The 82,888-nt window shown below is 59.2% G+C and carries 73 protein-coding genes and 1 pseudogene (1 of these 74 running past the window's edge); 36 read left to right on the forward strand and 38 right to left on the reverse strand.

All coding sequences use genetic code 11. From position 1 onward, the window contains the following. From cpaB to GOB90_RS02125, 9 genes are all read left to right on the forward strand, one after another. Window positions 1–118, forward strand: partial view of a Flp pilus assembly protein CpaB gene (gene cpaB / locus GOB90_RS02085; RefSeq protein ID WP_146886773.1) — the 3' portion only. 656 nt of this gene lie to the left of the window's left edge; the window shows 118 of its 774 coding nt (coding positions 657–774); its start codon lies off the left edge, out of view; its stop codon occupies window positions 116–118. A gap of 67 nt (window positions 119–185) precedes the next feature. Further along, window positions 186–1,526, forward strand: a complete 1,341-nt coding sequence (locus GOB90_RS02090; protein ID WP_173571885.1) for a type II and III secretion system protein family protein — start codon at window positions 186–188, stop codon at window positions 1,524–1,526. A gap of 1 nt (window position 1,527) precedes the next feature. Continuing rightward, window positions 1,528–1,839 (forward strand): hypothetical protein, encoded by a 312-nt coding sequence (locus tag GOB90_RS02095; RefSeq protein WP_146886769.1) that lies wholly within the window; start codon window positions 1,528–1,530, stop codon window positions 1,837–1,839. Continuing rightward, a complete protein-coding gene (locus GOB90_RS02100; protein WP_146886767.1) occupies window positions 1,836–3,092 on the forward strand; it encodes an AAA family ATPase in 1,257 nt (418 codons plus the stop codon). The genes GOB90_RS02095 and GOB90_RS02100 overlap by 4 nt, the downstream gene beginning before the upstream one ends. Beyond that, window positions 3,089–3,550, forward strand: coding sequence for a hypothetical protein (locus GOB90_RS02105; protein WP_146886765.1), 462 nt, complete (start codon window positions 3,089–3,091; stop codon window positions 3,548–3,550). Before GOB90_RS02100 ends, GOB90_RS02105 begins: the two co-directional genes overlap by 4 nt. Next, entirely contained in the window at window positions 3,547–4,893 is a 1,347-nt protein-coding gene (locus GOB90_RS02110; protein WP_146886763.1) for a CpaF family protein, read from the forward strand. The genes GOB90_RS02105 and GOB90_RS02110 overlap by 4 nt, the downstream gene beginning before the upstream one ends. A gap of 8 nt (window positions 4,894–4,901) precedes the next feature. Continuing rightward, window positions 4,902–5,861 (forward strand): type II secretion system F family protein, encoded by a 960-nt coding sequence (locus GOB90_RS02115; protein ID WP_146886761.1) that lies wholly within the window; start codon window positions 4,902–4,904, stop codon window positions 5,859–5,861. 13 nt (window positions 5,862–5,874) lie between these two features. After that, a complete protein-coding gene (locus GOB90_RS02120; RefSeq protein ID WP_146886759.1) occupies window positions 5,875–6,780 on the forward strand; it encodes a type II secretion system F family protein in 906 nt (301 codons plus the stop codon). 6 nt (window positions 6,781–6,786) lie between these two features. Further along, window positions 6,787–7,554, forward strand: a complete 768-nt coding sequence (locus GOB90_RS02125) for a tetratricopeptide repeat protein (protein ID WP_146886757.1) — start codon at window positions 6,787–6,789, stop codon at window positions 7,552–7,554. A 288-nt stretch (window positions 7,555–7,842) separates the two neighbouring features. Here GOB90_RS02125 and GOB90_RS02130 read toward each other — a convergent pair whose 3' ends face one another. After that, window positions 7,843–8,046 carry a hypothetical protein gene (locus GOB90_RS02130; RefSeq protein WP_146886755.1) on the reverse strand — a complete coding sequence of 68 codons (204 nt, stop codon included), beginning with the start codon at window positions 8,044–8,046 and terminating at the stop codon, window positions 7,843–7,845. Window positions 8,047–8,125: 79 nt separating this feature from the next. Further along, entirely contained in the window at window positions 8,126–9,592 is a 1,467-nt protein-coding gene (locus tag GOB90_RS02135; protein ID WP_242011735.1) for an MATE family efflux transporter, read from the reverse strand. Between the two features lie 412 nt (window positions 9,593–10,004). Between GOB90_RS02135 and GOB90_RS02140 the strand changes: the two genes are divergently transcribed. Beyond that, window positions 10,005–10,205: a hypothetical protein gene (locus GOB90_RS02140; RefSeq protein ID WP_146886753.1), complete on the forward strand. Its 201-nt coding sequence runs from the start codon at window positions 10,005–10,007 to the stop codon at window positions 10,203–10,205. Between the two features lie 106 nt (window positions 10,206–10,311). Here the strand turns inward: GOB90_RS02140 and GOB90_RS02145 are convergent, their stop codons facing one another. Both GOB90_RS02145 and GOB90_RS02150 read right to left on the reverse strand, forming a co-directional pair. Next, entirely contained in the window at window positions 10,312–10,953 is a 642-nt protein-coding gene (locus GOB90_RS02145) for an SGNH/GDSL hydrolase family protein (protein ID WP_146886751.1), read from the reverse strand. A 124-nt stretch (window positions 10,954–11,077) separates the two neighbouring features. Continuing rightward, a complete protein-coding gene (locus GOB90_RS02150; RefSeq protein WP_146886749.1) occupies window positions 11,078–12,301 on the reverse strand; it encodes an OpgC family protein in 1,224 nt (407 codons plus the stop codon). A 228-nt stretch (window positions 12,302–12,529) separates the two neighbouring features. On the opposite strand from GOB90_RS02150, the gene GOB90_RS02155 reads away from it, so the two are divergent. Then, the gene (locus tag GOB90_RS02155) at window positions 12,530–13,675 is read left to right on the forward strand and encodes an Mrp/NBP35 family ATP-binding protein (RefSeq protein WP_173571886.1); all 1,146 of its coding nucleotides are present in this window, start codon (window positions 12,530–12,532) and stop codon (window positions 13,673–13,675) included. Between the two features lie 24 nt (window positions 13,676–13,699). Further along, window positions 13,700–15,388 (forward strand): ABC transporter substrate-binding protein, encoded by a 1,689-nt coding sequence (locus GOB90_RS02160; RefSeq protein WP_146886735.1) that lies wholly within the window; start codon window positions 13,700–13,702, stop codon window positions 15,386–15,388. A 204-nt stretch (window positions 15,389–15,592) separates the two neighbouring features. Here the strand turns inward: GOB90_RS02160 and GOB90_RS02165 are convergent, their stop codons facing one another. The 3 genes from GOB90_RS02165 to GOB90_RS02175 form a co-directional block, all read right to left on the reverse strand. Next, window positions 15,593–15,910 carry a hypothetical protein gene (locus GOB90_RS02165; protein ID WP_146886733.1) on the reverse strand — a complete coding sequence of 106 codons (318 nt, stop codon included), beginning with the start codon at window positions 15,908–15,910 and terminating at the stop codon, window positions 15,593–15,595. Window positions 15,911–16,354: 444 nt separating this feature from the next. After that, on the reverse strand, window positions 16,355–17,323 hold the full coding sequence (locus tag GOB90_RS02170; protein ID WP_146886731.1) for an NAD(P)H-dependent glycerol-3-phosphate dehydrogenase: 969 nt from the start codon (window positions 17,321–17,323) through the stop codon (window positions 16,355–16,357). Beyond that, entirely contained in the window at window positions 17,320–18,171 is an 852-nt protein-coding gene (locus GOB90_RS02175; RefSeq protein ID WP_242011736.1) for a 23S rRNA (adenine(2030)-N(6))-methyltransferase RlmJ, read from the reverse strand. Before GOB90_RS02175 ends, GOB90_RS02170 begins: the two co-directional genes overlap by 4 nt. Before the next feature lie 189 nt (window positions 18,172–18,360). Between GOB90_RS02175 and GOB90_RS02180 the strand changes: the two genes are divergently transcribed. The 4 genes from GOB90_RS02180 to GOB90_RS19750 all read left to right on the forward strand — a co-directional run bounded on the left by GOB90_RS02180 (window position 18,361) and on the right by GOB90_RS19750 (window position 20,154). Beyond that, window positions 18,361–18,570, forward strand: coding sequence for a hypothetical protein (locus GOB90_RS02180; RefSeq protein WP_146886727.1), 210 nt, complete (start codon window positions 18,361–18,363; stop codon window positions 18,568–18,570). Between the two features lies 1 nt (window position 18,571). Further along, complete coding sequence (locus GOB90_RS02185; protein WP_146886745.1) at window positions 18,572–19,711, forward strand: nucleoside hydrolase; 1,140 nt, start codon at window positions 18,572–18,574, stop codon at window positions 19,709–19,711. Between the two features lie 84 nt (window positions 19,712–19,795). Beyond that, complete coding sequence (locus GOB90_RS18860; RefSeq protein ID WP_198912609.1) at window positions 19,796–19,984, forward strand: hypothetical protein; 189 nt, start codon at window positions 19,796–19,798, stop codon at window positions 19,982–19,984. Beyond that, window positions 19,942–20,154, forward strand: a complete 213-nt coding sequence (locus GOB90_RS19750) for a LuxR C-terminal-related transcriptional regulator (protein ID WP_198912605.1) — start codon at window positions 19,942–19,944, stop codon at window positions 20,152–20,154. The genes GOB90_RS18860 and GOB90_RS19750 overlap by 43 nt, the downstream gene beginning before the upstream one ends. Before the next feature lie 58 nt (window positions 20,155–20,212). Here the strand turns inward: GOB90_RS19750 and GOB90_RS02195 are convergent, their stop codons facing one another. Then, on the reverse strand, window positions 20,213–21,298 hold the full coding sequence (locus tag GOB90_RS02195; protein ID WP_146886743.1) for a glycosyltransferase: 1,086 nt from the start codon (window positions 21,296–21,298) through the stop codon (window positions 20,213–20,215). A 184-nt stretch (window positions 21,299–21,482) separates the two neighbouring features. Between GOB90_RS02195 and GOB90_RS02200 the strand changes: the two genes are divergently transcribed. Next, entirely contained in the window at window positions 21,483–23,093 is a 1,611-nt protein-coding gene (locus GOB90_RS02200; protein WP_173571890.1) for a S10 family peptidase, read from the forward strand. Between the two features lie 140 nt (window positions 23,094–23,233). Here GOB90_RS02200 and GOB90_RS02205 read toward each other — a convergent pair whose 3' ends face one another. The 4 genes from GOB90_RS02205 to GOB90_RS02220 all read right to left on the reverse strand — a co-directional run bounded on the left by GOB90_RS02205 (window position 23,234) and on the right by GOB90_RS02220 (window position 27,277). Beyond that, window positions 23,234–24,607 carry a glycosyltransferase family 4 protein gene (locus tag GOB90_RS02205; RefSeq protein ID WP_146886725.1) on the reverse strand — a complete coding sequence of 458 codons (1,374 nt, stop codon included), beginning with the start codon at window positions 24,605–24,607 and terminating at the stop codon, window positions 23,234–23,236. Next, complete coding sequence (locus tag GOB90_RS02210) at window positions 24,604–25,527, reverse strand: GDP-mannose 4,6-dehydratase (RefSeq protein ID WP_242011737.1); 924 nt, start codon at window positions 25,525–25,527, stop codon at window positions 24,604–24,606. Before GOB90_RS02210 ends, GOB90_RS02205 begins: the two co-directional genes overlap by 4 nt. 8 nt (window positions 25,528–25,535) lie before the next feature. After that, entirely contained in the window at window positions 25,536–26,519 is a 984-nt protein-coding gene (gene gmd, locus GOB90_RS02215) for a GDP-mannose 4,6-dehydratase (protein ID WP_146886722.1), read from the reverse strand. A gap of 239 nt (window positions 26,520–26,758) precedes the next feature. Beyond that, window positions 26,759–27,277, reverse strand: a complete 519-nt coding sequence (locus GOB90_RS02220) for a hypothetical protein (protein WP_146886720.1) — start codon at window positions 27,275–27,277, stop codon at window positions 26,759–26,761. 287 nt (window positions 27,278–27,564) lie between these two features. On the opposite strand from GOB90_RS02220, the gene GOB90_RS02225 reads away from it, so the two are divergent. Continuing rightward, complete coding sequence (locus GOB90_RS02225; protein WP_261765932.1) at window positions 27,565–27,951, forward strand: hypothetical protein; 387 nt, start codon at window positions 27,565–27,567, stop codon at window positions 27,949–27,951. A 103-nt stretch (window positions 27,952–28,054) separates the two neighbouring features. Here GOB90_RS02225 and GOB90_RS02230 read toward each other — a convergent pair whose 3' ends face one another. The 4 genes from GOB90_RS02230 to GOB90_RS02245 all read right to left on the reverse strand — a co-directional run bounded on the left by GOB90_RS02230 (window position 28,055) and on the right by GOB90_RS02245 (window position 34,203). Next, on the reverse strand, window positions 28,055–28,672 hold the full coding sequence (locus GOB90_RS02230) for an O-methyltransferase (RefSeq protein ID WP_146886716.1): 618 nt from the start codon (window positions 28,670–28,672) through the stop codon (window positions 28,055–28,057). A gap of 171 nt (window positions 28,673–28,843) precedes the next feature. Further along, window positions 28,844–29,512: a PadR family transcriptional regulator gene (locus GOB90_RS02235; RefSeq protein ID WP_146893156.1), complete on the reverse strand. Its 669-nt coding sequence runs from the start codon at window positions 29,510–29,512 to the stop codon at window positions 28,844–28,846. Window positions 29,513–29,769: 257 nt separating this feature from the next. Next, on the reverse strand, window positions 29,770–31,968 hold the full coding sequence (locus tag GOB90_RS02240) for a TonB-dependent siderophore receptor (protein ID WP_146892126.1): 2,199 nt from the start codon (window positions 31,966–31,968) through the stop codon (window positions 29,770–29,772). Between the two features lie 1,173 nt (window positions 31,969–33,141). Further along, on the reverse strand, window positions 33,142–34,203 hold the full coding sequence (locus GOB90_RS02245; protein WP_146892123.1) for a COX15/CtaA family protein: 1,062 nt from the start codon (window positions 34,201–34,203) through the stop codon (window positions 33,142–33,144). A 120-nt stretch (window positions 34,204–34,323) separates the two neighbouring features. On the opposite strand from GOB90_RS02245, the gene GOB90_RS02250 reads away from it, so the two are divergent. The 5 genes from GOB90_RS02250 to GOB90_RS02270 all read left to right on the forward strand — a co-directional run bounded on the left by GOB90_RS02250 (window position 34,324) and on the right by GOB90_RS02270 (window position 42,032). After that, window positions 34,324–35,130, forward strand: coding sequence for a TVP38/TMEM64 family protein (locus tag GOB90_RS02250; RefSeq protein ID WP_146892120.1), 807 nt, complete (start codon window positions 34,324–34,326; stop codon window positions 35,128–35,130). A 156-nt stretch (window positions 35,131–35,286) separates the two neighbouring features. After that, window positions 35,287–36,579 (forward strand): multidrug effflux MFS transporter, encoded by a 1,293-nt coding sequence (locus GOB90_RS02255; RefSeq protein ID WP_146892116.1) that lies wholly within the window; start codon window positions 35,287–35,289, stop codon window positions 36,577–36,579. Between the two features lie 82 nt (window positions 36,580–36,661). After that, window positions 36,662–38,902 (forward strand): ATP-binding protein, encoded by a 2,241-nt coding sequence (locus GOB90_RS02260; protein WP_146892113.1) that lies wholly within the window; start codon window positions 36,662–36,664, stop codon window positions 38,900–38,902. A gap of 200 nt (window positions 38,903–39,102) precedes the next feature. Further along, complete coding sequence (locus GOB90_RS02265; RefSeq protein WP_146892110.1) at window positions 39,103–39,627, forward strand: adenine phosphoribosyltransferase; 525 nt, start codon at window positions 39,103–39,105, stop codon at window positions 39,625–39,627. Window positions 39,628–39,794: 167 nt separating this feature from the next. Beyond that, on the forward strand, window positions 39,795–42,032 hold the full coding sequence (locus GOB90_RS02270) for an FUSC family protein (RefSeq protein WP_146892107.1): 2,238 nt from the start codon (window positions 39,795–39,797) through the stop codon (window positions 42,030–42,032). A 55-nt stretch (window positions 42,033–42,087) separates the two neighbouring features. Here GOB90_RS02270 and leuB read toward each other — a convergent pair whose 3' ends face one another. From leuB to GOB90_RS02290, 4 genes are all read right to left on the reverse strand, one after another. Next, the gene (leuB, locus tag GOB90_RS02275) at window positions 42,088–43,197 is read right to left on the reverse strand and encodes a 3-isopropylmalate dehydrogenase (RefSeq protein WP_146892104.1); all 1,110 of its coding nucleotides are present in this window, start codon (window positions 43,195–43,197) and stop codon (window positions 42,088–42,090) included. Window positions 43,198–43,315: 118 nt separating this feature from the next. Continuing rightward, on the reverse strand, window positions 43,316–44,491 hold the full coding sequence (locus GOB90_RS02280) for a mechanosensitive ion channel family protein (RefSeq protein ID WP_146892100.1): 1,176 nt from the start codon (window positions 44,489–44,491) through the stop codon (window positions 43,316–43,318). Between the two features lie 235 nt (window positions 44,492–44,726). Next, window positions 44,727–46,550 (reverse strand): translational GTPase TypA, encoded by a 1,824-nt coding sequence (gene typA / locus GOB90_RS02285; RefSeq protein WP_146892097.1) that lies wholly within the window; start codon window positions 46,548–46,550, stop codon window positions 44,727–44,729. 166 nt (window positions 46,551–46,716) lie between these two features. After that, the gene (locus tag GOB90_RS02290; RefSeq protein ID WP_146892094.1) at window positions 46,717–47,646 is read right to left on the reverse strand and encodes an SMP-30/gluconolactonase/LRE family protein; all 930 of its coding nucleotides are present in this window, start codon (window positions 47,644–47,646) and stop codon (window positions 46,717–46,719) included. 186 nt (window positions 47,647–47,832) lie between these two features. On the opposite strand from GOB90_RS02290, the gene GOB90_RS02295 reads away from it, so the two are divergent. The 4 genes from GOB90_RS02295 to GOB90_RS02310 all read left to right on the forward strand — a co-directional run bounded on the left by GOB90_RS02295 (window position 47,833) and on the right by GOB90_RS02310 (window position 51,757). Further along, the gene (locus tag GOB90_RS02295) at window positions 47,833–48,072 is read left to right on the forward strand and encodes a FeoA family protein (protein WP_146892091.1); all 240 of its coding nucleotides are present in this window, start codon (window positions 47,833–47,835) and stop codon (window positions 48,070–48,072) included. Window positions 48,073–48,074: 2 nt separating this feature from the next. Continuing rightward, window positions 48,075–49,934 carry a ferrous iron transport protein B gene (gene feoB, locus GOB90_RS02300; protein ID WP_146892088.1) on the forward strand — a complete coding sequence of 620 codons (1,860 nt, stop codon included), beginning with the start codon at window positions 48,075–48,077 and terminating at the stop codon, window positions 49,932–49,934. Continuing rightward, the gene (locus GOB90_RS02305; protein WP_261766021.1) at window positions 49,931–50,164 is read left to right on the forward strand and encodes a DUF6587 family protein; all 234 of its coding nucleotides are present in this window, start codon (window positions 49,931–49,933) and stop codon (window positions 50,162–50,164) included. The genes feoB and GOB90_RS02305 overlap by 4 nt, the downstream gene beginning before the upstream one ends. Window positions 50,165–50,785: 621 nt before the next feature. Beyond that, window positions 50,786–51,757, forward strand: a complete 972-nt coding sequence (locus GOB90_RS02310) for an alpha/beta hydrolase (protein ID WP_146892082.1) — start codon at window positions 50,786–50,788, stop codon at window positions 51,755–51,757. Window positions 51,758–51,787: 30 nt separating this feature from the next. Here GOB90_RS02310 and GOB90_RS02315 read toward each other — a convergent pair whose 3' ends face one another. The 5 genes from GOB90_RS02315 to GOB90_RS19900 form a co-directional block, all read right to left on the reverse strand. Continuing rightward, window positions 51,788–52,456 carry a PadR family transcriptional regulator gene (locus tag GOB90_RS02315; protein WP_146893156.1) on the reverse strand — a complete coding sequence of 223 codons (669 nt, stop codon included), beginning with the start codon at window positions 52,454–52,456 and terminating at the stop codon, window positions 51,788–51,790. Between the two features lie 338 nt (window positions 52,457–52,794). Beyond that, on the reverse strand, window positions 52,795–53,328 hold the full coding sequence (locus tag GOB90_RS02320) for a 6-pyruvoyl trahydropterin synthase family protein (RefSeq protein WP_146889309.1): 534 nt from the start codon (window positions 53,326–53,328) through the stop codon (window positions 52,795–52,797). Then, window positions 53,321–54,064, reverse strand: a complete 744-nt coding sequence (queC, locus tag GOB90_RS02325; protein WP_146889306.1) for a 7-cyano-7-deazaguanine synthase QueC — start codon at window positions 54,062–54,064, stop codon at window positions 53,321–53,323. Before queC ends, GOB90_RS02320 begins: the two co-directional genes overlap by 8 nt. Window positions 54,065–54,066: 2 nt before the next feature. Then, a complete protein-coding gene (gene queE, locus GOB90_RS02330; RefSeq protein ID WP_146889302.1) occupies window positions 54,067–54,702 on the reverse strand; it encodes a 7-carboxy-7-deazaguanine synthase in 636 nt (211 codons plus the stop codon). 87 nt (window positions 54,703–54,789) lie between these two features. Further along, window positions 54,790–55,113, reverse strand: a complete 324-nt coding sequence (locus tag GOB90_RS19900; RefSeq protein WP_261765976.1) for a YnfA family protein — start codon at window positions 55,111–55,113, stop codon at window positions 54,790–54,792. A gap of 450 nt (window positions 55,114–55,563) precedes the next feature. Here GOB90_RS19900 and GOB90_RS02340 point away from each other — a divergent pair, with 450 nt between their 5' ends. After that, complete coding sequence (locus GOB90_RS02340) at window positions 55,564–55,983, forward strand: hypothetical protein (protein WP_146889296.1); 420 nt, start codon at window positions 55,564–55,566, stop codon at window positions 55,981–55,983. Window positions 55,984–56,477: 494 nt separating this feature from the next. Here GOB90_RS02340 and GOB90_RS02345 read toward each other — a convergent pair whose 3' ends face one another. After that, window positions 56,478–56,831, reverse strand: coding sequence for a carboxymuconolactone decarboxylase family protein (locus tag GOB90_RS02345; protein WP_146889293.1), 354 nt, complete (start codon window positions 56,829–56,831; stop codon window positions 56,478–56,480). Between the two features lie 224 nt (window positions 56,832–57,055). Here GOB90_RS02345 and zapE point away from each other — a divergent pair, with 224 nt between their 5' ends. From zapE to GOB90_RS02370, 5 genes are all read left to right on the forward strand, one after another. After that, window positions 57,056–58,306 (forward strand): cell division protein ZapE, encoded by a 1,251-nt coding sequence (gene zapE / locus GOB90_RS02350; RefSeq protein WP_146889290.1) that lies wholly within the window; start codon window positions 57,056–57,058, stop codon window positions 58,304–58,306. 308 nt (window positions 58,307–58,614) lie between these two features. Further along, complete coding sequence (locus GOB90_RS02355; protein ID WP_146889287.1) at window positions 58,615–61,467, forward strand: 2-oxoglutarate dehydrogenase E1 component; 2,853 nt, start codon at window positions 58,615–58,617, stop codon at window positions 61,465–61,467. Between the two features lie 222 nt (window positions 61,468–61,689). Further along, a complete protein-coding gene (odhB, locus tag GOB90_RS02360; protein WP_146889284.1) occupies window positions 61,690–62,928 on the forward strand; it encodes a 2-oxoglutarate dehydrogenase complex dihydrolipoyllysine-residue succinyltransferase in 1,239 nt (412 codons plus the stop codon). Between the two features lie 163 nt (window positions 62,929–63,091). Further along, a complete protein-coding gene (lpdA, locus tag GOB90_RS02365) occupies window positions 63,092–64,834 on the forward strand; it encodes a dihydrolipoyl dehydrogenase (RefSeq protein WP_146889281.1) in 1,743 nt (580 codons plus the stop codon). Window positions 64,835–65,252: 418 nt separating this feature from the next. Continuing rightward, window positions 65,253–66,164: a L,D-transpeptidase gene (locus GOB90_RS02370; protein WP_373322084.1), complete on the forward strand. Its 912-nt coding sequence runs from the start codon at window positions 65,253–65,255 to the stop codon at window positions 66,162–66,164. Window positions 66,165–66,439: 275 nt separating this feature from the next. Here GOB90_RS02370 and GOB90_RS02375 read toward each other — a convergent pair whose 3' ends face one another. The 6 genes from GOB90_RS02375 to GOB90_RS02400 form a co-directional block, all read right to left on the reverse strand. After that, the gene (locus tag GOB90_RS02375) at window positions 66,440–68,698 is read right to left on the reverse strand and encodes a beta-N-acetylhexosaminidase (protein ID WP_242011738.1); all 2,259 of its coding nucleotides are present in this window, start codon (window positions 68,696–68,698) and stop codon (window positions 66,440–66,442) included. Then, window positions 68,695–69,462, reverse strand: a complete 768-nt coding sequence (locus GOB90_RS02380; RefSeq protein WP_146889275.1) for a copper homeostasis protein CutC — start codon at window positions 69,460–69,462, stop codon at window positions 68,695–68,697. Before GOB90_RS02380 ends, GOB90_RS02375 begins: the two co-directional genes overlap by 4 nt. Before the next feature lie 14 nt (window positions 69,463–69,476). After that, complete coding sequence (gene nagB, locus GOB90_RS02385) at window positions 69,477–70,280, reverse strand: glucosamine-6-phosphate deaminase (protein ID WP_146889272.1); 804 nt, start codon at window positions 70,278–70,280, stop codon at window positions 69,477–69,479. Between the two features lie 4 nt (window positions 70,281–70,284). Beyond that, a complete protein-coding gene (gene gluP / locus GOB90_RS02390; protein ID WP_306309443.1) occupies window positions 70,285–71,592 on the reverse strand; it encodes a glucose/galactose MFS transporter in 1,308 nt (435 codons plus the stop codon). Window positions 71,593–71,700: 108 nt separating this feature from the next. Continuing rightward, on the reverse strand, window positions 71,701–74,154 hold the full coding sequence (locus GOB90_RS02395) for a TonB-dependent receptor (RefSeq protein ID WP_146889268.1): 2,454 nt from the start codon (window positions 74,152–74,154) through the stop codon (window positions 71,701–71,703). A 210-nt stretch (window positions 74,155–74,364) separates the two neighbouring features. Then, window positions 74,365–75,522 (reverse strand): ROK family transcriptional regulator, encoded by a 1,158-nt coding sequence (locus tag GOB90_RS02400; RefSeq protein WP_146889265.1) that lies wholly within the window; start codon window positions 75,520–75,522, stop codon window positions 74,365–74,367. A 160-nt stretch (window positions 75,523–75,682) separates the two neighbouring features. On the opposite strand from GOB90_RS02400, the gene GOB90_RS02405 reads away from it, so the two are divergent. The 3 genes from GOB90_RS02405 (at window position 75,683) to GOB90_RS02415 (ending at window position 79,166) form a co-directional block, all read left to right on the forward strand. Further along, window positions 75,683–76,663, forward strand: a complete 981-nt coding sequence (locus tag GOB90_RS02405) for an ROK family protein (protein WP_198912606.1) — start codon at window positions 75,683–75,685, stop codon at window positions 76,661–76,663. A gap of 226 nt (window positions 76,664–76,889) precedes the next feature. Next, window positions 76,890–77,216: a thioredoxin TrxA gene (trxA, locus tag GOB90_RS02410; RefSeq protein WP_146889262.1), complete on the forward strand. Its 327-nt coding sequence runs from the start codon at window positions 76,890–76,892 to the stop codon at window positions 77,214–77,216. Window positions 77,217–77,591: 375 nt separating this feature from the next. Further along, window positions 77,592–79,166, forward strand: coding sequence for a 2-isopropylmalate synthase (locus tag GOB90_RS02415; RefSeq protein ID WP_146889259.1), 1,575 nt, complete (start codon window positions 77,592–77,594; stop codon window positions 79,164–79,166). A 59-nt stretch (window positions 79,167–79,225) separates the two neighbouring features. On the opposite strand, the gene GOB90_RS02420 is transcribed toward GOB90_RS02415, so the two are convergent. The 6 genes and pseudogenes from GOB90_RS02420 to GOB90_RS02445 form a co-directional block, all read right to left on the reverse strand. After that, on the reverse strand, window positions 79,226–79,987 hold the full coding sequence (locus tag GOB90_RS02420; RefSeq protein ID WP_146889256.1) for a GIN domain-containing protein: 762 nt from the start codon (window positions 79,985–79,987) through the stop codon (window positions 79,226–79,228). Beyond that, complete coding sequence (locus GOB90_RS02425; RefSeq protein WP_146889253.1) at window positions 79,984–80,574, reverse strand: DUF1700 domain-containing protein; 591 nt, start codon at window positions 80,572–80,574, stop codon at window positions 79,984–79,986. The genes GOB90_RS02420 and GOB90_RS02425 overlap by 4 nt, the downstream gene beginning before the upstream one ends. Further along, a complete protein-coding gene (locus tag GOB90_RS02430; protein ID WP_146889249.1) occupies window positions 80,571–80,909 on the reverse strand; it encodes a PadR family transcriptional regulator in 339 nt (112 codons plus the stop codon). The genes GOB90_RS02425 and GOB90_RS02430 overlap by 4 nt, the downstream gene beginning before the upstream one ends. 347 nt (window positions 80,910–81,256) lie before the next feature. After that, a complete protein-coding gene (gene rdgB, locus GOB90_RS02435; protein ID WP_146889246.1) occupies window positions 81,257–81,859 on the reverse strand; it encodes an RdgB/HAM1 family non-canonical purine NTP pyrophosphatase in 603 nt (200 codons plus the stop codon). Then, a complete protein-coding gene (gene rph / locus GOB90_RS02440; RefSeq protein WP_146889312.1) occupies window positions 81,856–82,584 on the reverse strand; it encodes a ribonuclease PH in 729 nt (242 codons plus the stop codon). Before rph ends, rdgB begins: the two co-directional genes overlap by 4 nt. Before the next feature lie 203 nt (window positions 82,585–82,787). After that, a pseudogene (locus tag GOB90_RS02445) lies at window positions 82,788–82,888 on the reverse strand (IS5/IS1182 family transposase); the annotation flags it as partial.

The raw sequence follows: 82,888 nt of genomic DNA on the forward strand, positions 1-82,888 counted from the left end.
TGAAGATATTTTTGATGGAAGTCCTTCAACTGAACCAGCTGCGGACGTCAGTAAGCCTCCGGGAAGAGAAACGATGCAGGTGTTTAACGGACTTCAGGAAGCGCCGCATGCTCATTAACCGGAGCGGTAATCTCAAATCATTTTTGAAACATAGTGTATACCGCATAGTAATTTCTTTTGTGCTGATGACATATGCTGTTGTCGCGCATGCCGCGACGCCGGTCACGCTTGAAGTCGGAACGGGGAAACTTCTTGAATTAAAATCAAATGTTGCAACAGCCTTCGCTGCCGATCCCAAGGTGGCGGAAGTCAGGCCGGCGAATTCAACAACGCTTTTTGTTTTTGGAACAGGACCGGGGCAGACGACTTTGTCGGCGGCGGATGCGGACGGACACCCGGTCGCGCAGTATATCGTTACTGTTCATCCGGCTCAGTATGCCGCGACCCAGGCACGCGATACGACGCGCCGGGAAAACACGGCTCAGGTCAACCCGCGGATGGGACCAGGCGGGATAACGCTGAATGGTTCAGCGCCGGATGCGGAGAGTGCGGAGCGTGCGGCGGCGGCGGCCCAGGATGAGGCGGGTAAAGCGAACGTTTACAATCGCATGAGATTATCAGGATCTGTGCAGGTCAATCTCCAGGTTCAGGTTGTGGAAATGTCACGACAGATGGTGCGGGAACTTGGGGTCCAGTGGGAAAATGTCAATGCGCTGGGCACCAGTGCAGCGATCGGGATGGCAACCATGAGTCCACTGGCAACGATGGCGTCCAGTCAGAGCAGTTTTTCATTTCTGTCACGTTTCCGCATAGCGGGTCGTCCGACCACACTTGAAACGGTTATTGACGCGCTGGCTCAGGATCAGCTGGTTCATATGCTGGCAGAGCCGAACCTTACGACAATGAGTGGTGAGCCGGCAAATTTCCTGGTGGGCGGCGAATATCCTATTCCAATCTCGTCTTATAATAATACAGTTTCGGTGCAGTATAAGCAGTATGGTGTTTCACTTTCGTTTGTTCCGACTGTTCTCACCGGAGGACGTATTAATCTGCATGTGAGGCCGGAAGTCAGTCAGCTGACAACGGATGGTGCCGTTTCATTCGGAGAGGGAAGCAACTCCATCAGCATCCCGGCTCTGACAGTCAGTCGTGTTGATACAACCGTGGAACTTGGCAGCGGCCAGAGTTTTGCAATTGCCGGTCTTTTTCAGGACAGTACGACGACGGCTAATCTGGGCCTGCCTGGTCTGAGCGATATACCGATCCTTGGTGCTCTCTTTCGTTCTAACAGCTTTCAGCACAATCAGAGTGAACTTGTCATTATTGTCACTCCTTACATTGTTCGTCCGGTATCAAATCCGGACCTCCTGGCGAAGCCGGATAAAAACTGGACGCCGCCGAATGACTATGACCGCGTTTTAGGAGGAGCGCTTTCTGCTGATCCTCATCATAAGACAGGGAAACAGCATGGTGCCGAGGCTTTAACGCCAGCAGAACCACTTGATATTGGCTTTATGGTGGATTGAGATGAAAGCAGAAATAGCAAAAGCAGGCTTTCTGATTGCCGGACTGTTTATGATTGCCGGCTGTTCGGAAACCGATCCGCTATACATAACGGACCGGTGGAATGCGCCCAGTTCGAACTCACGTAATCTTCTGTTGCAGGTGGCTGTACCTTCCGACATCAGTGCGGGGCGATCAGATACAACATATGATGCGAGTCTTGCATCTGATGCGGTGAAACGTCTCCGCGATGGCAAAACGAAGAAAATCCAGACATCAAGCGCGACGCAGATCGGTAATAATCAGTCAGGCGGAGGGGGCGGGGGATCAGAATGAGCCAGGTCAAGTCGCTTGATTCATCGTCATTGCTGGATGCACCCAAGAAAAATTTACCTTATGAACATCAGATTCAGGCTTTTGTATCTGATCCGGTAAGTGAAAATGTTCTGCGCGAAGTTCTCGACGAGTTTCAGTCGGGAAATTTTAGTCTGACGTGTCAGACCTGTGCACAGGCGACACAGAGGCTACGTCGGGGTTCTACTCCGCGCATCCTGATTATTGATGTTGCCGGAGAAGACCAGCCGATAACATGTCTTGTCGATCTCGCTAATATGCTTGAGCCAAACGTAAAAGTTCTGGTTATTGGTGATCGGCAGGATGCCAATTTCTATCGGCAGCTGACGCGTGGTCTTGGTGTTGCGGAATATCTTTATAAACCGCTCAATCGTTCAATGGTCGCGCGATTTTTCGGACCGTTTCTGACAGATGGAGATTACGAACCGGAAACAACACGTGGGGGGCGTGTTCTCGGTGTTCTCAGTGCGAGAGGCGGTTCAGGCGGGACAACTATTGCAGCAAACCTTGGTTTTTACCTGGGAGAGGTCGCCCGACGTCACACATTGGTCCTGGATGCAGATCTTTATACGGGTTCCGTATCTGTGCTTCTGGGCACGAAGACAGATGGTGGTCTGCGAACGGCGTTCGAATCTCCGCAGCGTGTAGATGAATTATTTATTGAACGGAGTGCGCAGCGTGTTGGAGAGCGTTGCGATGTACTGAGCAGTCAGGTCGATCTTTCGGAGATTGTTTCGGTAGCATCAAATGGACCTGCTCATCTTATTAGTATTGTAAAAAAGAAATATAATTTTATTATTATGGATATACCAAATTATTCTGGAGACGTTAGCAAAAGTATAATAGATATTTGTGATCAGAAAGTTGTTATTCTTGATCCAACGCTTCCTGCTCTCCGGGATACTTTGCGAATTATCGCTGCATCCAGGAGTAACACGCAGGGTGTCAGACCTTTAATTGTGCTGAATAAATTCGGACAGCCTGGCAGTCTGTCGCTATCGGAGGTTACAAATGGTCTGGGACGTCAGCCGGACGTGGTTGTGCCTTTTTTGCCTAAGATACTCAACGAGGCAGAAATTTCGGGGTATCCGGCTGTCCAGGGCAATAATTCGTTCAAATCCTCTATCGAAATACTTGCTCAGGAAGCCGCATCGGTCAGTATGAATGAAAAATCATCCGGTCCTGGTGTCATCAGGCGATTTATGGCGCGTTTTACTGCAAGATTCGAGAAATGACATTTTCTTTTTCTTCTGAAAAAAGAGGCACATTGACAGATGAAGATATTGATATTGTTCAGAATATACGGATCGGTCAAACGTCGGAGGTTGTGGTAAGATTTGCAGGATTATATGAGTTCTGTATTGAAGTGACGGATCAGAATACTGAAAATATGTTATCATGCAAACGTCTGATGTTTGAACCTGAACGTTTAATTAATGGATTTTCGTGTTTCATCAATAAAGTTAAAAATGAAAAAAGCATTCAGTCTTACGGAAGAGAGCCGGTAACCTCAGCTAATGATCCTGTCAATAAAATACGGGCTTGTGGTCCGGCAAAGGCTCTGCCAGACGACGATATGATAATTGATCTTGAATCTCTCAATTGGAATCAGAAAGTTTTATGCAGGCAATTTTCTGGTGCTGGTATCGTCAAGAGGCCAATGACACGCTTTATTGAGAGATTCAGAGAATGACAATTCCTCCTTCTTTTGGGAAAAAGGCGACATTGACGCAGGTGCCTGTTGATATCATCCGGAACGCACCGGTCACTCAGCCATCAGAGATTGTGGCGCAATCTGCAGAGTTGCATGGACTCTGTCTTGAGAAGCTTGACCCGGCAGGTATAAGTAAGTTGTCACCTGAGCGGCTAATGCTTGAAATCGAGCGTGTCGTTAACGAAATTGCTAATGAAAAACGTGTTCAGCTTAATGCAAGAGAGCAGAAGGCTCTCGCGAATGACCTTGTCAATGATATGCTTGGTCTTGGCCCGATACAGCCTCTTCTTGATGATGACCTGATCACTGATATTATGGTGAATGGTCCGTATCGTGTGTTTGTTGAAAAAGCCGGAAAACTTGTCGATGCGGATGTAAATTTTCGTGACAGACGTCATCTTATGGCCGTAAGTCAAAGAATTGCCTCTGCAGTCGGGCGTCGGATTGATGAATCAAGCCCGACTGTTGATGCGCGTCTGAGTGATGGTTCGCGTGTCAATATTGTTTTTCCGCCTCTTGCACTTGACGGACCTTATGTTTCGATCAGAAAATTTGCAAAACGCAAAATAGATTTCAAGAAATTGGTCGAAAATGGAAGCTGTTCTGTTCAGATTGCCCGAATTCTTGAAATAGCTTCTCGTATAAGGCTGAATGTCATTATTTCCGGTGGAACAGGCTCGGGTAAAACGACACTCATGAACGCTATGTCTCGTCTGATTGACCCGGGTGAGCGTGTTATAACTGTTGAAGATGCCGCAGAACTTCAGTTTCAGCAACCTCATGTTGTTCGTCTTGAAACGCGGCCGCCTTCTATTGAAGGGACGGGGGAAATAACGCAGCGTGATCTTGTCAAAAATGCTCTCAGAATGCGACCCGACAGAATTATTATCGGTGAGGTTCGTGGTGCAGAGGCGTTTGATATGCTGCAGGCAATGAATACCGGTCACGATGGAAGTATGTCCACGATTCACGCAAACTCCACAAGAGATGCGATTACCAGGATAGAAAATATGGTGCAGATGGGAAATCTTGGTTTGCCGACATCATCAATCAGGACGCAGATTGTTGGCGCTGTAGATCTCATTGTGCAGATTGAGCGCCAGCGTGACGGCGTCCGACGGATTGTTCAGGTCACGGATGTTGCCGGACTTGAAGGGGATGTGGTGACACTGAATGATATTATGACTTTCAGTATTGATGGCGAAAGTCACGATGGAAAAATTGTCGGACATTATAATGTCTCTCGTTCGCGTCCAAGTTTTCACAGCACTTTAACTTATTTTCAGCTTGATAAAGTCTGGGTAAATGCTCTTGAAGGTTAAGCGCAGATATGTTTGGTTTATTCGGCGTGGAGTGTGCTTTAATATTAATTGCGTTGTGTAATATTTTAGCTTTTAGTGCATTTAAAAAAGAGAAAAATTATAATAGACTCAGAAGTGAACGTATTAGTCAGGTGACGATAAGCGATCGGGTAATGATTGTTGAAGCTCCATTAAATATTTATTCAAAAAAGAAAAAAACTAGTATTTATTATTCTTTATTGAATAATATTCTTGGTGTCGACGTTAATAGTAGTTTATATAAAAGCACGTATGTTATCAAAATTTCTTCTATAATTGTTTTTATAATAACTATTATTTCTTTTATCTTGGGGTATTTTCTTGACAGGGTCGCCGTAGAGTCTAGTCCGCTCGTGGATATCGCAATAATAAGAATATATTTTCTGAGGATTCATGGAAAATATAATGCAAAACTTATTGAACAGCTACCTGAAGCTGTATTTATGATGTCACGTTGCCTGAAGGTAGGTGTTTCTCTTTCAAGAACCCTCGAAATTGTTTCGCAGCAGGCACCTGAGCCGACAAAAAATTTGTTTGAAGATGTTGTCCACAAGGTTGCAGTTGGAAAAGAACTGGGTGAAGCGCTGGAAGATCTGGCTGGTAATGGTGGGATTAAAGAATACAGGTTTTTTTCAATAATCGTGCGGCTTCAAAGCAGAACCGGTGGTGGACTCGCGGAGATCCTTGAGAGTTTTGCGTCGACAATCAGAAAGCGTACACAAGCGAAAAAAAAGGCGATAGCTTTGGCATCCGAGGCCAGAACAAGCTGTTACGTGCTTGCTGGATTGCCATTATTTATGGCAGGGCTTATGTCATTTATGAACCCAAAATATATAGCGGTATTATATACAACCCCGTCCGGCATTAAGATGTTATATGCTGCTATAATTTTGTTTGTTATGGGTATTTCATCGATGATTTTTATAACTAAATTCACATTGAGGTCATGAATTGTTTATTTATGTGGCTTTGATTCTGATTATTTTATCTTGTGTTGTCCTGGTGTGGGAATTTGACCGATATCTGACCGAATTGCGTATTCGTCAGATTCGTCTTTCGAAAATTTGTAGCCAGAATAATTATCGATCAGGAGATGCGGAGTTACAAAAAACTTTATTTTCCAGAATATTTTCTAAGATCAGATCAGAACTTAGTCGTTCAAAAGTTCTTCAGAATGCCATAAACACCAGTGCATTAAAAAACGGGAATCTGAAATATATTGGGGTCGATGCAGAAACCTTCATTCTTATGAAGATTATGCTCTGTATATTGGCAGCCGGAGCAGGCTATTTCTATGCTTGCATGGCGAACCGTCAGGGTCTGTCGATGTTGCTGGAAACAGGCATCCCGGGTGTCTTCGGACTTCTCGCTCCTGATTTTGTAATGAAACAGAGAGCCAACATGCATTTACGCCGTGTTGACGCGGGAATGGCAGATGCTCTCGATTTGTTTCTTGTCTGTGCCGAAGCGGGACTTGGTATGGAAACGAGTATGGAGCGCGTTGCTGCTGAAATGGTAACCCTTAACCGGGATGTTGCTTACGAATTCAGAAAAACAGTTGATGAACTAAGGGTTAATTCTGATCGATATAAGGTTATAGAAGACCTGGGGAAACGGACTGGTGTCGAGGGATTGCTTCGCCTGAGCGCAGCATTGGCGCAGACGCTTGAAACAGGTGCATCGCTGGGCGCTGTGCTTCGTGTACTTGTTGCTGAAATCCGTGAAGATACACTGATAAAATTTGAGTCGAAAGCCGCGAAACTTTCAGTTTTTTTAACATTTCCGATGATAATATTCCTGCTGCCCTGTATGTTTATTGTTATAGCGGGTCCGGCAATTATCAATGTTATTGCTGCTCTTTCAAGGTAATTTTAAATGAATTTAAAGAAATGGTTAGTGGAAAGTAGCGGAAAATATCGGGTTTCCATACTCCTTCTGCTTTCAGTGCTTTGTTCATGTGCGGGATCAATCAGTAATAAGGCGCTGGAAAAAAAACTGGCAGTTTATGATATAGAGATAGAAAATGGTGAATCTGCCAGAATTATTTCAGGCCTTAACCAGTTGAATTACGAAAACCCGGAAAATCCTGAAATTCTTTTAAGGCTGGCAAATCTTAATGCCTCATTGGGAAGAAATAATGCCGCCGTACAGCTTTATAAAAAATGTCTGGCTCGTGCTCCGGATATGCAGCCGGCATGGCGGGGGCTTGTAAAGCTATATCTTAAAGCAGAGCCTAAAGAAGCTCTCTACCTTCTGGAGAAAATGAAAACACTGTATCCCGCAGATGCGGAGATACTGAATGATTATGGCGTGGCACTGGATCTCAACGGAAGATATCTGGATGCTCAGAACGCTTATGCAAGCGCCATCAATCTTGACCCGACGCTGGTTTCAGCTGAAGTGAATCTTGGGCTGTCGATGGCTCTGGCCGGACAGAAGGAGAAAGGGCTGGCGCTGATCAGACCCTATGCGCAGGCAGCGGATGCTACGCCACGCACAAGAGAAAATTATGCTGTTGTGCTGATCGCGAACGGTCGGATTGACGATGCACGGAATGTTCTGGCTGATTATATGAGTCCTGCCGCTGTGCCGGGCATGCTGGAAAAGCTGTCACAATTTCTGAAAGTGCATGGTGCGGTCTGATAACGCCCGGATAACAGCGCTGCATGTGGAGTCGAACCGGAATGTTTGACAGAAGCTTCAGATGAGACTTTTTCAGTACAATTAGCAAAAACCCTCACACGAGAAGGCTCTCCCCGATCTGCTAATTTACAAACAGATTTCCAGAAGCCACCGGCCTCCGGTGGCTTTCAGGATAAAGCCCTGAGAAAAACAGCTATACTTAACGCGAACAGAACTTTCTGTTTTCCACAAAATGTCTGAAGAGCCTCCGCGCAGCGGGAACACTCTTCAGGCACTGGGTAGACAGCTCTACTCCTCGCCGAGAACGGCCTTCGCCTTGCGGACGATTGTTTCATACTCATGGTCGCTCAGTTCGCCACGATGATGAAACTCGCTCGCCCGAGCTAATGCATCCCGGGCGTGAGAGGCATCGGGGATGGGATAGCGGCGACCGGGTAGCGCGAAAGCGTCATCAGGCAATGCGTCCCGCTCGGCAGTTGTCAGTTTCGACATGGTGCGCGTTTCCTTTCCATGTGGCGGGATGCACAAAACCGCTCCTTAAAGCCGGTCAGATTTATCCCGGAAGGAGAGCTTACGCTCTTGATGAAAGTTCGGCATCCTCGATTTCGTCGAGTTCAGCCATGGCAGCATCCGCGCTGACGGTGGGCACATTTGCCGCCGGTATAAAATGCGACGTGTCGATTTCGTCTTCCGGCCTCTGGTGGGCGGCAAGGCGGCTCACCACGCGAAACGCGGTGAAGATTGCGACTGCGCCGAACATCACACTGCCCAGAGCCTGCCCGATCTGTACGCCCTGAGCACCAAATCGCGCACCATAGGCCACGAAAGGAATTGTTCCCAGGGTGGCCCTGCCCCAGTTGAACAGCGTCGAATAGAGCGGGTGTCCGAGATTATTGAATACGGTGTTGGCGACGAACAGCATACCGATGAAGAGATAGCCGGAGACTGTCCAGGAGCAGAACAGATGGATCAGCAACGCACCGTCGCCGTGAGCGTGGAAGCCGGCGACAAGCAGATTCTGGTTCAGGGCGAGCAAAATCCAGGTCAGAACAACACACAACCCCACCAGTTGCAGGGATGAGCCGAGGACTTCACGGACGCGATGCATCTGTCTGGCGCCGACATTCTGTGAAATGATCGGTCCGACCGCGCCTGTCAGCGCAAAGACGAAGGAAAAGGCAACCACGACAATGCGATCCACGGATGTCTGTCCGCCGACCGCATCCAGGCCGAATCGGGCCATGTGTTCCGTTACGTAGGCGCCGCCGACCGGGGTGGCCAGGTTGGTCATGATCGCCGGAAGCGCAATGGCGCCCACGCGCCGCGTATCGCGCGGAACAGCCGCGAACCGGGGCCATTCCAGCATGCCGTGCGACAATGCGCCGCGGACGCCGAGGATCAGAACGGCGGTGCGCGACAGGACGGAGCTGATGGCGGCTCCGGTCAGTCCTTCGTGCAGCCCGAGAATCAGGATCGGGTCCAGAAAGGCGGTCAGCAGAGCCGCTGCAAGCGTGACGTTCATGGAGCGTTTTGCGTCCCCTACCGCGCGCAGAAGCGCGGCACTGGCCATGCCCGTCGCCATGGTCGGGAAGAAAGGAGACACGATGTGCAGATAGGTTACGGCTTCGGTCAGGGCGTCGCCGGAAGCGCCGAGGAGCCGGAGGATCGGGTCTGCGAGGATTGCGGTCAGAAAGCCGAGAGCGAGGCTGATGATGAAAGTCGTGAAGAGAAAGGATGAGGCGATGCGCCGCGCGTCATCGAAGCGGTTGCAGCCGATCTCCCGACCGACTGATGCTCCGAGCCCGATGGTCATTCCGATCGAGACCGCGATCTGGATACCACCGACGGCTCCTGCAAACCCGATAGCGGCCGTCAGCGCAGGGTTTCCGAGGTGAGCAATATAGATCATGTTCAGCATATCGACAGCGAACACAGCCATCAGACCGATGGTTCCTGTGCCGGCCATGACGAGAACATGTCGCATGATACTGCCGGTCACGAAGCAGGCTCCGCGCGCCGCCGCTGGTTTTCCGCTCATTCCACCCTGTCCGCCCGTATGCTCTCCGGGGCAGTTTCTTTCTGCTCTTTAGCAGTAACATGATCCGCTTTCGACGCGAATGCCGTAAAATCCGGGGACTGTCTGATGGCGGGGCGCCGGCCGAAGGCATGTGTGACCGGGTCTGAGACTCACATATGCCCGTGCCGGGGGCCAGGAGGGTAAAAGATGGTCATTTGCGCCCGGATTAAGGTGTGCGTTAGCTTGTTTTCAGGCTCCACGACCCCGATGAAGATGTTTGTGCGAGATCGGTCATGACTGTGCAGCAGGATGCGGTATCGACCCGGCATGGCTGTGAGATCGCAGAAGGCAGATTGTTCGATGTCTGCCGGGAATACGTGCTAACGGGGAATCCGGTGGCGGAGAATCAGTCTCCGGCACGGGGTACCATATTGTGAAAAAACCTGCCCGGTTTGTCATTGGTCTTGGCGTCCCCCTGGTGGCGGTGATGGGGATGATTCCGTTCGTAAGTTGCTTTGGTAAAACTTTACTGGGTGTTCCAACCATTATTGTGGCCACCGGAAGTCTGTTCTTTATTGCCAGTGCCAGCATGGCGGCGTGCTGGGTGCTGTTCGACCGTGCTGAGGTTTCCTGATCCGGTCCTGCCTGATCTGATTGCTGTCATAGCCCCACCCAAAGACTCCCAAAACCAGCCCCCGGGCAGCATCGGAGCCAGCCTCCGACACCACTCCCGCCGCAGATCACCCCCCGATATCAGCTCCCGGAGCCCCGGTAAGATCGACGATCCATCGGGCGACAGCTTCACCGAGGAGCTTATAGCCGAAGTCCTGCATATGCAGATCATCGGGAGACAGGTCCTCACGGGTGATGCTGTACTCAGCACACCAGGATTTCATGTGACGATAACGGTCGAAAAAAGGAATCCCCATTTCGATGGCAAGCGCAGGCGTCGCATCGCGAAAAGGAGGAAAGGCCGGGCAGTCCTCCATCATTTTGCACCACTGGGGGCCGATCATGGCCAGATCGCTGCCGTTGCGGCGAAGGGCGCCGAGATCGTCACGGGTGGTGTCGATGAAGTATGAGACGGGAACATCCTGCCAGGCATCGTTGGTGCCGCCCTGCCAGATAACAAGATCGGCCTTATCGTCGAGCACCTGCCGGAGACGGTCGTGCATTTCGCGGGCGCCGTTGCCACCGATGCCGCGATTGATGACGGTAAGACCGCCGGGCGCATAAGGCGCGAAAGTGCGCTCGAAGACGGGCGCGAAACCGTGTTCGGGCGTGCTGGCGCCGACGCCTTCGGTGGTGGAAGAGCCAAAGAGACAGATGCGAACAGGCTCACCGGCGGAGAGCAGGCGGGTGAGATGCGGGAAGTGAGTCATGCGCAGGGGCTCCTTTTCGGGTGGGGTTGTGTCGGCAGGGCGCTGCCCCGCGCCCCGCAAAGGGATGCGATCCCTCTGATCCCGGTCTGATGAATGAAAACTGTTCCCATAGGCCGGAGCGACATCACGCGGCAGCCGCTGCTTTGACGCGGACGCGCTTGCGTTCGTAGATGACGGTGACGCCGTAGAGGATGGCAAGGCCGGACACGTTAATGACGATCTGGAAAGGCCACGCATCGCCGAAGGTGGTGAAAATCAGCCGGCCGAACAGATCGAGAATGGTGCCGACGGTGAAAACCTCAAGCGAGTGCCGCCCGCACAGGGCCAGGGCCTGCCCGAGACGGGTCTCGGAAAAGCGGCGGGCCAGCGAGGAGGACTGCACGAGATAAAAAATGGCCATCACGTCAAGCAGACGCAACGGGGCAAGGGTGCTCTTGTCGGGCGACGGCAGAGCCAGGGGCGCAATGACGGGCAGACCCCACTGCGTCCAGGGAAAAGCCTCGACGAGCGAAAAGGTGAGGTAAAGACCGCAGGCGATTCTCAGCCAGGGAAAAGCGGGCAGATCGCCATTATGGCGACCGGCCTCGACAGCGGCGCCGGCGCCAAGGACGAAGAGAAACTGCCAGGCCAGAGGATCAAAATACCAGCCGTCCGGATCAAGCCAGTTGGGGAAATTGATGTTCGGATTGATGTTGATGAGCGCCCACAGCGCCATGCTGAGGGCCAGGGCGAGAAAGCGGTTGGCGCGGATCAGCAGATAGATGAGCGGAAAAGCGCCGAGCAGTACCATATAGAGCGGCAGAATATTCAGGTTGGAAGGCAGCGCGTCGAGCACGAGCACACGCCAGAAATCGGAAAAGCCGTGCGCCAGTTCGGGTTCAAGAAAATCGACCGGAACCGGGGAGTAATTACGCCAGGTGCGGATGGTGACGACACAGACAATGAGCATCAGCGTCTGAGCGAGATAGAGCCGGCAACAGCGCTTTGCGATCCGGATAAACGTGGTTTTCGCACCGTTTTTCGGAAAGCCGCGACCATAGGCAAGCCACGAGGCGTAACCGGCCAGCAAAACGAAAATCTCGGCGGCATCGGCGAAACCGAGATTCCGCAGCGTCAGCCGGTTGAGCAGATTCTGCGGCATGTGATCGACGAACATCATCAGCAGCGCAAGCCCGCGCAGAGCATCGACGCGATGGTCGCGGGTATGGGGCCGGCTCGCCGGAGCAGGCGTCGCCCCTGTCCCGGCAACGGCCCGTCCGGTGCCGGCGCGTTCGTCAGACACCGCAGTATGGCCGCCTGAGCGATCCGTGGCGAACGCCTGCGTGACGGAAGAGAAAGTGGCTGTCATATGCTGTCCTGCACGGCTGCCCGTGCGGGTGAGGGCAGGGAAGCGTGATATAATATCGGGCTTTGGCAAATATATGGCCAGTGTAGTTTCGCTTTCTTACACTATGGATAATGGCGGAATGGCCCCGTATTGCATGCAGGGCTGTTAAGCGCGGGTGGCAGGCTGGAGCGATTTTCGCCATACAGACCCGATGACAGAGAAACCGGCGACAGAGAAAAGGACATGGTCATGACAGAGAGGCGCGTTCCCGCACCGGACGATGTCGAGCGTGTTCTCGGCGGCATGATCGACGGCGGCACCGGCCGCCCGCTGGCCGAACTGGCACGGCTGGAATCCTGTCCGGTCGTGGACGGGCGCCTGCGGGTCACGCTGGCCGTACCGTCCGCCCTGGCGCCAAAGCTCGGAGACGTGGTGGCGCGGGCCGAGGCGGCACTGGCCACGGCGTTCGCACCGCTTTCGGCCTCGATCCTGCTGACGGCACACAGGGATGCGTCGGCTCCCGATGCGGCTCCGGCATCCCCCGCCGCCGCCGCCGGGCACAGGCCGCTGGGTGGCGTGGGACGAAAGCCAGGCGGGGCTGAAGCGCCGGCGCGGCTGCTTGAGCAGGTCGGGGTGGTGATCGCGGTGGCGTCCGGCAAGGGCGGTGTCGGCAAATCCACGACGGCGGTGAACCTGGCCGTCGGGCTCGGGATGGAAGGGCTCTCGGTCGGGCTGATGGATGCGGATGTGCACGGCCCCTCCCTGCCCCGGATGCTGGGCACGACCGGGAAGCCGGAAGTGCGGGACGGGTTGCTGGTGCCGGTCGTGGCCTGGGGGATCAGCGCGATGTCGATCGGAATGCTGGTGGACGAGACGCAGGCGATGATCTGGCGCGGCCCGATGGTGATGGGCGCGATCAATCAGTTGCTGGGCGATGTGGCCTGGGGCGCGCTGGATGTTCTGGTGATCGACATGCCGCCGGGCACGGGCGACGCGCAGCTGACACTGGCGCAGAAGGCGGTGCTGTCCGGCGCGATCATTGTTTCAACACCGCAGGATATTGCGTTGCTGGATGCGCGGCGCGGGATTGCGATGTTTGAGAAAACACGGGTTCCGGTGCTCGGGCTGGTGGAGAACATGTCATATTTCTGCTGTCCGAATTGCGGGCATCGGACGGAACTGTTCGGCCATGGCGGCGCGCGGGACGAGGCGCTGCGGCTGGGCGTGCCGTTCCTGGGCGAGATTCCGCTGCTGGCGGATATTCGCATGAGCGCGGACAGCGGCGTGCCGATCACGATCGGAGCGCCGGAGAGCGAGGCGGCACAGGCCTACCGGATGCTTGCCGCGACGGTTGCCGGGACGATCCGGCGCGTGGGGCGGCGGCCTTCCGCATGACGGGATTTTCTGACGGGCTGGCGTATGGGACGTAGGGCGGTTTTCGGGAAACAGGTTTTTTCCTGCTGGATTTTTCTGTTTTCAGGTGCGGCTGTGGCGGCGGGATCGCCGGCGGATCTGTCGCATCGTGGCGGCACCCTGCGACTGGTGGCGGCCGGTTCGGCGGGGACGCTTGATCCGCAGATCAACTATTCCGCGCAGTATATCGACCTGTTCGCGAATGTTTATGACGGACTGACCGGATTTCGGAAAACGACCGGCAAGGCCGGCGACGATGTCGTGCCGGACCTGGCGGAGGCGCTGCCGGTGCCGCAGGATGGCGGACGGACCTGGGTGTTTACCCTGCGCTCCGGCGTGCGGTTCTCAAACGGCCAGGAGGTGACGGTTGCGGATGTCGTCGCGTCGATGCGGCGGCTGTTCCGCGTCGGGTCGCCGACGGCGGGGGCGTTTTACGCCGCGATGACCGGCGCGGATCTGTGCATGAAGGATGCGGCGCACTGCACGCTTGAGGGCGGTGTGGTGGCGGATGAAGCGCGGCATACGGTGACCTTTCATCTCACGCAGCCCGATAATGAGTTTTTGCAGAAACTGGCCTTCACGCATGCGAGTATTCTTCCGGCGGCAACACCGGATCATGACCTCGGGAATGAACCCGCGATCGGAACCGGGCCGTACCGGATCGTGTCCTACGATCCGAACGCCGGGATGAAGCTGGAGCGAAATCCCTGGTTCCGGATCTGGAGCGAAGACGCGCAGCCGGACGGATACGCGGATCATATCGACTATACCTTCGGTTTACCGGATGAGAGTGCGGTGACGGCGGTCGAGAACAGCCAGTATGACTGGATGTACGACCAGACCCCGCTGGACCGTCTGGGAGAACTCGGCGCGCGCTTTACCGGCCAGACGCATGTCAGCCCGCATCCGGTGGCTTATTTCGCGCCTATGAATGTGAATATCCCGCCCTTTTCAAACGAGAAAGCCCGCCAGGCTGTCAATTATGCCATGGGGCGGAAGGCAATGGTCATTTTCTATGGCGGAGCGGCGCTGGCCCGGCCGCTCTGCGATATGATTCCCTCGGCGATCCAGGGACATACCGATGCCTGCCCCTATTCCCGTGGGGCGGATTTCGCTCATCCCGCGCCACACTGGGAGGCGCCCGATATCGAGCGGGCAAAGAAGCTGGTTCGTGAAAGTGGCACGGCGGGACAGAAGGTTACGGTGGTCGTGTCGAATGGCAGCGTGGATCTGGCCATGGGGAATTATCTGCGGAGCACGCTGGAAGAGATCGGCTACAAAGCGTCTGTCAGACCGATCAGCGCGGGGGTGATGTTCCCCTATATTCAGAACAGTTCCAATCATGTTCAGATTTCGCTGAAGAACTGGGCAGCGGATTATCCGTCTCCGTCGAATTTCCTCGATGCGCTCCTGGGATGCGAGAATTTCCACCCGGGTTCAGACAGTTCGATCAATATGCCTGGGTTTTGCGATCAGTCGATACAGGCGATCATGGACCGGGCGAAATCGGACGTGTCGCTTTCGGCGGAGCAGACGCTTGATCTGTGGCGCGAGGCGGACAGACTGGTGACGGAGCGGTCACCGATTGCCCCGGTTATTGAAATGAACGTGGTGGCAGTAACGTCCCGCCGTCTGGGGAATTTTTTCTATACGAACGTATATGGGCTGTTGTTTTCAAAAGTATGGATTCAGTGAATTTCTGGTCCTGCCGGGCTGACGGATAAAAAAGAAAGAGTCTTGATATCCTGAAAACATATCTGAAACCGGGATAACAGTTTTCCGGAGCAGGCCTGTTCCGTCCTCTGTCTGTAAAATATCCGGACACAAAAAAAGGCCGGTATAAACCGGCCTTTTCCTGAGAGAACCTCCGTCCGTGACGGATGCCCTGCTCCGGCGATATCAGTTGGTGGTGGAGGACGAAGAAGAAGAAGAATCGTCAGTTGATGTAGCTGATTTCTCTTTCTTCTTGTGGTGGTGCTTTTTACCGTGGTGCTTCGTGCTCTTTTTCTTCGACGTATCGGCTTCTTCCGAAGTCGTGGCAGGTGCGGCAGGCGCTGCGCTTGTGGCGTCCGTGCCCGGCGTGGTTGTCGGCGTTGTCGGAGGAGCGGCGGCATCGGTCGCGGGAGCTGTTGCGGCGGTCTGCGCGAAAGCAGGAACAGCGGTCGCGCCGGTCAGGGCGATCAGGGAAAGAGCCGCGAGAAGGCGAGAGGACTTCATGGAATGGTCTCCGGTAAACAGTTCCGGTCTCCTGACATGCGGCGCGGAAGCATCCACGAGAAACAGGAGCCAGTCAGAGGGGCATTTATCATGCTGCCTCTGACCTGTCTCGAATTAACTTTCGATCAGACGCGATCTTTTTGCCGGTTTTGCCTTAATTTCAGCATAATCATTACAAAAATTGCCCTGATTTATGATGTGTAAATTTTTTAATGTCTGTTTTTGCAGGTGCGAATGTAAAAAACAGCATAACAAAATTACTTAATACAAGACTTTATTTATTATGCTGTCGGGATGTCAACGCTATTCTGTTCTATCGCAGGAAATCTGATCACATCCCGGGCGAATTGTATCTGATTTTCAGGTGGTAACTTCTGCTGTATTTCCGGATCAGACGAAAATCCGGAGAGGGCCCGCGCCGGAATCGTGTCTCCCGCGTGAACATTATGCTCCAGGTGTTTCCACGCCGGCGGGACGCGCCAGGAGCTGTTCGATGGCGTCCGGAACCGTGATCCGGCCAGCGACAAGATCGGCGACGGCGTCGATCACGGGCACGGAAACGGTGTTGCGGGCCGCAAGCCCGGACAGTGCCCCGGCAGTGGGAACGCCTTCCGCAACGCCGCCCAGAGAGGCCAGTGTTTCCTCCAGCGTCAGACCGGAACCCAGCGCGACTCCGGTGCGGAAATTACGCGATGCTGAGCCCGTGCAGGTCAGCAGAAGATCGCCCATCCCCGCGAGCCCCGTGATCGTGTCAGATGTGCCGCCAAGCGCCCGCGCAAGCCGTCCGAGTTCCGCCAGCCCGCGTGTGACAAGAGCAGCTCTCGCGTTTTCACCAAGCCCCGCGCCAATGGTCGCGCCCGCCGCAATGGCGATGACGTTTTTCGCCGCGCCGCCGAGCTGGACACCTGCGGTATCGGTGCTGTTATAGAGACGGAAGGCCGGCGTGCCGAGACTGTCCGCCAGCGCGCGGGCAAGCCCCGGCTTCCGTGAGGCGATCACAGCGGCGGCGGGCAGACCGGCGGCGATTTCATGCGCGAAATTGGGACCGGACAGAACAGCGCCCGCACTGTCCGGATGCCGGTCGCGCAGAATGTCGAGAGGAAAGCGCAGACTGTCCGGTTCGACGCCCTTGCAGCAGAGCACAACCGGAGCGGTCACTTCGATCCGCGCGAGGGTGGCCGGGAGATACTGCATCGGCGTGGCGATCAGAAGCATGTCAGCACGCTCCGGCATCCCGCCACTTACAAAAATCCGGTCGGGGAGCGGATGATCGGGGAGACGCGGCATGGCGCCGTTCGGCAGCCGCCCCGAGGGATCGCGCGCCCACAGATGAACGTCCGCCCCCGCGCGCACCGCCTGCAGGGCGAGGGCCAGGCCCCACGATCCGGCACCGATCACCGCGATCCTTTTCATTCCGGCACGACCCATTCCACATCTGCCTCTGTTTCGTCTTCTCCCATATATGGGCGTAAGGCATCGAGAATGGAACGGGCTTCTTCGTCGAAGCGGTAAGGCGGTCCGGCCACAAGCAGGCCACAGCCGTTCAGGCGTCCGGGATCGAGTGGCGGACGCAGGGTGAGTTCTGCAGTGAGCAGGTTGCGCTGCCCGGCGTCTTTCAGTGCGTGCAGAAAAGCGCGGGGCGGGGCCCGATGTTTGATCGGATACCAGGCGGCGATAATGCCACCCGGAAAGCGTGCGCGGGCCTCGATGACAGCCGCCGCAAGGTGGGTGAACTCGTCGCGCTGCTCAAAAGGCGGGTCGATGATCGTGAGGCCGCGTTTCGCTGTGCGCGGCGGCAGCAGGGCGGTGATGGCCTGATAACCGTCGCGCCCATGAACGGAAACGGCCGGGTTGTGGCGGAACAGCGCCTTCAGACTACGCTGATCCTCCGGGTGCAGCTCGCAGCAGGTCAGGGAGTCGCCAGGCCGCAGCAGTCTGGCGATCAGCTCGGGAGAACCCGGGTAGAACAGTTTGCCGTCATGGGCGTGGATGATACCGCGCACGATGCCGAGCCAGGATTGCAGCGGGGCGAGATCGGGGGCATCCGGGTCGGTGTCCAGGAGGCGGCCGATGCCGTCCCGCCATTCTCCGGTGGACTGCGCCTGCGGGCCGGAAAGGTCGTACAGGCCGGTGCCGGCGTGAGTATCGAGCACGGAAAACGGCGTGGATTTACGGCGGAGCGCGTTGACGAGCGCGGTCAGCAGCGCGTGCTTCATGACGTCCGCGAAATTTCCGGCATGGTAGATGTGTCGGTAGTTCAATGTTCTCTCAATTCGGGCAGGCCGTGGTCGCTGCCGGTGTTTATACACCCCGGAGACGGTTATCACGAAGCCGGTATAATATCGGCTTGTGAGTGGCTCGGTCCTCGGGCATCGTTTCGGTTCAGGCCGGTTCGGGAGGCTCCGTAAGGGGCTCCGGACGCACCCATTCAGTGACAGAGGGTTATTTTCATGAAAGCAGGGCTTTTTGCCGGATTTCTGGCGCTTGTTACCGCAACGACGGCTGTTGCGCCGTCTGTGATTTTTGGCACCGCTGTTGCGGCGGCCTGTCGGGACAATAAAGGTAAATTCGTCAGATGTCCGCCGCAGAAGCCGGAGAAGTGTCGTGATACCAAAGGGCGTTATACGAAGTGCACGACGGATGGCGGCAGTGCGCACTGAGATGAAAAAAATGAAGCGGCTGGCTCTCGGGCTGGCAATGGGCGCCTGTTTCGCCGCGTTCGGCACTGTCGCGGGTGGTGAGCCTGCCGCTGCGGCGTCCGCTCAGTCCCGCAAGGTGATTGTGGACGATGACGGTTTCGGCATTGCCCAGTGGCTGCTGTTGCAGGCCCCGGATGTGGATGTGCTCGGCATTGCCGTGGTCAGCGGCGATGTGTGGCGCGATGAGGGCGTGGCCCATGCCCTGCGGGGTGTGGAAATCGCGCATCGCACGGATGTTCCGGTTCTGAAAGGTGCCGTTTATCCACTGCTGAATTCGGAAAAACTGACGGATCGATGGGAGTCGCTTTACGGTAAGCTGGTGTGGAAGGGCGCGTGGATGCGGCAGTGGGTCGAGCCGACCGCGCAGAGCACCCCGCCTTATCACGCAGCGGACGTTGTGCCGGATCTGCCGGAAGGAAACCCCACTACGAAGGCATCCGATGAGTCTGCGGTTCTGTTCATGATCCGGAAAGTTCATGAATTTCCGGGACAGGTTACGATTATCGCCACCGGACCGATGACCGATCTGGCACTGGCGCAGCGGCTCGATCCGTCTTTTGCCGGGCTGGCGAAAGAGCTGGTTTATATGGGCGGCAGTTTTAATCCGCGTCAGGTTCGGGACGATGTTGCAGCGGCACAGTTTGCCCGCGAATTCGAAAATTCTCCGCGCCGTGAGTTTAATTTCCGGTTTGATCCGGAGGCGGCGAGCATCGTGCTGCGGGCGCCATGGAAGCGGATTGTCTCCGTTCCGGCGGACCCTTCCACGGCAACAGAGCTGACACCGGCGTTTCTGCATCGTCTGGCCGCCGCCAATCCGGCATTTGCGGACGCGGTCAGGAAGAAGGAGCCGGGTTTCCCGCTCTGGGATGAAATCGCCGCTGCGGTCTGGCTCGATCCGAAACTGATTACGCGGAGTGAGGATCTGTACGTCGATGTGAACAGTCAGTTCGGCGCGGGGTATGGCGACACGCTGTCCTGGCGACCGGGGTATCAGCCGGATATGGACGAGCAGAAAGAAGTTGTTGTGCGGACGGTTGATGTTCCGAAAATGGAGCAGGCGATCGTTGATCTGCTGAGCCGGAAGCTGCCTGCGGGGAAGTAGATTTTACGGGACCGCGCTCCGTGCCCCGCAACGGAGCGCGGTCCCTCTGATCCCGATTTTTGGCCCCCGGGCCTCAAAGGCGCCATGAGCCTGGGAGGAAAGACGATCGATGCCTCCGCCGTCGTCCACCTGGTGCTTCCGATGGCCGCCGCCACCGCTTTCACAACGATCCGTAATCTGGTTGACGGACCTGACAGGAAGAGTGCCATAGATTATCGGAAAGGGAGCGGATGGTTCTTTCCTGGACGGTTTCCGGCCGGCGACAGCTCGTGATAGCTGATATTCCCGGGCTGTCAGAACGAACGATTGACAACCATCTGCGCCGTATTCGCAAACGTCTCGGGGCTTCCACTACGTACAGGCCATCTGCATCGCGATACAGAATGGCGATATTGAAAGCTGATGTCACCACCTTCGCAAAAGATGGAACCCCCCTGAAATAAACTGATTTGTAAAAATCGCGACCTTCACACAGGTTTCAGTATAGCATCCCGAGAAGCTTCACGCGGGCGAGGACCGTTCCAGCCGCTCCAGCAGGGAAAATCCCGTCTGACGAAACGTGGTTTCGCCATAACGGGTCAGCACCAGATTCCGTGCCGCGGCGCCCGTCTGCGCCAGCCGCTCCGGATTCTTAAGCGCCTGACGCAAAGTTACCGCCAGCGCCTCGGGATTCTCCGGCGGGACACTCCAGCCGGTCAGGCCGTCCTCGATGGAGTACGTCATTTCACCAACCCGGGAACCGATGACCGGCAGACCGGCAAGCATGGCCTCGTGCGCGGCGATGCAGAAGCCTTCCCAGCGGGAGGGTTGCAGATAGAGGTGCAGGCTGGTCAGGAAATCCTGCGTGTCCGCTGTGAAGCCGGGGAGACGCACGTGACCGCCGAGGCCGTTTTGCGCGATCTGAGCTTCGAGCGCCGCGCGTTCCCGGCCCTCTCCGGCGATAATCAGTTCGAATTCCGGCAGATCCGCGCCTTTCAGCAGGGTCAGGGCCTGGAGAAGCGGGGCATAGCCTTTGACCGGATGCAGACGCCCGAGGGAACCAAGTCGCAAAGTCTGGCCAGGAATCCAGGGCGCGGCGGCGGGGCTGGAGGCTTTCGCGCAGAAAATCGGCCAGCAGGCGAGGCGGGACGACGGAATGGAGAGCGCGCTCTGGGTGATTTCGGTGACATAGCGGGAATCGCCGACCCAGAAGCAGGAGAGATTACGCGCGGCCCGGAGAAGCAGCCGGTTGCCGGGTTTCAGTCGCGCGGAATGTTGCCAGCTCGCGACGGGAACGCGGAGCCGGCGTCCGACCTGCTGGCCGAGAAGGGTGGCGCGGGTCAGGGAAGTCCAGAGATGGGTGGGCTGCCATTTGCGGAGAGTCCGCATCAGCCAGAAGGCGGCGGCGAGCTGATTTTGCGAACCGGCCCCGCAGGTGAAAACCTCCAGCCCCGCCGCGCGCATCGGGGCTTCGGCGAGTCCGTCACGCCGGGTAAGCGCGAAGATGGCGACCTCGTGGCCTGCCTGGCGAAAGATGTCGGTGATGGCGGGGACCGGGAAGGCCGCGCCTCCGCCTTCAAGCGAGTTGATGACATAGGCGATACGCATGGGCGGGATTGGCAACAGACAGGGTCTGAAGTCAAGGCCGCGCGCCCACCATTCCGGCATCGTTTTCACCGGCGCGACGGAGGTTTATAAGAAACTCACCCTGTAAGGAGTTCGGTCATTGATTTCAGTGCGCTCGCGTCATTTCCTGACATCCGGTCTGTCCGCGTCCCTCCTTTCGCTGCAGATGGCGGGCTTGTCAGTGCCGGCTCTGGCGGCGGAAACGCCCGCCGCGCCCGCGCATCAGCCGGGCGATCCGGCGACGGATGCGGCAAAGGAGATTCCGGCCCGGCATGAGACATCCGGCAGTGTGACGATCGGCGGGAAGCAGATCGATTATCAGGCGGTGGCGGGCACGCTGATCGTATATCCGGCGGGGTGGGACGATTCCGCCGCCGTGATGGAGGCGCGGACGGGCGTGAAGCCGGATGCAAAGGGCGATGCGAAGCCGGAGGACAGCAACCCGGACGCCTCGGCGGCGATGTTCTATGTCGCCTACTTCAAAAAGGGCGCGAAGCCGGAAGAACGTCCGATCACGTTTGTCTATAATGGCGGCCCCGGCTCGGCGACGGTGTGGCTGCATATGGGAGCTTTCGGGCCGCGCCGTATCGTGACGATGAACGACACGCATGATCCGGCGGCGCCGTATAAGCTGGTCAATAATGAGGCCAGTCTGCTGGATGTCAGCGATCTGGTGTTTATTGATGCGCCGGGGACCGGCTTCGGGCGGATCACGGGCAGGGACAGGAAGAAGGCGTTCCTCGGCGTGGACGCGGACGGACGGGCATTTGCGCATTTCATCACGCAGTTTCTGGGTGTTTACGGACGGTATAACTCACCGAAATTTCTGTTCGGCGAGAGCTATGGCACGACGCGTTCGGCCGTTGTGGTCAATGATTTGCAGAATGACGATAATATCGACTTTAACGGCGTGATCCTGCTGTCGCAGATTCTGAGCTTTGACAACGATGTTGATGAACCAAGAATGAATCCGGGGAATGACCAGCCTTATGTGCTGGCGTTGCCGACCTGTGCGGCGACGGCGTGGTATCATCATCGTCTGCCGGCGCATACGGGGCCTCTGCGTCCGTTTCTCGACGAGGTAGAGAGGTTTGCGTCTTCCGATTATCTGCTTGCGTTGCAGAAGGGTTCCGATCTGAGCGCTGAGGATCGCCAGGCAGTGGCGGCGAAGCTGCATGACTATACGGGGCTGCCGGTCGATTATATTCTGCGTGCCGATCTGCGGATCGATGGCGGAGAATTTGAAAAGACGTTGCAGGGCGATGCAGATATCACAACGGGTCGGCTCGATACGAGATTCTCGGGGCCGACGCTCGATCCCATGAGCGAGAGCGCGCAGTATGATCCGCAGTCATCGGCGATCAGCTCCGCCTATGTCTCGGCCTTTAACGATTATTCCCGGAAGGTTCTTGGGTTTGGTCAGGGGCAGAGCTATCTGGCGGAGACGGATGCGGAATGGGACATGAAGCACGATGTTCCCGGGATGGGAAAATCGGACGGCGCGCCGAATGTGATGCCGGATCTGGCTTTTGCGATGAAGACCAACCCGACGCTGAAGGTGATGCTCAATGCCGGGTTCTACGATCTGGCGACCCCCTATTACGAAGGGATCTACGAGATGAAGCATCTGCCGATTCCACAAAAGCTTCGGTCGAATATTGAATTTGCGCAGTATGAATCGGGACATATGGTTTATGCGAACGAGGCGGCGCTGAAGCTGCTGCATGATAATGTGGCCGGGTTTATTCGCCGGTCATCGGGTTCCGCTCTTCGATAAAACGGTGTGCGGGCTTTCTCAGGGCTCTGCCCAGAAACCCGCCAAAGGCCGGGGCTTTTGGAAACCTGTTTGTTTTATTAACTAATCGGGGCAGGGGCTTGCGGTCCCTGCCGGGTCCGGGCAGAGCCCGGCACAGCATCTCAGAATGTTGTCAGAATCTGCCGTGCAGCGCCGGACCACGTCACCGGCTTAAAGCCCTCAGCGACACGACGTTCAGCCGCCGCCAGAGCGTCCCCGTCAAAAATCAGCCGACTGATTTTTTCCAGCGCTTCCGTAGCATTATCCGGATCGAAACTCTCCGCCAGACCCTGCCCGGCCTCCGGCAGAGAGGAGCGGTCCGAAATCACGCACGGACGCCCGTGGGCCAGACTTTCAGTGACAGGGAGGCCCCAGCCTTCGTAGAAAGAGGGGAAGACCGTGAACAGGCAGTTCCGCAGCAAAGTATTGATGACCGCATCGGAAGGCGAACGGATCAGGACGAGATGACTGTCGAGAAAGTTGCTGTTGCGGATCTGCTGAAGCAGGTCATCCACCAGCCATCCCGGTGAACCGGCGAAAACGAGTTTCGGAATATCTCTGCCAGGATTTTCAAGAATCAGACGTCGCCAGACGCGGAACAGCAGCGTGTGGTTCTTGCGGGCTTCCATGGTGCCGGTGACGAGCACATACCGTCCGAGATCCTGAACGATCTGACGACCGGCCGCGTCGTCGGTCCGGACCGGCGCGAACCCGCTGGCCATGGGAATGACATCGACAGGGTGGCGCAGCGGAATGGCCGCACGCCCGGCCCAGGCGGTAAGATCGCGCTTTGTCGAATGGGAGACGGCAAAGACCCTGTCACATTCAGGAAGAAGCCCGTCCAGCCAGCGGCGGAAGACGCGGGGAAGGCCAGGCTGGCACCATTCGGGCCAGAGCAGGGGAATGATGTCGTGGATCAGCAGGCCGGTCTTCATGCCGTGCGTTTCACGGTATTTCCGGAACAGGCGGGCATAGGAGGCGTGCGACCAGGGCGCGCCGAGGGACAGGAGAACATCCCCGGGCGCGGGAGAAAATTCCTGACCCCCACTCTGTTTTTCTTTTTCACGGGCCGCATCGCGCAGCACCTGGCCGGAGGCGTGCAGCATGGCAGCGGCATCGCGGACAGCCTGGCTCTGATGGACGATAAATCGACCGAGCGGCACGCGGAGAATAGTGGGCAGGCGGAGTGCGAGGCGGCGCAGGCGTCCCGGTTCCGGCTGTGTGGCGCCGCCGGTTTCGATAACGGGGGCCGCTTCCGCACCGCGTATCAGCTTTTCGTAGAGCGCGCGGACCTCCTCCCAGGGCACGATGACAAAATCGGTTCCGGCGGCATTATGGCGCAGAAAGCCGATGCGATCACGAAAGTCATCCTGCGTTTGCATGGCAAGATAAATCTCGAATCCAACACGCTGGATTCCGCTCGGGCGGGCATTGCCGCGTGCATAGTCGAACAGGTCTTCGACATCGATCCAGAAGCGGGGAGAGGCCGTCATCATCCGGCTTCGTGCCGGATGCGAGCGCGCCAGTCATCAAGAACGGCGCGGAGAGTGTCGTCCCAGGCAATCGACGGACGCCAGTTCAGCAGTTCGGCGGCACGTTTCGCGGAGCCGGCGGCGCGGGGAAGATCGACGGGACGCAGTTTGTCCGGATCGGTCCGGACGGTGACGGCAGCACCGGAAAGACGAATCAGATCGTCGAGAATGCTGCGGATCGACCGTGTCTGACCGGAACACAGGTTGAGGATGGTGCCGGGAGCAAGAGCAGGCCCGTGCGTGGCGCAGGCGGCATAAGCGGCGCAGACATCGCGTACATCAAGAAAATCCCGTTCGGCATCGAGATTGCCGACAGAGAGCACAGACTCCTGAAGGCCGGCTTCGATACGGGCGATCTGGCGGGCAAAGGCGGGCACGACGAAGCTGGCGGTCTGGCCGGGGCCGGTGTGGTTGAAGGGGCGCAGGCGCAGGGTACGCAGGCCGTCATGGGCGAGAGCGCCGAGAGCAAGGTCGGCGGCGGCTTTGGTCGCGGAATAGGTGTTGGCGGGCGCGAGCGCGGCGGTTTCGTCGAGCGGTGCGCCGCCCCGGAAGCTGTCGCCATAGGTTTCACTGCTGGAGGTGAAGACGAAGGTGGCATCCTGTCTGACGCGGTAAAGCGCGTTCGCGACCCGCAACGTGCCGTGCAGATTGACGTTCCATGCCTCGTCCGGGCTGGCGCGGGCAGCGCCGATGGTGGAAATGGCGGCGAGGTGAAAGCACAGATCCGGGCGTGCGCGTTCCAGGACGCCGGTTACGGCATCGGCGTCGGTGATGTCACAGCGCGGGGTTTCGACCACACAGTCCGGCAGGGTGGCGCCGAGGGCGCGGAGCAGATGCTGTCCGACGAAACCCTGTGCGCCGGTCACAAGAATCCGCATCGCCATGACCCTGCTCAGCCGGCGAGTTTCGCGCGATGGCGGGCGAGATCGGCTTCGACCATTTCGGCGATCATGTCCTCAAGGGAGGTTCTCGCGGCCCAGCCCAGCGCGTTCTTCGCTTTCGAGGCATCGCCGAGAAGCACATCGACCTCCGCCGGGCGGAGGAAAGCGGCGCTGGTGGTGACATGCGCGCTGTAGTCCAGCCCGACATGGCCGAAGGCGATGCGGCAGAATTCGCGGATGCTGGTGGTGCGGCCGGTGGCGACGACGTAATCGTCCGGTTTGTCCTGCCGGAGCATGAGCCACATCGCCTCGACATAGTCGCGGGCGTGGCCCCAGTCGCGGGTGGCGTCGAGATTGCCAAGAGCAAGGGACTTCGCGAGGCCGAGTTTGATCCGGGCGACCCCGTCCGTCACCTTGCGGGTGACGAACTCGATGCCGCGCAGAGGGCTTTCGTGGTTGAACAGAATGCCGGAGGAAGCGTGCAGCCCGAAGCTCTCGCGGTAGTTCACGGTCATCCAGTGGGCGTAGAGCTTGGCGACAGCGTAGGGCGAGCGCGGGTAGAACGGGGTTTTTTCCGACTGCACCTTATCCTGGATCTTGCCGAACATTTCGGACGACGACGCCTGATAGAAGCGGATGGCCGGATTGACGATCCGGACGGCTTCCAGAACATTGACGGCGCTCAGGCCGGTGACGTTGCCGGTCAGGAGGGGCTGCTGCCAGGAGGCGGCGACGAAGCTCTGCGCGGCGAGGTTGTAAACCTCGTCCGGTTTTACGTCCTGGATGATGCGGATCAGGCTGGAAAGGTCGGTGAGGTTGCCGTCCATGAGTTCGACCTGATCGGCGATTCCGAGCCAGTGCAGACGCAGGCCGACGACATCCGCGCTGGCGGAGCGGCGGAGCAGACCGACCACGCGGTAGCCTTTGGAGAGCAGGAGCTGGCTGAGATAGGCGCCATCCTGGCCAGTGATTCCGGTGATCAGAGCTGTAGGCATCGGTGACTCGCGGCTGCTTCGGACAGGCTGGGCAGCAACCCGGAGCATTGCTGCCCGGACAGGTACTGTCAGCGTGGTCCTGCATAGTCGAGCCCTTGCGACAATACCAGCCGGGAAGGGGGCTCTTACCTCAGGCCCCGGCCCGGAAACCCGCCAGAGGCCGGGGCCTGAGATCCCTGCCGGGTCCGGGCAGAGCCCGGTCTGCCGCCAGGTTCAGGCGACCAGAACCCGGGTCTCCCTCAGAGACCCCGCGCAATAATATTCTGCGCCTGGGACGGCGTCATGGCGACGGAAACAGAAACCGCACCGATAAGCGTTTCCAGCGCGGGCAGCAGAGCGGAGACCGCCTGAATGATGAGGGTAGCCTGAGACGGCAGCAGGCTCTCAAAATCCTGCAAAAGCCCGATAGCCGCCTGAGCAGCACTTTCGACCGTGGCGATCCAGCCCGCCCCCACGGTCAGACTGACGGTGCTGGCCGATGTCGCCGCAACCCCGGCCGTCACCTCGCTGATCGTGCCGAGGATGGTGGCGAGCGTGGCCGCATTGTCCGCGCCGATCACGCCGATAACGGCGGAGGACGTGGCGATCTCAGTCAGACCGGCTTCGATGCTGCTGACAATCGACAGAACTCTGTCAACATTGACCGTATAAGTCGTCGTGCCGCCGCTGGTCGTGGCCGTGCAGGCGGCGAGCGCTGAAGCGGCGCCGAGCGCGCCGGCGGCCCGGACAGCGGAACAGAATAAAGTGCGCCGTGACATGCCGGACGTAAAATTTCCTGAAATCATTCTGAATTAAAACCCGACTAAATGATGAAAATACCGGCGTGGCCCCTGGCCCCGGGTCAGGAACCGGAACAGAGGAATGGTCGCAGTGTTGTGACAGAAAACATGAGGACTTCAGGCGCGCCGGAGGGCAGTTTATGTGTCCCTGGCGCCACCTTTTCGCGCGCAATGCTGACGGGCGCTTCCCCAATGCTTCATCATGAAGTTAAAACAATTCTGTCTGAGCGGGTGACCGCATTACCAACCTGCGAAGAGGCAAACACGTGAAAGTCCGTCTGTTCAGTCTTTTTCTGATTGCCACCTGCTTCTCTGCCCCCGCCATGGCGGAGGAGGAGTTGTCCGCCGGCCACAGCACCGTGCCCAACGCGCAGTTACAGAAAGAACTGGCGGTGTTGCAGACGGCGCCGGATCAGGTCAGCGAGGCCTGCATCAGCGCCCTGAAAGAACTGCACGAAACGCAGGGAAAGCTGGAGGCCGAGCAGGAGCGGACAAAAGATCAGGACATCGCCGTGGCGCAGGATGTCCTGGAATCGGATTATGAAAATGCCATTGAAATGTGCGGCCCCGATGCCCGGCACATGTGCGAGACGCATAATCCGTCCGACACACTCGCCCATGCCTGCGAGATACTGGGCAGCCTGCCGGACTGAGCGCACGCCCGCCCTCGTCCGGACAAGCCGGGCTACACCTCTCAGCAAACCGGTTTCCAAAAGCCCTGACACCCACCAGAGGCCTTAACGCTGACAAATAAAATCAGTCCGCCCCGAACCGGCTGACCTCGATCCCGGTCCCGACCGGCAGCAGAACGCTGCTGATACCGGGTTTTGCCCGGATGGCGCGGCCATATCGTTTGACGTCCTCCGTGCCGGGCCGGATCATATTGTCGGCGACGATAATCGCGCCGGGCGCCAGCTTCGGATAAAACGCCTCCAGGCACGGCACGTAGAGATCTTTCCAGAGATCGACAAAGACAAAATCGACCGGTTCCGTGAGGTCGCCAATCATCGCCACGGCATCGCCAACACGATGATCGATATAGTCGGCCAGACCGGCTTTTCCCGCCATGTCGCGGGCGTAAGCCGATTTGTAGCCGTGCAGCTCCATGGTGATGAGCCGGCCACCTGAACTGCGGGCGGCATCGGCAAGCCAGAGGCCGGAATAGCCGAAAGACGTGCCGAGTTCGAGAATCCCGGGTTTGTCGAGACTGCGGGCGAGAATGTTGAGCAACTGGCCCGTGTCGGGGCCGATGGCGCGCATGCGCTGATCCTGGCCACCATCGCGGCCGCCGGGCACTTCGGTACGGGGCTGGCTGCGCTCCGCCCGCATCCGTTCGTGATAAAGGTCGAGAACAGCAGCGAGTTTTTCGTCCATGAGTCCGGTTTCCTCTTTGTTTGCAATGCCGGGCGCTGGCCCGCGCGGGGCAGGGATCGACTGGCCCTTCACCCCGTTTAACGGGACCGGAGGGGTTATGTGCCCCGCAATCCCGAACTGTTCATCCCGCTAAGGCCTGAGATCTTCCTCGCATCTGTCCGGGTATGGGTTTCAGCTTCGTTCGACGGCCTGTGCGGCAGCATCGAGCGCCGCGGCGATTTTCTCTGCCGTGTCCTGCTCCATTTCGCCCTGCCTCATGCGCAGCCGCATGGCCAGCTTGAGGTTTTCCATTGCCCTGACAACCGGTGCCGGTGCCTTATCGCGTCCGCCCCGTTTGTCCCGGGGAATGGAGCGGGAGAGAACCTCATCGGCCGCTTTGCGGTTTTCGGTGAGGAAGGCCTGTCCCTCCGGCGTGATGTGGTAGCTCTTGCGGCCGCCTTCTTCGACCATGCCGGCATAGCCTGAGTCATCAAGCCAGGAGAGGGTGGGGTAAATAACGCCGGGACTTGGCGTGTAGCTGCCACCGAATTTTTCCTCGATGACGCGGATGAGTTCGTAGCCGTGGCGGGGCTGTTCCGCGATCATGGCGAGAACGAGCAGGCGGAGTTCGCCGTAATCGAACAGCCGGTGTCCGCCGCGCCCGCCGCCGCCATGACGTCCCCGGCCTTCGCCGCGCGGGCCGCCTTTGCCGCCGCGTCTGCCCTCGCCGCGCCTGTCTTCATCGCGCCTGTCTTCGGGCGGCCCTTCGCTGCGATCATGAGGGCGACCGCCTGCGTCGCCGGTTTCGGGGGAGAATGTGTGACGGTGCCGACCGTCTGCGTGTCTGGATCTGTTTCTCATGAACACCGATATAGGTCTCGATATATCTCACGTCAAGATATATCTGAATATATGTCGGGATTTATTTTCCGGCGGAAGGCGACGGGGAATAATGTTGAGGGAGTTCAGACGGTCAGATGGTCCGGGCGGGGACAGCCTCAGGGCGCCGCCCTGAAACCCGGCAGGGACCGAAGGCCCCTGCACCCCGGTTTACCCCGTCAGAGGCGCGCCTCTGGAAACCTTTATGCAGGATAAGGGACAGTTGCGGGAAGCCCGGGTTACCAGGTGTACCCAATGGTCCCCTGCGCGTTCCGGCGCTCGCCGTAATAACACCAGCCCTCACCATAAGACGCGTAGCTGAGGCAGCCGGAAATATAATGCCTGTCAAACAGGTTGCGCACACTCGCTCCGGCGGTCCACCCCCGAAGCGAACGCGACAGATTGGAAAGATCGTAGCGCACCGAACCATCGAAAAGCGCATATTGCGGAACCCACACACTGCCGGATGGCGAGGTGCCGCCATAGGTTCTGGCCGAATAACGCATGCCGCCGCCAAACCCGAACCCCTTCAGAGGCCCCGAAGGCATGGTGTAAAAAGCGAACAGCGACGCATTGCCTTTTCCGGATTCAATCAGCGGTTTGCCCGTTGAGTCGTCATGAACGTTCTGAACACTCACCGCCGCCGTAATCATGAGATTCTTATACGGCTGGGCATGCGCTTCAAACTCGAAACCGTCCGAATGAACCTTTCCGCTCTCGTTATTATACCCAAGCGTCCCGACCGCGACCAGAACATTGGTCTGCTCAATATGGAAACCCGCCGCTGTCAGCAGCACGGATGTTCCGGGGATCTGATATTTCAGGCCCCCCTCAAGCTGCTTGCCCAGAGAAGGATCGGCCTGACGCAGCGTTTTTCCCCCGTCGCTGGACACATTTCCTGACTGCGGCTGAAACGATGTCGAATAGCTGATATAGGGCGCCAGTCCGAAATCGAAATGATAAAGCCCGGAAGCGCGCCAGGTAATCTGACTTGCGCTCTCGTTCGTCGCCGTGCCGGACAGCTCTTCCATCTCATGAGAGCGATACCAGTCGTTTCGAAGACTCCCCGTCAGGATTAACCGCTTAAACCGGATTTCATCCTGCGCGTACACACCGATCTGGTGGGAATCCATCCGATAATCCCCCAGCTGAGTCGCCACGGGAATGATCATGTCATAGTCGGGATGAAGAACATCCAGATCCGGCGCAACGCCGTAGAAATTCTGCTCCGAGGAATGAAGCTGCATATAATCGAAACCGAACATCATCGCATGACTCAGAGGTCCGGTACGGACATGCCCTTTGAACTGGCTGTCAAATGCCAGACTCTGCACACGCTCGTTCGTCCCGTAAGCCGTGCGGGCAAGAGGATTGTCGCCACTGAAAGACCCGTCATCATAAACGCTGCGGTAAATGGTTTTGAGATTGTCATAACGCCCGCGCGTCGAGAAACTCCAGTCCTTGCTGAACCGATGGTTCAGAATATAGGTAATCGCCCCCTGCCTCCGGTTGAACTTCTCGTAATTCGCATCGCCGTCATAGAAGTTTCGCGGAAGAAAACCATACGATGCCCGGACAAGCGAACCGACAAGAGGCACGCCGCCATAAGAGCCATTCTCCGGATCGTACTGATAATTCCCGAGCAGAGTCAGGGTCGTCGGACCATCGCCCCCGAATGTTACGGACGGGCTGATGCTGAAACGCCGGCTGCCCGTCTTGCTGAGTTGGGTGTGCTGGCCATTAACGGTGCCGTAAAGACGGTAGCGGACAAAGCCGTTATCGGTCGCCTGGCCCCCGACATCCGCATCCACGCGATAAAGATCGAACATGCCGCCCGTGGTATTCACGCCGCCATAAAACTGCCTGTCGGTCGGCAGCTTGCTTGACAGCGCCACCAGACCGCCCGGGCTGGACTGCCCGTAAAGAGCGGAGGCCGGGCCTTTAAGAATTTCAACGCGATCCAGGCGGGACGTGTCGGTCTGTGGCGTCGCATACCCGGTCGGGCTCGGTTGCAGCTTCAGACCGTCCAGAAAGGTCGGCACGGTAAAACCACGGAGCTGAAAAAGATCGTAACGGGTGCCCTCGCCGCCGCGCAGATCCGGCGTAATACCCGCCGCATAGCGGATCGCCTGATTCAGGGTCAGAATGCCACGAACATCCATCTCGTCCCGCGTAATGACCGTGACAGACTGCGCCGTTTCAACAAGAGGCGTATCCGTCTTGGTCGCGGAGGAGGCCACGGTCGATGGTGTATGTCCGCGCACTTCCACCGTCTCGACCTGCGAAACAGGCTTCTCCGATCGGGCGGCGGCCTGTTTCGCGCCCGACGCGGTAGTCTGATGGGAAGAGCGTGATTTCACATCCTGATCGGCCGCAAGACCCGCTTCGGTCATCACGAGGGAAAAAGGAATTACATAAATAAACCAGCCCCGATGCATGCCTGCCCCCGTCATTGCGACCTGTCGCCTCGCAGTTCCGGGCTCATACATATATTGCGACTTATTCTCAATAGCGACCGGCCGATATAACGTCACAATGACTGTTTGTTACGCCGGAGTCATAAAGGCGACGCAACTCTTTCCGCTCTCCCGAAACCAGCGTAACGCCCGGCAATGACAGACACACAAACCGACAGCCCCGGAACCACAAAGCATCATTTTGAAAAATTATCATATATGAATAAAACTATTCAGAATCCCATCAGATGAGAGTCTGGCATCAGGACGGAAAACGCCCTCGCAGATGCACCTGATAACCCACGTTCAATATCAGCCGTCGAACGGCCGTTCAAAAAAAATGACCTCTCTCCGCATGTCCGGTCCGAAAACAGACCGCTCCCACTCCCGGTCCAAAGCAGTCACCTCGTCGCCCGCCACGCCCAACGAATAACCTGAACAGGAAAAGGCCCTGATATAAAATACGGCTTTGATCATCAGTTCGCCGTCACATCTCACACAGACTCAGGCAGAACAAAAACCAGTCACGGGCGGAATTCATCAGTCCCCAAAACCACACCTCTCGCCCGCCGGCCAGCAATCTCGAACTGCCCCCGTAACGACACGCGCCGGACTTCACTTCGGACGAAACCCCGATCGCCACAGATTACCAGACCCGGTGCGCCGCCCGGTCTCCATCCCGGATCACAGGCACAAACCGGACAGAATACCTCTTTTCATTATTAGAGCGGAACAAACGCCAGACTTTCAGGCTCCCGCCGTTTCGCCCCCAAAACAGCCTCCACCCGCCCAAAACGAAAAAAACTCTTTCTTCACCAGGCAGAGACACATTCCCTCCTCCGGCCACCAGACTATCTCCCCGGGCAATACCGCGCTGCTTCACATCGCCCCGAAGCGAAATCCTGCTCCACCCTTCCGGAAAAAACTGCAGCCCGAATCGCCCTCAGACCGGCCGGACCCCTGACACACACCCGGCTTTTTCATTCCGAAAAAGAAACAGAAAACTCCGTAACTTCACGGAATCGCCACCGTCCCCATCCCGCTCCCGAAACGAACCGGGCACAAAAACCCCTGGCGTCCGGACCCGGGGACACGTCCCCTGTCCACACCGCAGAACCGAACCACCGGAACCCCCGATGCCAGAAAAACGATCTCTCAGCCGCCGGAGACCACCCGCCCCCGCTTCGCCCCGCGCAGCGCGTGCATCGTGAATACCCCGATCCCGAGCAGAACCGCCGCAAACGTCTGATGCACCGTGCCCGCCCAGGCCGGCACAACCAGCAGCAGCGTCGTCACGCCCAGCGCATACTGGATCAGCACCGCCCAGCCGAGCAGCGCCACGCCCGCATGAGCCCGTGGCCCCAGATCAGCCCGCACGCCGGACAGCACCACCCCGCCGATCATCAGAACCGTCACGGTCGCCAGCAGCCGGTGATCGAACTGAACAGCCGGAATGTTCGCAATCCAGTTGAACCAGAACGGCGACAGCTTCGCATACCCCTCAGGGATCAGATGCCCGTCCATCAGCGGGAACGTATTGAACACGAACCCCGCATGAGTCCCCGCCGTGAACCCGCCCGCGATGATCGTCAGAGCCACCAGCCCCAGCGCCCCGTGCAGCAGCCCGCGCGTCCGCCGGCCAGCCACCGCGTCAGGCACAGCCTCCACCCGCGGATACCGCACTGACAGCGCCGTCCACAGAATGGCGACATACAGAATCAGCGCCGCGCTCAGATGCAGCACCAGCCGCACCGGCTCCACCGCCGTGCTGCCCTCGCGGAAGCCGGATGCTACCATGAACCAGCCGATCGCGCCCTGAAGCCCGCCCAGCACAAAAAACACCAGCAGCCGGATAATCAGCCCCCGTGTCAGAACTCCCTGCACCGCGAACATCACCAGCCGTACCATCAGATACAGCCCGATCACCCGTCCCCAGAACCGGTGCGTCCATTCCAGCCAGAAAATCTTCTGAAAACCCGCCAGCCCGAACCCGTCATGCAGGATCTTGTACTGCGGGATATTCTGATACAGCGCGAACTGCCGCTCCCACTCCGCATGGCTCAGCGGCGGAATCATCCCCGTCACCGGGCGCCAGTCCATGATCGACAAACCCGAGCCCGTCAGCCGCGTTGCCCCCCCAAGGGCGATCATCCCCAGCAGCATGACACAGATGGTCAGCAGCCAGTTGGAAACACGACGCCTGTCCCGAACGGACATGCCGTCGATAACAGTGGAATCAGAAACCGGAGAGGGCGCGGAGGAGGGAGCTGTGGCACTGGACATGACGCCGTTTAGCCCGCACTTGCAACCCTGAGCAAGGAGGTGTTACCGCGCCTGATGCACAAAGCGTCAGATCCGGATCGGGAGCACGACTCAGACGCCCGCTGCAACGTCGTGGCAGCGGATCAGCAACCCCTGCTCGCGACTCTGATCCGCCCTGCGGCAATGGTCCTCCTGCTCGCCGCCGGCGCCATCGCATTCCGCGAAATCCCCGCGCTCAGACACAGCCTCGACAGCACCGACATCCTGCGCCGAGGCGTGAGCGGTCGCCTGCTGTTCTGCACGACAGGCATGGCCTGGTGCTTCTTCGGTCTGCCGAGACAGGTGCTCTGCTTCGCCGCCGGCCTGGCCTACGGCTTCTGGGAAGGCTCGGCCCTCGCAACCGTGGCCACCGTCACAGGAGCCCAGGCCTGCTTTGCCTGGGCCCGCTGGGGTGGCCGCAACCGGGCAACCCGGCGCCTCGCCGCCGATCTGCCCGCCGATCTGGCCGTCCCGGAAACCCGACAGGGCATGAAAGCCCGCCTCGCCGGCATGAAGCAGGCGCTGCTCCGCCATCCCTTCATCTCCGTCATGACACTCAGACTTCTGCCCGTCGGCTCTTCGCTGCTTCTTAATCTGTTTGCCGGATTATCCGGCGTCGCCGCCCTGCCTTTCGCCGCCGCCACACTTGTCGGAAGCCTGCCTCAGACCATGATCTTCGTCCTGCTCGGCGCCGGCGCGAAAATCGACGGCCCCGGCCGTATCCTTCTCGCCATAGCGCTCTTCGCCGTATCGGGAGCCCTCGGCGTCTGGCTCCTGCGCCGGACCACATCGGAGTTCACGCCTGTCACACCGGAAACAACCCTGTCCGGCGCATCATCCTGACTTGCCATCGGATAGCTTCACGCTTAGGACAGCGCCGACGATTCTTCCCGTCCTCCGCTCCCGGCAGGCCAGCCATCGCGGATTGACAGGGTCAAATTTACCACAGACCGCCCTACACCCTCCTTCCAACAGCAAACAGAGATCCGGAGCGTCCGCATGGCCTCTGATGTCCGCCCGTCCCTCTCCGGGGCCGGCCGCACCTACGAGACCCCCTCGGCCACGGCCTGGTGGCTGCCTGTCCTTCTCGGATTGCTGACAGCCGTCGGGCCGATTTCAACCGACATCTATCTGCCTGCCTTCCCGGCGATGGAAAAGTCCCTGCACACCTCGCTCGGCTCCGTGCAGATGACCCTGTCGATCTGGTTCGCCGGGCTCGCCATCGGCCAGCTTTCCGTCGGCCCGATGTCCGACCGCTACGGCCGGCGCATGCCGCTGATCGTCGGCAACGCCATCTTCGCGCTGGCCTCGGCCGTCTGCGCGGCGGCTCCGGACATCCTGACCTTCAGCGCCGCAAGATTTGTCGCCTCCATCGGCGCTTCGGCCAGCCTCGTCATCCCGACGGCCTGCGTCCGCGATCTGGTGCCCGACCGCCGGGAGGGCGCGAAGATGATGTCAAAGCTGGTGATGGTCATGGGCGTCGTGCCGATTCTGGCCCCCATGCTCGGCGGTCTCGTCGTCACCGTGGTCTCATGGCGGGTCATCTTCTGGGCCTCCGCCGCCTATGGCCTGATCTGCACCGCGCTCGTGCTGCGCGTTCTGCCGGAAACACTCCCGCCGGCACGCCGCGCCCGCCTGTCGCCCATGACCCTGCTCACGCGCTACATCTCTCTCCTCGGACACAGGGATTTCCTCTCCCACGCCCTGATCGCCGGTTTCTCGACGTTCATGTCATTCAGTTACCTGACAGCCGCGTCCGCCGTCTTCATCGTCGTGTTCAACTTCACCCCGCTGCACTTCTCCATGCTGTTCGGCGTGTTCGCCGTGTTCATGATCGGCGCCTCGCAGATCAACGGTTCGCTCGTCAGCCGGTTTGACCCGGCGAAAATCCTGACCGCTTCGGTTCTGGTTTCCACCTGCGGCGCCATCGCCCTCATGGCCGTTTCGATATGGATCGCGTACCATCCGGTGACGCATGGCGGCCTTCAGCCGGTCGTCATCCTGCTCATCGCCACAATGATCGTAGCCCTCGGCGCAACCGGGCTGATCTACCCCAACGCCACCATGGGCGCTCTGGCCGAACACGCTCAGGTCGCCGGGGCCGCTTCCGCGCTGGCCGGCACCATGCAATATGTTTTCGGATCGATCGCAGGTATCCTGATCGGCTTCATGCCCACAGGCACGCCGGTTCCGATGGCAACCGGCATGTTGCTGGGTGCTGTGATGATGGCGGCAGCCCTGCTTCTGCGACCCCGGGATGCCGGCCAGAGCAGTCCTGCCCATACCGAATAGCCGGACCGCACTTGACGTCGGACGGGATATGACGAGGCTTATGATGAAGTTAACGTCACGCAACGTACTGACGGAATAAGAGATGGCGCGTCATCCGGCCAAACGGGCTCATGTCCTCGCGCTCCTTGGAGCCGCGTTGCTCATTGTGACATTCGGAACCCTGGCCATGCAGCTGGGCAACGAAATAGCCCGTCACGGCCAGCTCGACAGGCAGAGCGCCGGGTCAGATCAGTTCATCCGCTCAATAGACCGCCTGGTCGGTGAAGCGCGGCGATGTCGTTTCGCCTGGCTCGCAACGCAGGAGCCCGGTGACCGGCGCTGCTTTATCGATGCCATAGACAGGATCGCGGCAGCCCGCGCGGGACTTCCCGACGTTGTCCGGGTTCAGGAGCGTCTGAAGCAGGGACATACCGTCACCCTCGATCAGGTCCGCACGGAGGTCGATCAGATCGCCGCCTGGAAACCCGTGCCCGACGACGCTCTCTCCCGCCCGGAAACAGATGTCGTTCTCGACAATCTGGACCAGGCGCTGACCCGCCTGAGCAGCGTCGACACGGAAGAGCGGGCCGGTCGCCTTGCCGACATGCTGCGCAACACCAGCTGGCAGAAACGTCTCGATGTCCTGGGCATCATCATCGGCGTTCTGGTGATGATCACAGCCGGCTGGATTCTTGACCGCACCTCTCTCGCCGCTGCCCGGGCAGAAGCAAAAAACCGCAATCTGGCCCTTCAGCTGCGCGCCGTTCTGGACAGTCTGACCATCGGTGTCGCCGTCTTCAGCACGGACGGAATCCTCAGACACTGGAACGACCGGCTTGGCGCCATCCTCGGGCTGGATGAGGGTTTCCTCCGCCCGGGCCTTTCCTATGACGATCTGAGCGCCACCCTGATTGTCGACGGGCGGCCTCTCCTTGAGCCGCTCTCCCATGTCGAACGCGCCCTGCATAACGGAGAAGGCGCGCTCCCTGTCGTCGCCGAGTGTAAGGGAATCAACGGCGCGGACCTCGAACTCTGCCGGACCCTCTTCTTTGCCCCGGATGGTAATGTCGACATCGAAGACCGGCGCGGCTTCGTTCTCACCGCCAACGACATTACGCTTCGCCTGCGCAGCGAACGCGCCCTCGGCGAAGCCCAGAAGCTCCGCGCGGTAGGCCAGCTGACAGCCGGAATTGCTCACGATTTCAAGAATCTGCTCACCGTCATTCTCGGCAATCTGGAACTGTCGATGGACGCCGATCAGTCCCGGGACATCACCCGCCGGCAGAATTGCATCAATGCCGCCGTCCACGCAGCCCGACGCTCGGAGACGCTGACCGGTCAGCTGCTGTCCTTCATGCGGCGGGACAAACCCGCGCCCGATACAGTAAACCTCGCCGATATTTTTTCTCTGACAACCGGGTTGCTGGCACGGGTGATCGGGCCGCGCATAGCCGTGGAATGTGCTGACGCCCGCACAATCTGGCCCGTCCAGGTCAACCCGGCGCAGCTGGAGAGCGCGCTCCTCAACCTCGCCATCAATGCCCGCGATGCCATGCCGAAAGGTGGCGCCGTCCGCATCCAGGCCACAAATGTCACTTTTCCTGCGGGTGTGGATCTGCTCACCCTGCCTGTTGAGAACGAACGGGGGCTGCGTGTCGCCTCCGAATCAACGCCGCTGGCAGCCGGAACATGGGTCCGTATCGATGTCACGGATACAGGGTGCGGCATGGGGCCGGAGATTCTGCAGCAACTGTTCGAGCCTTTCTTCACCACGAAGGACGAAGGCACCGGCACCGGCCTCGGCATGGCCATGGTCGTCAATTTCGCCCATCACTCAGGCGGACGTGTCGTCGTTTCGTCCGCCCCGCAAAGAGGATCTCAGGTCACCCTCTGGCTGCCACGCGCCCCTGTCGGCGCAACCGCGCCGGCGCCTGTCAGGGACGGTCCTGCGGCTTCGGACACCATCCGCAAGGCGCTTGTTGTGGAAGACGATCCGGCGATCCGGGATATTGTGGCCACAATCCTCGGACTGGCCGGATACCGCGTAAGCGAAGCCGCGGACGGCGAGGCCGCCTTTGACCTGGTCGCCGATGCGGGCAATCACTATGACCTTCTGGTCACCGATGTGCAGCTTCCCGGACCGCTGGACGGCTTCCGGCTCGCTCAGCTGCTTGCCGAGCGCCTTCCTGGCCTTGGAATTGTCTGCATGTCCGGCGATTTTACTGCTGACGGTGCCCGACCGGCCGCAGCCCCTGAAGGCGCACGGCTCCTGTCTAAACCTTTCCGTCGTGACGGATTTCTGAAAGTGGTCGCGGAGGTTATGAGCGAACGGGTTGCATCCTGAATCCGGATACGACTGCCGGCTGCCAGATTGTCCGGAAACTCCACCTGCCTGAGAGGTTGCAGGAGATTTCCCTGCGGGGTAGTGTCCGCGCCGCAGCCGCCATAACGTTCTTATTTCTGAACGGTTTTTGCGTCAGGAGACAGAGATAATATGGCTCCCGGGAGCAGGCTGTCCGATCAACCCGCATCTGGCACGGCATCATGCAGGACATTGACCTCAAACAGTATATTCGTGGCATCCCGGATTTTCCGAAACCCGGCATCCTCTTCTACGATATCTCGACTTTGCTGCGGAATGCTGACGCCTGGCAGCTGGCCACGGCCCGCATGGCGCATGCTGTGGCGCCCTGGCAGCCGGATCAGCTCGCGGCAATCGAATCGCGTGGCTTTCTGACAGCGGCACCGCTCTCCACACGTCTGGGCTGCGGCCTTATTATGCTCCGCAAACCCGGCAAGCTGCCCGGCGAGACGATCTCTCTTACCTATGACCTCGAATATGGCAGTGACAGCCTGCACATCCAGGCCGATGCGATCCGGCCCGGCCAGAAAGTCGTCGTGACAGACGATCTGCTCGCCACCGGCGGAACCCTCGCGGCCTCAGTCGCGCTGCTGCGCAAGGCCGGCGCGAATGTGGTCGGCGCATCTGTTCTTATCGAACTCACCGCACTTCGTGGCCGTGACAAACTGGATATTCCGGTTCATACGCTGCTTTCCTACGACGAATGAGGGTCATGCCGGCTTCCCGATGACGGTTCTCAGTTCGTCGGGGACTGTCTGCTCTCCTGCTTTTTCAGGAAATTGAGTTATTCGTTCTGCCGATACATGATCGGACCGGGCATAGTGTAAGCGAACACCATGATATTCGCTTCCGGTAACTACGCGGGGCATAGGGTATGAGTGATGGGGCGATCCCCAAAAAAAAGCCACTCATGGCCCTTCTGACCGGCTTTCTGGCACGCACAGGCCTTTCGGCACCGATTTTGCCGAGGCTGTTTGCGCATATCCGCTGGCTGATTGCTCCGAATCTCTACAGTTTCGGCTATGCGCTTCGTACCACCATCGCGTCTCTGATCGCGCTCGGCATCGCTCTGTGGTGGGAGCTTGGCAGCCCGCAATGGGCAGCTCTTACCGTCTGGATGATCGCTCAGGGGTCGCGCGGCAAGTCGCTCGCCAAAGCCCGCTGGCATATGTTCGGAATGGTCGTTGGTACGATAGCGGCCATCAGCATCGTCGCCATTTCACCTCAGCAGCCATTGCTGTTTATCCTGCTGCTTTCAGCGTGCATCGGCTCTTTCTGCTTTATCGGCACGCTTTTGCCCGGTCCCGCGACGATGACGAACTATCGTATCCACGGGATGCGGGCGAGCGGCTTTACCGTCGCCATCATCGCACTCGATGGCTCCGCGGATCCAGGTCATATCTTCATCATTGCGATGTCCCGCGCCACCTACATTACGCTTGGCGTCGTTATCGAGACCGTCCTGTCCTCCCTGTTCCAGTTTCGCCTGAATGAGCGCGCCCGGGACCGGCTGGCCAGTAATTTTATCGGCGCGGTAGGGAAAGCCTCGGATGCGCTGGCAACGATGCTCGGAGGCAACCAGAACGCATTGCGGGACTCACCTGAAATGCTCGCCTCTCTGGCCTCTCTGGGAGACCAGATTGAATTTGCGGAAATCGAGATGGGCCGGCATGGCCATGAAGGAGATCATGCCCGTGCTGCCCTGTCGGATATCGCGGCTCTGTTTTCTCGGGCACTTGATCTTTCGGCTTTAATGGATGACGCGGCGACCTATGGCTCCACATGGCAGAAACTGGCGAATCAAAGTCGCGATTTCCTGCTTGCGTTACCGGATCGCCTGAAAGATCCGCCTGAATTTTCCGGTCTGATGGCCGAACTGGCTTCTCTGCGGGCCGACTGCCGTCTTGATGCCGCGACGTGCCTCGACATCGAAATGAATATGGTCACTCACCCACCCGTGAAAATCACGACTGAAACAGCCGTGACGCGGGAGGGGCAGGCATTGCATGTGCTCGGAGATCTGCTTGACCAGCTTCAGGCGGCTCTGGCCCAGTTTGAAGCCAGTCGCAATCCGCCCCCGCATGACCGGTTCCATTTTGCCATGCGCACATGGCGCGACTGGCGTATCGCTTTTGCGAACAGTCTGCGCGCCAGCGTTTCAATCTTTCTGGCGGGTGTCTTCTGGTTTGCGACAGCTTGGCCGGACGGCATTGTGTTCGTGATGTTCGTCTGTATCGTCTGCGCCCTGTTTTCCACGCTGGAAACACCGGCCATGGCCAGCCGCGCCTTTCTGCATGGTGCTCTTTGCGTTTCAGGCGTCGCAATGCTCATCACGTTCTGGGCTGTGCCCGCAGTAACGGTTTACGAAATGCTGGCACTCGTTTTCGTGCCATTCATGATGATCGGCGGTCTCGCTTTCTCGAATCCCAGAATGATCCTGGGTGCGGTCGCTTACAATCTCTTCCTGACCATTCTCGTCGGGCCACTGAATCAGGGAAGAACGGATGAAATCCTGTTCTTCAACACGGCAATGCCACTCTGTCTCGCAATGGCTTTCTGCACATGGATGTACCGGGTCTTTCTTCCGCTCGATCCCGATGGCGTCCGCTGGGATATGCGGCTGCAAATCCTGAAAGGGCTCCGCAATCTTGCGCACAGGTCGCGCCCGATGCTTCCCCGGGACGTCATTGGCATCAGTGTCGAACGCATGGTGCGTTTGCTGAACACCGTCGCCGGACGCAGAGGCCCGGTCATCGACGCCTATCTTAGTGGCATTCTTTCAGCAATGACCGTCGGGTTGGCCATTCTTAGTCTGCGCAGCATTCTGATGCGAGCGGAGCTGCCTCCCGCCGCGACAAGGGATGTGCAGGAAGTGTTGGGCCGTATGGCCCAGTTTACCGGTCGTTATGGTGGTCATTACGGACGGACGGAAAGAGCTACCCGGCTTGCTGTCATTTCTCTGGAACGACAGGAGCAGGTTGAGATGAACTTGTCGCAACGGGTTGAAATCCTGCGCGCTCTGGCAAGCCTGCGCGTGATTCTGGCCGAACTGACCAGTAATAAAGTCTTTTTTGACGCATCCAGCCCGTATCTGGATCCGGTTTTTCCGTAATTGTGCGGATAAAAGCGGGAAGACACTGCCATGCGTGTCTCCCGCTTTTATCTGGTCAGACCTGCAGCTTATCCAGTTCGCGAACGATCGCCTCACCCATCACGTCCGTGCCCACACGCGCCATGCCTTCGCTCATAATATCAGCGGTCCGCAGGCCAGTCGCCAGCACTGCGGACACCGCGCTCTCGATCATGTCGGCTTCTGTCTGCATACCGAACGAGTAGCGCAGAAGCATTCCGAACGAGAGAATCTGGGCGATCGGATTGGCAATGCCCCGACCGGCAATATCCGGCGCGCTGCCATGAATTGGTTCATACAGGGCCGGACGGCGACCATCGGAATGAACCGCGCCAAGCGTTGCTGATGGCAACATTCCGAGACTGCCGGTCAGCATGGAAGCCAGATCCGACAGGATGTCCCCAAACAGATTGCCGGTCACAATGACATCGAACTGGCGCGGATTACGAACAAGCTGCATCGCGCAATTATCGGCCAGCATGTGTGACAACGTGACATCGGCGTATTCGCGGGCGTGAAGGTCGGTTACGACCTCTTTCCACAGCAGCCCGCTCTCCATCACGTTGCATTTTTCAACTGAACAGACCGAATTTTGCCGCTTCCTGGCCAGGTCAAAGGCGACACGGGCCACGCGCTCAATCTCGCGTGTGGTATAGACCTCAGTATTGATTCCGCGGCGTTCGCCGTCCCGTAATGTTTCGATGCCGCGTGGCTCACCAAAATAAATGCCGCCCACGGTTTCGCGGACGATCATGATATCCAGTCCCCTGACTATCTCAGGTTTAAGCGTGCTGGCGTCCGCCAGTGCATCAAACACTTTTGCGGGACGCAGATTGGCAAACAGACCCAGTTCCTGACGGAGCTTCAGGATTGCAACCTCAGGCCGCTTATCGAAGCCGACATGTGCCCATTTCGGATCCCCGACGGACCCGAACAGCACGGCATCGGCCTCACGCGCCTTCTGGATGACCTCTTCACGGATTGGCACGCCATATTCTGCTAGAGAGGCTCCTCCGACCAGATCTTCAGAAATGTCGAATGTGATGTCTCTGCGTCTGCTGAGCCATGCGGCGACACGTGCGACTTCACGCATGACCTCGGGGCCGATGCCGTCGCCAGGGAGGACCAGCAGTTTCTTGATGCTCATGAAAGTCTCCGGCAGATGTCACGTCCCGTTTCAGGGACGACGCCAGCCGGAACGCTTTGCACGCGCTCCGGCATTGTACATTAATCAAAAACAGCGCTGCACATGCAGATCAGCGTGCTTACCAGCGCGGCGGGCGGCTTTCAATCCGGGGCAGTGCTGGCGACGAGTAATCGTAGTCCCATGGCGGTTCACCCCCTTCAGATGCATGAGCAGAGAATCTTGTCTGCGGAAAAGCTTCCGGACAGTTCTGTCGAATCCAGGAAACAATTCCCTCTCGTATGGCGCAACGCAGATCCCAGCTGCGAACCGCCGTCCGGGCGCCGGCGGTAATCCGGATCATGATTGTCCGGTCGCTTGCATCGGCAACCTGAACACTGAAATCCTTGCCGTTCCATTCAGGGCAGGCTTCGACAATCTCAGCGAGCCGCACGCGAATCATGTCCATAGGCGCCATAAAATCGAGATACAGATAGACGGCACCGATCAGTTCAGCTGAGTTATAGGTCCAGTTTTCGAATGGGTTATCGAGAAAATAGGATACCGGCACAATTCTGCGTCGTTTATCCCAGCATCGCAGCACGACATAGGTCGAATTGATCTCCTCGACCCAGGTCCAGTCCCCGTTAAACGCGATCATATCTCCCATACGAATGGGCTGTGTGACCGCAATCTGCGCTCCTGCGATCAGATTGGTGAGAACAGACCGGGCGGCAAAACCAACAATAATCGATGCAGCGCCTGCGGATGCAAGCAGACTGAGGCCATATTGCCGCACAGGATCGAACGTCATCAGAGCCGCGCCGATTGTCAGCACGCCAATGATGATTTCCGCCATACGTTGCAGCAACCGGACCTGCGTAAGGTGCTTACGTCCGAGAATATCCTCTTCCCGGTCATCGGCTGAGGCATCCAGATGCGAAATATAGCTCGTGGCGCCGATGCGCGCGCTTTTCATCAGGCCAAGCCCGAACGCCAGCACAAGGATCACCGCGAACAGGTGCGCCAGACTGCCAGCCAGCGACACAGGCAGATCAAGCGCCGGGATGGCGAAAATCATCAGGGTTGAGGTGATGGCAATCTGGGCGGGATGCCTCAGGGCTACAGCTGCGGTTCGGATCAATGATCCTGATCTGCGGCCGGGAATGCGTGTTAAAACACGATTGATGATGAAACCGCTGATGGTGGAGGCAAGCGTCCCGATGACAAAGAGAATAAGCAGCGAACCGAGAGTGGGCGGCATCCAGCCAAACCATGGCCTGATATCCGACAGCGAAGAAAAAAAAGTACCTCTCAAACCGCGTCATTCTCCTGTGCATAATAGGGGAAAGACAGAGCCATAAATAAAGCTCCGCACTAAACGAATGTAAACCATAGCTTACACCCGCATAAGAATCTAAATATTACAGAGTAAGGCTGCGTTATCAGAGCGACATTCTGTTATAGATTCAGAATGTCCGGAGATAGCATGAGTTTCTGAGAACGCTGATCGGGACGTACTTTAAACGCACGTCCCGCAAAAGATTTTTAACTTAGTCTTTCTTTGACGAGCGCTCATTTTTCTTGCGCTCATGCGGATCAAGATAGCGCTTGCGCAAACGCACCGCAGATGGCGTGACCTCGACCAGTTCGTCATCCTCAATATAGGCGATCGCCTGCTCAAGGCTCATTTTACGTGGCGGTGTCAGAAGCAGCGCCTCATCTTTACCGGCAGCGCGGATGTTGGTGAGCTTTTTTTCGCGAACACAGTTCACTTCGAGATCGTTCTCGCGGGAATGCTCGCCGATGATCATGCCAATATAGACTTTTTCACCAGCCCCAAGGAACAGCGTGCCGCGATCCTGCAGGGAAAAGAGGGAGTACTGTGTCGTGACACCATCTTCCGACGAAATCAGCGAGCCGTTCCGACGGCCTTCGATCGGCCCGGCATAGGGCTGATAGCCGGCAAACAGCCGGTTCATGATGCCTGTGCCGCGTGTATCGGTCAGGAACTCGCCATGGTAACCGATCAGACCGCGCGAAGGGATAAGGAAGGTCAGACGGACCTTATCCCCGCCCGACGGGCGCATATCCTGCATCTGTCCCTTACGCAGGGACATCTTCTCGACCACGACGCCCGAATACGGCTCGTCAACGTCGATCAGAACTTCTTCGTAAGGTTCTTCGCGCTCGCCGGTCTCTTCGTTATCGCGATACAGCACCCGGGGGCGACCGATCGTCAGCTCGAAGCCTTCGCGACGCATCGTTTCGATCAGAACGCCAAGCTGGAGTTCGCCACGGCCTGCGACTTCGAAAGCCTCGCTTTCCGGGCTTTCGCTCACGCGAATGGCCACGTTACCCTCTGTCTCCTTGAACAGACGGTCACGGATCTGACGGGATGTGACTTTCTTGCCCTCACGTCCGCCGAGCGGACCATCATTCAGGCGGAACGTCATCGACAGGGTCGGCGGATCAACCGGAATGGCGGGCAGTGGACCAGCTACTTCCGGGGATGCGATCGTGTCGGGAATCGTGGTGTCGGAAAGACCTGCTACAGCGACGATGTCACCGGCTTCGACCTCATCGACCGGTACGCGCTCAAGACCACGGAATGACAGCAGCTTGGTCAGACGACCGGACTCGACAATCGTTCCGTCCTGACGGATTGCGCGCACAGGCATGTTGATCTTCGCGCGACCCTGCTCGACGCGGCCTGTCAGCACGCGACCGAGGAAGTTGTCGTATTCGAGGATCGTCGCGACCATCGCGAACGGCTTGTCCTTATCCAGCGCCGGCGGCGGCACGTGGCGCAGGATAAGGTCGAACATCGGGGCCAGATCCTTACGGGGACCGTCCAGTTCCGTATCGGCCCATCCCTGACGGCCGGAAGCGAAGAGCATCGGGAAATCCAGCTGCTCATCGTTTGCGCCGAGGGAGGCGAACAGATCGAAGATCTCGGTGTGAACCTCATCCGGGCGAGCATCGCCGCGATCGACCTTGTTCACCACGACAATCGGTTTCAGACCACGGGCAAGAGCTTTGCCGACCACGAATTTCGTCTGCGGCAGGGCGCCTTCCGCTGCATCGACCAGCACGATCGCGCCGTCCACCATGCTCAGAATGCGTTCAACTTCTCCGCCGAAATCAGCGTGGCCCGGGGTATCGATGATGTTGATCCGCGTATCTTTCCAGACCACGGAGGTGCATTTGGCGAGGATGGTGATGCCACGTTCTTTTTCAAGATCGTTGCTGTCCATCGCGCGCTCAGAGACCTGCTGGTGCTCGTGAAAGGAGCCGGACTGTTTGAGAAGCTCATCAACGAGCGTGGTCTTGCCATGATCGACGTGAGCGATAATGGCTATATTGCGGATTTCCATCGTAAAGCGGGCCTGATCTTTCCTGCGTACGAACCCGCCACAGACTCTGACAGTCTGCGGCGGGTCCTCATTGCTCGCAGTGCATAGAGAGGACGACGGCAGAATGCACGCGAAACTTCATCGCGCATACGTGACCGCTCCCTGCGGAAGGACGATTTCTGCGGGGCTACCCGACGGCAGGAAAGGCCAGTGCTTCCTGAATCCGCCCCGGTATCTCCGTTCGCAGACAGAAAAGGCCGCCCGTCTGCGGTTTTTCCGCCAGTTCAGATCCGGACAGGCCTTTGCGCGCGGTGGTCACGAAGACGGTCTTTCCATCGGAGCCGCCAAACGCGACTTTTGTTACATTTTTCGCAGGGACAGCGATCGGGTCCAGCCGGCTTCCGTCCGGTCGGAATCGCTCGATACGACCGCCACCCCAGATGCCTGACCAGAGGGTTCCGGTGCTGTCCATCGCAAGACCATCGGGGGCGCCGTCTTCGATCCTGGCGAAAACACGACGTGACCCGAGCGTGCCATCAGTCGCGATGTCGAACACGTAAATTGTGCCAAGCGCCGAGTCACACTGATAGAGCGTGCGGCTGTCCGGGGAGACGGCCGGGCCGTTGCTCACGGTGTATCCGCCGTGATGCCTGATCAGCTTATGCCCGTCCCCGATGCTGTACAGCGATCCTGTCGGGTTTTCCTCGGCGTCGTCCATTGTGCCGAACCAGAGGCGCCCTGTGGGATCGACGTGACCGTCATTGATCCTGTTTCCCGGAAGATCCGGCTCTACGGCGATGACTTCCGTGAATGTGCCGGAGACCGGGTCGAAATGGCTGAGGCCGTCTTCCAGCCCGCACAGCAGGCCGCCATTCCGCAGGGGAACCAGGAAGCACGGCCGTAAGGGTGCGTTCCATGAATGCGTCGCGGCGCTGACCGGATCATACCGGTGGAGCCTCCGTCCGAGGATATCGACAAACCAGAGCGCCTTCTCCGCTTCGCTCCAGACGGGGCCTTCGCCCAGCTCCGCCTTCAGATCCCACACACAGACCGGGACATTCAGCGCGTTATCCTCCGGAGCAAACGGAACAGCCGCCACTTCTGGGTTTGCGGTCATATTTTTCGTTCCTCTTTATCCGTCAGACACAATGAGCCGGAACGCGTCCGGGCTGCGCTGAGTTGCGCTCCTGTTATGCCGGTCCTGCCAGATTCGTCCCGATTTGCACAGCGCACCGGCATGGACACCGCGCAAATAAGGAAATACGTATCATTCGCAACTGAATACAGGTGGATACGTGCAGCCATGCGTCTGAATGAGCTGTCGCCCGGATCTGAGGCTGTCATTGACCATATCGAGGATCGCGAGTCCGGCGATCCTGTGGCCGTGCGGCTGCGTGAGCTGGGCTTTGTCCCGGGTGAGCCGGTAAAAATCATTGCCCAGGGGCCGTTCGGGGCCGATCCGATCGCGGTGAAGATCGGTTTTACGCGCTTTGCGCTTCGCCGGGTGGAAGCGGCACGCATCGTGCTGCGGGCAGTTGCCTGACCATGGACGCTATGGTGGAAACCCTCCCGCTGCGTGCGGCCCTGGTTGGTAACCCCAACTGCGGCAAGACGGCATTGTTCAATCAGCTGACCGGCAGCCGGCAGAAGGTTGCGAATTATGCGGGGGTGACGGTTGAGCGCAAGGAAGGTCGCCTGACCACGCCTGCAGGGCGGGGCGTGCGGTTGCTCGATCTGCCGGGGGCTTACAGTCTGACGGCGACCAGCCCGGATGAAGCCGTCACGCGCGATGTATGTGCCGGGCGCTATCGTGGCGAGCCGGCGCCGGAGCTTCTGATCTGCGTGTTGTCCGCGACCAATCTGCGCCTGCATCTGCGCTTTGCGCTTGAGGTGCGGCAGCTTGGACGGCCGATGGTGGTGGTGCTCAATATGCTCGACGCCGCCCGCCGGCAGGGCATGGTCATTGATGTGCCGCGTTTGCAGCACGAGCTGGGCGTGCCGGTTGTCACGGCCGTTGCGATCAGAAAGAACGGGGCGACGGATCTGCTGGATCTGCTGGACCACCCGCCGCTGACCGGCCCGGCTCCGTCCGCGAAGGACGAGGACCTTCATGCCACGGTTCGCAGGCTGCTTACGGAGTGCGTGTCCCGCCCGTCCGCGGGCACGGAGGCTCTGGAGGACAGGCTGGATCGCTGGGTGCTGAGCCCGGTCACGGGTCTGCTCATTCTGTTCGCGCTGATGTTCGTGATGTTCCAGGCGGTTTTCTCCTGGGCTCAGCCGCTGATGGACAGCATCGATGCCGGGGTGAGCGCTTTCGGGGAGCTGGTGCGTCATGTTCTGCCGGATGGCGTGTTGCAGAGTCTGATTGTGGACGGGGTTATCGCCGGTGCCGGGACGGTCATTGTCTTTCTTCCGCAGATCCTGATTCTGTTTCTGTGGATTCTGGTTCTGGAAGAGTCGGGCTATCTGCCCCGCGCGGCGTTCCTGCTGGACCGGATTATGGCCTCCGCCGGGTTGTCGGGACGGTCTTTTATTCCGCTGCTCTCCAGCTTTGCCTGCGCCGTGCCGGGCATTATGGCGACGCGCACGATCCAGAACCCGCGTGACCGGCTGATCACCATTCTTCTGGCGCCGCTGATGACATGCTCGGCGCGGCTGCCTGTCTATACGCTGCTGATCGCCGCTTTTGTGCCGGACCGCTATGTGGGCGGCGTATTCAATCTGCACGGGCTGGTTCTGTTCACGCTGTATATGGCCGCCATTGGCAGCGCGCTGATCGTTGCCTGGGTTCTGAAGCGGGGTGGCAAGGCGACCGAGCATCCCCTGCTGCTTGAACTGCCAGCTTACCGGCTGCCCAATCTGCGCGATCTCGGCCTTGGGCTCTGGCAGCGGGCGGTTATTTTTCTGTCCCGTGTCGGCACGATCATCGTTACGCTGAGCGTGCTGCTCTGGGCGTTATCCAGCTTTCCCGCGCCGCCGGCGGGGGCGACGGGGCCTGCCATCGATTACAGTCTGGCGGGGCGGATCGGACACTGGATGCTGCCGCTTTTCGCGCCGATCGGTTTCAACTGGCAGATCTGTGTGGCGCTTATTCCCGGTCTTGCCGCGCGTGAGGTCGCGGTCAGCGCGCTGGGGACGGTTTATGCCGTTGGTGGCGGTGAAACCGATGCGGCCGCGCAGCTTACCCCGCTGCTTTCGGCTCAGTGGAGTCTGGCGACGGCCCTGTCTTTGCTGGCATGGTATGTTTTCGCACCGCAGTGCTTTTCCACGCTTGCCGTGATTCGTCGTGAGACGGGGGGCTGGAAAATGGTGGTGGTGACCGCCACGTATCTGTTCGGGCTTGCTTATGCCGCGTCTTTCGTCACCTGGCGGGTGGCGCTGGCATTTGGGGGAGGCGCATCGTGATCGAAGTGCTTATTGTCGGCGTGCTTGTCGTGGCCTGTGGTCTGTACTGGCTCGGCCGTCTGGCGCCCTCCGTGACGCGTGGATTATGGCGCGGCACGGGGCGCGTTCTGGACGTGGTGCATGCGCCGGTACCGGTGCGTCAGGCGGTCGCCGGACGTGCCGGTTCGACTTCGGCGGGCGGGTGTGGCGGCTGCAAGGGCTGCGGCAAGGATGGCGGCGGCTGCCACTGATCCCCGGTCCGATAAGGCCGGGCGGACGCCGGATGATGAAACGGGGGCTGCCCGCATCCGGATGGACTCCTTCTCGTTTTTCCGTGACGGTCCACGGGTGGTGAGTTTCGTTGAAGGCGCAGGAGACGTGTCTCCGCTTTCCGGCGCCAGCGATTTTTCTTTCCCGGAGCCATCCCGGGGTATTGGATTGTTTTCGGGACGAGACGGTTGCCGGAGCTGATTCCATGAAGTTACGGACTTTTTTCGTTTCTGGTCCGGTATGGAAAAGCGATTAAGGGTGGCGTTTCGCGGTGGGGACCAGGCTGGCGGATCGTCGCTCCGGTTCTGATGGCAGAGGCGTGTTTGTATTTTTGCAGCTCGGGTCAGGCTTTCACGTGCTGGTGGATTGAACCGGGCATGTACTGGAGCGGTCGCGGGCTCCGCTTTTTAAGTAATATGTTGTCTGTATTTGTCTGCATTATGAAAAACTGCGGCGCCGGCTGTCCTTGCGATGAACACGAAACAGGTGCCCAGGGCGTGTAAAACGCTTCTGAAAACACTTTCTGTTCAATCAGTTGGACGTGATGAGGCGGAGCGGACGGCGCCATCTATCGTGAGGACAAACAACGCGGAGAAATCCCTATGTCCCACAATCCTGTTGCTCCGGAGTTTCGGGAGACTCTGAAAGTTCTGCCGTCCTTCGATGGTCTTTCGGATCAGACACTCGCCGCAACGCGCAAGGCGTTTATCGCGGCCATCCGCAGTGTTCCTGTCGTGGAACATCCGGACGTGACCGTCGAAGAGCGTTCCGTGCCGGGTCCGGCGGGAGCTCCGGATGTTCCGGTCGTGATCTATCGCCCCCGAAGAGGCCACCGGAATGCGCCGGCGCTGGTTTATATTCATAGCGGCGGCATTGTCAGCGGCACGCCGGAAGTGGATGACGCCCGTTGCCGGGAGCTTGTCAGCGAGCTGGGGCTGGTCATCTTTTCCGTTGATTATCGCCTGGCGCCTGAAGCGCCATATCCGGCGGCTATAGAAGATTGCTACGCCGTTCTGAAATGGGCGCATGAGCAATCCGCTTATCTGGAGATTGACCGGGCTCGTCTTGCCATTGGCGGGGATAGTGCCGGAGGGGGGCTGACCGCCTGTCTGGCTCTGCTGGCGCGTGACCGGGCGGAAGTAAAAGTTCTTTTCCAGCTCCTGATTTATCCGATGCTGGATGACCGGACCGGGACGACGGTGATGCCTTCCCCGGAGCTGGGCCGGTATATCTGGACGCGCTCCGCCAATCATTACGCGTGGAATGCCTATCTGGGCAAAGCGCCGGGGAGCGAGGGGATTTCCGAATATGCCTCGGCGTTTCGCGCGACGGATCTGAAGGGGTTGCCGCCGGCTTATATCGGCGTCGGGTCTCTGGACCTGTTTCTGGATGAGGATCTTGAGTATGCGCGTCGGCTGATGGCCGCGGGTGTGCCCACGGAAGTCTGTGTTATTCCGGGGGCTTATCATGTATTCGATGTATTCATCCCCGATGCACCATTGAGCAGGCAGTTCAGGGAGTCTTATTTCGCGGCTCTGAAACGGGAAATTGACCGGCACGGCAAAGAGAAATAACTTTTCCCCGCATCTGTCCGGGTATGGGTTTCAGCTTCGTTCGACGGCCTGTGCGGCAGCATCGAGCGCCGCGGCGATTTTCTCTGCCGTGTCCTGCTCCATTTCGCCCTGCCTCATGCGCAGCCGCATGGCCAGCTTGAGGTTTTCCATTGCCCTGACAACCGGTGCCGGTGCCTTATCGCGTCCGCCCCGTTTGTCCCGGGGAATGGAGCGGGAGAGAACCTCATCGGCCGCTTTGCGGTTTTCGGTGAGGAAGGCCTGTCCCTCCGGCGTGATGTGGTAGCTCTTGCGGCCGCCTTCTTCGACCATGCCGGCATAGCCTGAGTCATCAAGCCAGGAGAGGGTGGGGTAAATAACGCCGGGACTTGGCGTGTAGCTGCCACCGAATTTTTCCTCGATGACGCGGATGAGTTCGTAGCCGTGGCGGGGCTGTTCCGCGATCATGGCGAGAACGAGCAGGCGGAGTTCGCCGTAATCGAACAGCCGGTGTCCGCCGCGCCCGCCGCCGCCATGACGTCCCCGGCCTTCGCCGCGCGGGCCGCCTTTGCCGCCGCGTCTGCCCTCGCCGCGCCTGTCTTCATCGCGCCTGTCTTCGGGCGGCCCTTCGCTGCGATCATGAGGGCGACCGCCTGCGTCGCCGGTTTCGGGGGAGAATGTGTGACGGTGCCGACCGTCTGCGTGTCTGGATCTGTTTCTCATGAACACCGATATAGGTCTCGATATATCTCACGTCAAGATATATCTGAATATATGTCGGGATTTATGGTATCTGCGTGGCTGTCAGGGGTTCGTTCCGGAGGATTGTTTAGACAATTCATGGGGTTACGGGGTGGGGGTGTGCAGGGCGCTGCCCTGAAACCCGCAAAGGGACATGGTCCCTCTGATCCCGGTTTGTCTGCAAAAGGGGCTGGCGGAATGCGGGCCTGGCCCGAATCCGGCAGGGACAACAGGCCTCTGCACCCTGATTTATTGATAAATTCAGATGGTTTCCAAAGGTCTCTGACCTTTGGCGGGGTCAGGGCAGCGCCCTGAGACGGTCAGAGTGTCTGATCTGCAATCGTCATGTCAGCCCGACGCCACCAGCATTGTTCCGGCGGTCTTGGCGCGGGCAGGAAATCGAGCGGGTTGCCAGTGAATTCGACGGTGTTGGTGGGGGTTTCCTGCAGGGTGATGGTTTTGCAGCGCAGGACGTCGCCATCGGCGAGGAGCATGGCGTCGAGTTTTGCCTTCATCAGGCCGGCCATCAGTTCCGTTGTGGGATCGCCGGGGGTGACGATGATTCTTGCGGCGCGGGCGGGTTCCTGTGTGCGGAACCAGGCGAGGAGCGGATCGTCTTCCGCGAGTTGCAGGGCATGGTCGAGGCGTTCATCGACGAAGCGGTGCCAGCCGCTTTTGGCGCGCTGGAACGAGACCGGCATGTTGCCGTGGCCGTCGAGGCGGCTGGCGGATGCCGGTTCGAGGCGGATGGTGACGAACTCGTTGTGACCATGGGGCAGGGCGCAGCTTTCGCTGGCGCCGTGGATCAGGCGGTGGCCCATGGAGAAGCGGCGGGTGAAGATCAGATCAGCCATGGGGGTGGCCTGTCAGGGTGGCTTCGTACTGTTCCCATCCGCTGCGTCGGAGGTTGCAGGCCGGGCAGGTGCCGCAGCCATGGCCCCAGGGGTGCATGGTGCCGCGGGTGCCGAGGTAGCAGCTGTGGCTTTCGTGATTGATGAGTGTGACCAGCTTTTCGCCGCCCAGGCTTTCGGCGAGGGCCCAGGTCTGTGCCTTGTCGATCCACATCAGGGGGGTGTGCAGGACGAAGCGGGTGTCCATGCCGAGGTTGAGGGCGACCTGCATGGCTTTGATCGTGTCGTCGCGGCAGTCGGGGTAGCCTGAGTAATCGGTTTCGCAGACGCCGGTGACGATGTGGCGGAGGCCGCGCCGGTAGGCGAGGGCGGCGGCGAACGTCAGGAAGATGAGGTTGCGGCCGGGCACGAAGGTGCTGGGCAGGCCGCTTTCGCTCATGGTGATTTCGGTTTCGCGGGTGAGGGCGGTTTCTGACACTTTGCCGAGTGCATCGAGGGCGATGGTGTGATCCGGTCCGAGGGCTGTTTTCCACGTCGGGTCGATCTGTTCCATGCCGGTGCGGAGCGTGTCGCGGCAGGTGAGTTCGACGGCGTGGCGCTGGCCGTAATCGAAGCCGAGGGTTTCCACGCGGTCGAAGCGGTCCAGGGCCCAGGCGAGGCAGGTGGCGGAATCCTGGCCGCCGGAGAAGACGACGAGGGCGCTGTTCAGGCTGGCGGGGGTATTGGCTGAGGCGGTCATGATCAGGGGATTCCGATCAGTTTGTGGGTTTGCAGTGAGAGGCGCCAGCGGGGGTGTTCGAGGCAGTACTGCGTTGCGGCGTCCGTATTCGTTTTCTGGTCGGGGCCATCCATTGGCTGGAGCCAGAACTGTTCGAAGTCGAGTGCCAGGAAATCCTGCGGGTCGAAGGTGGTCTGAGGATAGACGAGTTTCAGTTCCTGTCCGCTTTTTTGCAGGAGTGTGCTGCCGGCTTTCGGGCTGATGCAGAGCCAGTCGATTCCGGACGGGGCGGCGATGGTGCCGTTGCTTTCGACGGCGATGGTGAAGTCCTGCTCATGTACGGCGTCGATCAGCGGTGTGTCGAGCTGGAGCAGGGGTTCTCCGCCGGTGAAGACGACGAAGCGGCGGTCTCTGCCTGGTGCGGGCCATGTGGCGGCGATGGCTTCGGCCAGGGCTTTGGCGTTGTCGAACCGGCCGCCGCCGGGACCGTCGGTGCCGATGAAGTCGGTATCGCAGAACTGGCAGGTGGCTTTTTCCCGGTCGGCTTCGCGGCCGGTCCAGAGATTGCATCCGGCAAAGCGGCAGAACACGGCGGCGCGGCCGGTTTGTCCGCCTTCGCCCTGCAGGGTGTGGAAGAGTTCCTTCACGGAGTACGTCATGGGCGGTGATGTCGGACAGAGCGGCGGGGAAGGCAAGGGGTTTTCCCGTTGCCGGGTGTTCGTGAGGCTGGTTTTTGTGTGGCGGGTTCAGTTCCGGTACGGGGCCGGCAGGATGATGGCGGCGCCGGCGAGGCTGAGGAGGACGCCGGCGATATCGGCGCGGTCCGGGTGGACGCCATCGACGGCCCGGAGCCAGATGAGGGCTACGGTGATGTAGATTCCGCCGTAAGCGGCATAGGCGCGTCCGGCGGCGTTTGTGTCGATGAGAGTGAGGAGCCGGGCGAACAGCACGAGGGAGGCGCATCCGGGGACGAGCCAGAGAGGGGTGCGGCCTTCGCGCAGGTAGATCCGGAAGGAGTAGCATCCGCCGATTTCGGCGAGTGCGGCGGCGGTGTAGATGAGAATGGTCACGGGGGCTCGCGGAACGGGGGCGTGTTGTGTGATGGAGCCACAGGGCGGGCGGGTGTCATCCGTGGTTGTTGTCCGGCCCCGCCCCGATCTGTCGATAAACAGACCGGTTTCCGGAGGCCTCTGGCCTTTGGCGGGTTCCGGGACAAAGTCCGGAGAAAACGGGAACAGAGCCGTCTGTGTCTGAGAAGCGGGAAGTGCCGGGGTGTTTTGTGCTCCGGTAATAATATGCCGCATTTTATGGTGGTCGTTTTCTGTTTAACGGTATATTTATTATAATTTATGCTATATTTATGTAGTTCTCTGAATATATCAAAATACAAAAACAGGAAAATGAAAATCAGTCTTTTTGTTTTTTAACGGTTTATTGTCTTTGATTATTTCCGGGGTGTCGTTACATCGATTTCATCAGATGACGTGAACTCTGGCATTCAGGAAACGGAGCAAAATACGATGTCCACCATGCGCGAACTCTCGGTTGCTGAACTTGATGAAGTCTCCGGTGGCTGCCGCAGTTTTGGCGGCGGCGGAGCAGGTCATTCATCATGTAATCCGCAACCGTCCTGCGGGTCTTCCACATCGCTTTCCGGTCTGATCGGAGCGTATGCGGGGTATCTGGCGGGCATGTATAATGTTGCTGCTGATTACATCAACGGCGCCAGCTGCTCCACGACTGCGAGTGCGTGGCAGAACGTGGCGACGGACATGCAGATCGGTTATGCCGACACGAAGGGCATGTCGGTTTCCGGTGCTGAGAGCTTCCTGCAGCAGACGGTGGCCGCGATTCAGGGGGCTCAGAGCTATAGCGGTTGTGGTTCTCTCTCGCTTACCACGATTGCTTTCCCGACGAACGGCACGGGCGCTCTGGGCTGATCCACGGCTCTGTCAGAGACGGTATCCCGGCGGCGTTTCTTTGCCGGGATATTTTTTATCGATTATGAAAAGTATCAGAAATAGTTTTCTGTTATCAGAGATTATCTGACTCAGTTTATTTGATTTTACGAAATTCAGCCGGGATTTCCGCTGACTTTTATCTTTCATCCTGAAGTTGGGATGTGGAATCATTTTCTTTAAGGTGATTTCGGGCTTTATCAGAACCATATGGTTTCAGTAAAAATGCTCTGGCCGCAGGAGCGATTCCGGAATCTGCGGAGACTCCGGTACTTCTGTGCATGTCGGGGGTGTTTCAGCTTTTCGGGAGCCGGACGCGCGGCTTGCGCCGGTTGTCGTGTCATTGCCCTGGGTGGCTGGTCGTTATGGTCGGGGGGTCGTTGAGGGCTGCTTTGTTGCCGGTGGCGGCGATGTGTCTGGTCCGAAGCTGTTACCCCGCCCGCTGATGCTGATCGACGGGCGGGGCATTGCGGGTTTCAGATGTTTTTCTTTACTTCGTCGAAGGCATCGAGGATGCGGGTCGAGTAAACGAGTGCCGCGCCTGCGTTCAGGGCGATGGCGACGCTCAGGGCCTCTCCGATTTCATCGCGTGTTGCGCCGGCTTTCGCGGCTTCGGCGGCGTGGATGGTAATGCAGCCGTCGCAGCGTGTTGTGGCGGCGACGGCGAGGGCGATCAGTTCCCGGGTTTTTGCATCCAGGTGGCCGGTTTTTTCGCCAGCACCGTTCAGGGCAAGCACGGCGGAGACGGTGTCCGGAGACAGGCTGGCGTAATTGCCGATGGCTGTGCCGAGGTGCTCGCGGCGGGCGTTCCAGTCTGTCCAGTCGGTCATGATGCTATGCCTTTTGTGGTTCTGAGGTGGTTTGTGTCCGGAAACGACAGGGCTGCTCTGACGTCCGTTATCGGGACGTCAGAGCACTTTTTTAAGGCGTAACGCGGAGCCGGGGCGTCCGGACAGGGTGGTTTCGTTCACCTGAGCGTGATCGGGGTTTCACGAGGTGGTGTGAAGGGCGGCTGAATCTTGCTGATAGCTCTCTCTCTCGCTATCGGCTGAGTATGAACGTTCTCAATGACAGATCCGCCGATCGTGTGTCCGACCTGGTTTCCGCCGTCGCGGCCGTGCCGCAGGATGTGGGGCCGCTTGCGCTTTATCATGCGCGCGTGGCGGACGGCCTGCTCAGGTCTGATCCGGATCAGGAGCGGGTTGCGGCGCGGCTGGACCGTCTCTGGACGGAGCTGAAAACCTATCATCCGCCGCCGGTCCCACCGGAGCCGGAAAAGGAGAAGAAGGGGTTTCTGGCATCAGTGATGCGGCGTTTGCCGGCTGTGCTGCACCGGGAGAAGGAGGGTCCGCCACCGCCCCGGGGTGTTTATATCGTCGGGCGTGTCGGGCGCGGCAAGACGATGCTGATGGATCTGTTTTTCTCCTGCGCGCCGCTGAAGAAGAAGCAGCGGATTCATTTTCTGTCGTTCATGCAGGAAGTGCATCAGCGGCTGCGGCGGCTGAAACTTGAGAATCCGGGCATGTCCGATCCGATTCCGCCGCTTGCGCGGACGATCGCGGCGGATGCGACGTTGCTGTGCTTCGATGAGTTTCAGATCAATGACATTGCCGATGCGATGATTCTTGGTCGTCTGTTCGACGCGCTGTTTCAGGAACACGTCATTATTGTTGCGACGTCGAACACCGTGCCGGGCGATCTGTTTCAGAATCGTCCGGGGGCGGATGCGTTCAGGCCTTTCATTGCCGTCATTCATCGTAATCTCGATACGGAGACGCTGGATTCGGAGACGGATTACCGGCGGGGACGCGAGCAGGATGATACGACCTGGATCGTCCCGGCGGATGAGACGGCGCGGCACCGGCTGGACAAGGTGGTTGCGCGATATGGCGATGGTCATGAACCCGAGGAAGTGACGCTTGAGTTCAGCGGGCGGACTCTGCCGGTCGATCATGCACAGGGGCCGGTTGCGCGGTTCGACTTCACTTCTCTGTGTAGCCGGCCGCTGGGGCCGGGCGATTATCTGGCGGTTGCGAAGCGTTTTCCGGTGATTGTCGTTGACGATATTCCGGCGCTTGGCCCTGACGACGCGAATGTCGCGCGCCGGTTCATCACGCTGATCGATGCGCTCTATGACAACGGAAATCTGCTGTTTGTCTCGGCTGACGCCACGCCGGACCAGCTTTTTCCGGAGGGCGAGGGGGCGGATGCTTTCGCGCGCACGGCGTCCCGGCTGGCAGAGATGAGCAGCGAGAGCTGGCTGGCCCGCGCTCATGCTCCGGGGGGCTGCCTCTCCAGACCGTGACAGCCGGCGGTCTTGTCCGGCCTGGTTACGGGGTCTAGCAGATTTGCCAGCGGGTCCGGGCTTTTCCGGGCCAGAGTCGGGTGACCGGCAGTCGGGGTGACTGGCCGGGCAGGCAACGGAGGCACGTCGGGTATGTGTTCACGTTCAGGGCGATTGTCTCTTTCGCGGGCGTTCTTTCGCCGCCGGATCACCGGATTTTCAGTTTTGCGGACAACAGTCATGCGGGAACGGCCTGTGGACCGGCTTCTGGCGGTGGTGCCTGATGCCTCTCCCGCGGACTTGCGACAAGACAAGGGAGTGTTCTGATAATGGCGGGCACCGATCTCCTTACGGCGGCGCTGAGTGGCAGCAATATTGCTTACGTCGCGGATCTTTATGCACGATGGGCGAAAGATCCGAAGAGCGTCGATCCGTCCTTTGCGAGCCTGTTTGGCTCGCTGGACGATGAGGCGGCCTCGATCCTGCAGGATGCGTCGGGCGCGTCCTGGGCGCCGCGCAGGTCGATCATCACGGGTGATGAGCCGGCTCCTGCCGTTGCGGGCAAAGGCTCCGGTCTGGCGGCTTCCGACAGTCTGGCTGTTGCTCAGCTGATTCGCGGTTTCCGCGAGTTCGGGCATCTTGAGGCGAAGACGGACCCTCTGGGGCTGAAGGTGCCGAAGCCGGCGCCTGAGCTTGATCCGGCGACGTACGGGTTCGGCGCCGGTGATCTGGATCGTCCTGTTTATATCGGGAAGGTGCTGTCTCCGCTTCTGTCGGGCCGTGACACGGCGACGGTGAAGGAGATCGTGGCGGCGCTGCGCGGGATTTATTGCGGTGTGATCGGGGCGGAATACATTTATGTCCGTTCGGAGGAGCAGCGCGAGTGGTTCCGGTCCCGCATTGAGGGCGACAACTGGCAGCAGAGTGTCACGATCGAGGAGCAGAAATCGATCCTGAAGAACCTGACGGAAGCGGAAGGGTTCGAGACGTTCTGCCAGAAGCGCTATGTTGGCGCGAAGCGGTTCGGGCTTGAGGGGGGCGAGGTGTCCATCCCCGCGCTTCATGCGGTGATCGATCAGGTTGCTCAGCAGGGTGTGAAATCGGTTGCCATCGGCATGGCGCATCGCGGGCGCCTCAACACGCTGGTCAACGTGGTTCGCAAGCCTTACGTCGCGATGTTCAGTGAATTTGCCGGTGTCTCGTTCAAGCCCGATAATGTCGCCGGGTCGGGCGATGTGAAATATCATCTGGGTTCCTCGACGGATGTCGAGATTGGCGGTCATCCCGTTCATATCTCGTTGCAGCCGAATCCGTCTCATCTGGAAGCGGTCGATCCTGTTATCTGCGGTAAGGTTCGCGCGGCGCAGGACGATGACGGTGACACGGAGACACGTCTCTCCCACATGGCGATTCAGATCCATGGCGATGCGGCTTTTGCCGGTCAGGGTGTGGTGTATGAGACGCTGTCGATGTCGCAGCTCACCGGTTACCGGACGGGTGGTTCGATCCACATTATCGTCAATAACCAGATCGGGTTCACGACCAATCCGGTTGACGGACATTCCGGCATTTACGGGTCCGACATGGCGAAGGCCATCGAGGCGCCGGTGCTGCATGTCAATGGCGACGATGCCGAGGCCGTGGTTTATGTATCCCGTCTGGCGGCGGATTACCGGCAGAAATTCGCCAGTGATGTTGTGCTCGATATCGTCTGCTACCGTCGTTATGGCCATAATGAGCTTGATGAGCCGGTGTTCACGCAGCCGGTCATGTATAAGGCCATTGCCGGTCACATGACGCCGCATGCCGTGTATGCCGATCGTCTGGTGAAAGCCGGTGTGCTGTCCGAGGACAGTGTGAAATCGCAGTGGGATGCTTTCGAGGCGAAGCTCGACGAGGATTTCAAGGCGGCTCAGTCTTACAAGGTGAATAAGGCTGACTGGCTTGAGGGGGCGTGGTCCGGGATGGAAGCGCCGAAATCGGGTGACCAGCCGCAGCCGAAGACGGGTATTTCAGCGGATGTTCTGAAAAAAATCGGTGCGGCGATCACGACCGTTCCGGAAGGCTTCGATCTTAACGCCAAGATTGTCCGTCAGCTGAAAGCCAAGACGAAGGCGATTGAGACGGGCGAAGGAATTGACTGGGCGACCGGTGAGGCGCTGGGGTTCGGGTCGCTTTTGCTTGAGAAGCATCGCATCCGGTTTTCGGGCGAGGATGTGGAGCGTGGCACGTTCAGTCAGCGTCATGCGGTTGTTTTCGATCAGACGAGGCAGGTGCCTTATACGCTGCTCAACCATATCGAGCCCGGCCAGACGAAGGCGGAGTTCTGGAATTCGCATCTGTCCGAGTTTGGTGTGCTGGGTTTCGAGTATGGCTACACGATGCACAACCCGAACACGCTTGTGGTGTGGGAAGCGCAGTTCGGTGATTTTGCCAACGGCGCCCAGGTGATCATCGACCAGTTTGTCGCTTCCGGTGAGACGAAGTGGCTGCGGATGTCCGGTCTGGTGATGCTGCTGCCGCATGGTTACGAGGGACAGGGTCCGGAGCATTCCTCGGCCCGTCTGGAGCGGTATCTGCAACTCTGCGCTGAAGATAACATGTTTGTCTGCAACATCACGACCCCGGCGAATTACTTCCATGCGCTGCGTCGTCAGTTGAAGCTGTCTTACCGCAAGCCGCTGATTCTGATGGAACCGAAGTCACTGCTGCGTCATAAGCTGGCGGTTTCCCCTCTGGCTGATTTTGAGGGCAACACGGCGTTCCGTCCGGTGATCGGGGAGATTGAACCGATTGATGCGGGAAAAGTGGATCGTGTCGTGATCTGTTCCGGCAAGGTTTATTATGATCTGCTTCAGGAGCGTCGTGAGCAGAAGCGCGACACGACGGCGATTATCCGTCTGGAGCAGTTCTATCCGTTCCCCGAGGCGGAACTTGCGGCTGAGCTGAAGAAATATCCGGCTGCGAAAGACATCGTCTGGTGTCAGGAAGAAACGCGGAACGGCGGTGGCTGGCACTTTGTTGACCGGCTGATCGAGGGGTCGCTTGAGAAGGCCGGCCATAAGGTCGGGCGTCCGGCTTATGTGGGGCGCGCGACTGCTGCGAGCCCGGCGACCGGTCTGGCGAAAACCCATGCGGCCGAGCAGGCCGCGCTTGTTAAGGAAGCGCTGGGCCTGAGCTGAAGGCTTCTGAAAACCGGGCGCCGCAGGGTGGCCCGGTTTTTCTTTGTGCGCGCTGTTTATGCCTGCCCTGTGCTCACCGGGATACGTCTCGCAGACGTGATGGCAGGTCGCTGGCGAGTGAATTCCGAACGCCGCAGATTGGCGGCATAACGCGATGACGACGCGTCGCAGGTCCGGGTGGCCTGTTAAGATGTGGATTCGAAAAGGGAAGTGGGAAGCGAGATGTCAGTCGAGATCAAGGTGCCGACGCTGGGCGAGAGTGTCACCACGGCGACCGTTGCAAAGTGGCTGAAAAAAGCAGGCGAGGCGGTTACGGCTGACGAGCCTGTTGCCGAGCTGGAAACCGACAAGGTGACGGTTGAGGTTCCGGCGCCGCAGGCCGGCGTTCTGGAAAACCTGGTTGCGAAAGAAGGCGACGAGGTTGAGGTTGGCGCTCTGCTGGCCACGCTGGACCCGAACGGCAAGGCGTCGGCGAAGCCTGCCGCTCCCGAGGCTGCGGCGCCGAAAGCCGCCGCGCCGAAGCCCGCTCCGGCGGCGGTTGCGAAATCGGCTCCGGCTCCGGTTAAATCCGCTCCGGTCGATGCCGTTGCCGCGCTGCCGGCGGCCCGCAAGATGATGGCGGAGAAGGGTGTTGCCGCCGATCAGGTCGGAACCGGCACGGGCAGGGACGGACGGATCACCAAGGGTGATGTTCTGGCCTTCCTGTCGCAGCCTCCCGCTGCGGTTCCGGCTGCGGCCAGCAGGCCGCCGCGTCAGGACGATCCGCGTGAAGAGCGCGTGAAGATGACGCGTCTGCGTCGCACGATCGCGCGTCGTCTGAAGGATGCGCAGAACACGGCGGCGATGCTGACCACGTTCAATGAAATCGACATGTCGGCTGCGAAGCAGATGCGCGTTGAGTTTCAGGATGCGTTCGTGAAAAAGAACGGTGTGAAGCTGGGCTTCATGTCGATCTTCTCGAAGGCGGTGATTGCGGCTCTGGCCGAGTTTCCGGCGATCAACGCGGAGATCGACGGGGATGACGTGATTTATCGTCACTTCGTCAATCTCGGGATCGCGGTTGGCGGGCCGAACGGTCTTGTGGTTCCGGTGATCCGGGATGCGGAAGAGCTGAGCCATGCCCAGATCGAGAAGAAGATCGCGGGCTTCGGCAAGGCGGCGCGCGAGGGCACGCTGAAGATCGACGATCTGGCCGGTGGCACGTTCTCGATCACCAATGGCGGGATTTACGGCTCGATGCTGTCCACGCCGATCCTGAACGCGCCGCAGTCCGGCATTCTGGGGATGCACAACATTGTCGATCGTCCGGTGGCGGTGAACGGCAAGGTTGAGATCCGGCCGATCATGTATGTGGCACTGTCTTACGATCACCGGATTGTGGACGGGAAGGAGGCGGTCAGCTTCCTGGTCAGCGTGAAGAAGTATGTGGAAGATCCGCGCAGTCTGCTGCTCGGACTCTGAGGGAGGGAGCCTGCCCCGGAGGCGTTCTCCGGGGTGGTTTTCTGATTTTTGCAGTGACCGGGTAAGGTGCTGCGGCTCCGGGATGCCGGGGCGCGAACCGGGCGGACGGCGCGGGGTGTGCGGCACCTGAGGCGTCGACCGGCTTCAATCGGGACGGGGAAATATGGCTATCGAGATCAAGGTTCCGACGCTGGGCGAGAGCGTGACGTCTGCGACTGTCGGCAAATGGCTGAAGCAGCCGGGCGATGCGGTTGCCGTGGACGATCCCATTGTCGAGCTTGAAACGGACAAGGTGAGCGTTGAGGTTCCGGCTCCGGCTGCCGGGGTGCTGGAAAGCCATGTCGTCAAAGAAGGCGATGAGGTTGATGTCGGCGCCGTGCTGGCGATGCTGGATGTGGGAGCGAAGGGCGGCAAGACGGCTTCCGCGCCGGCTCCGGCAGCGGCGAAAAAGACTGACGCGGCTCCTCCCGCGCCTGCCCCGGCGGCGAAACCGGCTGCTGTGTCTGAGGCGCCTTCCGAAACCGATTACGACATTGTGGTGATTGGCGCGGGGCCTGGTGGCTATATCTGTGCGATCCGGGCGGCCCAGCTTGGCTTTAAGGTGGCCTGTGTCGAGAAGCGGGCGACGCTGGGCGGCACCTGTTTGAATATTGGCTGCATTCCGTCCAAGGCACTGTTGCATTCGTCCGAGAATTTCCATGCGGCGGGGCATGAATTTGCCGTGCATGGCGTGGATATTGCCAGCGTGAAGCTCAATCTCGCACAGATGCAGAAGCGGAAGGCCGGGATTGTCGAGGCGAACGTCAAGGGCGTTGAATATCTCTTCAAGAAGAACGGCATCACCTGGCTGAAGGGTGAGGGTAAGGTTCAGGGCACGGGTCGTCTGACAGTTGCCGGAAAGCCTGTGACGGCGAAGCACATTGTCATCGCCTCGGGCAGTGACAGTGCCGGGCTGAAGGGTGTTGACGTTGACGAGAAGGTGATTGTCACCTCGACCGGGGCGCTGGAGCTTTCGGCTGTTCCGAAGCGGATGGTGGTGATCGGTGGGGGTGTGATCGGGCTTGAGCTGGGCAGCGTGTGGCATCGGCTTGGCGCCGAGGTGACGGTTGTCGAGTTCCTGGACCGGCTGGTTCCGGGCACCGATAACGAGGTTGAGGCTGCGTTCCGTAAGATTCTGGCGAAGCAGGGTTTGCAGCTGAAGCTGGGTCATAAGGTGACGAAAGCCGAGAAGACCGGCAAGGGCGTGACGCTGACGGTTGAGCCTTCCCAAGGCGGCGCGGCGGAAACGATTGAGGCGGATGTGGTGCTGCTGGCGATTGGCCGGACGGCGGCGAGCGAGGGGCTTGGGCTGGATGCGGCCGGCATTGCGCTCGACAAGCGGGGCCGGATCGAGGTTGACGAGCATTATGCGACGAATGTTCCCGGTATTTATGCCATCGGCGATGTGATTAAGGGACCGATGCTGGCGCATAAGGCTGAGGAAGAAGGCGTTGCGGTTGCGGAACTGCTGGCTGGTCAGGCTGGCCATGTGAACTACGATGCTATTCCGGGGGTGGTTTACACCTGGCCGGAGCTGGCGACGGTCGGATTCACGGAAGAGCAGCTGAAAGAGAAAGGTGTCTCTTACAAGGTTGGCAAGTTCCCGTTCATGGCCAACGGACGTGCCCGCGCGCTGGGGATGACGGATGGTTTCGTGAAGGTGATCGCGGATGCGGCGACGGACCGGGTACTGGGTGTTCATATCCTGGGTCCGGCCGCGGGCGAGCTGATCGCGGAATGCACCATGGCGATTGAGTTCGGTGCGTCATCCGAGGATATCGGGCGGGTTTGCCATGCGCATCCGACGCTGAGCGAGGCCGTGAAGGAAGCGGCGCTTGGTGTGAACGGGCTGTCGCTGAACATCTGAGCGTTTTTTACGGGGGCTGTTTAGTTTCCATTGTTCCGGAAGGCGTGCTGTCGGGGTTTCTCCTGATGGCGCGCCTTTCTTTTTTTGGGGGACAGTGCCGGGCCCTGCCCGGACCCGGCAGGAGCCGCAGACCCCTGCACCCGTTTTATGAACAAACCGGTTTCCAAAAGGCCCCGGCCTTTGGTGGGTTTCAGGGCGAAGCCCTGAGAAAAACAGTCACACTCAATCCGAAAAAGGCCTCTTTTTCCGGTATGTGCCGTAAATGGAGATGGTGTTTCGTGACAGGATTTACGGTTTCTGAATGTACATGATGTTGAGTGCATGAGAGGGTCGTCGTTTCATTTTATAAGAAATAATGTAAATCAGGGAACGGGTAATCCGGCCGTGTGAAGATGTGGGACAGAGTATGAACGGGCTGATGGCGGCTGTCGCCGCAACTGTACTGGTTTCGACAATCTGTTCTTCGCCGGCACTCTGTCAGGACAGTAAAGCTGTGTCTCCCGCGCCGCCTGAGGCTGGCGGGTCTCAGGCCGGTTCTCCGACGCCGGACTCCGGGGATGTGGCGCCGGTTGTCATTCCGCCATTGCCGTCTCTGGACGATGCAGCCGCGCGGGCCGAGGCCGGTCGTCTGGAGAAGGCGTTACAACATGACGTGCCACATCTTGTGCCGCTGACCATGGCGCAGCGTCTTCACTGGGTGCAGATGGCGCGCGATGCGGTCGATGCGGCCGGTTTCGCTATTGCGAGGGCTCAGGTTCTGGTTGTTGTGGACCGTAATCCGTCGGTTCAGAAACTGGCGTTGATTCTCGCGTTACCGGACTCACCGGACTGGCATGTGCTGGGGAGCGTGAAGGTTTCGACCGGCACGCGGGGGCGTAAATATTATTATGTGACGCCGACGGGGGTTTTTCCGAACACGACGGACCGGCTGGGTTATCGTGCCGAGGGCACGAAGAACGAGCATGGAATTCGCGGTATTGGCGCGAAGGGGATGCGGGTCTGGGATTTCGGGTGGCATAACGCGGAAAAGGGATGGCTTTCCGGGGGCGAAACCGGCGATATCCGGCTGGAAATGCATGCGACGGACCCGGATTTTCTTGAAAGCCGTCTCGGGCGTCCGGCTTCTGAGGGATGCGTGAGGATTCCGGCGAAGTTCAATGTTTTTCTGGATCATTACGGTCTGCTCGATGTCGAATATGAGCAGGCGGCGAGTTACGATGACCGGTTCAAAGCATTGTTGCCGAAGGACCGGGTGCCGTCGCCGATTGCAGGCGAGGCGCTGGTTGTTGTGGATTCCGGTCAGAAAAATGCGGGAACCGGACGGTCTTAGGGAGCCGGACTCTGTAGCTGGCCGGACGCTCCGGGGCTGATGTTTCCGGGCTGTTCGGGAGGGCTCGGGGTTCTGTAATAAATCCTGCCGGGGATTTGCGGCGGCGCGGCATGGGTTTGTTCAGTAAAGCGGCTGTCCGGGGGCCGGAGCGTTCGTCGGTTCCGACAGAATGTTACGATTGCAGAAATTTTCTTCGCTCCCCGGAAAACGTATGTATTTTCCGGGAAGTGTTCTCATTTGTCACTGAAACGATTGTTCAGTGTATTCCGCTCCGCTTATTGTGCGGCTGTGACGAGTGTGCGGATACCCGGCACAATGGCGATCAGCAGTCCTGATGGCGGCTGTTTGTTTGCATAGGACGCCACGGCTGAAGCGCAGTCCGCGAAGGTCTTTTCCTGTGCGGCGAGCTGTTGTTCGGCGTTCTGTCGCCATGTTTTGTGATGGTGACCGGGGTCCATGGCCTGAAGACCCAGCGTGGCGAGGGCGGAGAGCTGCTGTGAGACGGGACGCGCGGCCTCCAGCGCCGGTGTTGTCGCGATCTGCGCGTAGGCGCTGTCGTTGCCGGCATAACGCGTCAGGCGGGTGCGGAGGTCGGTCCCGACGCTGCGGTCTCCCGCGACATAGCGTTGTGCGAGACGATTGAAGGTTATCGCTTCGAAACTGTCGGGGGCCGCGACGGCGACCGGCGCGGACAGCATGGCATCGCCGGTGGGGGAGGCCAGCCGGTTGAGGGCATAATTACGGACCGGGCTGGTGACGGAGATGAGCAGGGCGACCGGTGCGGTGTTGGATGGCGCCATCTCGTCGATCATGCGGCGGTTGTTCGCGCCGGCCTGCAGGCCGGTTGTTTCCAGTTCCTGCTGAATGAGCGGCAGGCGGCGTTCCAGATCGTTGACATCCGTGACGGTTGCCGGTGACCAGAATCGTTCCGCGATTGCGGCGGCGCGGGGCCAGAAGCGTGCGTCGGCCATCTGGTCGGTGACGAGTTCGCTCCAGAGGGGAGCGTCGCCGCCCAGAACGAGCTTTTTCTGTGTGTCATCAAGCGGCGGGGCGTTCGGGTCGAGCGCGAAGGCGTCGGCCAGGGCGGGATTATGCTTTCTGGCGTGCGCGGCGTCTTCGGCGGAGAGGCCGACGGCCTTTACGTCGAGGGGGTCGATTTTATAATGGGTGGAGGACGGCGTCAGAAGATCCAGATAATAGCCGGAGGACACGACGACGGGGTGTCCGGCTTTTGTCGCGGAGCCGATCCATTTCGAGCCGCGCCAGGCTTCGACCACGACGTCTTTCGGGATCGGGGCTTCGCTGACTTCGTCCCAGCCCATCATGATCTTGCCCTGATGTGCGAGCACCTGTTCCACTTTTGCGGTGAAGGCGGCCTGCATGGCGGGGGCGTCGGCATAGCCGTGCTCCTTCATATAGGCTGCGATTTTCGGATTGGCGGTCCACTGCGCGGACACGACTTCATCGCCGCCGGAATGGAAATATTTATCGGGGAACAGGGCGCCCATTTCCGCGTACAGATCGCGGGCGAAGTTCAGAACGGCCGGGCTGGTCGGGTCGAGAGCGGCGTTATTGTAGTTAAAGACTTTCTTGCAGTTTGCTGTTGTTGTGTCGGCATCGCTGCTGATGGCGCAGCCCGGATTCTTCCACTGTTTTGTGAACGGGACGGGTTGCTGGGCCGCGAGTTCCGGATAGGCTTCAAGAACCGACAGTGTATGACCGGGAATATCGAATTCCGGGACGATCCGGATGCCGCGATCGGCGGCGTAGGCGATGATTTCGCGGACCTGGTTCTGCGTATAAAACTGGTGATGTCCGCCGGTTGTCTGGAGTTTCGGGAATCGTCTGCTTTCGACGCGGAACCCCGTGCCGTCGCTGAGATGCCAGTGCAGGACATTGAGTTTCGTCAGTTCCATGGCGTCGAGCTGACGTTTGACTGTTTCGACGGACATGAAGTGCCGGGAGACATCGAGCATCAGACCGCGCCAGGGGAAGCGCGGGCTGTCCGTGATGCGGGCAAAGGCGAGCTGTGGTCCGGTCGGGGTCTGCTGAATGAGCTGAAGCAGGGTTGCAAAACCGTGGATCACGCCGTCGGGGCCATCGGCGGTGAGGGTGATGCCGTCCGCGCCGACCGAGAGCGTATAGGCCTCTCTGGCCTGCACTGTCAGGGCGTCGGGATCTGCGCCGGCACGGACATGCACGGCGAGGACGGGACTCTGTCCGCTGGTTGTGGCCGGTGAGGGGTGGCCGGTGAGGGCGCTGGCGCGGCTGACCAGGCGGGTTGCGGCACGTTTCAGCAGCGGAGAGGGTGTGCTGTCCCAGAGAACCGTGAGGCCGCCGGAAAGGGACAGGCTTCCTGTGGCGAATTCCGCCGAGGCGGGCATCGGCATCAGGGCCGGTCCGGCGGGCGCGGCCTGTGTAATGACGGGAGGTGCGGCTGGCGTTGCGCATCCGGAAAGGCTGGCGGCGGTCAGCAGGGTTGCTGTTCCGAGCAGGGTGGTTCGCAGGCGGGAAAAAATGCGTCCGGTTTTCAATAGTTTTCTCCACTGGATGCAAAAGCGCCGATAGCGGCACGCAATGCACGCACGGCTGATTCGCTGGTTTCGGCGGGGCGTGCGCCGAAACCGAAAGGGTCGTTGTCTGGTTGGGCTGTTTCGGAGGATGTGTTGTCACGGCAGGAGGAATGCAGAGCATCCGCGCCGGTTTCTTTCAGCAGGGACGCGGCATTGCGTGCGGTGACGCCGCTTCCGGCCATGATGGTGATACGGCCTGAAGCTTTTTCGTGAAGGGTTCGCAATGTTGTGGCACCGGTTGCCGCTGTCCGGGCGCCCCCGGAGGTCAGGATACGTTCGAAACCGAGGGCGACGGCCTGTTCGAGCGCCTGTAACGGGTCGGGCGTGAGATCGAAGGCACGGTGGAGGGTGGCGTGGGAGAGGCCGCAGGTTTTTGCGTGGTCGAGAAGGCGGCGGAGGCAGTCTGTATCCAGTGCTCCGTCCGGACGGGAGGCGCCCAGGACCACGCCGCCGAGTCCGGCAGATCCGACGGCCTCGATATCGCGGTGCATCGTGTCTTCCTCGTCGGCGGAAAACACGAAATTTCCCGCGCGGGGGCGGATCATGACGAAAACCGGGACTGAGATCCGGGTGGCGGAGCGGAGCAGGCCAGCTGACGGGGTCAGGCCGCCGAGGCTGAGAGCGCCGCAGAGTTCGATCCGGTCGGCGCCGCCCGCGCGGGCGGCATGCAGGCCGGAGAGGCTGTCTACGCAGACTTCCAGCTCCGGTGCCGGTTTATGACGCATCGGGGGGACGTTCATCAGGTGTGGACAGGGTCCAGAAGCGCGACGAGTTCGGGATCGTGCTTCATCTGCCAGTCGGTGATGTCACGTTGTGTCAGGGCGGACGCGGCGGCTTCGTCGAGCACGAGGAGGCAGTGTGCATGAAGTTGCAGGGCCGAGCCCGGGACGAGGGCGCTGAGCGGGCCTTCCACGACGCGGGCGAGGATGCCGGCTTTGGCGGCGCCGGTGACGACGAGCAGGGTTTCGCGGGCCTCCAGGATTGTTCCGGTGCCCATGGTCAGGGCGCGGGCCGGGACCTTTTCGGGATTGCCGCCGAACATGCCGGCGTTCTGTTCGAGCGTTGCGCGATCGAGGGTGACGACCCGGGTGCGTGAGGTCAGGGCGGAGAGGGGTTCGTTAAAGCCGATATGGCCGTTTTCGCCGAGGCCCAGGAGCTGGAGGTCGATGCCGCCGCTGGCGGCGATGCTGGTGTCGTAGGCGTGGGCTTCGGCATCCGGGTCGGTAGCGGCGCCATCGGGCACGTGTGTTTTTGCGGGTGTGACATTCACATGATCGAAAAGATGCGTCTGCATGTAATAGCGATAGGACTGGTTATGCGTGCCTGGCAGGCCGACATATTCATCGAGATTGAAGGTGGTGACGCCGGCAAAATCGAGGTTGTTTTCGGCGTGGTCGCGGGCCAGCAGGCGGTAGATGGCTTCCATGGTCCGGCCGGTGGCGAGTCCGAGGACGGAGGCCGGGTTTTTTCTGATCTGGCGGGCGATGACGCGGGCGGCGACCGTGCGCGCGGCTGTGGCGTCGGGGCAGATAGCGAGTTTCATGGCTTCAGTCTCCGGCCGTGACGATGGCGGCTTTCGGAGGATGTCCGGCGGTTCGGAAACAGATGAGGAGCATCCAGGCTGCGATAAAGATGTATGACGGGATCGCCAGGCTCATGAAAGCTGCTTTCGTGCCGAGTGCCGGCACGAGATGGACGAAAAGCTGGGGAAGAACGGCCCCCCCGGAGAAGGCCATGACGAGGAGGGCCGTCGCCCGCGCGCCGTCGGTGCCGGCCTCGGCCAGCACGACGGGAAACAGTGCCGGCAGGATCATTGCGTTTGCAAATCCGAGCAGGGCGACGCAGAGGACGGGCGTGGTTCCGGATGTGATCATGGCCAGCAGGCAGATGGCGATGCCGGCGGTGCAGGAGAGCAGGAGGTAGCGTTCCTGTGTGAAGAAGCGCGGCACCACGATCATGCCGACTATGTATCCGGCCATCATGGAAGCCAGTGTCAGGGCTGTCAGATATTTCGTGACATCGAGAGACAGGCCGAGGGAGCGGCCGTAGAGACCGATGGCGTCTCCGGCCAGGACTTCCACGCCGACATAAAGGAACATGGCGAGTACGCCGGTGCCGAGCCAGAGGGGGTGGGCGCGTCGTGGTGCCGCCGCGCTGCTGGTGGAGGCGGCGCTTTCGAGGGAGATATCGGGCAGGGCGGAGCGGGCCACGAGGACGGCGAAGACGAGCAGGAGCAGGGCCATCATGGCGTATGGCGCGTGCACGGCGTGGGTGAAGCGGGTCAGGATGGCTTCACGTTCGGGGCCGGGAGGGGCGTCGCGGATACTGGCGGCGACTTCACCGACATGTGGCATGACGATGACGGCGAACAGCATCGGGGCGAGGATGCCCGCGAATTTGTTGGCGACGCCCATGATGGCGATACGCTGGGCGGCCCGGTCATGATCGCCGAGCAGGCTGACATAGGGATTGATTGTGATCTGGAGCAGGGAAAGTCCGGCGCCGATGACGGTCAGCCCGCTGAGGGCGCCGGCGTACAGGCGGGCATTGACGCATTCTCCGAACAGGGCAGTGCCGGCGGCCATGATGACCAGGGCCACGATCAGGCCGCGCCGGAGGCCGATGCGGCGGGAAAGCAGTGTGGCGGGCAGCGGGAAGATGAAGTAGGCGAGGTAGAAGCAGACGGGCACGAGAAAAGAGGCGACGTCGCTCAGGTTGAAGGCGACCTGCACGAAGGTAATGAGCGGGCCGTTGAGCCAGGTGACGAATCCGATACTGAAGAACAGCGCGGCCATGATGAAGATGGGGCGCCAGCCGTGCTGGCCGGCCGGGCTTGCGATCGGGAGCCGGAACAAGGCGTGCTTTTCCTTTCAGCAAATCCGGGTCGGGACGGTCGCTGCCTGCGCGGGACCGCTCTGACCCGGACTGTGTGACGTCATCCGGTTTGTCAACTCCGGCCCGGATCAGAAGCCGGTGGAGACCGAGACCATGGCGGCGAAGTTTCCGCCGACAAGATAGGTTGGAGCGCTGCCCGCGACGGCGACGCCGTTTGTCTGGATCTGGGTGTGGGCGTTGGAGGTATAGCTTGATCCGGAGAGGTAATGGTTATCGCCGATATTCATCAGGTTGAGCTGGATCTGCGGATGTCTGATGCGTCCGAAGGATTTCATACGATAGCCGAGTGTGACGTCGGATGTCAGATAGGCTGGCATTTTTTCGTCATCCATGAATGTGGTGTACTGCGTATCCACATAGCGGAGCTGGAAGTTTCCGAAGAATGTGCCGTCGTCATAGTTGAGGCCGATGGCGCCGGTGAATTTCGGTGATGCGACGGCGATCTTGCCGGCTGTAGGCAGCAGGCCCGTTCCTGTGTTGAAATTATTATCAAAGGTGGAATGCAGGAACTGACCAGAAAAATACGGGCTGAAGTGGTGCCAGCGGCGGAAACCGATTTCCGCCGAGACGCCGCGGGAGGTCTGGCCGCCGATATTGATCGGCGAAGCGACCATGAGATTTTCGCCGGGGATATAGCCTGTGGAGGTCACCTGGTGGTTAGTCATGTTGATATTAAACAGCGACATCGAGAAGTTATAGAACGAGCCCTGGCGCCGGTAGCCCAGTTCCTCGCCGATGGAGTATTCCGGCTTCAGACTTTGTGGCTGCTCGACGGCATGGGATGAGTTCGGATCGAAAATCTGGGAGTAAGCTTCGACGGATTCCGGCGCGCGGAAGGATGTCGTGCCGTTGATGAAGATCTGATCTTTCGGTGTGATCTGATAGCTGGCCGAGAACTGCGGCAGGGGTTCGAAATAGTTGCCCTGCATCTTGTAGGGATCGGCTCCCGGAACGAGGTTGGTGCCCTGGCGTGACACCATGGCGACGCGGAAGCCGGCGCTGAGAGTCAGTTTGTCATTCAGGAGTTTCTGTGTGTCGGCGATGAACAGGGTATTCACCTGCTGCATGAAACTCAGATCGTAGCCGGAAAGGATTTTTCCGTTGACCTTGATGCTGTTGGCTGACCATCCCTGACCGTTGGCATCGACCGGCAGGAAGTCGGACAGCTCCGTGTGGGTTGTGTAGGCGTACCACCAGCCGAACGAAAAGGTATTGGAGCGGGTGATGTTCCAGTCAGCGGAGACGTTGAGGCCGCCGGTTTTCTGATCCCATGGATCGCGTCCTACGGTCAGGATACTGCCATTGGTGACTGTTCCTGTTCCCGGGTTAAGCGTTCCGTACTGGGTTGTGCCGTAATAACCGCCGGATGCCGGGATGTTTTCGCCGCCCAGGGACGGGCCGAACTGATGGACGTAATACGGTGTGACGTGCAGCTTCAGGCGATCGGCGAGCGTAAAGTGCATTGGCAGGACGACAAGCTGGCTGTTTATGTTCGACTGGTTGAGTTTGTAATAGTTGGCGTCTCCGGTGGTAAATTTCGAATCGTAGGCGAAACCGAGGCCGTACTGGCTCCACTGTGCTTTGGTGGGTTCGCGCCATGAGGTCGACTGTTGACGGTTATAGGAGAAGATCGCTGAAATACTGTTGCCGTCCCCCCATTCTTTCACGAATTTTGAGTCGACATGGTAGCGCATCATGCCGCCGGGGCCGCGAAAGTTATTATAGCCGGTATGTGAGAAGGAGACGAACCCGCGTATGCCGGAATTTCCGATATCTCCTGTTTCCAGACGGATGAATTCTTTGTTGGCGCTGTGAGTGCCGCCTCCGACATCGAGAAAGCCGCCCATTTTATGAGCGGGGTTCATCTCGGTCGCGGTAATCTGACCGCCGACGGCGTTATAGAACGGGGCGTTCAGATCCGGCGCTCCCTGCGATACGGTGACGGACCCCAGATTTTCTGAGTCGACCAGCATCGAGGTGTAGGGTTCGTAGTTGATCGGGTCGGCCAGCGGGGCGCCTTCGAACAGATAACCGATCTGGGTTTCGTTCATACCACGCATGGAGATATGGTCGCCCGTCATGCCAAACGGGTCCTGGCTTGAAAACGTTACGCCCGGCAGTTCCGCGACCAGGGACGAGATATTGGCAGTTGGCGACTGTTTGGCGATGTAATCGCGCGTGATGCCGCTCTGTGATCGTGGCGCGGTCTGTGCCGGCATGAGGCCGCCACCGGGTGTATGGTTGGTGATGCCGGTTGCCGAGATGGAATGACCGGTAACGGAAACTTCTTCCGGCGCGCTCGTAAACTGGCCGAGAACGGAAGAGGATAATCCGGAAGCCGACGCGGAGCGGGGCGCGGCTGTTTTGCCCGTTTTCGGTGTTGCGGCGTGTTTGCTGGCATGTCGCGCGGTGGCGGGTGTTCCGGCGGTTGTGGTACTGTCGGCGCGGGCTTCGGTGTGCAGTGCCTGCAGGCCGATGAGGATACTACAGGAAACTGAAATCTGGCGGATGGATATACGCATTATATCAATTCCTCTGGCAGGCCATGATCCGCGGGGGCATGCTGTTATTGCGTTATGGCAATTAGAATGACCGGATTTCATTTGTATGCAATAGTTACGAAAACGTAGCTATTTAATTTACAAGGTGAACAAACATTTTTCAGGAGTGGCCGCGATATTGTTGCGGAAAGGACACAAATTTATTGCGGTGGCAGCACTGCGGATCTTTTGTCAGCCGGCTTCCGGTCCGAAGATGAAATAGTGCGCTGCCAGGCTGGCCGCGCCTCCGGCGAAGCTTTCCGCGGCGAAATCCCTGAAATGGATCATCGTTCTGACGCCGGCCCGATGCAGGATGTGCGTTTCGGCTTCCTTGAGAAGCGCGTGGCCGAACACGCTGTCATGCAGGACGCTGTCGAGCATGACGACCACGTGGCTCGGGTCGAGCATCTGGATCAGCTGGGCGGTAGCAAGGCCCATTGCCGAGCCAGCCTGATGGAGGATTGCGAGCGGCTCCGGCTGGCCTTTTGCGGCCAGAGCGGTCAGGGTGGAAATATCGGTGGGCTGACCGGCGCGATGCGCGGCGTTGCTGATGGCCAGCAGGGACGCGACGGTTTCCAGGCACCCCTTGTTGCCGCAGCGGCAGGGCAGGGCACCGAATCCTTCAAGCGCCACGGGGGCGTGGGAGAGTTCGCCGGCACCCCCGAAATGGCCACGGAGCAGGCGGCCGTTGACGATATGCGCGCAGCCGATGCCGTGGCTGACGAACACCATGCTGAAGTCCGGGCTGCCCCGGAGGGTGCCGAACAGCTGCTCTCCGAGGATAAGCGCGTTGGCGTCGTTTTCGACCCAGGTTGGCAGTCCGGTGCGTTCGGCCAGAGCCGTGCCGATATTCACGTTGCGCCAGCCAAGGGCTGTGCAGGTGACGCAGGTGTGGCGGTCGTGTGAGACGAAGCCCGGAAGGGCGATGCCGATTCCGGAGAGGCGTTCCGCCGCGTCTCCGGCTTCTTCCCTGAGTTGCAGAATACCGTCGGCGAGGCTCCTGATGGCCTGTTCGGGATCGGACAGTCGCGGGATTTCGACGCGGGCGTGGACGGTGCCGTGCAGGTCGGTGAGGAGCAGGACGGCCGGGTCCTGCTGAAGCGAGATTCCGATGAAACTTGCCGCGTCCGCGCGGACGGCGAGTGAAACGGAGGGCCGGCCGACGCCGAAAATCAGTTCCTGCTCGCAGAGAATGTTTTGCGCCAGGAGGTCGCGGACCAGCCCGGAGATGGTGGCTTTGCTGAGGCCCAGGAGTGTTGCCAGTTCGGTGCGGCTTCTGGAGCCTTCCCTGCTGATCGCGCTCAGGATCTGGCGATGGCCGGCTGACAGCGTGGAGGGCCGTGGCTGCATCGTGCGTTCCTGACTGACGGTTCCGAAGGGATTGGTATCTTTCTGGCCGACTTATTTCAGCGGGTAAACCATAAGACCGTCAATATCACTATTATATTTACAAATCAGAAGCTGACCGGTAACCGGGGAGCCATGAGGATGTTGATGTGCGGATGATGGCATGGCGATCTGTCGCGTCAGTGGTCCGGCTTTCAGTATCCGGATCGAGATGGAAGCGGGCATGATTCTCTGTGCGGATATTGGCGGTTCGTTTATCGATTTTGCTGTGATGTCCGCGGACGGTGAGATGACGCACCGGCAGGCTTTGCCGACACCGGTCGGCGACCTCGATGCTTTTACGGAAAATCTGGCGTCTCTTTGTGCATCCTGGCCGGGTGTACCATTACATATCGCGATTGCGGGTGTGGAAGACCCGGCGACCGGGATTGTGAATGCAGCGAATATTCCCTGTCTTGCGACTGTGCATCTGGCGGAATTATTGCGGATTCGGACCGGACATCCTGTTCTGATTGCCAACGATGCGGACTGTTTCGCGCTTGCGGAGGCGCGTTTTGGCGTGGCGCGGGGTCATGCCAATGTTTTCGGGATTATTCTCGGCACCGGCGTTGGCGGCGGGCATGTCATTGACGGACGTATTGTGCAGGGGTTGGGGGGTGTGACGGGGGAGTGGGGGCACGGACCCTTTATTATTCCGCCGCCCGGCGGGACGGATCTGTCCGCTTTTATTCCTTCTTTCCGGTGTGGGTGCGGTCAGATCGGTTGTCTGGACACGATTGCCGGCGCGCGCGCGCTGGAGCGTCTGCATGTGTGGGCGGGGGGCGAGGCGTCCGACAGTCGTTCCATTCTGTCCGCCTGGGAGCGGGGTGAGGCGCGGGCGGTTCGCACGATGACGTTTTATCTGCATTATCTGAGTGCGGCTCTGGCACTTGTTGTGAATGTGACGGGGTGCAGCATTATTCCGGTTGGGGGTGGTCTGGGTAATTCCGCCGCGCTGGTCGCGGCGGCCGACCGGGCGGTACGTCAGAGAATTCTTGTGAAAGATTCAGGTGTTCTTGTGAGGCAGGCTGTTCTGTCCCGGGATGCCGGACTTCTGGGCGCGGCCTGTCTTGAGCCTGTGTATGATCGGGTTATGTGCCGGTAACGGCCGGCGGCCCTGTGCGGGCTTTGGCCGAACCCGGCAGGAGCCACAGATCCCGGCACTCCGGATCCGCTGATAAATCAGCAAACCGGTTTCCGGAGGCTGCCGGCCTGCTGGCGGGTCAGAGGGCAAAGCCCTCAGAAGGGCGGCCATTCTTAATGCCGGGAGGGGGTTGACCCCGGACGATCCCGGACCAACTGTTCAGGCACACAAGATCGGGAAGACTATCATGAGTGAAAACACTGTTGCCGTCAGCGACACCACCTTTGACACTGATGTTCTCAAATCCGCTGAGCCGGTTCTGGTCGATTTCTGGGCGGAGTGGTGCGGCCCGTGCAAGATGATCGCTCCGGCGCTCGAAGAGATTGGCGCGGAGTTTAAGGGCAAGCTCAAGGTGGCCAAAGTGAATATCGACGAGAATCCGCAGACGCCGACCAGCTTTGGTGTTCGTGGCATTCCGACACTGATCCTTTTCAAGGATGGCAAGCCCGTGGAAACGAAGATCGGTGCGATGCCCAAGAGCCAGCTTAAGGCATGGGTGCAGGGCCTCGTCTGATCTGTTTGTCATTTTTGCCCGTTCCGGGCGGGGAGTTCAGGCTCTCTGTCCGGAGCGGCTGGCTGATCGTGGTCTGAGTGTTCAGATCATTCTGACAGTGGTTGCATTTGCGTCGTAACCCGCTTAATAATTGTCTTATGACTGATGGTCGCGCCCTTTCTGAGTCGATGCCGCGCTTTTGCGCGCCGATGATGCGCGGCCTGTCTCTGCCTCTTCTATCGCAGCTTTCCCTTCGACTTATCCGCCCCTGAGCGAGCAGTCCGGCGCGATGTCGGCACGCTTAGGGGACAGTGGTAAAATGTTTTTCGTGCCAGCCATGGCCGGAATCAGGGAGCGGGCTGTCAGCGTCCGCACAGACAGAGATTTGAGGCTTCTATGACGACCTTCGACCATCCTTCCTTCGGGCGCATTACTGACGACCGGGTCTTTATTTTCGATACAACGCTGCGCGACGGAGAGCAGTCTCCTGGCTTTTCGATGAATCTTGAAGAGAAGCTGCGTATGGCGGAAGCCCTGGCGGATCTTGGCGCAGATGTGATCGAAGCTGGTTTTCCGGTGGCTTCTAAAGGTGATTTCGAATCTGTCGCGGAGATTGCCCGCGTTGTTCGGGGTTCGGTTGTCTGTGCGCTGGCCCGTTCGGGTGGTAAAAACGATATTACGGTGGCCGGGCAGGCGATTGCGCATGCCGAACGTGGCCGGATTCATCACTTTATTTCGACGTCTCCGCTGCACATGAAATATAAGCTGCGGATGGAGCCGGAAACGGTTCTGGATATTATCACGACCGGCAATAAAGCAGCCCGTAATCTGACGGATGATGTTGAATGGTCCGCTGAGGATGGCTCCCGGACTGAGCCTGATTTTCTGTGTCGCTGTGTCGAGGCGGCGATTGCGGCGGGTGCGACGACGATCAACATTCCCGATACGGTCGGGTATGCGACGCCGGAGGACATGGAGCGTATTTTCTCCATGCTGAAGAACCGGGTGCCCGGCGCTGACAGCGTTATTTTTTCCGCGCATAATCATAATGATCTGGGTCTCGGTGTTGCGAACACGCTTGCCTCGCTGCGTGGGGGCGCGCGTCAGATCGAATGCACGATCAACGGCATTGGCGAGCGTGCCGGTAATGCGGCGCTCGAAGAGATCATCATGGTGCTGCGCACGCGGCATGACCAGTATCCGTTCACCAACCGGATCCAGACTGAAAAACTGCTGAAACTGTCACGGATGCTCTCCACGACGACGGGTTTTGACGTGCAGCCGAACAAGGCGATTGTCGGTCGCAATGCCTTCGCTCATGAGAGCGGTATTCATCAGGATGGCGTGCTGAAAAATGCCGCGACGTATGAGATTATGACGCCGGAGAGTGTGGGCTGGTCGAAATCTTCTCTGGTTCTGGGCAAACATTCCGGTCGTGCCGCGTTCCGCGACAAGCTGGCGGCGCTGGGGTATACGCTCGGTGACAATCAGCTGAACGATGCTTTTGCGCGCTTCAAGGATCTCGCGGACCGGAAGAAGGTGGTTTACGACGACGACATTGTTGCGCTGGTTGACGATGAAGTGCGCGATCACCAGCGTATCCGTTTTCTGTCGCTTGATGTCTGCGCCGGCTCTCGTCGCCCGGCTGAAGCCACGCTTGAACTGGAGCTCGACGGTGAGCTGGTGGAAGCGACGGCGACGGGCAACGGGCCGGTCGATGCCGCGTTTAACGCGATCCGGAGCGCCTGCCCTCATACGGCCCGTCTGGCGCTTTATTCAGTTGGAGCCGTGACCGAGGGAACCGATGCGCAGGCCCGCACGACGGTTCGTCTGGAAGAGGACGGAAAACTGGTTGACGGGCAGGGGGCGGATGCGGACACGGTCGTTTCCGCCGTGCGTGCGTATGTTCATGCTCTGAACAAGCTGCTGGTCAAGCGGGCTCGTACGGAGCCGGAGGCCCTTCCGGCCTGATTGCGGCGGGGGGAGAGTGGTGCGCAGATCCGGCAGAGTGTCTGCCGGATCTGCGCTTTTCAGAACGAAACACCGTCGTCATCCGTATCTTTGCTGGTTTCGTCGCTACGTTCCGGGGACACGGATACGGAGCCGAGACCCGTAATATGCTTTTCCAGCGTATGCGGGGTGCGGGTCAGTGTGACGGATCCGACGCCGGAGATCGAAATACTGGCCCGGTCTGTCGGGCCGGCTTTGACCGATCCCGCTCCGGCAATGCTGATATCCGCATCTTTTATGGCCATAGCGGAAAGATTCATACTGCTGGCTCCTGCCGATGAGAGAGTGACCTTGTCCGCGTGGCCGCTGCCGTCGATGCTGGCGGCGCCGCTGACGGAGAGTTTCAGTTCAGGGAGTGCGATATTGTTCAGCTGCGCGGAGGCGGCTGAACTGATGGTCAGGTCGCTGAGCGCCGGCGCTGTAATGTGCAGCACGATCCCGTTGTGATGACGGGAACGCCATCGCCAGGGATGTTTATCGTCGCTGATGATATTGTTCGAGAGAGTGATCGTGCTGATGCGGTCCTGTGGCCCCTCCGCAGTAATTCTTGCGGCTGGTCCCTGTGTGTAAATGACCTCTGCGGGTAATGAGATTTCGATCCGGCTTCCGCCGTTCCAGGGCAGATCGCGTGTCACTCGGGGGGAACGATCCCGCCTGTCGTCCGCGTCGGAGAAATCGAAATGGCTGGTCACGGAGACGGGGCCGAGGGCGTGCATGACGGAAAAGCAGCCGATTGAAAGAACAGCGCCGCCCGCAGCGGCGATAACAAGTCCGCGAATCATGATGATACTCCGCCAGACAGGGGTGAACCGGGGGAAATCAGACGAAAATGGGCTCTGGCATAGCGTGAAATCAGGTTGGTCAGTCCGATCAGGAACAGGGCGCAGAAGGCGCTTCCCGATATGCCTGCGCCGAGAGTTCCAAGGCTGAGAAGGACATTTTGCAGCCAGGTGCCATCCGACAAAGGCAGGATGTTCAGAAGGGCCAGGGGCAGTCCGATCAGGCCGATGAGATCGGTGCAGAGGGCGATCAGCGCGAGACAGAAGACGATCACCAGAACGATAATCAGTACGGGCGCCACGATCAGCACGTCGAGGGCGACCAGTCCGAGCAGGCCAAGGATGGCGCCAAGGGCAGCCGCCATGCTGCGTTCATCCTCCCAGCGGCGGATCCCGGCTTCCGCGCGGAGTTCCCGGGCCAGGCGGGCCGGGTCGCCGAGATGTCTGGCGATATCGGCATCGCTGCGTCCGGCTTTGCGCCCCTCATCGAAATGTCCTTCATAATCCTGAAGAATATCGCTGACCGTATCTGCCGGCATGCCGCGCAGCCCTGTGGCGAGGCGGCGCATGAAGTCCTCTTTTTCGTTCATGATGTTCCATCCTGGCCGGCATCCAGCACGGCGTTTACGGCGCGGGTAAATCCGGTCCAGGCGGCTTTCTGGCGTGAGAGATTCTGCCGCCCTTCTTCGGTGAGGCGATAATATTTTCTCGGAGGACCGGACGGGGATTCCACGAGATATGTGACCACGACCTTTTCCTTCTGCATCCGTCGCATCAGCGGATAGATCGTGCCTTCTCCCATATCGATTGCGTCCGCCAGGCGGTTTGCGATTTCGTATCCATAGGCATCGGCGTGTTCGAGAAGTGCGAGAACGCACAGTTCGAGCACGCCTTTTCTGAACTGGACGAGATTTGGCTCCGCCACGCGGACACCTCCTGTGCTGGTTCAAGGCAGGAACCTTGCAATGACAGATAGCATGCGTTGCATGATTCTGTGCAACAGTTTTCTGATGCCGGCGGATGAATCCGGGCCGATTGCGTTGGGTGGCTGATTTTTCCGGGGCGTTTGCTCTCCAGCAGAGCGGGTACCGGTGTTGATCTGTGGAAAAATCAGGTCATCAGCAGTTTAAAGCGAACCGAGTCGGGGGTTTTATTATTCTGGTATCCGGTGGGGGATGGGCCTGACGGGTTCGTTCCGGCGGATGGTAAGTCCCGGAAGTTTACGACCAGCCTGAGTTCTTCAGGCTGGTTTCTCTCATGGCGAAAATTCGCTCAGTTCAGGCAGGCGGCGCGGAAGGTCTCGAAGGCGCGTGCGCGGTGGCTGATCCGGTTCTTTTCCGCATCGGACATTTCGGCAAAGGTCCTCGTTTCGCCAGCAGGGATGAAGACCGGGTCATAGCCGTGCCCTTCATTGCCGCGGGGTGTCGGAGCGATGGTGCCGTCGATCCGGCCTTCGAAGCAGTGGGCGGTGCCGTCCGGAAAGGCGAGGCATAAGACGCAGATGAACCAGGCGTCCCGGCTGCCTGATCCGATTCCGGTTTCGATCCGCTGCATTGCGTCCGCGAAATCCTTCTCCGGCCCGGCCCAGCGGGCGGAGTAAATCCCTGGCGCGCCGTCCAGCGCCGCGACGCACAGGCCGGAATCATCCGACAGTGCCGGCAGGTTTGCCGCTTTTGCCGCCGCGAGCGCCTTGAGTTCCGCGTTGCCGGAAAATGTTGTGGCTGTTTCGTCAGGTTCCGGCAGGCCGAGTTCTCCGGCGGAGATGACCGTGATGCCGTAGCCGTTCAGCAGCGTGGAAAATTCGGCCAGTTTGCCTTTATTGTGGCTGGCGAGAACAAGCCGGGAGTCCCTGGCGAGGGGTAATGCTGTGCTCATGCTGCCTCCGTCGTGCCGATGGCTTCGTTCTGGGCTGTGAACAGTTTCTGGACGCCGTGTTTTGCCAGACCGAGCAATGTGAAAAATTCGTTTTCGGAGAAGGGTTTTTCTTCCGCTGTTCCCTGGATCTCGACGATTCCGCCATTGGCGGTCAGAATGAAATTCGTGTCGGCCGAGGCTGCGCTGTCCTCGGCATAATCGAGATCGAGCACAGCGCCGTTCGCCGTCAGCCCGCATGAGACGGCGGCGACCTGTCCAGTCAGGGGAATGGTTTTCAGCACACGCCCGTGGTGTAATTTTCCGAGTGCGAGCCGCAATGCGACCCATGCGCCGGTGACAGATGCGCAGCGCGTGCCGCCATCCGCATTGAGGACGTCACAATCAAGCGTGATGCTCATTTCGCCGAGGGCTTTCAGGTCCGTCACCGCGCGCAGGGATCGTCCGATAAGCCGCTGGATTTCCTGGGTGCGGCCCGACTGTTTTCCCTTCGCGGCCTCGCGGCTGCCCCGGTTGTGGGTGGCGCGGGGCAGCATGCCGTATTCCGCTGTGATCCAGCCCGTTCCCTTGCCTTTCAGAAACGGAGGCACCCGCTGTTCCACGCTGGCGACGCAGAGGACTTCCGTGCCGCCGATCCGGATCAGGGCCGATCCTTCGGCGTGGCGGGCAAAGCCGGTTTCTATACTGACGGCGCGCATGGCATCATGAGCGCGACCTGAAGGACGCATGTGCGAAATCCCTGATCCGGAGAGAGGCGTGAGGGTTCGCACGCCGGGTTTTGCCCGGATCCATAGCCCGCCGGACTGACTCTGACCACCCTTGCCTCTTGCCATGCGAGGCACTCATCCCCAGAGTCAGGATTGTGGGGTCACGGACAGCCAGGAGGCCAGGAAAATCACCGGCAGTAAGGAAAAATCGCTCAGAGCCTGAATCAGAAAGCGGTTTGATTGATTTTTCGCAGAACTCTGCGGATATGGGCAATCATCAACCATGCGCAGGATGACGAGATTGTTGTCTCGACATCCTTCGTGA

It is taken from the genome of Acetobacter oeni (assembly GCF_011516825.1).
GTDB classification, from domain to species: Bacteria; Pseudomonadota; Alphaproteobacteria; order Acetobacterales; family Acetobacteraceae; genus Acetobacter; species Acetobacter oeni.

What these genes read in the sequence shown, in the direction of transcription:
- GOB90_RS02090 (WP_173571885.1), top strand. Translation starts at nt 186, where the DNA reads ATGACATATGCTGTTGTCGCGCATGCCGCGACGCCGGTCACGCTTGAA.
- GOB90_RS02095 (WP_146886769.1), top strand. Translation starts at nt 1,528, where the DNA reads ATGAAAGCAGAAATAGCAAAAGCAGGCTTTCTGATTGCCGGACTGTTT.
- GOB90_RS02100 (WP_146886767.1), top strand. Translation starts at nt 1,836, where the DNA reads ATGAGCCAGGTCAAGTCGCTTGATTCATCGTCATTGCTGGATGCACCC.
- GOB90_RS02105 (WP_146886765.1), top strand. Translation starts at nt 3,089, where the DNA reads ATGACATTTTCTTTTTCTTCTGAAAAAAGAGGCACATTGACAGATGAA.
- GOB90_RS02110 (WP_146886763.1), top strand. Translation starts at nt 3,547, where the DNA reads ATGACAATTCCTCCTTCTTTTGGGAAAAAGGCGACATTGACGCAGGTG.
- GOB90_RS02115 (WP_146886761.1), top strand. Translation starts at nt 4,902, where the DNA reads ATGTTTGGTTTATTCGGCGTGGAGTGTGCTTTAATATTAATTGCGTTG.
- GOB90_RS02125 (WP_146886757.1), top strand. Translation starts at nt 6,787, where the DNA reads ATGAATTTAAAGAAATGGTTAGTGGAAAGTAGCGGAAAATATCGGGTT.
- GOB90_RS02130 (WP_146886755.1), bottom strand. Translation starts at nt 8,046, where the DNA reads ATGTCGAAACTGACAACTGCCGAGCGGGACGCATTGCCTGATGACGCT.
- GOB90_RS02135 (WP_242011735.1), bottom strand. Translation starts at nt 9,592, where the DNA reads ATGAGCGGAAAACCAGCGGCGGCGCGCGGAGCCTGCTTCGTGACCGGC.
- GOB90_RS02145 (WP_146886751.1), bottom strand. Translation starts at nt 10,953, where the DNA reads ATGACTCACTTCCCGCATCTCACCCGCCTGCTCTCCGCCGGTGAGCCT.
- GOB90_RS02150 (WP_146886749.1), bottom strand. Translation starts at nt 12,301, where the DNA reads ATGACAGCCACTTTCTCTTCCGTCACGCAGGCGTTCGCCACGGATCGC.
- GOB90_RS02155 (WP_173571886.1), top strand. Translation starts at nt 12,530, where the DNA reads ATGACAGAGAGGCGCGTTCCCGCACCGGACGATGTCGAGCGTGTTCTC.
- GOB90_RS02160 (WP_146886735.1), top strand. Translation starts at nt 13,700, where the DNA reads ATGGGACGTAGGGCGGTTTTCGGGAAACAGGTTTTTTCCTGCTGGATT.
- GOB90_RS02165 (WP_146886733.1), bottom strand. Translation starts at nt 15,910, where the DNA reads ATGAAGTCCTCTCGCCTTCTCGCGGCTCTTTCCCTGATCGCCCTGACC.
- GOB90_RS02170 (WP_146886731.1), bottom strand. Translation starts at nt 17,323, where the DNA reads ATGAAAAGGATCGCGGTGATCGGTGCCGGATCGTGGGGCCTGGCCCTC.
- GOB90_RS02180 (WP_146886727.1), top strand. Translation starts at nt 18,361, where the DNA reads ATGAAAGCAGGGCTTTTTGCCGGATTTCTGGCGCTTGTTACCGCAACG.
- GOB90_RS02185 (WP_146886745.1), top strand. Translation starts at nt 18,572, where the DNA reads ATGAAAAAAATGAAGCGGCTGGCTCTCGGGCTGGCAATGGGCGCCTGT.
- GOB90_RS18860 (WP_198912609.1), top strand. Translation starts at nt 19,796, where the DNA reads ATGAGCCTGGGAGGAAAGACGATCGATGCCTCCGCCGTCGTCCACCTG.
- GOB90_RS19750 (WP_198912605.1), top strand. Translation starts at nt 19,942, where the DNA reads ATGGTTCTTTCCTGGACGGTTTCCGGCCGGCGACAGCTCGTGATAGCT.
- GOB90_RS02195 (WP_146886743.1), bottom strand. Translation starts at nt 21,298, where the DNA reads ATGCGTATCGCCTATGTCATCAACTCGCTTGAAGGCGGAGGCGCGGCC.
- GOB90_RS02200 (WP_173571890.1), top strand. Translation starts at nt 21,483, where the DNA reads ATGGCGGGCTTGTCAGTGCCGGCTCTGGCGGCGGAAACGCCCGCCGCG.
- GOB90_RS02205 (WP_146886725.1), bottom strand. Translation starts at nt 24,607, where the DNA reads ATGATGACGGCCTCTCCCCGCTTCTGGATCGATGTCGAAGACCTGTTC.
- GOB90_RS02210 (WP_242011737.1), bottom strand. Translation starts at nt 25,527, where the DNA reads ATGGCGATGCGGATTCTTGTGACCGGCGCACAGGGTTTCGTCGGACAG.
- gmd (WP_146886722.1), bottom strand. Translation starts at nt 26,519, where the DNA reads ATGCCTACAGCTCTGATCACCGGAATCACTGGCCAGGATGGCGCCTAT.
- GOB90_RS02220 (WP_146886720.1), bottom strand. Translation starts at nt 27,277, where the DNA reads ATGTCACGGCGCACTTTATTCTGTTCCGCTGTCCGGGCCGCCGGCGCG.
- GOB90_RS02230 (WP_146886716.1), bottom strand. Translation starts at nt 28,672, where the DNA reads ATGGACGAAAAACTCGCTGCTGTTCTCGACCTTTATCACGAACGGATG.
- GOB90_RS02235 (WP_146893156.1), bottom strand. Translation starts at nt 29,512, where the DNA reads ATGAGAAACAGATCCAGACACGCAGACGGTCGGCACCGTCACACATTC.
- GOB90_RS02240 (WP_146892126.1), bottom strand. Translation starts at nt 31,968, where the DNA reads ATGCATCGGGGCTGGTTTATTTATGTAATTCCTTTTTCCCTCGTGATG.
- GOB90_RS02245 (WP_146892123.1), bottom strand. Translation starts at nt 34,203, where the DNA reads ATGTCCGTTCGGGACAGGCGTCGTGTTTCCAACTGGCTGCTGACCATC.
- GOB90_RS02250 (WP_146892120.1), top strand. Translation starts at nt 34,324, where the DNA reads ATGCACAAAGCGTCAGATCCGGATCGGGAGCACGACTCAGACGCCCGC.
- GOB90_RS02255 (WP_146892116.1), top strand. Translation starts at nt 35,287, where the DNA reads ATGGCCTCTGATGTCCGCCCGTCCCTCTCCGGGGCCGGCCGCACCTAC.
- GOB90_RS02260 (WP_146892113.1), top strand. Translation starts at nt 36,662, where the DNA reads ATGGCGCGTCATCCGGCCAAACGGGCTCATGTCCTCGCGCTCCTTGGA.
- GOB90_RS02265 (WP_146892110.1), top strand. Translation starts at nt 39,103, where the DNA reads ATGCAGGACATTGACCTCAAACAGTATATTCGTGGCATCCCGGATTTT.
- GOB90_RS02270 (WP_146892107.1), top strand. Translation starts at nt 39,795, where the DNA reads ATGAGTGATGGGGCGATCCCCAAAAAAAAGCCACTCATGGCCCTTCTG.
- leuB (WP_146892104.1), bottom strand. Translation starts at nt 43,197, where the DNA reads ATGAGCATCAAGAAACTGCTGGTCCTCCCTGGCGACGGCATCGGCCCC.
- typA (WP_146892097.1), bottom strand. Translation starts at nt 46,550, where the DNA reads ATGGAAATCCGCAATATAGCCATTATCGCTCACGTCGATCATGGCAAG.
- GOB90_RS02290 (WP_146892094.1), bottom strand. Translation starts at nt 47,646, where the DNA reads ATGACCGCAAACCCAGAAGTGGCGGCTGTTCCGTTTGCTCCGGAGGAT.
- GOB90_RS02295 (WP_146892091.1), top strand. Translation starts at nt 47,833, where the DNA reads ATGCGTCTGAATGAGCTGTCGCCCGGATCTGAGGCTGTCATTGACCAT.
- feoB (WP_146892088.1), top strand. Translation starts at nt 48,075, where the DNA reads ATGGACGCTATGGTGGAAACCCTCCCGCTGCGTGCGGCCCTGGTTGGT.
- GOB90_RS02310 (WP_146892082.1), top strand. Translation starts at nt 50,786, where the DNA reads ATGTCCCACAATCCTGTTGCTCCGGAGTTTCGGGAGACTCTGAAAGTT.
- GOB90_RS02315 (WP_146893156.1), bottom strand. Translation starts at nt 52,456, where the DNA reads ATGAGAAACAGATCCAGACACGCAGACGGTCGGCACCGTCACACATTC.
- GOB90_RS02320 (WP_146889309.1), bottom strand. Translation starts at nt 53,328, where the DNA reads ATGGCTGATCTGATCTTCACCCGCCGCTTCTCCATGGGCCACCGCCTG.
- queC (WP_146889306.1), bottom strand. Translation starts at nt 54,064, where the DNA reads ATGACCGCCTCAGCCAATACCCCCGCCAGCCTGAACAGCGCCCTCGTC.
- queE (WP_146889302.1), bottom strand. Translation starts at nt 54,702, where the DNA reads ATGACGTACTCCGTGAAGGAACTCTTCCACACCCTGCAGGGCGAAGGC.
- GOB90_RS02340 (WP_146889296.1), top strand. Translation starts at nt 55,564, where the DNA reads ATGTCCACCATGCGCGAACTCTCGGTTGCTGAACTTGATGAAGTCTCC.
- GOB90_RS02345 (WP_146889293.1), bottom strand. Translation starts at nt 56,831, where the DNA reads ATGACCGACTGGACAGACTGGAACGCCCGCCGCGAGCACCTCGGCACA.
- zapE (WP_146889290.1), top strand. Translation starts at nt 57,056, where the DNA reads ATGAACGTTCTCAATGACAGATCCGCCGATCGTGTGTCCGACCTGGTT.
- GOB90_RS02355 (WP_146889287.1), top strand. Translation starts at nt 58,615, where the DNA reads ATGGCGGGCACCGATCTCCTTACGGCGGCGCTGAGTGGCAGCAATATT.
- odhB (WP_146889284.1), top strand. Translation starts at nt 61,690, where the DNA reads ATGTCAGTCGAGATCAAGGTGCCGACGCTGGGCGAGAGTGTCACCACG.
- lpdA (WP_146889281.1), top strand. Translation starts at nt 63,092, where the DNA reads ATGGCTATCGAGATCAAGGTTCCGACGCTGGGCGAGAGCGTGACGTCT.
- GOB90_RS02370 (WP_373322084.1), top strand. Translation starts at nt 65,253, where the DNA reads ATGGCGGCTGTCGCCGCAACTGTACTGGTTTCGACAATCTGTTCTTCG.
- GOB90_RS02380 (WP_146889275.1), bottom strand. Translation starts at nt 69,462, where the DNA reads ATGCGTCATAAACCGGCACCGGAGCTGGAAGTCTGCGTAGACAGCCTC.
- nagB (WP_146889272.1), bottom strand. Translation starts at nt 70,280, where the DNA reads ATGAAACTCGCTATCTGCCCCGACGCCACAGCCGCGCGCACGGTCGCC.
- GOB90_RS02395 (WP_146889268.1), bottom strand. Translation starts at nt 74,154, where the DNA reads ATGCGTATATCCATCCGCCAGATTTCAGTTTCCTGTAGTATCCTCATC.
- GOB90_RS02400 (WP_146889265.1), bottom strand. Translation starts at nt 75,522, where the DNA reads ATGCAGCCACGGCCCTCCACGCTGTCAGCCGGCCATCGCCAGATCCTG.
- GOB90_RS02405 (WP_198912606.1), top strand. Translation starts at nt 75,683, where the DNA reads ATGGCGATCTGTCGCGTCAGTGGTCCGGCTTTCAGTATCCGGATCGAG.
- trxA (WP_146889262.1), top strand. Translation starts at nt 76,890, where the DNA reads ATGAGTGAAAACACTGTTGCCGTCAGCGACACCACCTTTGACACTGAT.
- GOB90_RS02415 (WP_146889259.1), top strand. Translation starts at nt 77,592, where the DNA reads ATGACGACCTTCGACCATCCTTCCTTCGGGCGCATTACTGACGACCGG.
- GOB90_RS02420 (WP_146889256.1), bottom strand. Translation starts at nt 79,987, where the DNA reads ATGATTCGCGGACTTGTTATCGCCGCTGCGGGCGGCGCTGTTCTTTCA.
- GOB90_RS02425 (WP_146889253.1), bottom strand. Translation starts at nt 80,574, where the DNA reads ATGAACGAAAAAGAGGACTTCATGCGCCGCCTCGCCACAGGGCTGCGC.
- rdgB (WP_146889246.1), bottom strand. Translation starts at nt 81,859, where the DNA reads ATGAGCACAGCATTACCCCTCGCCAGGGACTCCCGGCTTGTTCTCGCC.
- rph (WP_146889312.1), bottom strand. Translation starts at nt 82,584, where the DNA reads ATGCGTCCTTCAGGTCGCGCTCATGATGCCATGCGCGCCGTCAGTATA.